At 33.4% G+C, this 115,343-nt stretch carries 99 protein-coding genes (2 of these 99 cut by a window edge); 40 read left to right on the forward strand and 59 right to left on the reverse strand.

Going from position 1 to position 115,343, the window contains the following annotated elements:
* From IPZ78_RS00490 to IPZ78_RS00510, 5 genes are all read right to left on the reverse strand, one after another.
* Nucleotides 1-1,963 carry the 5' portion of a HEPN domain-containing protein gene (locus IPZ78_RS00490; protein ID WP_225550956.1) on the reverse strand. The gene continues 143 nt to the left of window position 1, outside the view, so only the first 1,963 of its 2,106 coding nucleotides appear in the window; it begins with the start codon at nucleotides 1,961-1,963; the stop codon falls past the left edge of the window.
* An 803-nt stretch (nucleotides 1,964-2,766) separates the two neighbouring features.
* Complete coding sequence (locus IPZ78_RS00495; protein ID WP_225550957.1) at nucleotides 2,767-3,057, reverse strand: hypothetical protein; 291 nt, start codon at nucleotides 3,055-3,057, stop codon at nucleotides 2,767-2,769.
* Nucleotides 3,058-3,485: 428 nt separating this feature from the next.
* Nucleotides 3,486-4,319: an orotidine-5'-phosphate decarboxylase gene (gene pyrF / locus IPZ78_RS00500; RefSeq protein WP_225550958.1), complete on the reverse strand. Its 834-nt coding sequence runs from the start codon at nucleotides 4,317-4,319 to the stop codon at nucleotides 3,486-3,488.
* 7 nt (nucleotides 4,320-4,326) lie between these two features.
* Nucleotides 4,327-4,920 carry a TlpA family protein disulfide reductase gene (locus tag IPZ78_RS00505; RefSeq protein ID WP_225550959.1) on the reverse strand — a complete coding sequence of 198 codons (594 nt, stop codon included), beginning with the start codon at nucleotides 4,918-4,920 and terminating at the stop codon, nucleotides 4,327-4,329.
* Between the two features lie 15 nt (nucleotides 4,921-4,935).
* Entirely contained in the window at nucleotides 4,936-5,679 is a 744-nt protein-coding gene (locus IPZ78_RS00510) for an RluA family pseudouridine synthase (RefSeq protein WP_225550960.1), read from the reverse strand.
* Nucleotides 5,680-5,791: 112 nt separating this feature from the next.
* On the opposite strand from IPZ78_RS00510, the gene panB reads away from it, so the two are divergent.
* The 4 genes from panB (at nucleotide 5,792) to IPZ78_RS00530 (ending at nucleotide 9,196) form a co-directional block, all read left to right on the forward strand.
* The gene (gene panB / locus IPZ78_RS00515; protein WP_225550961.1) at nucleotides 5,792-6,607 is read left to right on the forward strand and encodes a 3-methyl-2-oxobutanoate hydroxymethyltransferase; all 816 of its coding nucleotides are present in this window, start codon (nucleotides 5,792-5,794) and stop codon (nucleotides 6,605-6,607) included.
* Between the two features lie 8 nt (nucleotides 6,608-6,615).
* Nucleotides 6,616-7,218: a hypothetical protein gene (locus IPZ78_RS00520; protein ID WP_225550962.1), complete on the forward strand. Its 603-nt coding sequence runs from the start codon at nucleotides 6,616-6,618 to the stop codon at nucleotides 7,216-7,218.
* A 52-nt stretch (nucleotides 7,219-7,270) separates the two neighbouring features.
* A complete protein-coding gene (locus IPZ78_RS00525) occupies nucleotides 7,271-8,302 on the forward strand; it encodes a L,D-transpeptidase (protein WP_225550963.1) in 1,032 nt (343 codons plus the stop codon).
* A gap of 87 nt (nucleotides 8,303-8,389) precedes the next feature.
* Nucleotides 8,390-9,196 (forward strand): murein L,D-transpeptidase catalytic domain family protein, encoded by an 807-nt coding sequence (locus IPZ78_RS00530; RefSeq protein ID WP_225550964.1) that lies wholly within the window; start codon nucleotides 8,390-8,392, stop codon nucleotides 9,194-9,196.
* A 68-nt stretch (nucleotides 9,197-9,264) separates the two neighbouring features.
* On the opposite strand, the gene IPZ78_RS00535 is transcribed toward IPZ78_RS00530, so the two are convergent.
* From IPZ78_RS00535 to IPZ78_RS00545, 3 genes are read right to left on the reverse strand one after another with little or no spacing between them, the layout of a single operon-like run.
* Nucleotides 9,265-10,161 carry an aldo/keto reductase gene (locus IPZ78_RS00535; protein WP_225550965.1) on the reverse strand — a complete coding sequence of 299 codons (897 nt, stop codon included), beginning with the start codon at nucleotides 10,159-10,161 and terminating at the stop codon, nucleotides 9,265-9,267.
* A gap of 3 nt (nucleotides 10,162-10,164) precedes the next feature.
* Nucleotides 10,165-10,893, reverse strand: coding sequence for an FKBP-type peptidyl-prolyl cis-trans isomerase (locus IPZ78_RS00540; RefSeq protein WP_225550966.1), 729 nt, complete (start codon nucleotides 10,891-10,893; stop codon nucleotides 10,165-10,167).
* The gene (locus tag IPZ78_RS00545; protein ID WP_225550967.1) at nucleotides 10,890-11,876 is read right to left on the reverse strand and encodes a glycosyltransferase family protein; all 987 of its coding nucleotides are present in this window, start codon (nucleotides 11,874-11,876) and stop codon (nucleotides 10,890-10,892) included. The genes IPZ78_RS00540 and IPZ78_RS00545 overlap by 4 nt, the downstream gene beginning before the upstream one ends.
* A gap of 115 nt (nucleotides 11,877-11,991) precedes the next feature.
* On the opposite strand from IPZ78_RS00545, the gene IPZ78_RS00550 reads away from it, so the two are divergent.
* Entirely contained in the window at nucleotides 11,992-12,927 is a 936-nt protein-coding gene (locus IPZ78_RS00550; protein WP_225550968.1) for a zinc dependent phospholipase C family protein, read from the forward strand.
* A gap of 1 nt (nucleotide 12,928) precedes the next feature.
* On the opposite strand, the gene IPZ78_RS00555 is transcribed toward IPZ78_RS00550, so the two are convergent.
* A complete protein-coding gene (locus tag IPZ78_RS00555) occupies nucleotides 12,929-16,549 on the reverse strand; it encodes a DUF7507 domain-containing protein (RefSeq protein WP_225550969.1) in 3,621 nt (1,206 codons plus the stop codon).
* Between the two features lie 134 nt (nucleotides 16,550-16,683).
* On the opposite strand from IPZ78_RS00555, the gene IPZ78_RS00560 reads away from it, so the two are divergent.
* The 3 genes from IPZ78_RS00560 (at nucleotide 16,684) to IPZ78_RS00570 (ending at nucleotide 20,844) form a co-directional block, all read left to right on the forward strand.
* Nucleotides 16,684-17,307 (forward strand): 7-carboxy-7-deazaguanine synthase QueE, encoded by a 624-nt coding sequence (locus IPZ78_RS00560; RefSeq protein WP_225550970.1) that lies wholly within the window; start codon nucleotides 16,684-16,686, stop codon nucleotides 17,305-17,307.
* A 485-nt stretch (nucleotides 17,308-17,792) separates the two neighbouring features.
* A complete protein-coding gene (locus IPZ78_RS00565; protein WP_225550971.1) occupies nucleotides 17,793-19,412 on the forward strand; it encodes an NADP-dependent glyceraldehyde-3-phosphate dehydrogenase in 1,620 nt (539 codons plus the stop codon).
* An 853-nt stretch (nucleotides 19,413-20,265) separates the two neighbouring features.
* Entirely contained in the window at nucleotides 20,266-20,844 is a 579-nt protein-coding gene (locus tag IPZ78_RS00570) for an NAD(P)H-dependent oxidoreductase (RefSeq protein WP_225550972.1), read from the forward strand.
* Nucleotides 20,845-21,065: 221 nt separating this feature from the next.
* Here the strand turns inward: IPZ78_RS00570 and IPZ78_RS00575 are convergent, their stop codons facing one another.
* Nucleotides 21,066-23,468, reverse strand: coding sequence for a glycoside hydrolase family 95 protein (locus IPZ78_RS00575; RefSeq protein WP_225550973.1), 2,403 nt, complete (start codon nucleotides 23,466-23,468; stop codon nucleotides 21,066-21,068).
* Between the two features lie 1,119 nt (nucleotides 23,469-24,587).
* On the opposite strand from IPZ78_RS00575, the gene IPZ78_RS00580 reads away from it, so the two are divergent.
* The 10 genes from IPZ78_RS00580 (at nucleotide 24,588) to IPZ78_RS00625 (ending at nucleotide 38,451) form a co-directional block, all read left to right on the forward strand.
* On the forward strand, nucleotides 24,588-25,157 hold the full coding sequence (locus tag IPZ78_RS00580; RefSeq protein WP_225550974.1) for an RNA polymerase sigma factor: 570 nt from the start codon (nucleotides 24,588-24,590) through the stop codon (nucleotides 25,155-25,157).
* Nucleotides 25,158-25,218: 61 nt separating this feature from the next.
* On the forward strand, nucleotides 25,219-26,388 hold the full coding sequence (locus IPZ78_RS00585) for a FecR family protein (RefSeq protein WP_225550975.1): 1,170 nt from the start codon (nucleotides 25,219-25,221) through the stop codon (nucleotides 26,386-26,388).
* A gap of 20 nt (nucleotides 26,389-26,408) precedes the next feature.
* A complete protein-coding gene (locus IPZ78_RS00590; RefSeq protein ID WP_225550976.1) occupies nucleotides 26,409-27,536 on the forward strand; it encodes a TlpA disulfide reductase family protein in 1,128 nt (375 codons plus the stop codon).
* Nucleotides 27,536-28,489: a hypothetical protein gene (locus IPZ78_RS00595; RefSeq protein ID WP_225550977.1), complete on the forward strand. Its 954-nt coding sequence runs from the start codon at nucleotides 27,536-27,538 to the stop codon at nucleotides 28,487-28,489. Before IPZ78_RS00590 ends, IPZ78_RS00595 begins: the two co-directional genes overlap by 1 nt.
* A 38-nt stretch (nucleotides 28,490-28,527) precedes the next feature.
* Nucleotides 28,528-31,890 (forward strand): SusC/RagA family TonB-linked outer membrane protein, encoded by a 3,363-nt coding sequence (locus IPZ78_RS00600; protein ID WP_225550978.1) that lies wholly within the window; start codon nucleotides 28,528-28,530, stop codon nucleotides 31,888-31,890.
* A gap of 8 nt (nucleotides 31,891-31,898) precedes the next feature.
* Nucleotides 31,899-33,308, forward strand: a complete 1,410-nt coding sequence (locus tag IPZ78_RS00605; RefSeq protein ID WP_225550979.1) for a RagB/SusD family nutrient uptake outer membrane protein — start codon at nucleotides 31,899-31,901, stop codon at nucleotides 33,306-33,308.
* 11 nt (nucleotides 33,309-33,319) lie between these two features.
* Nucleotides 33,320-34,060, forward strand: coding sequence for a DUF4843 domain-containing protein (locus IPZ78_RS00610; protein WP_225550980.1), 741 nt, complete (start codon nucleotides 33,320-33,322; stop codon nucleotides 34,058-34,060).
* A gap of 23 nt (nucleotides 34,061-34,083) precedes the next feature.
* Nucleotides 34,084-35,688 carry a PKD-like family lipoprotein gene (locus tag IPZ78_RS00615; RefSeq protein ID WP_225550981.1) on the forward strand — a complete coding sequence of 535 codons (1,605 nt, stop codon included), beginning with the start codon at nucleotides 34,084-34,086 and terminating at the stop codon, nucleotides 35,686-35,688.
* Between the two features lie 50 nt (nucleotides 35,689-35,738).
* On the forward strand, nucleotides 35,739-36,791 hold the full coding sequence (locus tag IPZ78_RS00620; RefSeq protein WP_225550982.1) for a TlpA disulfide reductase family protein: 1,053 nt from the start codon (nucleotides 35,739-35,741) through the stop codon (nucleotides 36,789-36,791).
* A 925-nt stretch (nucleotides 36,792-37,716) separates the two neighbouring features.
* The gene (locus IPZ78_RS00625; RefSeq protein ID WP_225550983.1) at nucleotides 37,717-38,451 is read left to right on the forward strand and encodes a tRNA pseudouridine synthase A; all 735 of its coding nucleotides are present in this window, start codon (nucleotides 37,717-37,719) and stop codon (nucleotides 38,449-38,451) included.
* Nucleotides 38,452-38,606: 155 nt separating this feature from the next.
* Here the strand turns inward: IPZ78_RS00625 and IPZ78_RS00630 are convergent, their stop codons facing one another.
* Nucleotides 38,607-38,969: a MerR family transcriptional regulator gene (locus IPZ78_RS00630; protein ID WP_225550984.1), complete on the reverse strand. Its 363-nt coding sequence runs from the start codon at nucleotides 38,967-38,969 to the stop codon at nucleotides 38,607-38,609.
* Nucleotides 38,970-39,108: 139 nt separating this feature from the next.
* Between IPZ78_RS00630 and IPZ78_RS00635 the strand changes: the two genes are divergently transcribed.
* The gene (locus IPZ78_RS00635; RefSeq protein WP_225550985.1) at nucleotides 39,109-40,242 is read left to right on the forward strand and encodes an MBL fold metallo-hydrolase; all 1,134 of its coding nucleotides are present in this window, start codon (nucleotides 39,109-39,111) and stop codon (nucleotides 40,240-40,242) included.
* 570 nt (nucleotides 40,243-40,812) lie between these two features.
* On the opposite strand, the gene IPZ78_RS00640 is transcribed toward IPZ78_RS00635, so the two are convergent.
* The 3 genes from IPZ78_RS00640 to IPZ78_RS00650 all read right to left on the reverse strand — a co-directional run bounded on the left by IPZ78_RS00640 (nucleotide 40,813) and on the right by IPZ78_RS00650 (nucleotide 43,655).
* Nucleotides 40,813-41,712: an NADP-dependent oxidoreductase gene (locus IPZ78_RS00640; RefSeq protein WP_225550986.1), complete on the reverse strand. Its 900-nt coding sequence runs from the start codon at nucleotides 41,710-41,712 to the stop codon at nucleotides 40,813-40,815.
* A 162-nt stretch (nucleotides 41,713-41,874) separates the two neighbouring features.
* Complete coding sequence (locus IPZ78_RS00645) at nucleotides 41,875-42,453, reverse strand: Crp/Fnr family transcriptional regulator (protein WP_225550987.1); 579 nt, start codon at nucleotides 42,451-42,453, stop codon at nucleotides 41,875-41,877.
* A gap of 206 nt (nucleotides 42,454-42,659) precedes the next feature.
* Nucleotides 42,660-43,655, reverse strand: a complete 996-nt coding sequence (locus IPZ78_RS00650) for a family 43 glycosylhydrolase (RefSeq protein ID WP_225550988.1) — start codon at nucleotides 43,653-43,655, stop codon at nucleotides 42,660-42,662.
* A 288-nt stretch (nucleotides 43,656-43,943) separates the two neighbouring features.
* Between IPZ78_RS00650 and IPZ78_RS00655 the strand changes: the two genes are divergently transcribed.
* On the forward strand, nucleotides 43,944-45,710 hold the full coding sequence (locus IPZ78_RS00655) for an ATP-binding protein (RefSeq protein WP_225550989.1): 1,767 nt from the start codon (nucleotides 43,944-43,946) through the stop codon (nucleotides 45,708-45,710).
* A gap of 266 nt (nucleotides 45,711-45,976) precedes the next feature.
* Here IPZ78_RS00655 and IPZ78_RS00660 read toward each other — a convergent pair whose 3' ends face one another.
* From IPZ78_RS00660 to IPZ78_RS00680, 5 genes are all read right to left on the reverse strand, one after another.
* Nucleotides 45,977-48,271, reverse strand: coding sequence for a GH92 family glycosyl hydrolase (locus IPZ78_RS00660; protein WP_225551120.1), 2,295 nt, complete (start codon nucleotides 48,269-48,271; stop codon nucleotides 45,977-45,979).
* Between the two features lie 71 nt (nucleotides 48,272-48,342).
* Nucleotides 48,343-49,311 (reverse strand): NAD(P)H-quinone oxidoreductase, encoded by a 969-nt coding sequence (locus IPZ78_RS00665; protein WP_225550990.1) that lies wholly within the window; start codon nucleotides 49,309-49,311, stop codon nucleotides 48,343-48,345.
* Between the two features lie 5 nt (nucleotides 49,312-49,316).
* The gene (locus tag IPZ78_RS00670; protein ID WP_225550991.1) at nucleotides 49,317-51,986 is read right to left on the reverse strand and encodes a TonB-dependent receptor; all 2,670 of its coding nucleotides are present in this window, start codon (nucleotides 51,984-51,986) and stop codon (nucleotides 49,317-49,319) included.
* A 207-nt stretch (nucleotides 51,987-52,193) separates the two neighbouring features.
* Complete coding sequence (locus IPZ78_RS00675; RefSeq protein WP_225550992.1) at nucleotides 52,194-52,721, reverse strand: ferritin; 528 nt, start codon at nucleotides 52,719-52,721, stop codon at nucleotides 52,194-52,196.
* A 179-nt stretch (nucleotides 52,722-52,900) separates the two neighbouring features.
* Nucleotides 52,901-53,263, reverse strand: coding sequence for a DUF6686 family protein (locus tag IPZ78_RS00680; protein WP_225550993.1), 363 nt, complete (start codon nucleotides 53,261-53,263; stop codon nucleotides 52,901-52,903).
* Between the two features lie 185 nt (nucleotides 53,264-53,448).
* Between IPZ78_RS00680 and IPZ78_RS00685 the strand changes: the two genes are divergently transcribed.
* The 4 genes from IPZ78_RS00685 (at nucleotide 53,449) to IPZ78_RS00700 (ending at nucleotide 56,589) form a co-directional block, all read left to right on the forward strand.
* Nucleotides 53,449-53,766, forward strand: a complete 318-nt coding sequence (locus IPZ78_RS00685; protein WP_225550994.1) for a hypothetical protein — start codon at nucleotides 53,449-53,451, stop codon at nucleotides 53,764-53,766.
* Between the two features lie 79 nt (nucleotides 53,767-53,845).
* The gene (locus tag IPZ78_RS00690) at nucleotides 53,846-54,646 is read left to right on the forward strand and encodes an MbnP family protein (RefSeq protein WP_225550995.1); all 801 of its coding nucleotides are present in this window, start codon (nucleotides 53,846-53,848) and stop codon (nucleotides 54,644-54,646) included.
* Complete coding sequence (locus IPZ78_RS00695; protein WP_317197561.1) at nucleotides 54,647-55,681, forward strand: cytochrome-c peroxidase; 1,035 nt, start codon at nucleotides 54,647-54,649, stop codon at nucleotides 55,679-55,681. It begins immediately after the preceding gene.
* The gene (locus IPZ78_RS00700; RefSeq protein WP_225550996.1) at nucleotides 55,678-56,589 is read left to right on the forward strand and encodes a transporter; all 912 of its coding nucleotides are present in this window, start codon (nucleotides 55,678-55,680) and stop codon (nucleotides 56,587-56,589) included. Before IPZ78_RS00695 ends, IPZ78_RS00700 begins: the two co-directional genes overlap by 4 nt.
* A 60-nt stretch (nucleotides 56,590-56,649) precedes the next feature.
* Here IPZ78_RS00700 and IPZ78_RS00705 read toward each other — a convergent pair whose 3' ends face one another.
* Both IPZ78_RS00705 and pyrE read right to left on the reverse strand, forming a co-directional pair.
* Entirely contained in the window at nucleotides 56,650-57,048 is a 399-nt protein-coding gene (locus IPZ78_RS00705; protein WP_225550997.1) for an SRPBCC family protein, read from the reverse strand.
* Nucleotides 57,049-57,073: 25 nt separating this feature from the next.
* Nucleotides 57,074-57,721, reverse strand: a complete 648-nt coding sequence (gene pyrE, locus IPZ78_RS00710) for an orotate phosphoribosyltransferase (protein ID WP_225550998.1) — start codon at nucleotides 57,719-57,721, stop codon at nucleotides 57,074-57,076.
* On the opposite strand from pyrE, the gene IPZ78_RS00715 reads away from it, so the two are divergent.
* On the forward strand, nucleotides 57,720-58,325 hold the full coding sequence (locus IPZ78_RS00715) for an NUDIX hydrolase (RefSeq protein ID WP_225550999.1): 606 nt from the start codon (nucleotides 57,720-57,722) through the stop codon (nucleotides 58,323-58,325). The genes pyrE and IPZ78_RS00715 overlap by 2 nt on opposite strands.
* An 81-nt stretch (nucleotides 58,326-58,406) precedes the next feature.
* Nucleotides 58,407-58,955, forward strand: coding sequence for an NADPH-dependent FMN reductase (locus IPZ78_RS00720; protein WP_225551000.1), 549 nt, complete (start codon nucleotides 58,407-58,409; stop codon nucleotides 58,953-58,955).
* 2 nt (nucleotides 58,956-58,957) lie between these two features.
* Here the strand turns inward: IPZ78_RS00720 and IPZ78_RS00725 are convergent, their stop codons facing one another.
* From IPZ78_RS00725 to IPZ78_RS00735, 3 genes are read right to left on the reverse strand one after another with little or no spacing between them, the layout of a single operon-like run.
* Nucleotides 58,958-60,046, reverse strand: coding sequence for a DUF3810 domain-containing protein (locus IPZ78_RS00725; RefSeq protein WP_225551001.1), 1,089 nt, complete (start codon nucleotides 60,044-60,046; stop codon nucleotides 58,958-58,960).
* Nucleotides 60,030-61,091: a nucleoid-associated protein gene (locus IPZ78_RS00730; RefSeq protein WP_225551002.1), complete on the reverse strand. Its 1,062-nt coding sequence runs from the start codon at nucleotides 61,089-61,091 to the stop codon at nucleotides 60,030-60,032. The genes IPZ78_RS00725 and IPZ78_RS00730 overlap by 17 nt, the downstream gene beginning before the upstream one ends.
* A gap of 40 nt (nucleotides 61,092-61,131) precedes the next feature.
* Nucleotides 61,132-62,037 carry a histone deacetylase family protein gene (locus IPZ78_RS00735; RefSeq protein ID WP_225551003.1) on the reverse strand — a complete coding sequence of 302 codons (906 nt, stop codon included), beginning with the start codon at nucleotides 62,035-62,037 and terminating at the stop codon, nucleotides 61,132-61,134.
* A 78-nt stretch (nucleotides 62,038-62,115) separates the two neighbouring features.
* Here IPZ78_RS00735 and IPZ78_RS00740 point away from each other — a divergent pair, with 78 nt between their 5' ends.
* Nucleotides 62,116-62,775 carry a YceH family protein gene (locus tag IPZ78_RS00740; protein WP_225551004.1) on the forward strand — a complete coding sequence of 220 codons (660 nt, stop codon included), beginning with the start codon at nucleotides 62,116-62,118 and terminating at the stop codon, nucleotides 62,773-62,775.
* 11 nt (nucleotides 62,776-62,786) lie between these two features.
* A complete protein-coding gene (locus IPZ78_RS00745; RefSeq protein WP_225551005.1) occupies nucleotides 62,787-63,800 on the forward strand; it encodes a WD40/YVTN/BNR-like repeat-containing protein in 1,014 nt (337 codons plus the stop codon).
* Nucleotides 63,801-63,894: 94 nt separating this feature from the next.
* On the opposite strand, the gene pepF is transcribed toward IPZ78_RS00745, so the two are convergent.
* Nucleotides 63,895-65,769, reverse strand: a complete 1,875-nt coding sequence (pepF, locus tag IPZ78_RS00750) for an oligoendopeptidase F (protein ID WP_225551006.1) — start codon at nucleotides 65,767-65,769, stop codon at nucleotides 63,895-63,897.
* Nucleotides 65,770-66,034: 265 nt separating this feature from the next.
* Here pepF and IPZ78_RS00755 point away from each other — a divergent pair, with 265 nt between their 5' ends.
* Entirely contained in the window at nucleotides 66,035-66,499 is a 465-nt protein-coding gene (locus IPZ78_RS00755; protein WP_225551007.1) for an OsmC family protein, read from the forward strand.
* 144 nt (nucleotides 66,500-66,643) lie between these two features.
* Here IPZ78_RS00755 and IPZ78_RS00760 read toward each other — a convergent pair whose 3' ends face one another.
* From IPZ78_RS00760 to IPZ78_RS00775, 4 genes are all read right to left on the reverse strand, one after another.
* A complete protein-coding gene (locus IPZ78_RS00760; protein ID WP_225551008.1) occupies nucleotides 66,644-67,450 on the reverse strand; it encodes a M48 family metallopeptidase in 807 nt (268 codons plus the stop codon).
* A gap of 71 nt (nucleotides 67,451-67,521) precedes the next feature.
* Nucleotides 67,522-68,169: a glycerol-3-phosphate 1-O-acyltransferase PlsY gene (plsY, locus tag IPZ78_RS00765; RefSeq protein ID WP_225551009.1), complete on the reverse strand. Its 648-nt coding sequence runs from the start codon at nucleotides 68,167-68,169 to the stop codon at nucleotides 67,522-67,524.
* Between the two features lie 28 nt (nucleotides 68,170-68,197).
* A complete protein-coding gene (gene nadC / locus IPZ78_RS00770; protein WP_225551010.1) occupies nucleotides 68,198-69,055 on the reverse strand; it encodes a carboxylating nicotinate-nucleotide diphosphorylase in 858 nt (285 codons plus the stop codon).
* A 72-nt stretch (nucleotides 69,056-69,127) separates the two neighbouring features.
* The gene (locus IPZ78_RS00775) at nucleotides 69,128-69,505 is read right to left on the reverse strand and encodes a DUF4783 domain-containing protein (protein ID WP_225551011.1); all 378 of its coding nucleotides are present in this window, start codon (nucleotides 69,503-69,505) and stop codon (nucleotides 69,128-69,130) included.
* A 137-nt stretch (nucleotides 69,506-69,642) separates the two neighbouring features.
* Here IPZ78_RS00775 and gpmI point away from each other — a divergent pair, with 137 nt between their 5' ends.
* Together gpmI and IPZ78_RS00785 are read left to right on the forward strand one after the other, a co-directional pair.
* Nucleotides 69,643-71,181 carry a 2,3-bisphosphoglycerate-independent phosphoglycerate mutase gene (gene gpmI / locus IPZ78_RS00780; RefSeq protein ID WP_225551012.1) on the forward strand — a complete coding sequence of 513 codons (1,539 nt, stop codon included), beginning with the start codon at nucleotides 69,643-69,645 and terminating at the stop codon, nucleotides 71,179-71,181.
* A 3-nt stretch (nucleotides 71,182-71,184) separates the two neighbouring features.
* Nucleotides 71,185-71,712, forward strand: coding sequence for a hypothetical protein (locus IPZ78_RS00785; protein WP_225551013.1), 528 nt, complete (start codon nucleotides 71,185-71,187; stop codon nucleotides 71,710-71,712).
* A gap of 11 nt (nucleotides 71,713-71,723) precedes the next feature.
* On the opposite strand, the gene IPZ78_RS00790 is transcribed toward IPZ78_RS00785, so the two are convergent.
* The 3 genes from IPZ78_RS00790 to IPZ78_RS00800 all read right to left on the reverse strand — a co-directional run bounded on the left by IPZ78_RS00790 (nucleotide 71,724) and on the right by IPZ78_RS00800 (nucleotide 74,404).
* Nucleotides 71,724-72,485, reverse strand: coding sequence for a TIGR03915 family putative DNA repair protein (locus IPZ78_RS00790; RefSeq protein ID WP_225551014.1), 762 nt, complete (start codon nucleotides 72,483-72,485; stop codon nucleotides 71,724-71,726).
* On the reverse strand, nucleotides 72,485-73,741 hold the full coding sequence (locus IPZ78_RS00795) for a putative DNA modification/repair radical SAM protein (protein ID WP_225551015.1): 1,257 nt from the start codon (nucleotides 73,739-73,741) through the stop codon (nucleotides 72,485-72,487). Before IPZ78_RS00795 ends, IPZ78_RS00790 begins: the two co-directional genes overlap by 1 nt.
* Nucleotides 73,742-73,864: 123 nt before the next feature.
* Nucleotides 73,865-74,404: a helix-turn-helix domain-containing protein gene (locus IPZ78_RS00800; protein WP_225551016.1), complete on the reverse strand. Its 540-nt coding sequence runs from the start codon at nucleotides 74,402-74,404 to the stop codon at nucleotides 73,865-73,867.
* Nucleotides 74,405-74,532: 128 nt separating this feature from the next.
* Between IPZ78_RS00800 and IPZ78_RS00805 the strand changes: the two genes are divergently transcribed.
* Nucleotides 74,533-75,096 (forward strand): GNAT family N-acetyltransferase, encoded by a 564-nt coding sequence (locus IPZ78_RS00805; RefSeq protein WP_225551017.1) that lies wholly within the window; start codon nucleotides 74,533-74,535, stop codon nucleotides 75,094-75,096.
* A gap of 7 nt (nucleotides 75,097-75,103) precedes the next feature.
* On the opposite strand, the gene pdeM is transcribed toward IPZ78_RS00805, so the two are convergent.
* The 5 genes from pdeM to IPZ78_RS00830 all read right to left on the reverse strand — a co-directional run bounded on the left by pdeM (nucleotide 75,104) and on the right by IPZ78_RS00830 (nucleotide 82,520).
* Nucleotides 75,104-75,751, reverse strand: a complete 648-nt coding sequence (gene pdeM, locus IPZ78_RS00810; protein ID WP_225551018.1) for a ligase-associated DNA damage response endonuclease PdeM — start codon at nucleotides 75,749-75,751, stop codon at nucleotides 75,104-75,106.
* Nucleotides 75,748-78,207 (reverse strand): ligase-associated DNA damage response DEXH box helicase, encoded by a 2,460-nt coding sequence (locus IPZ78_RS00815; protein ID WP_225551019.1) that lies wholly within the window; start codon nucleotides 78,205-78,207, stop codon nucleotides 75,748-75,750. Before IPZ78_RS00815 ends, pdeM begins: the two co-directional genes overlap by 4 nt.
* Before the next feature lie 24 nt (nucleotides 78,208-78,231).
* The gene (locus tag IPZ78_RS00820; protein ID WP_225551020.1) at nucleotides 78,232-79,812 is read right to left on the reverse strand and encodes an ATP-dependent DNA ligase; all 1,581 of its coding nucleotides are present in this window, start codon (nucleotides 79,810-79,812) and stop codon (nucleotides 78,232-78,234) included.
* A complete protein-coding gene (locus IPZ78_RS00825; protein WP_225551021.1) occupies nucleotides 79,809-80,831 on the reverse strand; it encodes a ligase-associated DNA damage response exonuclease in 1,023 nt (340 codons plus the stop codon). The genes IPZ78_RS00820 and IPZ78_RS00825 overlap by 4 nt, the downstream gene beginning before the upstream one ends.
* A gap of 96 nt (nucleotides 80,832-80,927) precedes the next feature.
* Nucleotides 80,928-82,520: a M60 family metallopeptidase gene (locus IPZ78_RS00830; protein ID WP_225551022.1), complete on the reverse strand. Its 1,593-nt coding sequence runs from the start codon at nucleotides 82,518-82,520 to the stop codon at nucleotides 80,928-80,930.
* Nucleotides 82,521-82,849: 329 nt separating this feature from the next.
* Between IPZ78_RS00830 and hisG the strand changes: the two genes are divergently transcribed.
* Both hisG and hisD read left to right on the forward strand, forming a co-directional pair.
* Entirely contained in the window at nucleotides 82,850-83,701 is an 852-nt protein-coding gene (gene hisG, locus IPZ78_RS00835) for an ATP phosphoribosyltransferase (RefSeq protein WP_225551023.1), read from the forward strand.
* A complete protein-coding gene (gene hisD / locus IPZ78_RS00840) occupies nucleotides 83,701-84,987 on the forward strand; it encodes a histidinol dehydrogenase (protein ID WP_225551024.1) in 1,287 nt (428 codons plus the stop codon). The genes hisG and hisD overlap by 1 nt, the downstream gene beginning before the upstream one ends.
* A gap of 119 nt (nucleotides 84,988-85,106) precedes the next feature.
* Here hisD and IPZ78_RS00845 read toward each other — a convergent pair whose 3' ends face one another.
* Entirely contained in the window at nucleotides 85,107-85,892 is a 786-nt protein-coding gene (locus IPZ78_RS00845) for a patatin-like phospholipase family protein (RefSeq protein WP_225551025.1), read from the reverse strand.
* Nucleotides 85,893-86,075: 183 nt separating this feature from the next.
* Here IPZ78_RS00845 and IPZ78_RS00850 point away from each other — a divergent pair, with 183 nt between their 5' ends.
* Both IPZ78_RS00850 and IPZ78_RS00855 read left to right on the forward strand, forming a co-directional pair.
* Nucleotides 86,076-86,675 (forward strand): TetR/AcrR family transcriptional regulator, encoded by a 600-nt coding sequence (locus IPZ78_RS00850; RefSeq protein WP_225551026.1) that lies wholly within the window; start codon nucleotides 86,076-86,078, stop codon nucleotides 86,673-86,675.
* A gap of 1 nt (nucleotide 86,676) precedes the next feature.
* Entirely contained in the window at nucleotides 86,677-87,309 is a 633-nt protein-coding gene (locus IPZ78_RS00855) for a nitroreductase family protein (RefSeq protein ID WP_225551027.1), read from the forward strand.
* Between the two features lie 51 nt (nucleotides 87,310-87,360).
* Here the strand turns inward: IPZ78_RS00855 and IPZ78_RS00860 are convergent, their stop codons facing one another.
* Together IPZ78_RS00860 and IPZ78_RS00865 are read right to left on the reverse strand one after the other, a co-directional pair.
* Nucleotides 87,361-88,611: a thioredoxin family protein gene (locus tag IPZ78_RS00860; protein WP_225551028.1), complete on the reverse strand. Its 1,251-nt coding sequence runs from the start codon at nucleotides 88,609-88,611 to the stop codon at nucleotides 87,361-87,363.
* 91 nt (nucleotides 88,612-88,702) lie between these two features.
* Nucleotides 88,703-89,737, reverse strand: a complete 1,035-nt coding sequence (locus tag IPZ78_RS00865; RefSeq protein WP_225551029.1) for a lipoate--protein ligase — start codon at nucleotides 89,735-89,737, stop codon at nucleotides 88,703-88,705.
* A 115-nt stretch (nucleotides 89,738-89,852) separates the two neighbouring features.
* Here IPZ78_RS00865 and IPZ78_RS00870 point away from each other — a divergent pair, with 115 nt between their 5' ends.
* A complete protein-coding gene (locus IPZ78_RS00870; protein WP_225551030.1) occupies nucleotides 89,853-90,278 on the forward strand; it encodes a cold-shock protein in 426 nt (141 codons plus the stop codon).
* Between the two features lie 139 nt (nucleotides 90,279-90,417).
* Here IPZ78_RS00870 and IPZ78_RS00875 read toward each other — a convergent pair whose 3' ends face one another.
* On the reverse strand, nucleotides 90,418-90,609 hold the full coding sequence (locus IPZ78_RS00875; protein ID WP_225551031.1) for a cold-shock protein: 192 nt from the start codon (nucleotides 90,607-90,609) through the stop codon (nucleotides 90,418-90,420).
* A 188-nt stretch (nucleotides 90,610-90,797) separates the two neighbouring features.
* Between IPZ78_RS00875 and IPZ78_RS00880 the strand changes: the two genes are divergently transcribed.
* The gene (locus IPZ78_RS00880) at nucleotides 90,798-91,349 is read left to right on the forward strand and encodes a hypothetical protein (protein ID WP_225551032.1); all 552 of its coding nucleotides are present in this window, start codon (nucleotides 90,798-90,800) and stop codon (nucleotides 91,347-91,349) included.
* Between the two features lie 90 nt (nucleotides 91,350-91,439).
* On the opposite strand, the gene IPZ78_RS00885 is transcribed toward IPZ78_RS00880, so the two are convergent.
* On the reverse strand, nucleotides 91,440-93,350 hold the full coding sequence (locus IPZ78_RS00885) for a RagB/SusD family nutrient uptake outer membrane protein (protein ID WP_225551033.1): 1,911 nt from the start codon (nucleotides 93,348-93,350) through the stop codon (nucleotides 91,440-91,442).
* Between the two features lie 144 nt (nucleotides 93,351-93,494).
* Nucleotides 93,495-95,708, reverse strand: a complete 2,214-nt coding sequence (locus IPZ78_RS00890) for an NADP-dependent isocitrate dehydrogenase (RefSeq protein WP_225551034.1) — start codon at nucleotides 95,706-95,708, stop codon at nucleotides 93,495-93,497.
* Nucleotides 95,709-95,895: 187 nt separating this feature from the next.
* On the opposite strand from IPZ78_RS00890, the gene IPZ78_RS00895 reads away from it, so the two are divergent.
* The gene (locus IPZ78_RS00895; protein WP_225551035.1) at nucleotides 95,896-96,168 is read left to right on the forward strand and encodes a hypothetical protein; all 273 of its coding nucleotides are present in this window, start codon (nucleotides 95,896-95,898) and stop codon (nucleotides 96,166-96,168) included.
* A gap of 11 nt (nucleotides 96,169-96,179) precedes the next feature.
* Here the strand turns inward: IPZ78_RS00895 and IPZ78_RS00900 are convergent, their stop codons facing one another.
* The 3 genes from IPZ78_RS00900 to IPZ78_RS00910 all read right to left on the reverse strand — a co-directional run bounded on the left by IPZ78_RS00900 (nucleotide 96,180) and on the right by IPZ78_RS00910 (nucleotide 98,951).
* Nucleotides 96,180-96,743 carry a hypothetical protein gene (locus IPZ78_RS00900; protein WP_225551036.1) on the reverse strand — a complete coding sequence of 188 codons (564 nt, stop codon included), beginning with the start codon at nucleotides 96,741-96,743 and terminating at the stop codon, nucleotides 96,180-96,182.
* A 119-nt stretch (nucleotides 96,744-96,862) separates the two neighbouring features.
* Nucleotides 96,863-97,696, reverse strand: coding sequence for a hypothetical protein (locus IPZ78_RS00905; protein ID WP_225551037.1), 834 nt, complete (start codon nucleotides 97,694-97,696; stop codon nucleotides 96,863-96,865).
* A gap of 175 nt (nucleotides 97,697-97,871) precedes the next feature.
* Complete coding sequence (locus IPZ78_RS00910; RefSeq protein ID WP_225551038.1) at nucleotides 97,872-98,951, reverse strand: agmatinase family protein; 1,080 nt, start codon at nucleotides 98,949-98,951, stop codon at nucleotides 97,872-97,874.
* Nucleotides 98,952-99,119: 168 nt separating this feature from the next.
* Here IPZ78_RS00910 and IPZ78_RS00915 point away from each other — a divergent pair, with 168 nt between their 5' ends.
* Entirely contained in the window at nucleotides 99,120-99,593 is a 474-nt protein-coding gene (locus tag IPZ78_RS00915) for a DinB family protein (protein ID WP_225551039.1), read from the forward strand.
* Here IPZ78_RS00915 and IPZ78_RS00920 read toward each other — a convergent pair.
* The 13 genes from IPZ78_RS00920 to IPZ78_RS00980 all read right to left on the reverse strand — a co-directional run.
* Complete coding sequence (locus IPZ78_RS00920; protein WP_225551040.1) at nucleotides 99,542-100,543, reverse strand: helix-turn-helix transcriptional regulator; 1,002 nt, start codon at nucleotides 100,541-100,543, stop codon at nucleotides 99,542-99,544. The genes IPZ78_RS00915 and IPZ78_RS00920 overlap by 52 nt on opposite strands.
* A 70-nt stretch (nucleotides 100,544-100,613) precedes the next feature.
* Nucleotides 100,614-102,173, reverse strand: coding sequence for a ribonuclease Y (gene rny / locus IPZ78_RS00925; RefSeq protein WP_225551041.1), 1,560 nt, complete (start codon nucleotides 102,171-102,173; stop codon nucleotides 100,614-100,616).
* 252 nt (nucleotides 102,174-102,425) lie between these two features.
* On the reverse strand, nucleotides 102,426-102,716 hold the full coding sequence (locus tag IPZ78_RS00930; RefSeq protein ID WP_225551042.1) for a cell division protein ZapA: 291 nt from the start codon (nucleotides 102,714-102,716) through the stop codon (nucleotides 102,426-102,428).
* 52 nt (nucleotides 102,717-102,768) lie between these two features.
* A complete protein-coding gene (locus IPZ78_RS00935; RefSeq protein WP_225551043.1) occupies nucleotides 102,769-103,077 on the reverse strand; it encodes a hypothetical protein in 309 nt (102 codons plus the stop codon).
* A 34-nt stretch (nucleotides 103,078-103,111) separates the two neighbouring features.
* Complete coding sequence (pheT, locus tag IPZ78_RS00940; protein WP_225551044.1) at nucleotides 103,112-105,502, reverse strand: phenylalanine--tRNA ligase subunit beta; 2,391 nt, start codon at nucleotides 105,500-105,502, stop codon at nucleotides 103,112-103,114.
* A 339-nt stretch (nucleotides 105,503-105,841) separates the two neighbouring features.
* Entirely contained in the window at nucleotides 105,842-107,212 is a 1,371-nt protein-coding gene (locus IPZ78_RS00945) for a hypothetical protein (RefSeq protein ID WP_225551045.1), read from the reverse strand.
* A gap of 88 nt (nucleotides 107,213-107,300) precedes the next feature.
* Nucleotides 107,301-108,863: a phospholipase effector Tle1 domain-containing protein gene (locus IPZ78_RS00950; RefSeq protein ID WP_225551046.1), complete on the reverse strand. Its 1,563-nt coding sequence runs from the start codon at nucleotides 108,861-108,863 to the stop codon at nucleotides 107,301-107,303.
* Between the two features lie 3 nt (nucleotides 108,864-108,866).
* Entirely contained in the window at nucleotides 108,867-109,907 is a 1,041-nt protein-coding gene (locus IPZ78_RS00955; protein WP_394371229.1) for a DUF2931 family protein, read from the reverse strand.
* Nucleotides 109,904-110,083, reverse strand: a complete 180-nt coding sequence (locus tag IPZ78_RS00960; RefSeq protein ID WP_225551048.1) for a hypothetical protein — start codon at nucleotides 110,081-110,083, stop codon at nucleotides 109,904-109,906. Before IPZ78_RS00960 ends, IPZ78_RS00955 begins: the two co-directional genes overlap by 4 nt.
* 144 nt (nucleotides 110,084-110,227) lie before the next feature.
* Nucleotides 110,228-111,721, reverse strand: coding sequence for a sulfatase (locus IPZ78_RS00965; RefSeq protein WP_225551049.1), 1,494 nt, complete (start codon nucleotides 111,719-111,721; stop codon nucleotides 110,228-110,230).
* A gap of 142 nt (nucleotides 111,722-111,863) precedes the next feature.
* A complete protein-coding gene (locus IPZ78_RS00970; protein ID WP_225551050.1) occupies nucleotides 111,864-112,613 on the reverse strand; it encodes a glycoside hydrolase family 16 protein in 750 nt (249 codons plus the stop codon).
* 108 nt (nucleotides 112,614-112,721) lie between these two features.
* Complete coding sequence (locus IPZ78_RS00975; RefSeq protein ID WP_225551051.1) at nucleotides 112,722-114,248, reverse strand: SusD/RagB family nutrient-binding outer membrane lipoprotein; 1,527 nt, start codon at nucleotides 114,246-114,248, stop codon at nucleotides 112,722-112,724.
* Between the two features lie 17 nt (nucleotides 114,249-114,265).
* Nucleotides 114,266-115,343, reverse strand: partial view of a SusC/RagA family TonB-linked outer membrane protein gene (locus IPZ78_RS00980; protein ID WP_225551052.1) — the end only. It continues 2,333 nt past the right edge of the window; 1,078 of the gene's 3,411 nt are visible here — the last part of the coding sequence; the start codon falls outside the window, past its right edge — the gene reads right to left on this strand; it ends in the stop codon at nucleotides 114,266-114,268.

A 115,343-nucleotide genomic window follows, 5' to 3' on the forward strand; every position in this document is an offset into this window, starting at 1 on the left:
CGAAAGTAAAAATGCCTTCCTGCACATAACGTGCATCAAACTCATTGATCACAGCAGTTTGCGTACTCGCATTCACTCCTTTATCCAACAACAATGCTTTAGCTGTCCAAACGAAAGCACTGTATGCATGGTAAATTGCATCTGCATATTGATTATTTTCAAAGGCTTTATTCGCCCATTCAATCTTTTCTTCTGATTCCAACAACAACGTAGCCACTAAGTCAATAACTACCCCGGCACATTCGCCGACACCGATAGCTGTTTCGAAAGAACCTTCGTGTCCCCAGTCCACAAACTCATCTGCACTTAGGGTCGTCAAGTCTGATAGCGGTTTTAATAAGCGATAGAAATAGTCCTTTCCTTGACGATCATAGTACGCATGGAAATTTTCTTCCTGTGATTTATTTAGTTTATAATCATTCAGCGTTAAATCAACCACATTCAAAACACGTTTCGTCGGAACCTTGATAACACGCTCTGCTACACGACCTTTCCCATCACCAACTGTACCTCCACCTAACATTACTTGTGCTGCTGGAACGACTTTTCCTTCGGCTTTCACGGAGCTTCCGTGGAAGCCAATATGTGCCAAACCATGTTGACCGCATGAGTTCATGCAACCTGATATTTTGATTTTCAAATCTTGTTCGTAAACAAAATCTTCGTGGAATTCATGAATATAACGTTCAATGACACGTGCCATTTCTGTAGAATTTGAAATACCCAAATTACAGGTGTCCGTACCTGGACAAGTCGTCACATCAGCTGTACTATCAAAACCGGCATTCGCCAAATCCAAATTTGTCAATACATTGAACAAATGAGGCAATGACTCCTCGCGTACGTATTTAAACAGTAAATTTTGATTTTGCGTGATACGAATATCATCTGCAATATGCTCACGAATACCCGCAACTAATTCTCTCGCCTTTGCCGTAGGAATATCACCCGTCAATACTTTCACATACACCCCAAAGAAACCTTTTTGCTTTTGCTCAAACACATTGGTTGCACGCCAAACTTTATACTTTGCTGAGTCAACTGGCTCTACAGGCACAACAATTGAAGTTGGAGCTGCAGGCTGCAATACAGAATCCCTATTCGCAAAAACTGATTTATTCTTAATCGCTACTTTTTCTTCCTCTACTAAACGGAGAACTTCTTCCAAACCCAATTTTTGCACTAAGTATTTAAATCGAGCTTTATTACGATTGTTGCGTTCTCCATGACGATCAAATACACGCAAAGTCGCTTCCATATATGGAATAATTTGATCTTCGGCTAAGAAATCAAAAATCTCATGCGCTAATAAAGGTTGCGAACCTAAGCCTCCACCCAATAAAACTTTGAAACCACGAACTTCCTCACCATCGATAACTTTTACTTTAGGAATAAAACCAAAATCATGTATATAAGAAAATGCTGTATCACGATCTGAACTCGAGAAAGATATTTTAATCTTACGACCCATCTCCGCACAGATAGGGTTACGCAAGAAATATTCAAACGTTTTCTGTGCATAAGGCGACACATCAAATGGTTCTAATGGATCGATACCCGCCGCAGGAGAAGCCGTCACATTTCGAACGGTATTACCACAAGCTTCACGCAAAGTAATATCATCTTCTGCTAATTTAGCCCACAGTTCTGGGGTTTTATCTAGACTTACATAGTGTATTTGAATATCTTGACGCGTTGTCAAATGCAGATTTTTGGACGCATATTCATCCGAAATATCCGCAATCTTTAGTATTTGCTTAAAAGTAACTTTTCCAAAAGGTAGTTTAATACGCACCATCTGCACCCCAGGTTGACGCTGCCCATATACACCTCGCGCCAATCGTAATGAACGAAATTTCTCGTCTGGAATATTTCCTTCCTGATAAGCTCTTATTTTACGTTCAAGCTCGATTATCTCTTGCTCTACAATTGGATTTTCTAATTCTGTTCTAAAACTTTGCATGTTTTATTAATATAATATCGCTGGATTTATTTAATAGATATAGTCATCTACAAATAACAATGTCACAAATCTATAAATTTAAATCTATAAAAACTATATATTCTACCAATTTAGTATATATTTTATAACATATTTACCAGTCAGTATTTAAACTGAATTATATATGGATCTACACACCTTCACAACCAAACAGGCATCAAATTGAAAATCAATATTATACAACAAAAATTGGCGATAAAAAACTTTAACTAATTAAAATTTCCCTAACTAAATAATAATCAATGGACATAGTAATCCCCATTTATTAACCTAAGCTAATAAGCAGATCGCAGAACGTAATCAGAATAGTCAAAAAATTATACAGTACAAAAGCAATGTATTCCTAGAAAAATATGAAATACAGATCGATAACGAGCTATCAAGAAGTCCAATAATGAAAAGGGACTATATTTGTTAGAGTAAATCCAAAAAATTAAAAGAAGTGAAAACAAAATAGTTCTAGCTAAATCCAATATTTAGCTAACTATCATAATTGAAGAAAAGAATACTAAATTATCTCTTAATTGTTTCGGTAATAACATATTTAAAAGACGGCTTTTCCAAAAAATAGATCAGCCGACTTTTAATATTGATACTGTCTGTAGGCTAGCAACAAACATATTTTTACATTAAGAAACAACATAAGACTTTTAAACAATTCTGTTTGACATACATACTTATAACTTCTTTATAAATTTTCAAGAAAAAATAAGATATTCAAACCTTTATAATTGGTATTCTTGTTCGGCGATTTATTATAATTATTAAGATGCTGATAAAAAGATCTCTTCATCTCCTACAGCATTTACATTCTGTATACTGTCAAAGGCTACTTCAATTTCTTTACACAATTGCATTAGTTTTACAATATTAACATCAGAAGAGTTCTCAAATTGATCCATTTCAAAATCATAATAATCACCTTCTTCAAACACACTTAGAATATCTTTCAATTCTCCGTCTGATGCGATATTTACAATTTGTGTAAATAGTTGATTTCTAATGTCACCTAGTAGTTGTAAAGACTCAATTACTCTGTTTCTGTAAGCTTCCATAAGCGTAAATTTTAAGTTTCATAATTAATTTGAATAACACAAGATTATATGTGTATCAATACATTTAATGGTAATAATTACAATACAAATTAACAACATAAATAGCATTTAGAAGCCTATCCAGAAGATTAGCTAATTAATTGTAGTCATTATTTTACACCCTTAATAGTTTATAATTTTTCCTAAAAAACAATAATTTAGGATAAAGAAATTAAACACTGGAATTGAAAACAAAATTTCACAAATACTAAAATTAAAAACAAAAAAGATACCCTAATAATTAATCTATAGTAAAAATAATTTTACAAAAAAAGTGATATAGCGCACAAATTCAAACTTTATTGTAACAAACAATATGGTCAAAATGGGGAATAAAAGAAAATGCTAGGTCGTTTGACCTAGCATTTTTTAAATTTTAATAGATAATATTAGATTATTCCTGCATGGAATAATTCTAATTCCATTTCTTTTTGCAACTTAACAGCCTCTTCTCTAGCTCTCTCAGCAAAATCTTTACCCTGCGAAGCGTATATTATACCCCTTGTACTGTTGACCAATAAACCACAATCTTTATTCATACCATATTTACATACTTCTTGTAAAGATCCTCCCTGTGCACCAACACCCGGAACCAACAAAAAATGATCAGGAGCATGTTTACGTATATCTAAGAATGCTTCACCACGTGTAGCACCTACGACATACATTAAGTTCTCAATGGTTCCCCAATGATTTACTTTATCTATTACTTCTTGATAAAGTTGCTTACCTCCGGTATTCGTGAAATTTTGAAAATCTTTAGACCCTTCATTTGATGTCAATGCCAATACAATAGCCCATTTTTCATCAAAATCCAAAAATGGAGTCACAGAATCCTTACCCATATAAGGTGCAATCGTGATAGAATCAAATGACATACCAGATTGCGCTTGATCAAAAAATGCTTGTGCATACATTTTAGATGTATTACCTATATCACCACGTTTTGCATCAGCTATACTGAAACAATTCTTTGGCAAAGCTTTCCAAGTCTTTTGCAGTGAATGCCACCCTTTTACACCATAACTCTCATAGAAAGCTATATTTGGTTTATATGCTACACACAAATCTTCAGTAGCCTCAATAATAGCCTTATTAAAAGAAAAAATAGGATCTTCTTCTGCTAATAAATGTTCTGGAATTTTGGTTATATCAGTATCTAACCCTACACAAAGAAATGTACGCTTTTCTTTGATCTGGTCTATTAGTTCTTGTCTTGTCATTAATTTATTATTGATTTATTAGATTCTGAATAAAATCTTCTACAGATTTAGCACTGTAATCGCGCATCCCTTCCTCTCGTCCCACTAATTTCCCCTCTTTATCCAAAAACACAGTAGTAGGAATAGCTCCTGACAACCATTCTTGTGGTATATTACTATTTGGATAAACAATTGGTAGAGTAAGATTTTCTTGCTTCAAAAACTTATTTGCTCCTTCTATATCATTATCAATTTCTACTAGTAGAAACACCACTTTATCATTGACTTTGAATTTATCATAGAGCACTTGGATAGATGGCATTTCGGCTTTACATGGGGGACACCAGGTAGCCCAAAAATTGATAAACAAAACTTTGCCTTTTAGTTCGTCAAGATTATAAATATCTCCTGCTTCATTTGTGAAAGAAACGCTATTGTTAACTAAATTCGGCTCAGAACTAGTTTTTTGTTCGCTTACTTTTTCCAATTTTGGTTTGAAAAAACCAAGTTTCATAAGTTGTTGTTGTAAAAACATACGACTACTTGGCAATAATATTATTGCAAATAAAATAGCCCAAACAATATAACTCCAAATACGCTTTTTACGAACTTTAGTATCCATTAATTTAACAAAAAATTAGGAATCAAATTTTTCTAATTGTTTTAGTAAGGTAGCAAAATCTTTTGGATATTCTGCTTCAAATGCATATTGCTTACCGTCAATAGTAAAATCAACCTTTTTAGAATGCAACGCAAAACGTTTCATAATAGGCAATTCCTCTTGCTCCTTACCCATTGTAAAACCTCTTTTCTTTATCTGAGAAAGATAAACAGGTTTTCCACGATACATACCGTCACCTACTATCGCTGCGTGTTGGGTTGCTAAATGGATACGAATCTGGTGCATACGCCCCGTTATAGGCTTACACTCCACTAAAGTAAAATGTTTGAAATATTGAATACTGTTGAATATTGTCTCAGCCTGCTTGCCATTAGCTCTATCTATGGACACATTTTTGTTTCCTTGATTTAAGATCGGTAAATCGACTTTCAAATCCGTAAAAACATGCGTTCCTTGAATGATTGCATGATAAATCTTATTGACACGACGTTTTTCAAACTCAATAGAAACCAAACGATAAGTTTCTGGATTTTTTGCTATTAATAATACCCCTGAAGTATCTTTATCCAAACGATGACAAATTTGTGCATCGCCATAGTATTTTTTAGCTAATCGCAAGATATTAACTTCTCCTCCTTCACGCTCATCCAACGATGCTATAAAAGGTGGTTTATTGATTACAATTAGATTATCATCTTCATGAATTATAAGCTCAGAGAACTTTGGAAATTTAAATAAACGGTTTTCGTTTTGCGTCATGTTACAAAAATAGCAAATCATCGTGACTATTTTTGAAATTTGAGGTTTTTACAATAATATGAAGGGATAGCTATTTTTATTTTTAATTTTGCAATAAAACTAAAAGGAGAACATGTCTGTACATAAACCCATAAAACGCGTAAGTACTTCAGCATTGCGCGATATGAAAGCAAGAGCCGAAAAAATCAGTATGCTTACAAGTTATGATTATTCGATGGCTAGGGTACTTGATGAAGCTGGTGTTGATGTTATATTAGTAGGTGATTCTGCAGCAAACGTTTTTGCTGGATATGAAACGACTCTCCCTATTACCCTTGACAACATGATTTATCATGCTGCTTCAGTAGCACGAGGTACTAAGCGCGCGATGGTCTTAGCCGATCTTCCTTTTGGTGAATACCAAGGTTCTACCGATAAGGCTTATGAAGCTGCAGTACGTATGATGAAAGAATCTGGTGCTCATGCTTTGAAATTAGAAGGTGGAGAGGAAATTATCGATAATATCAAAAAAATCGTTCAAGCAGGAATTCCTGTATGTGGACATTTAGGGTTGACTCCTCAATCTATCTATAAATTTGGTGATTTTGGCGTACGTGCGAAAGAAGAGGCTGAGGCTGAAAAATTAAAAACAGATGCCTTAGCTTTACAAAAAGCTGGATGCTTTGCAATCGTATTGGAGAAAATTCCTGCAAAACTTGCAGAAGAAGTTTCAATGTCATTAGAAATTCCTACCATTGGAATTGGTGCTGGAAATGGTTGTGATGGACAAGTCTTAGTCGTTAATGACATGTTAGGGATGACTAAAGATTTCAAACCTAAATTCCTACGTCAATACACGAATTTATTTGACATAATAACCAATGCAGCAACACAATACATAGCTGACGTAAAATCAAAAGATTACCCAAACGAATCTGAACAATATTAATTGATTCGATGATTAAATTTCTTATCATAGGTGCACTTATTGCTTTGCTTATCTTTTCGATAGTGCGAAAGCTAAATATTTTTAAATCTTTCGGAACTACAGAAAGGCTAACTACCCCTTCCGAAATTATTGAAATAAGTGCACCCCTATCTATCTATAAATCTGCAGTAACAAAAACACTTTTTACTGTTGGCATTGGGATAATAATTTTACTAATCACCTTATTATTAGCAAGTAAATTCAAGATTGCACTTATTATGCTTCCTATTAGCATGTATTTAATTGCACAATTTTTTATTTTAAATAATCACATTAAGGCATCACGTAATCAACGTATTATTTATAATAAAAATACCAATGAAGTACAAATTGAGTTAAATCAATCATCAATTGAAAAGTTTAATCTATTAGAAGATATAAAATTTGTAAGCGAAATAAAATCTGTGCAAAAAAACAACGGAGTTTTATTTGGATATTATAAGCTTCAAACACATCACAATACCTATATCATCCCTTATCTGGTAGCACAAAATCCACAAACAAAGCCTTTTTTTGATAAGCTACAGTTATTTGACCGAGAGATAGAAACTAAATTATTTCCGATAATTTAATTTTAATATATTTGGTGTTAATCAAATGTATTTAAAATCAATTATACGCGGTATGCGAAATCTTCTATTATTTTCAATACTCATACTATCAATAATATCTTGTAATTCTTCCAAAAATGAAAAATCACCAGAAGAAATTCAAAAAGCAAAGCAAGACAGCATAGAACAAGTTCGCGAAGAACAAGAAGAATCCGAAAAAAAACGCCCTAGAACCGCTGCTGATATCAAATTAAAAAAAGAGTTGAAATACGATAAATACACTCTTGAAGATAAGTATGAATACAATGATACATTTCGCGTTTTTCAATGGGAGAAAATCAAAGAAAAATTAGCATACATTGAAAATTTTCAACGTGAGCAAAACCAATATGGCTTAGTATCAAACTACAAAAATAAGCACGGAGAGGCGCCTACAGTAGAAAATTTCAAACGTAATGCATACAAAAGGGTTTCGGACACTTTAGGTACTGAACGCTATCAATCAGCCCCATTGTATACTATTGGAGAAACTAAATTGCCAACGATCTATGGACGTGATGGTTCATTAGTTAAGCTAATATCAAGTGACACCTTAAAAATGGTACGTGTAAAAGGGCTAACAAATTTTGAAGGTGAGTGGGATATTCCTAAACGATATGTCAAAGCTTTGGGGGATACATTAGCATTTAAACATATAGTTGTCGTAGATGTTACCAATCAAAACATTACAGCCTTAGATCACAAAGAAGATACCTGGTATATTCGCAGTATGAACAAAGCTACAACAGGTAAACACAATCCTCCTTTTGCAATGGAGACACCGATAGGTATGTTTTTGGTCCAAGAACAAAAATCAAAGATGTTCTATTATAAAGACGGAACGACAAGCATTGAAGGATATGCACCTTGGGCTTCGCGTTTTACCAACGGAGCATATATACACGGAATACCTGTTAACAATCCAAAAGGACAAATAGTCGAAACAAGTTGGAGCCTAGGAACCGTGCCCCGTTCACATATGTGTGTACGAAATGCCTCTTCCCACTCAAAGTTTATTTACGATTGGGTAAAGCCTTTTACTTCTTTAGTAATTGTCATAGATTAACCACAAGTTAGGGATTTAACATTTCTTAACATTTATATAAAATATTGATAACGAACTTTGTACATCACGAAAGGATAAAGTGCGCTTATGAGAAAAACAAAAAAAACAATGGTATTGATAACATGTATAGGTTTTTTGACCATCATTAGTCATACCGCAGCAACCTACCTACAGCCAGTCCACCTTGATAGTTTATCGTATTCAAAGAACATTCCATCTAAAATTTCTGAAGTTGCAAAATCTGCAACAGAATTATTGTATGATGAACTTGATTTACAAGGAAAATTAGCTTTCGAACCGTTTGAAAAGGCTATGATTGGATATGAAATTTTAGAATTCAACAATAAAGACATTATCACCATCATAGATTTCACAAGACCTTCGACTGAAAAGAGAATGTTCGTTATTGATATAAAAAACAAAAAAATATTATTTAACAACATCGTATCACATGGTCGTAATAGTGGGGAAAAATATGCTACCTCTTTTTCTAATAGACATGGATCGTTCCAAAGTTCATTAGGGTTTTATACAACAGGAAATACATATATGGGTGGAAACGGCTTTTCGTTGGTTTTAAATGGTTTAGAGGATGGAATTAATGATCAGGCAAAAGCGAGAGCTGTCGTTATTCACGGAGCAGATTATTGTAGCCAAAAAGTTATAAATAACACCGGTAGATTGGGGAGAAGCTACGGATGTCCCGCTCTACCTAGAGAACTAAACAAACCCATCATCAATACAATAAAAAATGGCTCAATGTTATTTATTTATGCAGAAGACAAAAATTATTTAGCCAATTCAAAAATTCTTAAAAAAGGATCTGAGACAATGCTAGCACAGCTAAATGATAAAGTAGTTGATGATATCGACACAACATATCAATCCTATTAAATTTATAGAAGTTATATTTTAGTAGCTAAAAAGGTCTTCATAATTCTATTATGAAGACCTTTTTTACTTTAATGTATATGATCCGTATACAAGATCTGGGGTAATTTCAACGTTTCAAAATTTATTGACAAATTTTGAATTTCATTTTGCGCTAATAGTATATTATCTAGCTGTTGCTCTGTTCTTATCCCTACTAGAGTTGAAGTTACGTTTTGATATTTCAACAAAAAAGCCAATAGAACCGATTCTTTCGATATACTATATTGTATAGCTAAATCTTCAACACAACTTGCTACATATTGTACATCATATTGACTATGGCTTAAATATTGTTTAGGATTTTTTCCTAATAGAAGTCCTTGTGCAAAACCTCCTCTTGCCAATATTGACACTTGCTCACTTTTTAGCTGGTCAATATATGGAATAGGACGACTGTCTAATAAACTGAATTGCATCATATTGGATACAATATTAGACTCCTTTGCGAATCGTAAAAAAACATTGGGGCGAATAGAAGAAATACCGTATGCTTTAATTTTACCTTGTGCAACTAAGTTTTCCAACGTATCGACTACCTCTTCAAAATTATCTTCTTTGGTACCCCCATGAATCTGATATAAATCAATATAATCAGTCTGCAGACGTTTTAAAGATTGATCAACAGCCAATTTAACATAGTTTGCTGACACATCCCAGTTCCAACCAGATCTATCTTCATTCCATTTGTTACCCACTTTTGTTGCTATAACGACCTGTTCACGGATATGCTTAGTAGCATTCCCCAATAGCACCTCATTTTCGCCATAATCATACAAATCAGCCGTATCAAAGAAATTAATCCCAAAGTCAATAGCTTTATGAATCAAACGAGTATTTGTATCAATTGAATTCTGCTGTAAAGACATACATCCAAATGCGACTTCTGAAATTTGAATTTCCGATTTACCTAGTTGATTATATTTCATCAATTATTTTATACCTAATAGCTCAACATCAAAAATCAACGCACTATAAGCAGGAATAGCGCCAGATGCTCTCTCACCATAAGCCAAATTGTAAGGAATAAAAAATCTATATTTAGCACCTACTTTCATCAAAGGAATTCCTATTTTCCAACCTTCAATTACACGGTTTAAATCTAATGTCAATGACTCATTACGGTCGTATGAACTATCGAACTGCGTACCGTCAATTAAGGTTCCCTTATAATGCACCTCAACTTCAGAATCTGGGGTAGGTTGTGCACCATTGCCCTCTTGCAATATTTCATATTGAATACCTTCTGTGGTAGTTTTAACCTCTGGTCTTTGTTTATTTTTTGCTAAAAAGGCTTCTCCAGGCTCCCTTAATTCAGCATTTTTCTTCTCATAATTAGCCATAAGTTGTTTTTGGATAACATCCATATTTTGATCTTCAGTGAGCAACAATTTTTCACCTTTAATGGCTGCATTCAAACCTTTATAAAACACTTCAGGAGTAATCTCAAAGCCCGCATTTTTAAAATTACTTACAACATCCACACCTAATGCATAGGACAAAGAGTCATTCGCTGTATTTAGCACAAATTCTTTAACTACCGTTTTTTTAACTGGAGTCTTACTTGTTTTAGTTGTTTTAGTTGTTTTTTTTGTCTGTGCGTAACTATGATTTAGACCTGCACCAATAACTAATAAACAGTAGAAAAATTTTAATTTCATGTATTCTTATTTATAATTGTTTCAACGATTTGCATCGTATTATTAGGATAATCAACTTTTACAATATTCGTACTATTGAGCCAGAGTTCTATATCATATTCATATTTTCTCTTCAAGCTTTTTATGACAGGAACTCCGATATCTTCCAATGCGGCAGCATTTAAATGTTGCTCATATTGATTTTTCATTGGAATGGCCAAAATCTTTTTACCTAAATATAATGCTTCAGCAGGTGTTTCGAATCCAGCTCCACACAATACACCTTCTGCAGATGCCATACTTTTAACAAATTCTTCATTGTTAATAGGCTGAATATTCACATTTTTAAAATGTAAAGGTTTTGTATTGTGTTTAGAAAAAACTTTCCAGCGAATATCTGAAAATTTGGTAAGATGTTTTAATAAATGTGCATCATCATAGGATGGCAAATAAACCGTATAATGACCTTGATTAGTAGGTTGAAGATTGCGAATAGACTCTCTAATGACAGGTGTAAAAATAGATTTATGGTATTGTTTGAAATGAAAACCATAAGCCTGCGATACGGGAGAATAATTTTTCATTATAAACTTACCCATCATATCCGTTTCATCTGGTTTTGGACTATCAGGATGCATCGCTCCTATTTGATGGCTCAAACCAATACAGGGTATATCCTTCGTCTGACAAGCCCAAGCGGTAATAGGTTCAAAATCATTGATTACTAAATCATATTGCTCAACCGGAACTTCATTTATTTCTTGCATCAATTTCCGGATGGTAGAACTCATAAAAGTCTTCCATAAATCTACACCTCCCGACTTACCGAAAATAAAACTTAAACCATGAAGTCTGTATTTAATTTCGAATGGCAAAGAAATATCAGCCTGAATACCACTAATCAATACATCTACTTCACCAAAGGCTTGAAGACAAGGAATAATATCCATTGCACGGCATAAATGCCCATTTCCTGTTCCCTGAATAGCATAAAGTATCTTCATCTAAGCAATTAGTATATGAGTCGAAAATACATATTTTTATCCAATTGCCGTCCTATTTTACAACAAACAATTTTTAAGATTTTTTTTCTTAAATTAACAATACAATTCACTAATTATGAAACCATTCCCTTTTATATTAATAATTATAGGTATTCTGTTATCATCTTGGGGATTCAATCCGCATAAAAAAATAAATGAGACTGCAGTATTTCTATTACCTAAAGAATTAGCCATATTTTACAAAAAGAACATAAAAACAATTACCGAAAAAGCAGTAGATGCAGACAAGAGATGCTATATAGATACGATAGAAGGTCCAAAGCACTATATTGATCTGGATAAATATGAAAATGTAGATAGCATACCAATACATTGGTCAAAAGCTAAAGAAAAACTAACTGAAAAGAAACTGTTAGCACAAGGCATTGTTCCGTGGCAAATTAATAGAACCTATATGAATCTTGTGGAAGCTTTCAAAATCAAAAATTTGAGACGTATAATCCAGTATAGTGCAGATCTAGGACATTATGTTGCAGATGCTCATGTCCCATTACACACAACTAGCAATTATAACGGTCAATATTCAAATCAAATAGGAATACATGCCTTATGGGAAACTAGAATACCCGAAATGTATATGAAAAAGTATGATTTATTTATTGGATCAGCAGTCTATATATCAGATCCAGTAGATTATGCTTGGAAAATAGTTAAGCAAAGTAATAGTTTGGTTGATTCGGTCTTGCATATCGAAAAACAACTATCGATGAAATTCAAATCATCAGCTATCAAGACTTACATTGAAAGAAATAATCAACTTATACAAACCTATTCTGATAGCTACACAGAGGCATATGACATAGCTATGAATGGAATGGTCGAACGTAGATTTAAAGCGTCCATTCATGCTGTTGCTTCATTTTGGTATTCGGCTTGGATAGATGCTGGTCAACCGAATTTGAATAATGTTAATTTCAACTTCAGTGAAGAACGTATTGAAATTAATGTTGACAGTAAAAAGTCTTTAGGAAGAGAAGAATGGCATGAGTAATCTAATTCAACAGCTCTCTTGTGATTAGTATTGAACCTTTTTTTATAATTGTCTTAGTTCCCTTTTTATTTAATTTCAATATATAAAAATACGTTCCGTCTCGCACTGTATTACTTACTTGCCAATTATTTTTATAATTTAAATCATGATGGATTAAATTCTTAAAACGATCAAACAATTGTATTTCTACCGTTTCAAATTGATATAATCCTATTATTTCAAAAGTATCATTTAAACCATCTCCATTAGGCGTAATAACATTAGGAATCAAAAAACCCGAGACATCAACTTTGACTGTAGCGGGATCAGACCAATTGCCATTCTTGTCCATGATACGATATGTAAATTCATCTACTCCCGAAAATGTTTTATTCGATTCATACTTAAACTCACCATTACCAAGATACCGAAGAGTACCATTTAATGGTTGATTTATAATTGTGATACTCTCAAAATCTAATTCACTGTATTCAACAGAATCATTTTGCGCAGGGGTCATAGTTGTATTTGAATTGTAATGTTGAATAAAATAATCATCTATAGCTTTCGGAATAGTCTTGACAATGGTTAATTCTACACGTACAATATTACTCATGAGCCTACTATTGTCATATACCCTATATGTAAAATAATCCAATCCACTCTCAAAGTTATTAAATTGGGTATACTGAACTGTCAACCCATCTACTGCTAAATTTCCTAAAGTTGGCTGCTCAATAATTTCGATATGGCCATCACTCCAATTGCTATTACCCTGTTTATCATTTTTCAAAATATCCAACGTAGAAATATTACCCTGGTATATTTCTAAAAAATCTTCCACAGCAACCGGAGCCGTAGCAACTAGCGTTATGGTCTTTTCGTCATTTTCAAAAGTTGTTCCTGAAATATCATGTAGGCTATTATTATACTTTGAATCAACCACCTCTACTAATGCTGTATTTTCGACAAACCCCACCTGAACATCAGCATTATTCAAGGGATAGGAATACTCAAAAACCATCGTTTGATTCTTCATCTGGCCAGCATAAACCAACTGAGATTCATTAAATAACAAATGATCAGTAATCTTGATTTTTTCTATTGGAATGTCACCTTGATGCTTAACTTCAAGAGCATATTTTATGGAATCACCCAAGGTAAATCTACCATTCTCTCCTGACCCTCTATTTACCACTATTTTTCTTAGTTGTATCAAGGGAGATTTGTCAATATCTATGATTGTAAGATCATCCGAGTTGAATTGTGTTCCTGAAACATCCGTAACATTAAAATTTCTTGGGTTTTGACCAATTATGGAAGCTGTATTTTCTACATGTTTTTTTTGAACATCATCTTCAGTAATCGTATACTGTACAGTAATAGAGTGCTCTTGTGTAGGCATAAGTACTATATCTTGTAAGGAAATCGGCTGAGATGACAACAAACTATCCACAATAACCAATCCTTTCAACTGAACAAATCCAACATTCTTTACAGTAAATGTATATTCTAGCATTTCACCAATTTCCTGAAATCCATTTTTATCTGTATCTATATGTCTTACGCTTTTTCTTAAAGCCACTTTTCCTCTTTCATTAACTGGCTCAAGAAGAAAAACATCTCTATTTATTTTTACATTATTACATCCATCAGGAGAGCACTCCTCTCGTGCAGACTTCGGTGCTAACTCTGCATTATCAGTTGATGTAGCATCAGGATCGGTTATTCCAACCGGACGGACTATACCTGCCTCAGTGTTGACGAAGCCATAAGTAGCATCGGGGACGTTATTTGCGTATGCTTTTATACTAAATTCAACCAAACAACCATTTTTTATATTTATAGGTACCAATAACGAATTAGATGAAATATTCACAGCCCCAATATTAGCACAATCAGAGTCCTTAAATGTTATATTTTCTATAATAAAACCCAATGGTAAACTATATTCAAACTTCGCACCTATAGCATCTGAGGGCCCATTGTTGCGAACGCTTATGGTATAATTAACCTGTTCATTTAACTCAATTGTATCCTTATCCACTTCTATACCCACCACCTCTAAATCGGCAACTGCTACAACAATATCTTTGGCTATAGATTCTTCAACATGAACAGCATAGGACCACGTATCCATCGCCATATTATTCCCAAAACTATTTGATCCAGTAAATAGGTTATTGTTCAAACCTCCTCCAGGAGTTGAAATATTATATGTTCCCCAACGATGTCCATTTATATTACTTGGTATGCCGGACAGATTGACAATTGGATTGGAATGCTCTGCTAAAAATGCCCCCTTTGGAATATCACTATCATCCCAATATAAAATAGCGGGCTGTACGGTGTTACTTGTTCGATCCACTCGTTCGAGCTTTAATCCATTTGGATTAATCTCTGTATCAAAATACGGAAAATGAACCTCACCCTCTATTGATGCAATACTTGCCTCAATTCGATAATCACCACTAGGAACCATTTTTCCCTCACCATCTTTCGCGTCCCACACGACTAAATTTGCACCAACTGTAGCTTGATAAATAATTTCACGATACGGAAAAGAAACCAAACTATCAGTACTTCTTATCGTAATCTTGTAACGTCCGGAATAATTAGTTACAAAACCAATTTTTGCTCCCTTCGCGTTTATATTCTTTTCTGTCTCCTCTGAAGAAATAAAATGTATATCCTCTACAGTAGGAATTTCGATTTCATTAAGCAACCAAGTGTTTCCTCTATAACTAGAGCTTTGGGTTGGTAGATCATTATTTGGTAGCGAATAAAATATCTTGTGTGTTATATACTCCGTACCTACATCATTCGTATTCGGATCATGAACCGATGCTCTATAACCATCAATTGAACTTTTATAACTTGGTGATCCGTCATCATTTAATATTCCTGAATTATTCACAAAATATGTGAATTTTAAACCTATACCACCATTTCCGTCTACCTTATAATAATAGCCATCTTTCGTCAATACATAATTAACACCATAAAATGCACGGGTAGGATCTGCCATATTGCCACCATTCATATGGATATTTAACACATTGACAAACACTCTACCTTGAAGCCATTCTGAATCCTGGGTATTTCGTACTGATACATCCCAAGCAGCTATAATGTTTAGACCATCTGGTTGATTCCAATTTTCATCAGCTAATATATTTGGAATATTATTATTGGCAAGCAAACTATCGGGTGTAAAAAACTCTACAGTCCAAATACCTTCTTCATCAGATTTCACTTCAAACGGTTCATAGCCACTTCGAGGTCCCGCTAATTCGGCATCTCTATTACTCATCCCATTTGACCCAATAATTTTTCCCTTCACCAAATTATTTCCATTACTAAAAACAGCACCTGTTGGACTAATGATGCGTATCGTTCCATTCCGAACCCCCTGTGCACTTGAGGCTACTGCTAAAGTCTCTCCATTCCTAACATAGGCAAAATGCTTAGCATGATTATAAAATTTATGAGATAAGTTGACCCCAGCATACGTCATACTTTCCATAAAGGCACGACCACCTCTGACACCTTTTGGGTATAAGTCTTTTGAACCGTCAGCCAAAGCTTTAAAATTGCCAAATACAAAAAGAAGTAGGTATACAGTGTTTAGGAATAACCTCATATCATAATTTAGAACACACCTTTACCAAATATAGCATTTTGACAATTAAATAACCAAGACATTACAACTTTCCTAAATGCTTAACCATAACTTAACAGTAATAAATCGTACCTTTGCATTCAAAAAAATAGGAAATGTCACATCAAGTACCAGAAGATGGATCGTTGTTGCCCTTAATGGAGGAGTTTTACACAATTCAAGGAGAAGGATATCATACAGGCAAAGCTGCTTATTTTATCCGTCTAGGTGGTTGTGATATAGGCTGTCATTGGTGTGATGTCAAAGAGAGCTGGGATGCAACTTTACACCCCTTAACCTCAGCAGAAAAAATTGTAGAAACTGCTAAACTTCACCCATCTAAAACTGTTGTTATTACGGGCGGTGAACCTTTAATTTACAATTTAGACTTACTGACAAAAAGACTTAAAGAAGAAGGGATTAAGACTTTTATTGAAACATCTGGAGCTTATCCTTTGAGTGGTCATTGGGATTGGATATGTCTTTCTCCTAAAAAATTTAAAGGTCCAAGACCTGATGTATTAGCTGCTGCAGGAGAATTAAAAGTAATCGTTTTCAATAAGTCAGATTTTCAATGGGCAGAAGAGCACGCTAAAATGGTTAGCGAAAACTGTAAGTTATATTTACAACCAGAATGGTCAAAAGCTACGGAAGTAACTCCTATGATTATTGAATATGTAAAGGATAATCCAAAATGGAATATCTCATTACAAACGCACAAATACCTGAATATCCCATAAGCAACTAAACTACAATGAATTAAAGCTAACTTTCATTGATAAATAGAAATACATAAAATCAGTAGTAAATATGATGTTACTACTGATTTTTTATTTATAAGCTAACACCTTCCCATTCAATCCTGCCAATACTTACTATTGATTAATAATCTAATCAGTAATTCTTGATCATATATTGCTTTACATAAAAATATTACTATTTAAAATTAACAAGCCACAAAGTAATATTTTATGATATTTTGGCAACGATTTCGTTATTTTATTTTAATAATTGCATTTTTTTTAATCAACTTTGTCAAAGTAATTATCTGATATAAAATTTGGATACTTCATTAAAGAGGCAATATTAAAATGTATTATCTATACTATCTGAATTTTGATAATACGCTAAACCTTGAACCATTAAATACAAAATTGCTGAGCAAGCGATATTATTTAATCAATTATTTTGTTAATTATTAACAGTTATAAATTTCAATTAAAAAATGAAAATTGAATTGCAAAATGTCTTTCCGAGTGAAGATGAAATTCCTAGTGAATTTTTACTAGCATCGGAAGTAGAACAAAGAGAATTTCTCTGTAATGGGGAAATGATTGTGTGGAATGGAGAAGTCAGTGAGGTATACTCTCCTATTTGCATAAAAACAGTAGAAGGTACAAATCGTAAGCGAATCGGGAGCTATCCACTAGCTACGGTAGTAGAATCTCAAAAAGCATTAGATGCTGCTGTAGCGGCATATGATTATGGAAAGGGAGAATGGCCTTCGATGAGTGTTGAACAGCGTATTGAATGCCTAGACAATTTTACTCAAAAAATGATTTCCAAAAAAGATATCATTGTAAAATTGATTATGTGGGAAATAGGTAAGTCTTTTGCTGACTCGAACAAAGAATTTGATCGTACGGTAGAATATATTTATGACACTATACAAGCACTTAAAGATATAGATAGAGATTCATCACGTTTTCAAATAGAACAAGGTATCATCGCACAAGTTCGACGAGCTCCATTAGGAGTAGTGTTGTGTATGGGACCATTCAATTACCCACTAAATGAAACTTTTACAACGCTAATTCCGGCTTTAGTGATGGGGAATACAATTTTATTCAAACCACCTAAACATGGTACGTTGTTATTCTCGCCACTATTAGAGGCCTTTCAAACGAGCTTTCCTAAAGGTGTCGTGAATACTATATATGGTCGAGGAAATAAGATTGTTCCAGATTTAATGAAATCAGGAAAAATTGATGTACTAGCTTTAATTGGATCAAGCAAAGTTGCGAATGACTTGAAAAAATTACACCCAAAAGTGAATCGACTGCGCGCTATTCTTGGGCTTGATGCGAAAAACGCAGCTATTATTGACAAAAAAGCAGACATTAACCTTGCTGTGCAAGAAACCCTGATCGGTGCATTATCATTCAACGGACAACGTTGTACAGCATTGAAAATAATTTTTGTAGATCGCAATATTGTTGAAGATTTCTTAGAGAAATTGAAAGCTGAATTACAAAAAATAAAAATTGGTATGCCATGGGAAAGTGGTGTTACAATTACTCCTTTAGCTGAAATCAATAAGCCACAATACTTGAATGATTGTGTGGAAGATGCCAAAGCACATGGAGCTACTGTTATTAACGAAAATGGAGGTGAAATATGTGAATCATTTTTCTACCCTGCAATAGTATATCCTGTTACAAAAGAGATGAAACTATATCGTGAAGAACAGTTTGGACCTATAATTCCAGTTGTTCCCTATGATAATATTGAAGAGCCTATAGAATATGTAATTAATTCATCACATGGACAGCAGGTAAGCTTATTCAGCAATGATGATACAGTCATTACATCATTGATCGCACCATTAGTGAATCAAGTAGGAAGAGTAAATATCAATAGCCAATGTCAACGAGGTCCTGATAATTTCCCATTCACAGGTCGTAAAGATAGTGCAGAGGGCACACTTTCTGTCAAAGATGCATTACGTTCATTTTCTATCAGATCTATTGTTGCCACAAAAGCAACAGAACAAAACAAAGCCTTATTGAATGAAATCATCGCAAACAATAAGTCAAATTTCCTTAGTACTAAGTTTATATTCTAATAAATACAAAAGAGCTGAGATTAATTTCTCAGCTCTTTATTTTACATCTTGAAACAATGTTTCTAAAGTTTAATTTTTATAATTTGAAATAACGCGAACTTTCATTTTTCAAATTGACGTAACCTAGAAGACATTCCCAATTATACATCCTAAATTTCATATATCAGTTAAAATAGCTTCAGTCATATACCTAAATCATGGAAATTCTTAAATTACCAACAATATACTAGTACTAAGAAAATCAACAATAAACTATTATGTTGTAAATTCGCGATTTGATTGTTTTAGACCACCTCTTAAAAACTTGATAAGCGAATACCTACTTCCCGATACAGGTAATAACAGACTTACAGACGAAATACTAAAGAAATAGCCAGATACATTTTATTTCTGCATTCTGACTTCGAATACGAATGGCCATATCTTGATCCGACAAATCCGCTTATCCGATTTTCATTTAAGGACTTGTTATTAAGTGTAATGACTTTAGGGAAACATTACCGAGAAAAAATAGCGGAACGAAAGCAACAGTTTGACGAATTCAAAAATTCAGGCGACTATGACTTGTGGCCTTTTATCGACAAAGATCAATACGAACAACAATTAAAAAATAATCCCTTTTTCTTACGGTAAAAAATAAATTAATTTAGCGTTATGTTTTTGTCGCTTAACACAAACGTAATCCACTACAAGGATTTTGCAATAGAGGACGAAACTGCTAAGTTCAACGGTAGTTATTCGGTTCAACATATGTGCAAAAAAAATTTGTGTTTCGATTGCCCAACCATCGCATAACTCCAAAACTTTAGCAGTCATAATACGGACGACTCAAACATAACGACACAATAAAAAAATGAAAAAAATACTTCTCATATACGGACACCCAGACAATGAAAGTTATTGCAATGCACTTGCCGAGGCATATAAGAAAGGAGTTTTGACAACAAATGCTGAACTCAAAGAAATTATAATTGCAGACTTAAAATTCAATCCAAACTTACAATTTGGTTACAGAAAACGAACTGAACTTGAACCCGACTTACTTGAAGCGTGGGACAAAATTCAGTGGGCCGAGCATTTGGTTTGGGTTTATCCTGTTTGGTGGGCTTCACTACCAGCAATTATGAAAGGATTTATCGACAGACTGTTTTTGCCTGGATTTGTTTTTCAAAAACGTGAAAACTCACTTTTGGCGGACGGACTCTTAAAAGGGAAAACCGCAAGAATTATTTCTACACTTGACCAACCGGTATGGTTTTATTGGTTAGTAAATCACAGACCAAGTTATTGGGCTATGAGCAGAAATACTTTGTATTATTGTGGTGTTCGTAACATAAAAGCGACAACGATTGGACCAATACGTTTATCTAAGCAAGTGAGGCGTGAAAAATGGTTGACAAAAATTGAACTATTAGGACAGAAACTAAAATGAAAAAACTACGAACTGCTAACATTGTATTGGCAATAGGCGGGATGAACGGTTTCGTATCAACAGATGTTCAAAATTTTAAATTCTGAATCAAAAAACACGATCGCTTACCCTTACGCTAAAAGTAATTTTCAACTATTTATTTCGTGAATATTTCTAATAAAATAGTCTTCAATCAATGCAGCAATTACAATAAAATCTTACTCTTAAATTATTGATAATTGTTAACGTCGAAACTCATAAACACGTCCAGCATTAGAAATAAAAGTAGTGAGGTAGTAATGTCCATTCTTTTCTGTTTTACTTTTTACTCCTTTTACTTTAATTGGTACATCTGTGCGGATTTTGCACTCGCTGTTACTTGATGCTTTAATCTTCCCTGATAAGATTTTATTGTTTTCCCATTTCATATCTACAATAAAGCCACCTCTTGCTAGCATCCCTTCAATGGAACCATTTTCCCATTTTTTTGGCAATGCCGGTAGTAAATGAAGTTCATTAAGATGACTTTGTAGCAACATTTCGCCTATGCCTGAAATACCACCAAAATTGCCATCTATCTGAAACGGTGGGTGGTTATCAAGCAGGTTGTTTAACGTTGAAGTCGAAAGCAGCTCTCTATACATTTTATAGGCATGCTCTCCATCCAATAACCTAGACCAAAAATTCACCTTCCATGCTTTACTCCATCCGGTTCCACCGTCACCTCGTATTTCGAGTGTTTTTCTCGCTGCTTTTGCTAAATCTGGCGTCAGGATGGGAGACAATTGTCTTCCCGGATGTAAGCCAAACAGGTGAGATACATGCCTATGCTGAGGATCGTCATCTTTAAAATCTTGCGACCACTCCATGATATTGCCTGCTATACCTATCCTCATAGGAAACAGTTTGTCTCGTTTCTGGATCCATTCATAGCGAAGTACTTTATCAATATTGAGCGTTTCGGAAGCCTCAATTAAGTTGTTATACAGATCCCATATAATTTGCATATCCATGGTGGAGCCAATAGTTACAACACCTTTATTGCCATTGGTATCTATAAACACATTTTCGGGAGAGGTCGAAGGAGATGTTACATAATATCCTTTTTTTAGTACAAGCCAATCGTCGCAGAACCTTGCTGCCTCTTTCATGAGTGGATAGGCCTTTTGTTTCAGATACGATTTATCCATGGTAAATTGGTAATGCCAATAAAGGTGTTGGCTTAGCCAGGGACCACCTAATGCCCAATTAGCGTACTTGGGATCACCTTGAACTGGATTGGCTGTAGCCCAAATATCAGAATTGTGATGCACTGTCCAGCCGTTCATTTTGTAATAGTTCTGTACTATTTCCCTACCATTTTGTGCCCATCTCTCTATTTGGTCGAGTAATGGAGCGTTCATCTCTACCATATTAAACATCAATGCAGGCCAATAATTCATTTGAACATTGATATTTGTTGTATAATTGCTACCCCATGATGGTCGTTGGTTTTTATTCCAAATACCCTGTAGATTTGCTGGAACACCCCCTGGTCGGGAAGAACTGATCAACAGATACCTGCCGAAGTTGAAATACAACACTTCAAGTCCTTTGTCTTCGCTACCCTTTTTATAATTGGCCAGACGTTCATCTGTTGGTATGACATTTTTATCAGACAAACCCAAATCCAAATTTACCCTATTGAAATATTTTTGATAGTCTAAAACATGAGCTTCTCGGATTTTTTTAAAATTCTGTTTCGTCGCTTCTGTTATGTATTTTTCTGCAAGTTTATTTTCATCAACGCCTTCGGTATCTGGTCTATTTCGAAAACCGTTATAACTGGTTGTAGCTGTAATATAAACGAGAGCTTCCGTCGCATTAGAAACCGAAAGTCCATTAATTTCTTCTAATTTCCCATCACTATTTGGCAATAAGATTTTGATCCGCAATTGATACCGCATTCCCTTTTGACCATTGGCAGAAATTTGCTCCATTTCAATCCGTCTATTAGAGTTTATATGATAAGGTAATTGACCTTTCAGAATCATTACTCCTTTCTCAAAGACTACCTGGCTACTGTCAAATTGCGTACTTATTCCAAGCGAAAAATTCAGTTTCCCAACTTGCGATGCAGTCATTCTCATTATGATAATTTCGGATGGTTTAGAAACTAAAACTTCTCTCGTGTAATTCACTCCCCCTACTGAAAATTGTGTTGTCGCGATAGCTGTTGATAGGTCAAGGTTTCTTTGGTAACTACTTACATCGCCGTCTAGCGTCTGTTGGATGTTCACATCTGCCAGTGGTACATAAGAATTCACATTGGGACCCTGCATTTTCTGTAAAGTTCTAGATGCCTGCTGCCAGTTACCATCATCTAAATAGCTGCGTACACTACTTAGAAATTGAGATGCATTTGGATTGGGATTATTATTAGCTGGACCTCCGCCCCAAAGTGTTGCTTCGTTGATGTTTAAAGTTTCATTTTGTAAGCCGCCATATACCATTGCTCCAATCCTTCCATTACCTATTGGTAAAGCTTCATTAAAATCAGTAGCAGGCTTTTTATAAAACAACACTTTATCTGCTGATTGTTGTGCATGCAAGAAAAACGGTATAATTCCAATCAGCAAAAAAAATATAGATAAAAAATTTCTCATATTCATTAGTCTTCGATTCATATTGCTATTTACAGAATACAGGTATATGTACCACAAGCTGCAGCATACAATAACTTTTCGAATTCGATAAAATATGTTTTTCTTTCTGATAATATGTTCATCGATTGTTAGGTTAGGTTAGATGTTGGTTATTTTGGTAGATATAGTATATATACCATTATTTAGCACAAGCAAATATTCTCAATATTGTGAATTGTAAAGAATAATCCATCCTGCACGTACCTGCTCATCCCTATTTAATCTCCGGAAATTCCACCAAAATGCTAAGGCTTCTATAGATGTTTATTTAAAACAGAGCAATTAATTTTTTAAAACACCTTTAAATTGGCCAAATGTGAGGACTTTTTTTATTATAGCAGTTTCCTGAGCCGCTCACTCAAACGCAAAATGTACGATTGCCACTAAAAAATACTTAGTGCCCCTCCCCGTACCTCTGCTGTAATACATAAAACCATTGTTATAGATTTGATAAAAAAATCAAAATGATTAATGAACAAAGCTTTTCTAATTATAGTTGAGCTCTGGTCGTTGAAGAGAAATGCGCAAGCATGATTCAACGATAACTATGAAATAGACGAAAACTGTTGGTGGTATTTTTGAAAAATGGATTGTGTGATGGTAATATCAAAAATAGTGACAACATCGAAGACTAAGCAATCCGCAGGCGAGCCAAACACTAAAAGCAGTTGGATTTTGACCACGTATGCTAATACTTTGTCAACAGGAAGAGTGCAAAGCTAGAATTGTTCAGGTACATTGAAGAATTATCAATGCCTAAAGGATACATTCTGAAATTGGATATGGAACTCCAAATGAAATGGAAATGATCTACCGATCAACACAAAAATTAACAGTATAAAAAATCTCCACTTTTAAGTTGTAATTCCACAGATAAGTTTTGTGTTTTGCGCATCACTTTTAGCTTAGCAGTTTAGAATACTTATTTCCAGTTGTATTATTGCATTATATTTAAAAAAAGTTAAAAATATTTAACATTTTTTTAACAGTACACGAATGATATTAAGAAAAAGAGTCAATTTTATGTATTATTGCACTTGATTACTACATGAATGAGTACTTAGTCTATGAAATAAAACTATGGAGGGTATAAACCAACATATTTTTTTAAAATTATTATCAAAAAAGGACAATCAAGCCTACAAATTGATGTATTCTCAATATTTTGTAGCACTGAAAAATGTCTCTTTAAATTACGTTAAAGATACTGATGTTGCTTATGATATTGTTCAAGACGTATTTATGTCAATCCTAGAAAGTAACAAAAAGTTTGAATCTATAGATCAAGTTAAATATTTTCTATTCGCATCTTTGAAAAACAAATGTATAAGTCATCTTCGCAAAGTAAATGTGAGAAATAAGGCTGAAGAGCCATTAAAAATTCATTTCGAAATACTGGAAAATTATTGGGAGGAAGTTTTTGAAGAAGATATATACAGTCAATTAGCCGCGGCAATACATACACTTCCCCCACAGTGTAAGTTAGTTATGCAATATACTCTCGAAGGGTTAAAAATTTCTGAAATTGCTCAAAAGATGCAAATATCCACCGATACAGTAAAAGAACATAAGTCAAATGGTAAGAAAAAACTATTGAAGTGGTTCAAAGATGCTGAAATGTTAGCATTAATTTATTTTTTACTTATTTAATACCCCCCCCTTTTTTTAGTAAAGGCGTATTACTTCTATATGCCTAATCTGTATTTATTTTATGTCGAACTATTCAAAAAAAGATATTGATTTTGAAATTTCAAGATTATTAGCAAAAAAAATAACTGGAGCTCTAAATAATCAAGAATTTTATCAGTTAAATCAATGGCTAAATGATCCAAAAAATCAACACGTATCAAAAAAAATTGAGGATAAGAATCTTTTCAAACAAAAAATTGAACAATATCACAATGAAGATGTAGATGCTGCATTCGAAAAATTTGTAAATAAAAGAAAACAAAAATCAAGAAAAATAATCTTGAGACGTACACTTATTGCGGCATCGTTATTATTGCCTTTGATCTATTTTATACCTCAATATATTCAGGGTCCTCAAACTCCTGAAGTAGCAAATACAGAAATAGAACATCATGTAATTGATAAATCAAAACCAAGACTTATACTGGCGGATGATTCACAAATTATTCTTGATGGCACGACAGCAGTTAATAATGTTCCCAAAAAAGGTGTTTTGGTAGGTGACAATTTTACGCTTGACTACACTAAATCTAACTTAATCCCAGAAGATAAATCTCAATTTAATATACTTGAAATTCCTGCTAAATACACCTATAAACTTATTCTTTCAGATGGATCTAAAGTTTGGCTTAATTCAGTTTCCTCTTTAAAATATCCTGTACAATTTGGTCAGAAAGATAGAATTGTAGAGGCAGAGGGTGAACTTTTCTTCGAAATTAAAAAGGATCTGAAACGTCCATTTTATGTAATTACTAATGGCGTAAAAGTTGAAGTAACGGGTACTAAATTTAATGTAAACAGTTACAATAATGAACCCTATTCACACATTACGCTAAGTGAAGGAAGTGTTAATATCCACAGTAATGTAGGTAAACATAAACTTACGCCAGGTCTTCAATTTAAAATAGATCGAAATCAAACTAAATATTCAATCAAAAAAGTAAACCTCAATGAATACATTTCATGGAAGGATGGCACCTACATTTTCAGAAATAAAAATATAGATGAAGTGTTATTATACGCGCAAAGATGGTTTAATGTAGATATACTATTTATCAATCAAACAGCTAAATACACCAAGTTTACGGGTTTGCTAAACAAAGAAGAATCATTAGAAGAATTTTTATTAAGACTTCAATCTACCTCTAAACTAAATTTCAAGAAAAGAAATAATCAACTAATAATATTTTAAAAAACAGTTCAATCTTACATATGAAAAAACAAATACTTCTAACATTCGCTACTTGCCTAGGATTTTATGCAAGTATGGCCCAAAACAGCAAATATGTTATTAACGGTGTTATTAGTGGAAATTACAATGCAGATAAAGTTTATCTCATATCTGAAGAATTCATTAATGGACCTCAAAAAACTATAGATAGCTCTTTAGTAAATCAAGGGCGATTTAAATTTGAAGGGCAGACACCAGAATATTCCGTTATCCACTTTATTAAAAGTGCCGATAGCACCTCGAGAACGAATTTAACCCCTGTATTTCTTGAACCTGGAAATATAAATGTGACAGTTTCTGCAGAACATTTTTATCACAACGCATCCGTAACGGGTACAGCGAACAATTTATTATTGACTCAATACTCAGCATTAGTGAAAAATGTGATGGATAGTGTCCTTTTGGCAACAAGCATTGACTGGACGATCAATGGAAGAGATGATAAAAAGGAGCAGGTGGAATTTCCTAGACGTACAAAATTGATAAATAAAAGAAACCTAGATATTCAGCGTGAAATGGTTTCTAGATATAATAATCAAGTATTTGCTCCATTCATGATCTATTGGGAAATGCGTAGAGATCTACCACCTTCAGATTTGACAGCACTCTACAATCAACTAGATCCAAAATTATCATCTCACCCATATACTATTTTATTAAAGGATTTTATATCAGCATCTTCATTTGCTGTAGGAAATCAAATGCCAGATTTTAGCTTGCCTAATCATGAAGGCAAAGAAGTTAAATGGAATGAGTTTAAAGGTAAGTATGTACTTATTGACTTTTGGGCGTCATGGTGTGGTCCTTGTTTACGTGAAATGCCCAACATCGTTAAACTTTATGAAGAATGTAAAGATAAAAACTTTGAAATCATAGGGATAACCGTTGATGACAACAAAGATAAATGGCTAAAAGCTATTAAAGAAAATAATATGACATGGACCCAGTTAGGTGATATGAAAGCTTGGGACAGTCATATTGTAAAATTATGTAACGTTAGTGCTGTTCCATATACGGTACTTATTGATCCTACTGGAAAAGTTATCGCTTTAGATTTAAGAGGCGAGGAATTAATTAAAAAAGTAAAAGAATTAGTAACTAAAAAATAATGAAAATTCATCAATTAATACTAGTAATACTCCTTGGTGTTTTTGGAGTAGAGGAACTTTACGCGCAGGGAAAAGCAAGTGTTACCGCGCGTTTCAATAATACAACTCGCTCAAAAGTTTTTTTTCATTTTAATGAAAAACCAAGTGAAAATATGGAGTTTCCATATAAGGCTGGCCAAACAATAGAATTTAATGTTGAATTGGATGGTATCACCACTTTAAAAATCAATACGTTCATTGTCGCGTTTATCCAACCTGGTGATAGTCTCGTTGTTGATATTGATTATGAAGGCTCTAATTATAGAGACGCAAGGTTTACTGGGAAAAATCCGTCTTCCATATTAGCATCAAATACCATAAATAAGATACGCTATCAACGTGTAAATCAAGCTAAATACAAAACAAATATACCCGCTGCACTTGCAATACAAACACCAGCAAAAATATTCTATAATTCTACTATTGAGCAGTGGAAAACAGAAATTTCGATGCTTGATGAAATAAAATCTGATATCACACCAGAATTGTATCGTTTTGTACAATCCGAAATTGATGGCATTTTTATTCCAAATCTTATCAATTATCCGGATAATGATAAGCAAGAGGGGTATTGGAATGCACTTGATAAATACATTATTCGTGATGATCATAGCTCCCTATCAAATAATGCATACTTAGGTATACTGAACACATACATGGAGTATAAACTTCGTAAAGAAGCATATGAGAATAATAAAAGCTATGAAAGATCAAAAGATCTAAATGAGCAATACCATAAAATAGCAAAATTTTATGATGGAAGAACTAGAGATGCAGCACTTTTAGTTTTTCTATATGGTGCAATGCAAAACGGGAAAGATTTTGAAACAGCTGAAAAACTCTTTCAGGATTATGTAAAGCATCACAATATCAATCCTAGATATAAAGCTTTGCTAATAGAAATAATGAAATAATACTATAAATATCTAACCTAATATCAATCAACTAATCAATGCTTAACCAGACAATCAAAAAAAGCCTTTTTGGCATTTTGGGAGGCCTAGCACTTATACTGCTTATTAGTCCTCACTTAAAAGCTCAGCAAAAAGAATTGAGTCAAACAAAAATTACATTAAAAGTAAAAGAAAAGACTATTGAATCACTTTTAGACACAATATCTAAAATTACAAAATCAAATTTCTTTTTCAATCACGATCAAATTAATGTAAATAAGAAAAAATCTATAGACATAAAAAACACACCTCTAAAACAGGCCATTCAAGAAATTTTTTCTCAACAAAATGTTGAAGTAGTTTTTCAAGACTCTAGATTAATATTATTGAGACCACAAGATGTAGCTAAAGCACATAAGCAGGTCTTAAAATTCACATTACAAGGAGAAATAGTGGATATTACCACGAAGATGCCACTCCCAGGGGCCGCTGTTGTACTTTTAGAAAATAAGGGTATTGGAGTATCGGCGGATCGTGATGGTAAATTTTCGATAGAGGTGGTAGAAGGTATTTCTAGCATTGTAATTTCTTATATGGGTTTCCAGGAAGAAATTATTCCTATCGAAGGCAATGTGAAAAATTTAGTAGTGCAATTAACACCTATCCAAAACGAATTAAATGATGTGGTAGTGACTGGTATGGCGCCTAGAAAAGCAGATAGCTTTACTGGAAGTTATATTACAGTTAAAGGTGATGAATTGAAAAGGTTAAATCCCAACAACTTACTTGATGCACTTCAATTTTTTGATCCAAGCTTTAGAATTGTAGAAAATAATGCAAGAGGTTCTGATCCCAATGCAATGCCAGACTTCAGGTTGCGAGGGGATGCACAATTAGGTTCAGTCGCGTCATCTGACCTGCAAATGTTAGTTGGTGACTATTCGAATCGTCCGAATATGCCTTTATTGATACTAGATGGATTTGAGGCAACATTGCAAAGAATTGTAGATTTGGATCCAGAACGTGTAGAATCAATTACCATATTAAAAGATGCAGCCGCTACCGCTATTTATGGTTCTAGAGCATCTAATGGAGTTATCGTATTTGAGACAAAAAAACCTTTACCTGGGAAAATCAACATTAATTACTCCATGAATTATGGTATCTCGATGCCAGACTTGCGAGATTATAATTTGATGAATGCTGGAGAAAAATTAGAATACGAAAATCGTGCAGGATTATTCCCAAGTACGCATGTTCCTCAACAAAACTACTATAATCACTACAAATCGGAAATACTAAAAGGTGTCGATACATATTGGATTTCAGCACCTTTACAAACGGCACATAACCATAGGCATACTCTATCTATGCAAGGTGGTGATGATGCTATTCGTTATAATTTAAGCTTAAATTATGGTAGCCAACCTGGGGTAATGAAAGAATCTACAAGAGATAACATGGGTTTATCACTTAATCTACAATACCGAAGAAAGGCCTGGAATATTAATAATCAAATATCCATAAATGACGCGACTGGTAAAAATTCACCTTACGGTACTTTCCAACAGTATTCTGCAATGAATCCTTATTATCGTAAGTATGATGGAAATGGAAATTATACATCCTATATAGAAAATAAGTCTATGGGTACTGGTGAACAGTTAGTACAAATATTCAATCCGTTATACAACACTAATTTTCCAAATAAAGACTTCAACAAAAACTTTAGTGTTACAGAAAACTTATCCATTGAATGGAACCCAATTCAAAGCCTGAGATGGTCTACAAATGCTAGTATTACGAAAGGTACAGCGCGTAGTGAGCGTTTCATTTCAAGTAATAATAGCACTTATTTTTTCGAGGATGATCTTTTGAAAAGAGGCTCTTATAGTAAGAATACTGGAGAGACTTTCGCTTGGAATGCAAATACCTCTGTAAACTACAATCATGTAAGTGGGCCTCACTTAATAAGTGCCTTCTTACGTGGTGAAATTTCAGAAACGCAGAATAATGCCGTCAATTTGTTAGCGACAGGATTTCCTAGTGATGCTATGAATGACTTCCTTTTTGGTTTCGAAATGCAGCAACGTCCTAATGGTGCAGAGACTACTGTCAGAACAATAGGTACTACTGGACAAATAAGTTATATGTTGCACAATAAGTATGCTGCTGATTTTAGCGTACGTGGAGATGTATCTTCCCAATTTGGTGATAATACGGGTATGGCGCCATTTTGGGCGACAGGTGTTCGATGGAATATAGATAGAGAAAAGTGGTTACAAAATACCATTTTCAATACTTTAGTATTACGAGCGTCTATAGGAAAAACAGGTTCACAAAATTACAGTCCTTATCAAGCCATTGAAACGTATAGCTTTAGTGAGCTCATGTTTCCATACCTGTCAAGTGATGTCTTAGGAGCTGAACTAATGGGATTAGGCAATAAAGAATTGGGATGGTCCACAACGAATGACAGAAGTACGTCTTTAGATTTTGGATTATTTAAAAACAGAGTCTCAGGTAGTGTATCTTACTATAATAACTTAACAGATAACCTGCTTTTAGATTATACACTAGCACCTTCTACTGGTTTTGAGACATTAACAATGAATGCCGGAGCTTTAGAGAATAAAGGTGTAGATGTAAGATTAAACTTTACTCCTATTGCTAATTATGATAATCGCTTTCAATGGATAATTTCTGCGAATGCTGCTCATAATAAAAATACGATAAAGAAAATCTCAAATGTATTGAAAAAGCTTAACGAAGAGAATCTTCTGCGTGAAAATGCACCTTTACCAATTTACGAAGAAGGGAAATCTACTACTCAACTATTTACTGTTCGTTCATTAGGAATTGACCCTGCTACAGGCAAAGAAGTATACTTAAAGCGAAATGGTAATAAAACTTTCGTTTGGGATCCTGCGGACAAAGTATCTGTAGGCGATACAGAACCTAAATTTAGAGGGGCAATTAATAATTCGATAATGTATAAGAATTTTAATTTATCTATGGCTTTCCAATATCAGTATGGCGGCTATAGATACAATTCTACTTTGGTTGATAAATTGGAGAATACAAGTATTGCTTATAATTTGGACAGAAGAGCTATTGAAGGTAGGTGGTCTGAAGATAACAGAGAAGCAGCGTATAAATCAATATCTATCTTAGGTAATTCTACTCCACAGAGTTCAAGATTTGTTCAAAAATTCAACGAATTTTCATTGGCAGCATTAGCTGTGGGATATAGATTTGAACCTAAAGATTTTCCATTCCTTAAAAAGAATAAAATTGCAAGTATAAATACAAATTTCTCCATGCAAGATGTATTTAGATTTTCAACAGTGGAGCAAGAAAGAGGACTTGAATATCCATTTGCTCGAACTTATAATTTAACACTTTCATTCTTATTCAATTAATAACCGTTATGAAAAGATTAATTTTTGCATTAAGCATTTCTACACAACTTTTATTGATGAGTTGTGAATCATGGATTGATGTATTACCTAAAACAGAAGTAAAAAGTAAGGAGATTTTCTCCAATGAAGCGGGTTTCAAAAGTGCATTAATAGGTATTTATGCACGCATGACTCAAGATGAAACTTATGGTAAGAATTTGAGTTATGGATACATAGAAGAGCTAACACATCGTTATGATAATTATCATACTGGAATTATTCCAACTGATGAACAAAGAGCGGAAATTTACGACTATAGAAATCATGCGTATTCCAAAAACATCCAAAGTACCATTTGGAAGGAGATGTATAAAACCATTGCCAATATCAATAATTTAGTATATAATATTGAACTAAGTGGTGATGAAATTCTAATTACTCCGAATTATAGAGAAATCATTGCTGGAGAAGCCTATGCTTTACGAGCATTTCATTATTTCGATTTACTACGTCTATGGGGACCAACTTATTCATTAGATCCGACATCAAAAACACTTCCATGGCGAAATACTGTAGGAAATGAAAAAATTGAGTTATCAGCTGCTAATGACCTAATAGAACACATTATTTCTGATTTGAAAAAGGCGGAGCAATTGCTAAGCAATGACAATATGAATTATGAACGTGATAATGAGAATATCTTTTTAAGTAAACGTGGATTCCGATTAAACCTATTTGCAGTAAAAGCATTATTAGCACGTGTATACAACTACACTGGAGATAAGGAAAATGCAATCAGATATGCGAGTGAGGTTATTTCTAACAGCAAATTGACATTGGTAAACAATAATTCCGTTGATGCACCATTTAGCAAAGAAGCTTTATTTAGTATCAATGTTCATAATATGGTTGAACATATTATGAATGATTGGAAAAACACTGTCACTTTAGATACAGAAAGATGGATTTCTACAGATAATATCAGAACGGTATATGAATATTCGACGATTGGTGTCAATGATATTCGCTACAGAAGTGGTTATGGTTTTATACATGGATCGGGTAGATATTTGAACCGTAAATTTTTGAGTTCTGACTTAAACTATCAAAACATTATTCCAATGATTCGATTGAGTGAGATGTATTTAATAATGGCTGAATCCGTAGCCTTAGGTGAGAGCTACAACTACTTAAACACATTAAGGACAACTAGAGGTATCTCACGGAATAATAATATAGGAACTTCAATCACAGAAGAACAACGTGAGAGTTATATTAATAAGGAATATCAGAAAGAATTCTTTGCAGAAGGTCAATGGTTTTATTATTTAAAAAGAAAAAATAAAAATACATTTCATAGGTCTCCTGTTGAAAATATGATTTATTATAGATTACCAATTCCTGATGATGAGGTAGAATTCGGCAATGTAAATCAATAATCTTTATAATTATGAAAAAATTCTTAAATCTATATATACTATCCATTGCATTGTTTATTTCATGTGCAAAAGAAGAAATTAAACTCTTTGAAATAGAAAAGGATGGAATTCAATTTGAACCCATATCTAATCAATTTAATTCAAGTGTAGATTTTTCTTTTCAGTCGATCGAAGAATTGGATGAATGGGGCTGGCCTATGAAATCATATTTGGGAGACTCTATTCAAGAATACCCAACAAAATTAATCGTTTCAATTTTGGGACGTGAGATGGATAAGGACAGAAATTTTAAATTAATAGCCAAAGAAGGTGAAGGTTTATCTCCAGAGCTCATTGAGTTCAAAGAGAATTACGTTTTTAGAGCTTCAAGACGTACGGATACGATCGATGTTATCTTAAAGAGACCTGCGCAAAGAGGAAAATTTAAAGTGGACGTCACTTTCCTTAATGAGGATAACTCTGGTGATTTTTCATTGGGTGCTGAAGAAAAATTAAACTTCACATTCAACATAACTGATCAATATCCAAAGCCAAGTGACTGGGATGGAAGAAAAGATTGGTTAGGAGAATATAGCGAAGAAAAATACGCATTTATTGTAACAAAGCTAAACATCATTTATGGCTATTATGTTGATTGGGGTGCACATAACCTTTTTCTTCGTAATGCACTTGAGGAGTATAATCGTATAAACCCAGGTAATCCTAAGAACTTCACATTTCCTGTAAATACGAAAAGTATATGGGTATGGTAATCTTTAATTCAAAGTATACAATCATGAAATATATAAATATTTTAATATGCATTATAACCTTGTATGGCGTGACTAGTTGTTATAAAGACAAGGGAAATTATAACTATAAGGAAGTAAATGAATTGCAAGTAGAGATGACTCCTATTGCAAATAGTTATAATGATGATCTTTATATCTATTATTATAACTATAGACAACCATCGAAGGATACCCTAACGGTTACTTATACACCGCAGATAGTACAAACATTATCTGAAAGTGATGAAAACATTGATATTGAATGGATTGTCAGTAAAATAGGTGTTAATAAAAAAGATACAGTAAAACAAAAGAACTTAACTTTAAAATTTGCTCCTAAAGTAAAAACAGAATATACAGTTTTATTTAAAGCTACTGATAAAACAAACCAGATCAGTATACATAGGCAATTAAACTTAAAAACTCAAGTCCCATTTATAGGATCTTGGTTTGTACTGCATGGTCAACCAAACGATCGTAAATTGGGGACAATAGAATATCCAAATAGTGGTAATGATGCAGAGATTTTGCTTGACACTTATCATACCATCCATGGATTAGAAAATCCATTTAAAGAGGTTAATGATATCTTGTACTTATCCGCAAATGGAAGTAACTATAATACGCAAGAAAACATCAATATGTTATCCCCTACCGAATCTAAATATATGCATGCCTTTGACATGAATATTAGCGATTTGGGTTATAATTTGATGGTTCCTGATCCTGCAGCACGAATTAGATTATCATACAGTGTAAACAATCCATCAACAGGTCGATATGCAGCTATAGTTACCGATGATGGAAAATTCATTCATGGTGGCCCGGGAGGATTTTACTATACCCCAAATACAGATCATGAATATACCATTTCTAATGCTGCAATAACTTCAAGAGACTATTTAATAATTTGGGATGATTCGCGAAAGAGGTTTTCTTATTTTAATTTTGCCGATAATTGGTACGGCTGGCCTTCATGTATAAATAGACCGAATGGTATTAGTAATAATGCTATTTTAACTACATTTCCTGAAGAATTATTCGGTCAAAATGAACTAAATAGTAAAGAAGTTTTGTGGATGGGAAACACTATAAAATCAGGTGTTGAATCTGGAATTATGGTTGTCCTTAAAGATAAAATCAGTCATCAATTGTGGATATACAATATTCGTATTGGAGGCAGTGATAAAGGAAAATCTACGGATCAAGGTTTGGTATCTATCACTAAGCAATTGTTGCAAAATATTAGTGTAGATGAGAATTCATTATTTGTTAACTCTGCTGCTTTTGCAAATCAATTTTTTTATACGAGAGGCGAGACTTTGTATCATTATAACTTAGTTTCTATGACAAGCTCACAAATCTTTAATATCCCTTCAGGAAATTCATATTCACATTTAAAATTTAGAAATCCTACCGCACACTATATGGTAACGGATGAAAATAATAAATTAGCAATTGCAACATTATCAGCAGATGGTCTTGAAGGTCAATTTCATGAAATAACTTTTAATCAATCTGGAGATCTTATTCAAGAAGTTACATTTCCACAGAAATTTGGTCCTATTAAGGATTTAGAATATAGTTTTATACAACGAATAATACAATAATGGTAAAATTACTTAATTATACAATATCAATTATTTATCTAACCTTGAGCATGAATAACATTCATGCTCAAGAGGTAAGTAAAATCTCAGGTGAAATTCCTGAGATAGAAACTGGGAAAATCATTCTATTAACCCCAACACCAATGGGTATGGATACTTTAGGTTCTGGTTTTATTAGAAATAACAAGTTCTCAATTGACATCGACTTAAAAGAGCCATTAATAGGTCAACTAAAGGTTGATGGATATGAAGGTGGATTTATTGCAATACTTGAACCTGGAGAAAATTATAATGCACTCTTAAAGCAAAATGAACCCAGCCAAATCAGAGGTGGTAAATTACAAGAGGCATATATCAATTATTTAGACAAAATTCAACAGCATAATTCAACTCTTCGCAAAATAAGAGCTGAATTGGCAGAGGCTAATACTGCTAAACATTACAGAACTGCAAGTACTTTAAATAAGAAATTAGACTCAGCACAAAATAGTGCTAACTCTGAATTAGAAGCTATAGTAACAAAGTACAGAGGAACATATCTTGCTTCATACATTCTAACAAAAGGTGTACAGAAAGCAGATCTAGCTACCATGGAGAACATATATGCTTCGTTAAATGAGAAAGAACGAAATCTACAACCTGGCAGAATTTATGCCGCTTATATTAAAGATTTAAAATCTCTCAATGTCGGTTCTTTAGCTCCTGATTTTACACTGAAAGATAATTATGGTAAAGATCATAATTTACATTCTACAGCTGCCAAGATAAAAATCATCGACTTCTGGGCATCGTGGTGTGGTCCATGCAGACTCGAAAATCCCAACATGATTAAGCTTTATAATACTTATAAAGCATCGGGACTACAGGTGATAGGTGTTTCTCTTGATCAAAAGCATGAGCCATGGCTTAAAGCAATACAAGAAGATAAAATCAACTGGACTCATTTAATTGTAGAAAATGCTTGGCAAAGTAAAGTGGTAAAGCAATATAATATAGATGCTGTTCCAACTATTTATGTTTTAGATAGTAATAACAAAATTATTGCAAAAAATCTGAGAGGAAAGGCATTACACGATTTTGTCGAAGATTATTTAAGCAAATAACTTATATAATTATAACCTCATAATCTACTGAATAAAAAAGGTAATCATACATATTTTGATAACGTATGATTACCTTTTTATAATTTGTAATAGACACCACTTTATTTTATTCGATTATATGTTCTGAACTTAATATATCTTCGTACTCATCTATTATGATTGAATTATTTAACCTCTCCTGCCTGCAAAGAAGAAAATTTTATTACATCCATAGTTAAAAAACGGTGTATAACATTTATTAAGGATTTTAGTATACCTTTCCTCATAAAACAAAATAACACTAATTCCAGATTAACATATTTACTAAGGTTTTTCAAGATCAGATCAAATATCCCTCTTTATTTATCATTATTATATAACTAGCAATATTGTAGATTCTAATGGTTCAATAATTAATTCCGCTAAACTCTATTTATATACTATCCTATCATTCTCTACGTCATCAGCGGCTAAATAAATAGTTAACATCATTTCAATAAATCTAAGGATTGTTGTTCCTCTAGGCTTTACACCTCATTTTTAAGTGTATTAATTATTTTTAACAGGAATCTCCATCTTTTTATAAAAATTGGTTTTATCATTATTTATATTGTGTCAATAAAATGCCTCTAATTGACAATTAATAGGATATAATCAGAATTACTCCTACAATAAAATATTCAAAATCTGAATATTCAATTTCATGGCATAAGTGATCTTTAGTGTTCCTGTCTAATGCACAAAAACAACATGCTTACGCTCATTTGAATACAGCTTGTCGAAAGTGCACGGAGGAATAATATTATTGTCTATTATATTGTTATAAATCCAATAATACAATCCTTTTTACGTAGAATTGTAATATCAAAACATAGTAAGATTGAGATATTTTTTTCATATAGCCTATCATGGTAAACAATATGGTGGTTGGCAAAGACAGCCTGATGTGCTGAGCGTTCAGGAGCTGATCGAGAATGCATTGCACAAAATATTAAAAACACCAACCACTATATATGGTTGCGGTAGAACGGATAGTCAGGTGAATGCAAGTCAATATTTTTTTCATGCTGATATCGCGGAATCATTTGAATATGACTTAGTTTATCGACTTAATAAAGCACTTCCTAGTTCGATATCCATATATGAAATCCTACCAATGGAGGGTAAACCTCATGCGCGATTTGATGCAACACATCGGCAATACGATTATTTTTTACATACTTATAAAGATCCTTTTTTGAATATGCAGAGCTCTTTGTATCTCCATCCTAATTTGGACTTAGCAAAGATGAATGAAGCAGTAAATTTGCTTCCCAAGTATCAAGACTATCGTGCATTTTGCGTGCATCCTGACAAAAATGAACATACGCTATGCCATGTTTCCCAAGCCAATCTGTATGTGAATGCTGCTGGAGATAGAATACGATTTAATATATTGAGTAATCGTTTCTTAGGAAAGATGATACGTATTCTTACAGGAAAGCTTATACAAATAGGAAGAGGTCGAATGTCGGTTTCAGAATTTGAACATCATCTTATCACCAAAGAAATTCCCAAAATATTAACCCCCGCCTACCCTGTGGGTCTTTACTTATCAAAAGTGACTTACCCATACCTAGACTTGGCACCACGCGCCTCTTTAATGTCACCTGAGCAGAATACAGAATGGCTCAAGCTTTAAACTGGCTTAATGGTGTATAATATTATTAAGTAAGTACATAATCTTAGTCCAATTGAATTCGTATAAAAATTCTTATTAATCTCATATATACTAGACCTGTCTATATAAGAAAATTCAAGTAATATTATCCCACAAATGGCTAATGAATTAAAAAACTAACAATCGCCCTGTTCGATATCATCAATACAGACTAAAAGTATTTTTTTGACTGCCTTTAATTGGCGAATCTTACCATCAATTTCCTTGATTTTATCATGTACGATTTCAACTTTCTTATCAACTGAAAGACGTTTATTATACCAACTGTCCAATAGTTTTTTTATTTCAGATAGCGTAAAACCTGCTTCCTTTGCTCCCTTTATCATTTCCATTTTTTCTACAATACTTTCATCGTAATCTTTGTAGTTGTTTGTTTTAACCTTTTCATCTTTGAGACCTTGGAACAAACCGTAATTTTCATAGTACCTCAATGTAGGTATTGATACACCTGTTCGCTTTGATAACTCGTTTATTAACATAAATACTAAATTGTTGATAAAAATACATCAAGTATAAACTATACTTAATACTTGTTACTTATAAATGTACAGCATATTTTTGTCACTGATCGTACAAATCATCAACGTGGGTAAATAATAATTATTCCACAGACAAATAATGAAAAAGAAACCTTTAAAAATATTCAAGCGCATAATGCTAACATTAGTCATCATCATTGCAGTAATACTTGTCGCAACTTTAGGGTATATGCAACAAGCTAAATTTGGAAAAAGTCCTAGTGGGACAAGGCTTGAAAGAATAAAAAAATCACCAAATTTTAATGATGGTAAATTCCAGAATCTAAGTCATACACCGACGCTTGCTGAAGGACACAATTGGTTTAAAGTGCTTTACGAGACCTACATCAAAAATAAACCGAGACAATATCCTACCCATAACATCCCTTCTGTCAAAACAGATATATTGAATTTGCCTATTGATTCAGCTGTTTTAGTTTGGTTTGGACATTCTTCATATTTCATACAAATAGATGGAAAACGAATTTTGGTAGACCCAGTTTTTAGTGGAAACGCTTCACCAATTCCAGGAACAACAAAATCATTCAGGGGGACAGACATTTATACTTTAGCTGATCTACCTGTAATTGATTACTTGTTTATCTCCCATGATCATTACGACCATATGGATTACGACACACTAATTGCTTTAAAAGACAAAACCAAAAACGTGATTTGCGGATTAGGAGTAGGATCTCACTTTGAATATTGGGGATATGACAACAGTAAAATTATCGAAAGAGATTGGAACGAATATGTAGCATTAGACAACGGATTTACAGCTTTTTTTGAACCTGCAAGACACTTTTCTGGCAGAGGTTTATCAACAAACAACACACTGTGGACTTCGTATGTATTACAAACACCAAGTATGAAAATTTACATTGGTGGCGACAGTGGCTACGATAAACATTATTCAGATATTGGAAAGAAACACAATTCTATTGATTTAGCCATTTTAGACAATGGGCAATACAATGAAGCATGGAAATACATTCATAATCTGCCCAAAGATGTAATGAAAGCCGCTCAAGACTTAAATGCTAAACGAATTTTTCCTGTCCATTCCTCAAAGTTTGCATTAGCGAGTCACGATTGGGATGAGCCATTAGTAAAATTATCCGAACTAAATAAGTCGTTTAACATTCCAATGGTAACCCCCATGATCGGGGAAATTGTATATCTAAAAGACAATACGCAAATATTTACGCAATGGTGGTTAGGAATGAATTAGAAAAAACAACTAATTAACAACAAAAATTAGATTACGAACAGGAATTTTCCGTAATGGAAGGTTTAGGGTAAAGTTTTGATTTAAATACTTCTACTATAATTCAGCATTGATTTTAATTACTGTAAAATTGTTTATTTCCGTAGGTTGTAGCTTTTAATGTTCAATTTCTTACCCCAATATAAGTCGCTTAATTTCTTTTCTATTGAATCTTGATTACTGTATTTTGGATATGCTGGAGTATATCTTCAATTTTATCTCCTAATTTGGTGAAGATCGCATCTTTCCATTCTTTTGAATTCCAAGAATTCATTCCCATTTTAAAATAAAGTAAGCCAGAACCAACATTTTCATATGTTCACCGAAAATATTTTGGGTTTTCTATTTCTATACGATTCTGTTTCTTGCAATAATTTTTCAAATGTTTCACCACTATATATTACAAAACCCCTTGATAAACGAATCAAAGGGCTTTTTAAAATAATTACCGTATGTAACTCTAGGAACAGTTCAATTAATTCTTTAGATAAAAGGCATTTCTATATCGCTATAAAAGGCAATATTAGGATGAGTTTAAAATTCTAAAACCAATTTACCTCTATTGTGTCCTTGAAGGATTTTTTCATATGCCTTTATGGCGTCATCGAATTTGTAGGTAGCATCTATTTCCCATGTAAATTTGCCTTGGGCAATTCCATCAACTACATATTTTAGATTTTTAGGATCTCTTTTAACCCAAATGTTTTGAATTTTTGAAGATGAAACTGGTCTACCAGCTATTGTAGCCATTTTTCCGTTTGGATTTACAGTTGCAAGACTTGTTTGCGTCGCTTCTTCAGTACCAGCCATATCTACAGATGCATCAAATTCGCCTGAAAAAACAGCATTGATTTGCTCAACTAATCCATGACCATAAACCACAGGTATTGCTCCCAAGCTTTTTAAATAATCTTGATTTTTTTCTGAACCTGTTGCTACGACTTCGATTCCTTTTTCTTTAGCTAATTGAATAGTTATAGAACCTACACCTCCAGACGCTCCATGGATAAGAAGTGATTTGATATCACCTAATTCATCCAAAATTGTCATAGCAGTCTGTGCTACTCCAGCAACAGAACCTGCTGTTTGCCATGACATGTTTTCAGGTTTTAAAATTAAATTCGTTAATGGTACATCGATTACTGTGGCATGTGTGAAGCCAGCTCCAGAACCTAGAACTTCATCGCCTATTTTAAAATTTGATGAGCCGTTAATTTCTAAAATTACTCCAGCAAATTCAGTCCCAAATGTTTGTGGTAATGCGGAATGACGGAATTCACCAGTCATTCTTCGTGCATCTATAGGATTTATACCTGCCGATTTAACTTGAATACGAGCAAAGCCGGGGGTTAATGCTGGAAGCTCTTGTGTGTAGAATTGTAGTACTTCACTTGCTTTTCCAAAGTCTGTACCAATTAATATTGTTGATTTCATGTCTATTAATTTTGTTATGAATTTATATAACAAAGATAGATTGGGTTGTTCTCACAGACCAATGACTTTTGTTGGAAAAAACTATTGACATTTGTCAATAAATGGAGTATATACTAATTAAATGGTTAAATACTTTTAGATTAAAGCTTTCTTACCAAGGCTTTATTTTTTTGTTGTATTGCTTCTAATCCGGCTTAGCGTTTCTGGTGAAATCCCGATATAAGATGCAATCATATGTTGAGGGATTCGATTGGATATATGCGGGTGTTGTTTTAAAAAATTAAGATATTTTTCTTCTGCTGATAGCGTTATATTAGCATAAATTCGTTCTTCTAATGCTAAAACATTTTTATTGGTAATACGAGATACAAAATCATTAAGGGCAGGTATTTCATTTCTAAGTTTGATAAAATCTACATTTTTAAATAAAATAACCTCACTAGCTTCTATAGCTTCAATATTAAATTTTGAAGTGATTCCTGTAATCAAACTTTCTCTATCACCAGTCCAGTGATTTTCTGAAGCAAATTGCATAATATGTTCGTAACCTTTAGTATCAACATAATACGATCTTAGTAAACCTGTACTCACAAAAGCTAGATGTTTCCAAACATCTCCCTCTTGTAGCAAATATTGTTTTTTACGTAATTTTTTGATACTTGCAAAGGATTCAATATAGTCAAAATCAGAAATACTAAATTCTCCTTTATCACTTAAATATTTTCTAAAATTATCAAACATTGCATTCTAGTTTGTAGTAAGTTTATACATTCAATCACTATCAAATAAAACATATTGTTGTTGAATTTCAAAATTAGTATTTAGTAACACTTAATTATTTCTAAAATTAATCTTCAATTACAATTAGATAGTCAAAAATGTTTCAACAAGTTCTCCGATTCGCAAGCTAAAATTCTCACAGCAAGGTGGGTATTTTGTATTTAATATTATAATTCAATTTCTGGCCAGCCTTCCCTATTCCAAGTTATTTTCCTAATTAAGAGTTTGGCTTTACCGTTGTCATTTGCGTCGTAGCCATGAAAAACCACATAATCATCACCGTCGTTTTCGACAACAGCATTATGCCCTACCCCATGCCAATTCTTATTGCCTGTGAGCAAAATCTTACCACCAGCCTTAGCTAAATTCAAACCCTTATCGTCAACGAATGGTCCTTTCAGATTTTTAGATCGTCCAACAATCATTTTGTATGTACTATTTACCCCTTTGCAACAGTAATCAATAGATGCAAAGAGATAGTAATAGTCTCTATGCTTATATACGAAAGGAGCCTCAATAGCATTATCCCCTGCGGTATGCTTATTATTTAAGGACTGTAAAGAAGTATTTAATCTACTTGCTATGTTAACAAACTTTGTGTTTTTAGCGAGCTGTAACCCATCCCGTGAAAGTTCTAAGAGCATTAATCCTCCCCAAAAAGAACCAAAACTCATATAAGGAGTTCCTTTTTTATCCAAGATTATATTTGGATCTATTGCATTCCAATTGGTCTTTCCCGGAAAAGACTGTATGACCATTCCATGATCGACCCATTTGAAGTTTGGATCTGTAGAGTCCAACGTTTCGTTTGTCGCAACCCCTATGCAGGATGTATTTTTACCAAATGCTGATATACTATAGTATAAATAATACTTACCATTGAAAAAACTAATATCAGGAGCCCAAATATGACCTTTGAAAGTTGGAACTTTATCGACAGCCCACTTTGGAGGATGTTCAAACACTCGTTTTTCCCTGTTCCAATTCTTCATATCATTGGAGCTTGCTACTGAAATACCATTACCGGTATAAAATAGATAATACTTATCCTTGTGCTTAATCATAACAGGGTCATGCACATACATCTGATTTACAGACTGTGCGTTTAACGCTGAAAAAAACAACACAAAACATAGTAAAATATTAAACTGAAAAAAAATCATAATTAGTTTTTAATAGGTTGATTGCCCTGAAAGGTATGACTATCAGGAATTACAAAAATAATGAAGTTACTCAAATTAAAAACTTTTATAATCACCTATTACAGAAACATAGGATGTAAAACCAACTATTGTATTCAACGTATCCTTCAATTAATAAATTGATAAAATAATAAATTTTTAAAGTTTAATTATTAAATTGTTATTATATACAAGGAGATATAACTATATTTAGTAAAATAAAAAAAACCTACATTGTTTACCGTGAATCACTTCATTAAATTATTTTTTTTGACGACTATATTCATAGCGCCTTACTTCTGTCTGGGAAATGATTCCAGTACAGACAGCTTAATCAATGTATTAAAAAATGATCTTAAAAATAAAGGTTCATTTGATAGATCCAAAGAAAAAAGAATTGTTGAACTTAATCAAAAATTAGCTTCAATATCCCCCAATGAAAAGAATCAGCAATACACCATAACGAATCAACTCCTTGATGAGTACATGCCCTTTCAAAGAGATTCTGCGATCAATATCGCCAACAAATTGATAGATATTAGCATCAAGTATAATTATAATTCAAACATAGCTAGGTTAAAGCTTGCTAAAATATTGATTATTTCAGGTGCATTAAAAGAAGCTTCAGATTGTTTAGATAAAATAAATATTGACAATGAAATTCGAGAGAATAAATTAGAGTATTATCATTTAAAAAAATGGTTAAACTGGGCTATGGCAGTGTCCGTTGGAGACAAATATTATTCAAAAACATACACCGAGCGTGAGGCTGTATATCAGGATTCAGCAAAAATGTATGCTAATCATGAAAATTATGATTTTCAGCTTTTAGGCATATTTAGCGATGCAGAAAGAACTAATAAAGATAAAAACTATAAAAATTACCTATCAATCGTTCATAACTATTACAAAGTACAACCTCATCGTGCTGCTAGATTAGCATATATGCTTGGGGATTTATATTATGATGATGAACAAAAAATGCTCAATTTCCTAATTATTGCATCAATATTTGACGTTCGAAATTCTACTAAAGAAACCCCTGCCATATTAAAAATAAGTAATTTATTATATCAGAATGGTGAGATTGATAATGCCTACTACTTATTGCAAGAAGGACTTGATAATGCGACCTTCTTTGGATCAAGACTACATAAAGTTGAAATAACTAACTTATTACCCAAAGTAACTGCACAAAAAATCGTTCAAACTGAGCGTAAAATTATGATTTTCATAATTATTTTATTGTTTTTAACCTTTATAATTATATGGTTTTTTTTTAGTAGAAATAAACTTAAGTCATTGAATCAAAAGATTAGCAATAAAAATATAGAGTTACAAAACATCTTACAGGAATTAGACAAAAGCCAAAAAGAAAACTCATGGATACTAAAAGTTTTAGCTCATGACTTAAGAGGTACTATTGCTGGATCAATTCACCTTTACGAAATATTTATTCACAACCAACATCTCAGTCCGGACGAAAAGAAAATGCTAGAGCTCTTGGAAGAAACTAATCAAGACGCATTACAAACTATTTCTGATTTGCTAAATGTGACAACCGGAAATTTTGATTTGAAAAAACATGACACAGAATTGGATAAATTGATTGTTGAATCAGCAAGTTTATTACAGTATAAGGCAAATGAAAAAAATCAGCGTCTAATTACGAAGCTAATTTCAATTACCGTTTCTATAAATAAAGAAAAAATAAGAAGAGTTATCGATAATATTATAAGTAATGCTATTAAATTCAGCTCACCATCAAGTGAAATTCATATTGAGCTTCAAGATAAAGACAACGACTCTATATGCATTAAAGTTGCAGATAATGGTATTGGTATTCCTGAAGAATTTAAGTCCGAAATTTTTGAAATGAAATCCAAATTTAGACGCCAAGGTACATATGGAGAAGAATCTTTTGGACTAGGATTATATATTTGCAAACAAATAATTGATCAACATAAAGGAAAGATTTGGATAGAAAATAACACTAATGGAGGTACTATATTTTTTATAGAATTACCCAAATCATAAATACAATCAAGAATATTATTAGCAATTTGTAAGAGCTCTAGGACGTGTATCATTGGAATACATTATTGCAGGTTTCCCTCCGACCATTTTTGAATTATAGATTTATTGAGGATATATGTAACTGGAATTTCAAAAGCTATGTTACTCCAGTTTTCACTGTCAGAATATCAAATTGTCCAAAGGAAAAATAGGTGTTAATAATCTTCTATCATACAAGAAAAGCTACCAAATTTGGTAGCTTTTCTTGTATGATATTATTCAAATTTTTATTTTTTTGCAGTGCTCAATGAGAAAGGATAATCTGCTGTTTTGATTCCTCTAGATTTATTAGGTGAGCCATCCATTTCAAAATGGATTTTTGATCCTTTTACCAATTCACTATGTTTTAAATAGTTTTTAGTATAATTTACACCATTCACCTTCATAGCTTTAATATACCTGTTATCTTGAGAATTATTGTTTGATTGTATCTCAATTTTCTTGCCATTTGACAAATGCAAAGTTACTTTATCAAACAAAGGTGAACCAATAACATATTCATCAACAGCTGGTGTGACAGGGTAAAATCCCATAGCTGAAAAAACATACCAAGCAGAAGTCTGTCCATTATCTTCGTCACCACAATAGCCATCAGGATTAGGTGTATACATTTTATCCATGGTCTCACGAATCCAATATTGAGATTTCCACGGCGTACCCACATAATTGTATAAATATGTCATATGCTGGATTGGTTGATTACCATGTGCATATTGCCCCATGTTCACAATTTGCATTTCACGAATTTCATGAATAGGAAATCCATAATAACTATCATCAAATACGGGTGGAAGTACAAATACAGAATCTAATTTATTTTCCATCGCTTTATCTCCACCCAACAAATTGGATAATCCCGCGAAATCTTGAAATACCGACCAGCTATAATGCCAGCTATTCCCTTCGGTAAAAGCATCTCCCCATTTGAAAGGATTAAATGGACTTTGCCATTTTCCATCTTTCATTTTGCCTCTCATCAACCCTGTACTTGGATCAAATAATTTTTTGTAATTGTAAGAGCGATTTTTATAAAAAGATAGATCTTCCTCTTTGTCTAAAGATTTTGCTAATTGATATATTGCAAAATCATCGTAAGAATATTCTAAACTACGTGCCACGTTCTCATGTATTTTCACGTCGTAAGGAACATACCCTAGTTCATTATAATAATTTGCTCCTGCACGACCTACAGCAGTAAGTGGGCCTGCATTTTTAGAACCTTTTATTACGGCTTCGTATAATGTCTCTATATCCTTAGATCGTACTCCTTTTACCCAAGCATCAGCTACTATTGATGCAGAATTATTACCCACCATTATGTCTCTATAACCTGGACTAGCCCATTCTGGCAACCAACCTCCTTCACGATAAGCATTTGCCAATCCCTCTTGCATTTTGAGATTCATCTCTGGATACATCAAATTTAAAAATGGAAACAAGCACCTAAACGTATCCCAAAATCCTGTATCTGTAAACATATAGCCAGGTAAAACTTTACCATTATAGGGAGAATAATGCACGACTTGATGATTAGCATCATATTCGTAAAACATACGAGGGAACAACAAAGAACGGTATAAACACGAATAGAAAGTGCGCAGTTGATCTATTTCACCTCCCTCAACTTCTATTTTACCCAATTCCTTATTCCATACATCCTCTGCTTTTTGTTTTACTTGTTCGAAAGTAAGATTATTCACTTCTCTCAAATTCAACTTAGCTTGCTCATGAGAAATAAATGATGAAGCAACTTTCAGCAAAACTGGATCATCTTTACCTGTTGTTTTAAAACCCAAAATTGCACCTACATGATCCGCCTTCACTATATAACGCCCATCTTGCAATACTGAATCTGCAAAAGTAGAAACTTCATTAAACGATTTATTGAATTCTAATACAAAATAATTTTTGAAATTTGTTGGAACTCCACCACTGTTCTTTGTCGAATAGCCAATGATTTTATTTTCCTTTGGTATCACTTCTACATAAGACCCCTTATCAAAAGCATCTAACAAAACATAAGATTCATCAGATTTTGGAAATGAAAACCGAAAATACGCAGCACGTTCTGTGGGAGTTACTTCTATCTTTGTATCGTAGTCAGCTAAATACACTGAATAATAATGGGGTTTTGCAATTTCTGCTTTATGTGAAAAATAGCTAGAACGCTTATCTTGATCAAAGGTTTTATTGCCAACCATAGCCATAATACTAAACTGACCATAATCATTCATCCAAGGTGAAGGCTGATGCGTCTGCTTTATTCCTCTAATTTTTTCAGCAGTATAAGTATACATCCATCCGTCCCCCATTTTACCCGTCTGAGGGCTCCAAAAATTCATACCCCAGGGCACAGCAATGGCTGGATAAGTATTGCCGCTTGATAAAAAGTAGGTCGATTGCGTTCCGACTAAAGTACTTACGTAATCTAATGGCTTCCCTACATTCGTAATCCTCTGTGCAAAGGTCACTGAAATAGTAAAAATGCTCACTAGAAATAATGAAATAATCTTTGGTTTCATCATGGTTATAATTTATTACTTAAAAGTGCAAATTTAAAAAGATAAAAACAAAGCTAAATTATTTTAGCAACCTAAAAAACCAAGACTAGCTTACCTAAGAAATCTCCACTCTCCATCAATTCATGTGCTTTGGAAGCATCGTTAAAAGCGAATTCTTTATAAATATTCGCTTTCAGATTACCCTCTTCTATAAATGGTAAAACTTTCTTTACAATCTGATCCGTTAGTTCCATTTTAAAATCAGAAGACCTATTTCTCAATGTACTACCCGTAATAGTTAAGCGCTTTTGCATCATTTTCAGCAAATTCAACTCAACTTTGGCACCCTTCATAGCATTAATATAAATAAGGTGTCCATCTTCTTTGAGGACATTAATATTCCTATTGAAATATTCTCCACCGACAAAATCTAAAACGACATCTACTTGATAACCTTGTAAAAACTCATCAAAGCTAGTCGTGCGATAATTAATTACCAAATCAACTCCCAATGATAGTACAAAATCCTCCTTTTCTTTAGTACTAACTGTCGTAATAACCTTTGCTCCATACAATTTGGACATTTGTATAGCTGTAGCACCAATCCCTCCTGCTCCACCGTGAATCAAAACAGATTGTCCGGCCTTTAAATTTCCACGCTGAAATAAATTATGCCAAACGGTATAAATGGTTTCTGGTAACGCAGCTCCATCCTCATACGAAAGACCAATAGGCATAGGAATAACAGAGCCAAAATGTGCATTTACATATTCTGCATAGCCCCCTCCAGATACCAAAGCTATCACTCTATCACCTATTTCTATATTTTGAACATTATTACCCTTTTCGACAACAACACCTGAAACCTCTAAGCCTGGTATATTTTGTACTACCCCCACAGGTGCTGGATATTTACCTTGGCGTTGAATTATATGAGGCCTATTAATACCTGCTGCCTTTACTTGAATTAGAACTTCATCTTCCTTTATTGTAGGTTTTAAGACCTCTTCTACGACCAACACTTCAGGCCCACCATATTCTTTTATTACAACAGCTTTCATTCTCTTTATTTCTGCATTCTAATATTCAAAGACAACATAAAATATCTTCCTAATCTATTTTTCCTTTCTTCGAACACATCATTACCAATGTATTCTGAATATATTCCCATTTGTTTATTTTGATCAAACAAATCATATACTTGAAGCCGTAGTAGCGCAGTACGGTTTTGTAAAAAAGTGTATTCCATAAATGCGTTCATCATAGTCTGATTTACATTCATAAATTTACTAATATACCCATCGTTATAACGCTGTGACATCTCAAAACCAAGTGAATAATTATCCTTGACATACCCCTTCGCTCCTAGTCCTAAGAATAATGTTTCTACATTAATTTTTGTTCTATAAGGTATATCATAACTTGCATTGTTCAAAGAATAATTAGTATTAAAGATACTCTCCAAATAATTATTAAAAGAGTACTTTAGTTGAATTGATTGATTAAATATCAATTGTTTAGTAGTTCTTTCTCTGTCTTCTATAAAAGAAATATTATTATAATAATCTACCCCACCATTTAAATCTAGCATCCAATTATCATTTTCAAAAGGAGTATTGAAAATATAATTCCATTTCCAATCATAATAACCATTTGCGTTTCTAAAAGTAGTCTTTTGAATTGTTGAATTCTCAACGGGCCTTTTATCTGTTACAATTTTATCTTTGATCAAATTATATGAAAAATTTGTCTCCAAATATTGCATTTTAACAGGCAAAAAAGCTCTAAATGTGGTAACGATACCATGTGCTAGTTCTGCCTTCAATTCTGGATTTCCTAATACAATATTTCTGGAGTTTGTATTATTCAAAACGGGTGCAATCTGATAAAAACTTGGTTGGTTGTTTCTTCCCTTATAACTAATTTGAAAATCTACATTATTAGATAACTTATAACTAAAATTTGTAGTTGGTATCAAATTGATATTCTCGTAGTTATAATTCAATGTATCATAACCTAGATCACCACTCATTTTAATTGGTTGAACAGCAAAACCAATATTAAATTTCAATCTTTTACTTGGTGCAAATTGATAAATAACTCCTATCTTATTACTTCTGAACTTATACCCGTAATCCATTGTTAATGAATCAATGATGTTCATTTCATCTTCCTTCATCCAATTGTACACATAACGCCGAGCATTAATTTTATTATAATCTAACTCATATTTAAACTCAAATAGACTATTATTCAAAAAAGGTTCTACAAATGATAATGACAAATTGCTGCTTGCATTATTATTATTATGATTAATAAATTGATGATTTAATTCATCGGTATAATCAATTACATTTTTGCTATAAACTGAATAATTTTCTCGAACAAACTGCTTATTTTTTAACGAATTTGAACGAGAATTAAATTTGCCTACTAATTTTCTATCCTTCTTTTTAAAATACTTTGAATATAAGACATCAATATCAACGGTTGGGATATTATGTTTAGCAGAATCTTGAATGATACCCTTATTTACTTTTTGAAAGTTACTTAAGACAGATTCCTTATTATTTATTACGGATTTTGTATTAAACGTAAGATTCCCTTCAACTTTCAAGATATCCGCATTTTCTAACTTACCATCAAACAAAACCTTAAACCTCTGGTTATCATCAGTTTGATCTTGATCGTAATTTTCACTCTTTGAAATTGTGTTACCTATATACGACGACCTCATTTCAGAGTATCCACTAGTAATGGTATTTTTTTTGATATAGTTATAAGAAGTCGTAAGTCTTGAGTTCTTTCCTACCCTATTAGCTAAGTTGATCCCTACAGATGATGTCGTATTTATACCATCAATAGGATCAATAAATTCACTCATTTCTAAATTATTTGCAGACCTTTTACCTCCTACTATATCACCATAGGAGAATAAATTTGTATTCGTATTATTAAATGAGCCTAATATGGACAACTCATTTCCATCATTGAATCTATTAAAACCAAAACTACCCAAATAACGAGAGTTTGTACCCGCACCTATGGTAAACTGTCCGAAATGAAGTATTTTCTTATCTTCCTTCAGATTTATATTCAATAATTTTTCCTTTTCCTGAAAATCAGCAATACCTGTTTCTCCACCTTGACTTGTAGTCTGAAGTTCAATCAATTGTATATTATTTATATAATCGACAGGAAGGTTTTTTGTAGCTGTTATGATATCTCCACCAAAAAACTCATTATTATTTACTTTTACCTTTTTAATTTGGTTACCATTATAGTAAACTGACCCATCTCTTGAAATATGAAAACCTGGAATTTTCTTCAATCCATCTTCTAGCAAGGTTTGTTTCCTAAAAGTAAAGGCACCAAAATTATATTGGATTGTATCACCATTTAAAATCATAGGAATTACTCTTGTGACCGAAACATCCTCTATTCTAAATGCTACTTTATTCAAGATAATATCTGGTAAAACGAAGCTTTTTTGAGTGATATCAATTTTATATTTTTTCTCTTGAGCTTCATAGCCGAGCATGCTGTACCTTATCGTAACATCCTCGCTTTTTGAAAGATTAAATCTATAAACACCCGAACTATTCGTGACATGAGTTATTGAATCATTGGGGGTATAGAAACGGACTATTACATCTTTGATAGGTAAATTTAAACTGTCTTTGACGACGCCTAAAATTTGGTTCTGAGCAAAAAGCAAATTTGTTGTTACGAGCATAACAAACAAATATAATACGACTATTTTTAGCTGCTTTAAAACCACTGTCTACTTCGTCAATACCGTTCTTCAAGATACCAAATTTTATACTTAAAAAGAATGGAAACGGTATTTTATGTAATAAACGACAAATTAGAAATTATAGTATATAAAAAAAGAAGATATCGTTTATTAATATCTTCTTTTTTTACCAAAATATTTTTTTTATTATTCGCCGTCGAAACAAACTTTAACTAAATGTCTGTCAATTTCCCAACGTCCCGTTCCTTCTTCACCGATTACATCAAATAATTCTAAAATACGACGACATACAAATTCTTCTTCAACTTGTTCTGACAAGAACCAACCTAAGAAGTTGAAAGTAACATAATCCTTTGCCTTCGTACATTTATCAGCAATATTATTAAATTGCTCAGTTACAAACATCTCCTGCTCCAAAGCTTGTTCGAATACACCACGGAATGATTCAAAATCTGTAGGGATATTAGTAACTTCTGGTGAAATAGCTTTACCACCACGACTAGATACATAATTGAATAATTTCAACATGTGCTCACGCTCTTCGTCAGATTGCTTAGCAAAAAATTTAGAAGCATTATCTAAACCTTGTTCACCACACCAAGCTGACATAGCTAGGTATAATGATGATGAATGAGCCTCTACTTTGATTTGTGCATTTAATATATTTTCAATCTCTTCTGTTAAAGATGATTTTAGTTTCAATAAATCTTTCATATGAATATTTTTTTTAATTTACAATATGGACTATAATCAATAGCAATAGTTATACCAGTTGATTTACTAATACAAAGATAATAGCATTGAAGATGAAATGTATAAAAAAAGTGCAATACAAATTCAGTCTAAATTAGACTTTAAAAACGTAAGTTATTTAGAACCAGTATAATTAAAAGTTAGAAAGCTAGAACAGCTCCACGACGAAGGATAGTCTTAACTTGTCCATTCAATTCAATCATAAACTTAGCACCGTCTAAGATTTCGCGAAGATTTAAAATATCTTCTACAGACAAAATAAAACAACGTTCTGTACGAAATGGCATTAAGATTTCAAAATCAGCAGTTCTTGAAGAGTCACAAAGCATCTTCTCTATATCGATAGAATCTACTCTCTTTTTGAATAATAAAAAATCACTTACACTAAATGAAGTTGTAGTTTCTTGGAATTCTAACCAATAACAGTTTTTTCTGCTGCATTGATAAACAGCTCCTAATTCTGTCTGAAAAACCTCTTCTACGTTAGCTAATGGACAAATCATTTTTATTCTCTACTTCTTTTTAAGTTGATATAACAAAGATATATGTTATTAAGAATTAATCCAAATAAAATCACTAAACATTTTACATCCATTATTTTGTTTTATCTATCAATATTGTACATTTGCCTGAAATGAAAATTTTTTTGTTATATATATTAATCCCCATCATGTTACTTCAATGTAACATGACCTTAGTTATATCAACATCTTTCTATTACAATCAAAACTATATCGAAAAATATCTATGTGTGCAGCGAAGCATGCAAAACAATACGTGTCATGGACAATGTTACTTGATGCAAAAGCTAAAGAAACAACAAGAAAAAGAACAGCAAAGTTTTAAAATCAATTTCCAAGAAGGTATAGCTGTCCAACATCAATTATTTTCATTTGATATAAATTTGGCAGTTCAAAAAAGCACACCCCAATATAATCTATATAGTACAAATCTTAATCCGCGAGATTATTCATTTAATCTATATCACCCTCCCGTTTTCGGATAATAACTTTCACTTATATTTTCACAAATGCATTTAAACTCAAATTAGATGCATAATATTTCATGTTATTATCTCTTCATTGATGAAAAAAATTATATTGGCTATCACATGTATAGCGAGCCTGTTAAGCAGTTGCGAAAAAAGCAAAGACCTACAAATTGACAACAATAAACAAGGACAACTTAAAATCAAATTTGACCATATCGTAGGTAGTAAAAAACTAGTTTTAAATGAGTACACCTATTCTAATACTAGCAACGAAACTTTCAATATCACTATGTTGAGATATTTTGTAAGTAATATTAAACTTACAAAACTGAATGGGGATGTATACAGCCTTCCAAAAGAAAAGTCATTTTTCCTTATAGATGCTGCTAGTGATTCTTCCTTGTCTCCGAAACTATTGATTCCTGAGGGAGAATATAAAATTTTGGAATTCAATTTGGGCGTAGATAGTCTTACTAATACTTTACCTATTGAACAACGTACAGGCGTTTTGGATATTGCAACAAATGGCATGTATTGGGCATGGAACTCGGGGTATATACATTTCAAATTAGAAGGAAATTCACCTCAATCCACAAATGCTAACAAAAGTTTCAAATATCACATAGGTCTATTTGGTGGATATGATAGTCCAACGGTAAATAATAATCGTAAAATATCAGTTGATCTGACAAAGGCTGGATTAAGTAAAGTTCAACAAAATCTATCCTCAGACATTCATTTGATGGTAGATATTGGTAAAATATTCGACGGAAAGCACACTATATCTATTCAAGAGACACCAGTAGTAATGACTTCTGGTCCACATACCAAAATAGCGGACAACTACGCCACAATGTTCAGTCATGATCATACTCATAATTTTCAAAAATTGTAAATGATGAGAATTAAGAAGAAGTTAAGTGTAATTCTTCTGTTGATATGTACGATATGGGCCTGTAAAAAAGCAGACGACCTGAACCTCTATACATTTGTAGGATTCATAAAACCAGCTCATTTTCCGGAACCGACGTACAAGTTTACATCGACAGCATTAACAGAGGAAACGTTCAATTTGGGCAGAAAACTGTTTCATGATGGTATTTTATCTCGTGACAATAGTATTTCATGTGCCAGCTGTCACATCAGCCAAAATTCATTTACACATCATGGTCATGATGTAAGTCATGGTATAGATGACCAATTAGGCGTACGCAATTCATTAGCGCTAGTGAATTTAGCCTGGTCAACATCATTCTTTTGGGATGGTGGTGTCCAACAATTGGATTTGACCTCCATAGTACCTATTCATAGTGAAATAGAAATGGATGAGACTATAGACAATATAATCAAAAAGCTGCGTGCACAAGAACAATACCCTAAGTTATTTGAAAATGCCTTTGGATCTACTGAAATTAGCTCCAACAACGTGCTAAAAGCTATATCCCATTATATGGTTTCTTTGGTATCGGACAACTCTAAATATGACGAAGTCAAAAGAAATAAAGCCATATTCACTACCGAAGAAGCTAGTGGATATAAAATCTTTCTTGCTAAATGTAATTCCTGCCATCAAGAACCCCTATTCACTGACTACAGTTTTAGAGATAATGGATTAGGAATTAATCCTGCAAAAGATTTGGGCAGGTACGAAATCACACTAAAAGAAGAAGACAAACTGAAATTTAAGGTCCCAACACTTAGAAATTTAAAATATACAGCGCCATATATGCATGATGGTAGAATTTACAACCTGCAGGGGGTCTTAAATCATTATGCAAGAGAGGTGGTTCAGACTCCTACTTTAGACCCTATAATTCAGCAAAACAATGGAATACCATTAACCCAACAAGAAATGAAAGATCTTCTGGCATTTCTGAATACATTGAATGATGATTCTTTCGTAAACAACAAAACATTTATGCAGCCATGAAAAAATTAATTAGTATATCAGTATTAACTCTATTTGCTATAAACTGTTCCTTAGCGTGTGATATTTGCGGTGGTGGATTAGGAAATACGTACACAGGATTACTTCCCAATTTTAACAAAAGATTCATAGGTATTCGGTACCATTTCAATCAACTATACACACAACTGGATATTCATGGAAATCGTACAGCAATTAGTAATAAAGAAAAATATAATACCGTAGAACTCTGGGGAGCATGGAATGTAGGTTCACGTTGGCGTGTAATGGCTATTGTCCCCTATAGCCAAATCCAAAAATACAGTTATGGTAGTTCTGAAAAAAATCAAAAAAGCGGTCTAGGTGATCTTAATATTAGTGGTTTATACAATTTAATAAACAAAAGCTCAAATTCATTCAGACAATCATTATGGGTTGGTATAGGTGTAAAATTACCTGTCGGTACTTATAACAAAAATGAATATTCCAACACTAACTCTCCAAATATTTACCAATTGGGTACAGGCAGTACAGATTTTACAACCTCTATTAATTATGACATACGCTATAATAATCTAGGGCTGAATACGAATATGAGTTATAAGATAAATACAGAAAATAAAGACGATTATTTATATGGAAATAAATTAACAGTCAGCGGAAGTATATATTACAATACAGTCATTAGCGAATCGATTACATTACGACCAAATGTAGGTTTAATGCACGAAACGCAAGAAAAAGATCATACTATGGGTTATAAAATTGATGGTACTGGAGGCTACAACACAAATATTAATATGGGAATAGAAGCTAATATTAAAAATATAGCTTTAGGATTTACTTATCAAAAACCAACTAAACAAGAAATTAGTCAAGGTAGGACTCAGCTGATAAATAAATTTTTGACACACATTACATTTACATTTTAAATGCAAAAAGAGCTTCAATATTTTGAAGCTCTTTTTTATAATGTTTGAAAAACAGAAATATTATCCTAATTTTTCTTTCAATTTACTCACTTGATGGTCAACTAATTTCTGTAAAGGACCTGAAGCCATCATTTTCATCATCATGTTCAATTGTGCCTCAATTACGAAAGTTGCTTTTGTTTCATTCGGAGACAGCTCTTCCACCTTCCAAATTAATTGAACTTCAAAGGGAGCTTCTTCTGAGGGAACACATACTATTTCTTTATTTTCTATACGCTGACTAACTTTTAATGCCAATTTAGCCATATTTTTAATTGTAAAACGAGCTTCATCAGCAGTAGAAGACCAATTATAAATATTTTCTGGCATTAATTGCTCGTGATTATTCAAATCACTTAAGAAATTGTAGACTTCATGAATAGAGCTATTGATAATAGCGTTGTTTTGAATAACAGTCATAGATAGAAAAAGATCAATTACGTATTTATTGTGCTGGCGTCCAGCTTGCTGGGTCTTTTCTCCAAGATTGTAAGAATTCAACATCAGAATCCAACACATAACTATTCTTTACAGCTATATGAATTAATGCATCGTAACTACATAAACTGAACATAGGGCATTTGGCATCTGCAAAATTCTTAACGGCCTGATCTAATCCATATGTAAATATAGAAACTAATCCAACCACATTACACCCTGCATCACGCAAAGCTTGCACAGCTTGCAAAGAACTCTTACCCGTTGAAATCAAATCTTCGATAACAACTACACGCTGACCTTCTACAACCTCTCCTTCAATAAGATTTTGACGACCGTGATCTTTAGCACTACTACGTACATAAGTAAATGGCAATCCTAAATCTTGAGCAACTAATACACCTTGTGGTATACCTGCTGTAGCTACTCCAGATATCATTTCTACGGAACCAAATTCTTCTTGAATTAACTGCGCCAATTTCTGACGAATGTACGTACGGATCGCTGGATGCGACAAAGTGATACGATTATCACAATAAATTGGAGACCTCCAACCCGAAGCCCATGTAAAAGGACTTTTAGGTTGTAATTTTATTGCTTTAATTTGCAATAAGGATTCAGCAACTTTTTGTTCAACCTCATTAAAATTATTCATGGCACAAATTTATAAAATTTATATGAACCAAAGCCTGCTTATTTTGGCAGATTTTGCTCCAAAAATTAAAAAAAACATCCAAACAATTGGATTACAAGAGATTGACCTTGAAAAACTTTTCAACATATCCTCTAAAAACCAACAAATTACCTATTTGTTTGTACATCAAGATATTCAATCAATTTTCAAAAAACTATTACTTGAGGTAAAAATTATCTATGCCGCAGGAGGTTTGGTGCAAAATGGAGATGGTGATTATTTATTCATCCATAGGTTAGGCAAATGGGATTTGCCAAAAGGAAAAGTAGATGAAGGTGAAAAAATGCGTGAAGCTGCTGTAAGAGAGGTGGAAGAAGAATGTGGAATCAAGGTTGATTACTTAGGTGATAAAGTCGCTACAACTTATCACACGTACATAATGCGTGGAAAATTCGTGTTAAAACAAACAAAATGGTATAATATGGGAGTTAATAAAATCCCAAAACTGATTCCCCAAGCAGAAGAAGATATTACTGAAGCCGTTTGGTTAAACAAAAAAGATTTAAAAAACGTCGAAGAAAATACATATCCGCTGATTCAAGATATCTTGAGTAAAATAAAATAAGCAATTGGGAGCAAAATATTGCTCCCTTATTTGAAACTTTTTCATTGTCCCTGTTGTTTTGTTCGTAATAAAAATAACATTATGAGCAAGAGAATAGGAATTTTGATAGGAAGTCTTCGAAAAGACTCTTTTAATAAGAAATTTGCAGAGAATATTGTAATCCTATTGGATAAACGCTACAATTATGAATTTATAACAATTGGAGATCTTCCACTTTACAATGAAGATATAGATCAAACCACTCCACCAACATCTTATATAAATTTCAGAAATAGAATTGCATCATTTGATGCCTTCCTCCTATTTACTCCAGAATACAATAGATCTATCCCTGCTGTATTGAAGAACGCTTTGGATGTTGGTTCTAGACCTTATGGACAAAGTAAATGGGATGGAAAACCTGCAGCTGTTGTATCCGTATCGCCTGGCAACATAAGTGGTTTTGGAGCCAATCATCACCTACGACAATGTCTTACTTTTCTAAATATGCCTACCCTTCAGCAGCCCGAAATGTATATAGGTAATGTCGCACAATTGTTGAATGATAATGGTCAAATTACTTCTGATAGAACGGCAAATCTGTGTCAGAAATTTGTTGCGGCTTATGAAAGTTGGATTGAAAAATTTTAAATTTAATTTATTTCCTCTTGTTGCTTCTTCTCCCAAGCCACAAGAAGTCTTGTCATCATGCTATACCGCTCCATGCCTTCTGGTTGGTTATTATGTTTCAAAAATTGATTGTAAAACATCCCAGACACTTTATTCACCCATCCTCTATAAGACATCCAAAACTCTCTATCCACTTTAAAATCGTTTAATACGAGTGGAGATAACTTCTCTTTATATATTTTAAGAAGTTCTTTATCTCCATACAACGGATACATTAAATATTCCACGGCAGTGTAATAAGCTGAATATTTATACCACAAATCTTGATTATCCTTTAAAGTCAAAAAAGCAATAAAATTACATTCGTCTTCAAAGCCCACGCCCATTTGGTGTGCCAGTTCATGCACATTCACAAAAGGATATGAAGCATTCGGAATATGCTGATTAACCTGGACTTCTAAGGTAAAAGGATTAAAATAACCTGAAACAGTAAAATATGAAGCTAAACCACTCGAGATAGGTGACTTCGACTGTATTTGTGTTTTGCATAAATAATCATCCAATAGTGTATCTTGAATAACGAGCTCTTCTATATCCCCCTTTACACCATTTTTAGATTTTGCTGTTATATCAACCTGTTCACGTAACACATTAGCTATCGCAATGTATCGATCCAAAACAACTAAATACTCCTCTCTAGTTATTTTATAATCGCTAATACCTAATTTTTCTGAGACTGAAACTCTATAATAATTTAGCCCCCAATTTACATTAAACAAAACATAAACAGCTAGTAAAAAGACGACTAACCTTAAAATAGAAATTTTTAATTTAGGTAAATTTCCTAAAAATAAATTCTTAAATAGTGTTATTATACTGTATATCAAAAACAATGCAGCTCCTGCATAGAATAAATCTCCTACACTAAATGGAATCCAAGAGAATAGAATTATATAGAGATATGAAACTGCAGGATAAAAATGTTGAGCATAGTACTCCTCCACCCATACACTATTTGATGTTAATCCTTCAATTAGAAAGATCAAAATCAAACATACAGTTATACTGTAAATATATTTTTTCAAACTGCCATTACTAGCTTTGTGTTTCATTTTCGTAATACAACTTGTAATAATTCATCCCTTTATCTTCGTCAAAGCCTTGTTCTAAATATTCACGTTTGCCGTGTACATAAATGTGAAAATTCTTATCCAATTTGATAACAGACTTGTACGAACTAGCCATTTTTTTGACTGCCGGTGTTGCAATTTCAAAATTCGCTTGAAAAGGCATATCAAATTCATCTTCGAAGGATTGTTTATAATCATTGAAAAGCGAAACAGCTTGCGGATTTGCAATTACCTCTTCTTCGAATTCGGCACTGTCAAAGGTCTCTTTAGTCTTGAAATAGTTCATCGATCGATTCAACAAATCAATTTTATCTGCCGTTTCTAATTCAAAAACCTCGTCCAATTTTTCGTTAACAAAGTTTTTATAGACTTTCATCAAATTTCCTGTCTGTTGAAAAGCATCATTGCGCGACTTCAATTTCAAAAAATTGTCTTTCCAATATACAGCTTCGGATTGATTCGTTTGGTCGACCACAAGCACTTTAAAACCTTCTTCCTCATCCGTATGCACTATTACAACACCTTTGTCCAACTTATTGATGTTAATAGCCTCTTGTTCATAATTAAGTTGAAAGCCACCTTGTTCAGGATAGACTTTAAGATAAGCTTCTTTATTTTCTGATTTAAATATACCAACCGCAGCATGATCCTCTCCTTCCATTTGTACATTTTTGAGCGCTACAACATACACCTCTCCTGATTTTATCTTAGGATGATCAGAAACTTCATACAAATGTTTGGTCACTTGCTGTGAGAATTCATGAAAACTTAGATTACCATCAAAAAACTTCTTGGAGAAATGGTATACTTCATTCAATTCTAATTCTTCATTCGGATGAAAAAATCGGTAAACCTCAGTAAGTTTTGCAAAAGGTTTCATAAAATACTGCATCAATAAATCAGGCAATATTTCATCGGATGAAAGATCTATTGGATTTTCAGATAATATATAGAACTCATCATTAGCTTTATTACCTACATGATGAATAGAAAGATTTTCGAACGTTGCGTCTTGATGAAAAAACATAGTTAAAAGTTAAAGGAACAAAAATATAAAAGTATTTTGGCTAAAAATCAAAAATATCAATTGCAGTTTTATAGGTAGCGATGTGTGCATCTAAAATATCTTTGATATCTGCGGAATATCCACCTCCCATCGAAACCTGAATTGGCACACCGAATTCTTTACATTTTTTAAAAACAAGATAATCACGCATTTTACAACCTCCCTTAGAAACTTTTAGTTTACCTAATTTATCTGTTGATAAAATGTCTACTCCAGCTTGATAAAATACAAAATCGGGTTTTACCGTAATAAATAACATTTCTAAATGACGCTTAAGTAAAGTCAAATATTCCTCATCCTCCATCCCATCTTGCAATTCTACGTCCAAATCTGATTTTTCTTTGAGGAACGGAAAATTCTTAGCACTGTGCATTGAAAAGGTAAATACATTCGGATTATCAAGAAATATATGCGCAGTACCGTTACCTTGATGAACATCCAAATCAATAATTAAAATCTTTTTAGCAAGCCTATGTTTAAGAAGGTATTGAGCAGCCACCGCCTGATCATTCATTAAGCAAAACCCTTCACCATAATCATAACCTGCGTGGTGTGTCCCTCCTGCGGTATTGAAAGAGACACTAAATTCAAGAGCAAATTTAGCAGCTTGAATGGTCCCGTCTAAGATATACCTTTCACGATCAATTAATGATTCTGACAAAGGAAAACCTATCCGTCGAACCATCTTTGGATCTACAGTCAACGCAAAAAGATGTTGTACATAATCTTTACTATGCGCCAAACAACAAGTATCGAAATCAGCTAAATCAGGCTTAAAGAAATTCTCCCTTTTCACGATTCCTTCGTACAACAGTTGCTCTGGTATCAATTCGTATTTGAGCATAGGAAAACGATGTCCCTCACGTAAAGGATGTATGTAAGCAGTATGATGAGCAATTTTTAACACTATATTTTTTATTAGCACACGAAAATACGAAGAACTAAATAATTCTTATCTTAGAAAAATATTAACCTCAATGAACACATGGAAACGCAGAAATCAACACCTACTTTAAATGCAGAACAAATACGTGTATTAGGCTCACTCTTAGAAAAGTCTAAAACTACTCCTGAATATTATCCAATGACGATTAATGGTCTACAAACGGCTTGCAATCAAAAAACTTCGCGTAAACCAGTAGTAAATTACGACGAGAATACTGTTATAAATACTTTAGATTCATTGAAAAAAATTGGATTAGTATCTACTGTAGTGGGCGGAGGATCAAGAGTTACTAAGTACAAACACAATGTGGCCATTCAATATCCACTAGTCCCATCAGAATTAGCCATATTATGTTTATTATTTTTGAGAGGTCCACTTACAGCTGGTGAGATCAATTCAAATTCAGGAAGACTTTATGAGTTTGAGGATATTGAAGAGGTACAAAACATTTTAAATAAACTTGCTGAAGAAGAAGTGCCTTATATTAAACTATTACCCAAACGTCCTGGACAAAAAGAGGCGCGATATGTACACTTATTTACAGAATTCAATGAAGAAGAATATGAAAACGCAGTGGTTTCAATATCATCAAATAGTAATGGTCAAGTTCAACAACTCGAAGAGCGAGTTGCCTCATTAGAAACAGAGCTTTCCAAATTACGCGAAGAATTTGATAACTTACTTGCTCAATTAACATAGGAAAAAATCATATGCTATCAAAAATCGTATTAAGCACAATACTACTTTTTAGTGCTTTCATTTCTTCTTCTGCGCAGACACTGACTCCTTTGGTAGAAAACATCACAGCAAGCTTTAGAGGGATGTCTACTGTAGGCAAAAATACAGTTTGGGTAAGTGGTAGTAACGGTACAGTTGGATACACCAAAGACAAAGGTCTTACCTGGAATTGGGTGAATCCACAAGGATATGAAAAGTACGATTTCAGAGATATCTATGCTTTCTCTAATAAAGAAGCAATTATTGTCAATGCTGGTTCTCCGGCAGTCGTGCTACGAACTACAAATGCGGGCAAAACGTGGGAGAAAGTATACGAAGATACACGGGCTGAAATATTCCTTGATGATATGGATTTCGTTGGAAAACAAGGTTATATCCTTGGTGACCCAATCGATGGTAAATTTCAACTTTTAAAAACGACAAATAAGGGAAAAACTTGGAAAGACATTAGCAGTAATTATTTCTTAATTGCTGATGAAGGAGAAGCCGCTTTTGCAGCTTCAGGCTCTTCGATGAAAATGTTTAAAGATAGATTGTATATCGGAACAGGAGGCAAATATTCCAGTTTCTTTAACTACTTTCCAAAAGGTTTGAAAATTGACAAATACGATGTGCCTATTTGGTCAGGTGAATCTTCAACAGGCATCTTTGCTATTGACTTTTGGAACCATAATAAAGGAATTGTGGTAGGTGGAAATTATACGCAGGACACCAATAATCAAAACAATATACTTTTAACGAATGACGGTGGAGTCTCTTGGTCAAAGCCCAATACTCCCGTTTACGGTTATCGTTCGGATGTTTTATATCTAACTGAAAATTTGTTGATAGCTACAGGAACTTCTGGAACTGACATATCCTACGACGGTGGTTATAATTGGAAAAATATCTCAAAACTAAGTTTTAATACTATCGCAAAAAGTTCCGATAATAAAATGATATATCTTACCGGCTCTAAAGGAAATGTCTATAAATTGACTTTTTAAATCGTATAATCACTGTCAATTACACGAATAGCAAGAATAATAAAGAAAGGCTTAGCAAATATTTGCTAAGCCTTTCTTTATGAAGAGTACAAGTCTACTTACCCAATCTTGTCAGAATAGTTTCCATTTCTGCAATTACCTTATTGATTTTGGAAATTGTAAGATCAAAAGGTTCTTTAGAATTCATATCCACACCTGCATCAATTAATAATTCTACTGGATATTTGGTACTACCAGATGATAAGAAGTCCAAGTATTTCTTACGATCTTTATCCGAACCATTCAACACTTTTTCCGATAGTGCGGCCGAAGCTGTATAAGACGTTGCATATTGGTAAACGTAAAAATTATAGTAGAAATGTGGAATATAAGACCACTCTGATTTTACATTTTCATCTACGATACAAATATTTTTGTCGTGACCATAATATTTACGTGTCAATTCCAAATACATTTTATCGAAGTCCTCTCCTGTGATCGCTTCACCTCTACCAGCTTTTTCGTGAATCATTAATTCAAATTCAGCAAATTGTGTTTGACGGAATAACGTTCCTTTAGCGCCTTCTAAATAATTACCCAAAATAGCTAAACGTGTATTATCATCTTTGATTTGCTTTAACATATAGTCATTTAACAACTCTTCATTCAATGTCGAAGCTACCTCCGCTACAAAGATTGAATAATCAGCATTCACAACATCTTGCTTCTTATTGGTCAAATAACTGTGCATCGTATGCCCTAACTCATGTGTCAACGTTGACATATCGTTGTATTTTCCATTATAATTCATCAGAATATATGGATGCACATCATATGCCGAACCATTCGAATAAGCACCAGAACGTTTTCCTTCATTTGGATACATATCAATCCATCTTTCGTTGAATGCCTTTGTAGATACATCTACATATTCCTTACCAAGTGGTTTTAGCGATTTAATAATATTATCAATAGATTCTTCAACAGTATAAGAAAGGTCAACTTTATCTACCAAAGGTGCGTACAAATCATAGTAATACAATTGGTCAACCCCCATCATACGTTTACGAAGGTTCAAATAGCGATGAAAAGTCTCTAAATTGCTATTCACATTTTTTACCAAATTATGGTATACATCAGTAGGAATATTTCCTGCATCTAATGCACTTTCTAAAGTACTATTGTAATTACGAGCTTTGGAATAAAATAAAGCTGAATTAAGATTTCCATATAATGTAGATCCTAAAGTACGTTGGAATTCATTAAGCTTACTAAAATAAATTTCAAAAGCTTTTTTGCGAACTTCTCTATTTTGGCTAGCTCTATATAAAGAGAAATTTGAAGCATTAAGTTTTACTGTCTTTCCGTCTACTTCAATATCACCATATGGGAACTCCGCATTTGAAAAAGTGCTGTAAATTGATGACGCATTACCTGACATCAAAGATGAATACGCCAAGACTTTCTCTACATCTTCCGAACCTCTATGTGCTCTTTTACGAAGTAAATCTGTAAGATAAAATTTGTAGGTACTTAACCCCTTCTCGCTATCAAAAAAAGCTTTAATTTGATCATCTTTCAACGTTAGTAACTCCGGCTCCATAAAAGATGTCAAAGCCGCATATTGCGAAAACAATTGGCTCATCTCTTGTTTCATTCCGGCATATTTCGTTACACGCGTATCTTGATCTGACTTCATCGACGCATAAGAATACAATCTTGTCATTTCTTTCGAAAGTTTAGCATTGAATTCTAGCGCTGCTAACAATGTAGAAGAAGATTGTGTCAATTTACCTTTGTACGAAGCAATTTTCTGCATTTCTATTTGGATACGATCCTTTTCGCTTTTCCAAGCTTCATCAGTCACATACAAATCCGTCAAATTCCATTTGTATTTTTCTGGTAATCCTTCTCTAACCTTCATTTGGCTAACTGCTACTGTTGTAGAAAATAGCATAACAGCTGTCATCAATTTTGTCTTTATAAACATATTACCCCTTAATTGTATAAATATCGTACTAAAATAAGAAAAAGTTAGGTTAGTTAATGTGTTAACCAAAATGATATTGATTCAAGTTCATTCTTATGACCTTTCATACAGTGCATTCATCAGTACTGGAAATGCTAGCTAGCTAGCTATTCTATATTACGACTATTACGACCAAATTCATAAATGAATTATTAAAATTTATAGGGGCAAATAATCATTACTTGTGATAAACTTATATGTTTTAAGTTTACTAATTTTAATCCCAATGAAGAAGATACACAATTTTGAAGCAAAACTCACTTGGCAAAAGGTCGAATTAAATACAAATTCAACACAAAAAATCTACGAAAAGACGCATGTAATACATGTAGAAGATAAGCCCAAACTTCAGCTATCAGCAGCCAAAGCATTCAAAGGAAATCCAAACTTATATAATCCTGAAGACCTATTGTTAAGTAGTCTAATGTCTTGCCATATGATGTCATATCTTTATGTCTGTGCACAATACCAAATAGAAGTCCTTTCGTACACAGATGAAGCAATTGCCAAATTGGAGACCTACGTGGATGGTTCTGGTAAAATTATAGAAGTTGTATTAAACCCTCAGGTCATAATTAAAAATAAGTCTCAAGTTGAATTAGCAACATCAATTCACAAGGAAGCCAACAAATTGTGTTTTATAGCGAACTCTTGTAATTTTTCAATTAAGCATAATGCGATATGTACTTGAAGCCCCTATTGATACGCTGATGGAAATTTATCTAAAAATCTCAAAACATAGCGATTTATATTAAAAGTGATATTAATGCATAAATTATACTTAAAAAAAATCCCTAACGTATTCGATTAGGGATTTTTTATATTGATATAAATGTTATTTTTTATAATATTTCATCGCTTCTGGGACTAAAGCTTGAATCTGTGATATACGTCTTGCATCACTAGGATGTGTACTTAACCATTCTGGAGGAGTATTAGCGCCAGATTTTGCCGCCGCCATTCTTTCCCAAAATTTCACTGCATCATTTGGATTGTATCCTGCCATAGCCATAATAATTAATCCTGCTTGATCTGCCGCCAATTCGTCATTACGAGAAAACTTAAGCATCCCTATCGGAGCACCAATACCATACACCTGATTCAACACAGCTACACCTCTACTATTTGACATCTGTGATGCTGCACCTAAAACCTGAGCACCAAGTTGTAAAGCCATTTGATTAGAAACTTGTGCGACAGAATGTTCTTCTAAAGCGTGAGCAATTTCGTGTCCCATAATAGTAGCAAGGCCACCTTCAGTACCGGAAAGAGGCAAAATACCCGTGAAAACAGCTACCTTACCACCAGGCATACACCATGCATTTACGTCATCATTCTGAATGAGATTGAATTCCCAATTGAAATTAAACTTATCAGCAAGACCTTTTTGTTGTAAATATCGTTGAGTCGCGGCAGCTATGTTATTCCCAACACGCTTGACAGCTGTGGCTTGTGAAGTACCAGTCACAACTCTCGTACTTTTGTCCGTCAAAAACTCTTTATAAGCTAAAGTAGCTTGTTCATTAATTGTATTACTATCTACTAACTTAAGGTATTTTCTACCCGTGATTGCAGATGTAGCACACGCCACCATTGTTGCTCCCAACAATATAAATGAAGCGTAAGTAAATATCTTTTTCATAATTGTGTTATTTGAATGAATACCCTTTGTACATTATACAATAATGATTCCTAAAAGTTTAAGGATATAAATTATTTTGTACTTTTTTTAAATAAATAGATCTTTGATTCCTTTCCTTTTAGTAGCCGTTCAATATTCTTTTGATGAGTTATTAAAATCAAAATACATATTGCAATAGCATAAAGCATTACAGATGGTACAGTTGTCTTAATTATTAAAGCCAAACTAATTGGAAATGTAAATCCTGCAGATATAGAACTTAAAGATACATAATGTGTAATTATCAAGCACACGAGAAAAACGGTGACACAGCATAATGCTGCTAATGGTTGAATTGCTATTACCATACCGAATAATGTAGCAACCCCCTTCCCTCCACGAAAACCAGCAAAAACTGGGAATAAATGTCCTAATACGGCAATTACACCTAACGCCAATTGAAAATTAACAAAATGAATTGAATCAGAAGCGCCTACAATCTCAGAATCAAGCAAATAAGGCAAATTAGTAGCTGTCCACCCTTTGAAGATATCAACAAACATAACAATGATACCAGCCTTTTTTCCTAAAACTCGAAAAGTATTCGTTGCCCCAGCATTACCGCTACCATACTCCCGCACATCTACCCCATAAAATGCTTGACCAAACCATACTGCTGTAGGTATAGAGCCAAACAAATAAGCTAGTATAACAATACCAAATAAATATAATGAAATCATTAAAATATTTAAATCCTAAACAAAAATACTAAATAAGCTTAGCTTTTAAACTCAAATCTAAACTTTTCACAGAATGAGTTAATGCCCCTACAGACACAAAATCAACTCCAGTTAGTGCATATGATCTTATTGTACTTAGATCAATACCACCTGATGCTTCTGTCACTAATTGCCTTCCAACTAGCTCAACAGCCTTTTTAACATCCTGCGGTGTAAAATTATCAAACATAACCCTATCCACACCTTCACACCTCAACAACTCATTTAACTCATCAAAGTTACGTACTTCTACTTCAATAGGAATATTAATTCCCTTTTCTTTTTTATAGGTCACAGCATTTGACACAGCATTTGACACAGAGCCTGCATAATCAACATGATTATCCTTAATAAGAATCATATCGTATAAGCCGAATCTATGATTTGCCCCGCCTCCCAAAATCACTGCTCGTTTTTCTAAAAATCTCAACAACGGCGTAGTTTTACGCGTATCTAACACCTTCGTATTAGTCCCTTCTAATTGTTTAACATATTCAGCAGTTCGTGAAGCAATTCCAGACATACGTTGCATCACATTCAGCACTAAGCGTTCCGCTTTAAGAATAGAATGAATCTTTCCTTTTACATAAAGTACTATATCACCATGAGTAACGGTTGTTCCGTCTTCGATAAGTACATTAACATCGAGTGAATCGTCGATTTGCCTAAAGATCTCTACACCAACTTCTACCCCTGCTATTATTCCATCATCTTTAACCAATAATTTAGCTTCGCCTAATTTATCTTCTGGCAATGAAGCTAATGATGTATGGTCACCATCCTGAACATCCTCCACTATTGCTTGATCAACAAAAGTCTTTAAGAGATTTTTATATGCAATATCCATTTCTATTTTCTAATATTCAATAAAAAAATTAAGCTAAGATGAGTAAAATATACCTTACGTTAAAATAAATTTCTACTCAATTCTCAATTCAGAGATATATTCGCTATCACGGATCTTAACAAGTTTAATAAAAATCTTTATATCTTTCTTATTTGATTTCGCTTCAAAAAGCAAAAAATTAGTGTTGCTATCTTTAGAATATTGTCTATGTTCTACCTCTAGCAATTTATTGTCATTCAAATAATCTGATACAATAATCTCTGCTTGTGACTTAGATGCTATTTGTTCATTTCGCTCTATAGAAACTTTCACCGAAGATGTAAAGTATCGGCTAATTGTTTTTGCATCCCCCTTTTTAAATGCACTTGTTATATACTTTTCAATATCAGAAGTTTCAGAGAAACTAAAAATAGAAAATATAGAAATGTATATATAAATTAACAATTTCATAATCTTAAATATTTGCGAATATAATCAATACCAATACATAGAAACAACTATAATAGCATAAAATCCCATTTTTTCAGAATTGAATAATTTCATTTCAGTTTTTAATAACTTAAGCTAAGGATTTTTTATATTTGTGTGTGGACAACTTAAATCAAAAGAAAGTAGCCTTAATCATCCTGGATGGATTAGGTTATGGCAAAAACGATAATTCTAATGCTGTATTGGCATCAAAGACTCCTTATTTAAATTCATTACTGCAACAATACCCAAATTCAAAACTGGAAGCTTCGGGTGAAAGCGTAGGGCTGCCGGAAGGTCAAATGGGAAATTCCGAAGTAGGTCATATGAACTTAGGTGCAGGAAGAGTGGTATATCAAGAATTAGGGCGTATAAATAAAGCAGCTAAAGATGGTATTTTTGAATCTCATCAAGTAATTCAAGACGCGTTTGATTATGCAAAACAAAACAATAAAAATGTACATTTCATAGGTTTATTATCTGATGGAGGTGTACACTCTCATATATCACATTTGAAATCACTTTGTGATGCTGCAAAAGTAGCAGGGTTTTCAAGTGATCAAGTATTTATCCATGCATTTTTAGATGGTCGTGATACAGATCCTAACGGAGCACTGGGATATGTACAAGAATTAGAAAATCACTTAACACATTCTACAGGTACGATTGCTTCAGCTATTGGTCGATATTATGCAATGGATAGGGATAATCGTTGGGAACGTGTAAAAGAGGCATACGATCTATTGACGAAGGGCGTAGGACAACATTCATCAAATTTACAAGAATCAATTACAGAGTCTTATAAAAATGGGGTTACAGATGAATTTTTCAAACCTGTATTTTTGGCAAATCATGATGGTTCTCCCAAAGCAATTATCAAAGAAGGTGATGTCGTATTCTGTTATAATTTCAGAACAGATCGTGGACGCGAGATCACTATTGCGCTAACGCAAAAAGAGTTTCCGGAATATAATATGAAACCATTGGATTTATATTATGTGACAATGACATCATACGACGATACATTCAAGAAAGTTAAAGTTGTATTCCAAAAAGACAATTTGACAAACACATTAGGTGAAGCTTTGGAGGCGCAAGACAAAACGCAAGTACGTATTGCTGAGACTGAAAAATACCCTCACGTTACATTCTTTTTCTCTGGTGGTCGAGAAACAGAATTTAATGGAGAACGCCGTTTATTGATTCCTTCACCGAAAGTTGCGACATATGATCTACAACCAGAAATGAGTGCTTTTGGAATAGCGGACACGATATGTCATGATATAATAGGTAATAAACCTGATTTCATTTGTTTGAATTTCGCAAATCCGGACATGGTTGGTCATACAGGGGTTTTTGAAGCAGTTGTTAAGGCTGTAGAAACTGTTGACACTTGCTTACAAAAAGTAGTAGAGACAGGATTAGATAATGGTTATTCATTCATCATTCTTGCTGACCACGGTAATTCGGAATTCATGATGAACGAAGATGGTTCACCAAACACAGCTCACACAACGAATTTGGTTCCTTGTATATTAATTGATAATGAATTTAAAAATATCGCTGATGGAAAATTAGGTGATGTTGCACCTACTATTTTACGTTTATTACATCTAGATATCCCATTAGAGATGGCTGGCAATGTATTAGTAAGCTAAGCTTTGAGAAACTCAAGTAAAATATTACCAATACTAGTGGCAGCTTTGATCTTTCAAAGCTGCCATACTTCTATATCAAAACATGACCAAACATCATATTTTGATATACCAAAATTCTTTAAAAATGAAGCTCTTCGCTTACAAAAGCTAAGCCCTACTATTACAAAAACTGTTGCCACAAATACTTCAACAGAAACTAAGGAAATAAATATTAAAAACTGGAATAGTGAACTTGCTCAATTTATGACTGTAGATCTTAATAAAGCAGGAAATATAGAATTCCAAATGACAAGAGAAAAAGATACCTTAGTATATTCCTCACAAACAGACTCACCAAATAGAATAGTAGTTAAAATAGTCAATTCAAATGAGAGGACATCTTATATATCTATTGAGAAACAAACAAAAAATTTACTTTTCAAAAATAACGAAACTCTAATCTATTCTCTTGATGATTTTTATTCGATTGAAAAAAATCAATCGGTTAAAGGACTAGGCCACAATTCGTATTTAATTACAAGTAAACTTTGAATATAACACTATTAGTTTTTTTCTGGTAAATATTTCCAATACCTACGAGGCACATGCTTCAGGTGGAGTTTCAGATTTCTTCGAGCCTCAATATTAGTACTTTTAAAATATTGTTGCCATAAATTTTTATAATATTCTTCCTGGTCATCCAATGAAACTAAAGTCGAAGTGTGCATCACATCTCCGATTTCACCAGCATTCAATTCCACTTCAATAAGATTTACTTTATCCCAATAAATTCCATAATTCCTTTTTAAATCATAAATGATCCAAGATTGATCAGTATATCGGTTTTTAAAAAAAGCAGCAATTAATGGCAATACATTAAAGTCTGGTTCTACCACCGCAAAATATAATCCATCTGTAGACTGCTGAAATCGAACAAACGCTTTCATTCTATGCCTTTCACGACTGACTTTGCGCAACGCATCTGAGAATTTCATCACAGCATCATTCCCAAAATTGGAAAGTATATGCTTATTACCTTTAAAGATCTGAACTGCTAAATAATATGCAGCTTGCCACACTGCCGGATGTTCAAACAAAAATGCACGATAAAAATCTTGGGCCATATTTTTACCAACATGTCCTTCCAACCCTCTAATTATTCGTATAGCTTTTTCCTTGCTCGTTGTTATAACTCTATCGTCTGCAAAAATATCAGGAAGATGGAACTCTTTAGTAATAGGTTTAATTGAAAATTCTTTACGTTCAAATGCTTCAAAAACACAGGTCAGCCATCCATAATATGTTCCATCGAAAATATAATACATTAGACAAATAAGCTCATTTGATTTGTAATGCTAGATTTTGCTTTCGAAGCACCATTATGCAAAATTTGTCCACGAACAGAATCCATTGTAGCAAAACCCAATTGTATTGGTGTGTCTGCACAAATCATAAAATGACGTGCACGATTAAAAGCAATCCCCATCTTCTTAATCTGATATTCATGTAGTCTGCCAAATTTACGAGCCTGTACAATTTTTAAAGCTGATCCACGACCAATACCAGGAATACGAATAATCATTTTGTAATCCGCCGTATTAATATCTATAGGAAATAAATGCGGATTACGTAATGCCCAACTTAATTTAGGATCAATTTCTAAATCTAATTCCTTAAAATTAGCATTGAGGATCTCATCCAATTTAAAACCATAAAACCTTAATAACCAATCTGTTTGATACAACCTATTTTCTCGAATTAACGGTGGTTTAGCCCCAATTTGAGGCAATAATGAATTGTCATTTTGAATCGGAATATAACCACTATAATATACTCTTTTGAGATTATAATCTTTATAAAACTTATCAGCTACAGACATGATCTCGAAATCATTTTCAGGCGTGGCACCAATCACCATTTGCGTACTCTGACCAGCAGGTACAAATGTCGGTTTATGCTTTATCAATTTTGATTCTTGTTTATACGCTTGAATTTCCTGATTTATGAAATTTAATGGCTTTTTCACTGATTCATGATCTTTTTCAGGCGCCATTAATTTTAACCCCATTTCGGTCGGCATTTCTAAATTTATACTCATACGATCCACATACAATCCTGCTTCACGAATCATCTCATCACTTGCTCCAGGAATAGTTTTTAGATGTATATATCCATTATATCTTTCCTCTAGTCGCAGTTTTTTAACAATTTTCAAAAGACGCTCCATCGTATAATCTGCACTTTTAAAAATTCCCGAACTCAAGAATAAGCCCTCTATATAATTTCTTCTATAAAAGTTCATCGTCAGTTTTACAACTTCCTCTACAGTAAAAGCTGCACGTTGTACATCATTACTTTTGCGACTGACACAAAACGCACAATCATAAATACAATGATTTGTTAAAAGGATTTTCAATAAAGAAACACAACGACCATCTTCAGTGTATGAATGACATATACCTGAGGAAGAAGCATCTCCTATCCCACCTATATTTTTGCGCTTACTTCCACTTGAACTACAACTAACGTCGTATTTAGCTGCATCTGCTAAAATTTTGAGCTTTTCTTCTAACCGATCCATTTTTTTGTGTAATTTACACAAAAATACTAAAAATATTAGTATATCATATTTATAATATTAGATTATAAATATGATGATATACATTAGATATTCAGTGACTAGATAGATAATGTCCTTTAGGGATTAAGTTATAACATGAAGTTTACGAAATTCTTTGGGTGTAATTCCAATATATTGTTTGAATTGACTAGCAAAATGCTGAGGACTACTATATCCTAATTGATAAGCGACTGTGCTAATATCCCTATTACTATACTTCAGCAATTCTTTTGCTTTATCAATACGTAATTCTATAAAATATTTTTCTATAGTTTTGTTTTCTGTTTTGGAGAATATATCACTCAAATAACTGTAATCATAGGATATATGCTGTGTAATAAAATGAGACATCTTAATATTATCACCATTTTGAAGATTATTTAGATGATTGATCAAAGTAGCCTTTATAGACTCTATTATTTTTTCAACTTTAGCCTCTACGATTTCAAATCCTACCTTTACCAAATCAAATTTTAATTCGTCTAGTTGATGACTAGAAATTTGTTCAATGAAATTGATATAACCCATCGAGATTTCATAATCATGAATATTGTGCTTTTGTAATATATCTCCTATCACAATCACACATCTATCACAAACCATATTGGAGATTACGATCTTCATAATTTATTTTATTGAATTCCTTATTGATCAAATATATTAATTTAAACAACCAATAAAAGAATAATTCAATTGTTAGATTTTTTGAGTTGAATTATGTTTTGCTAGTTAAATATATTCTATATTTATGTATGGCTACACCAATTGAATTACATATATCTGAGGAGATAACATTAAGGCAGATTCAGATTACAGATGCACAAGAATTATTCTCTATAATAGATAATGAGCGCTCATTGTTATCAAAATGGCTTCCATTTGTTACTCTCACCAAAGAGCTTAATGATACAGAAGCATATATTAATTCTTTAGAGGATTCAACTGAACATTTATTTGAATATGTATTTTCAATCCGAGAAAATAACAAGCTAATTGGAATGATAGGTTTTGTACGCTCAGATGTAAACAATCACAAAACCGAAATTGGCTATTGGCTCTCACAGCAGTACCAAAACAAGGGTATCATGACGAAAAGTGTTGCAGCGGTATGCAAATTTGCTTTTGAAGAATTAGCTATGAATCGAATTCAAATAAAATGTGCAATAGGCAATACAAAAAGTAGTAATATTCCCAAAAGATTGAATTTTACTTATGAAGGCATTGAGCGTAATGGAGAATTGCATGCAAATGGAGTTTATCATGATTTGGAAATTTATAGTTTATTAAGAAGAGAATATAATATTACTTCTAACTAAGGCTTCCTTATTTCACTACAATAATACCTGTATCCAAAACAGCATAGTTTACAGCTTTCTCAAATACTTGTTTGGTATCCAATCCCGTGAATTGACTAAAGGCTGGTAAAATAATCATATCCTCAGATACGACATATGCAGGAAGCCTAAAATACTTATTGGTAGGCAATTTTACTGTCACGCCAGGATGTATGTGTCCTGAAATCTGAAATTTAGCAGATTTATCAGGTTCATGCACAAAAGTAATTCCTTCTATATGCAATTCATCACAAACGGAGCGAAATCCCAAGTCCAATATTTTACGATCCGCGATGCGGTCATGATTCCCTTTGATCAAAACAAATTCAATAGTTTGGAACTTATATAAGAAATTCTTAAAATCCAGGACTTCCCCATTGGCATTGGCATGGATTAAATCTCCAACAACTATAACCTTGTACACCGTATAATGATTCAATAAAATTTCCAAAATATCCAAATCCTTCTGATGAATTTTCGATGGAATAGGAATACCGTTGCGACGGAAATGCGCTGCTTTACCCAAATGCACATCGGATAAGATTAATGTCCTTTGTGCAGGCCAATAAATTGCTTTTTTGTTTGTGAGAATTAATTTATGTGTTGCCCAAGTAATTTCTTGTTCGTGTATGATCATCTTCGCTTCCTATTTAAACGATTGCTCTGCTCTTGCATACGCTGAATTCGTGCGCCCAAATCTTCACTGGATAACGATTGACGCAGACTATCCACCTTAATCGGAAAACTCAACGGTGTGAAGCTATCTGCAAATTTATAAATGATTGCTGAAGAATTAATACGCTCAAAAGCTCGCATTAATCGAGGCTCTTCCAGTTGTTGGTTAAAAACTTCTGTATAGGCCTGTCTAAGTAATAAATTATTGGGTTCATGTTCTTCTAAAACTTGAAAAATAATTCCAGAAGAAGCTTGTAGAGATTTATTGTTTTGCTGCTTACCATAGATGTTTTGAATCACATAACCACCGATTACCGCTATATCACGAAACTTACGCTTTGCCATCTCTGCTGCATTGATACTCGCAGTGACATCTTTCATAAGATCTTCTTTTCGAAGAATATGTCTTAATTGTTCATCGTTCAACACAATTTCTTTATCAGAAAAAAGTTCAAAACCGTAATCATTCATAGCCATCGAAAAGCTTATAGGGTATAATTGACTAATACGATAAGCCATCAAGCTAGACATCACTTCATGGACCAACCGTCCTTCAAAAGGATACATAAACAAATGATAACCTTCACGCGTCTTTATCAATTCGACCAGAAATTCATTTTCAGAAGGAATATGTGATTTATCTTCTTGACTATTAACTAAAGGATGTAAAAACTTTAATTCAGCTTCACGAGTTGATGGCTTTTTGGCATCAGCCAACTTCTTACGTAATAAAGCTCCTAAATTAGAACTTAATGGCAATCGACCTCCTAACCAACTGGGCGTAATCGCCTTGCCTTGAGATGCGCGAACATAAGCTGTCATCTCTTTCATACGAATGAGTTCCAACACACGTCCAGCCAAGATAAATTTATCTCCTTGTTTGAGCTTGGTGATAAAATATTCCTCGACCATACCAACATATCCACCACCAAGAAATTTGACTTTGACCATAGCATCGGATACTATTACACCAATATTCATACGATGCAACATACCAATACGTCTTTTCTCAACCACATAATACCCCTCCTCGTTTTTCACTACCTTGTGAAATTCTTCATAATTCTTACCAATTTTACCTCCTATGGTAATGAATGAAATACACCAATCCCATTCTTCGGCAGTAATCCATTGAAATGAAAAAGATGACTTTACAATTTCATACATTTCCTCCTTTACAAATCCTCCACCCAAAGCTATGGTCACGAGGAATTGAACTAATACATCATAACATAAAACGATTGGCTCCCTATCTTCAATTAATCCAGTTTTAACCGCCTCTTTCAGTGCGGAGACTTCTATTAATTCAAGTGAGTGAGTAGGAACAAAATAGATTTTTGACACTTCAAATGGAGAGTGCCCACTTCTACCTGCGCGTTGGATAAACCGCGCAACTCCCTTGCTAGAACCAATTTGCACAACCGTATCTACAGGTTTGAAATCTACACCCAAATCCAAAGAAGAAGTCGACACCACAGCTTTAAGTCTACCCTCACTCAATGCTTCCTCTATCCAAGTGCGGATATGAATATCGATTGAGCCATGATGTAATGCCAGTTGCCCCGCAAAATCTGGATAAGCATCCAACAGAATTTGGTACCAATATTCACTTTGACTTCGAGTATTGGTAAACACAATGGTAGATTTACTTTCTAAAATAATAGGAACGACTTGTTCAACTAATTTACCACCCAAATGTCCTGCCCATGGTAATACTTCAACTTCTGGTGGAAATACCGACACTATTTCAATTAGTTTCTTTTCCTTAGCAACAATCTTCACTTTATTCCCACTATACGGAATCAAGACATGCATAGCTTCATCAAGATTCCCTATAGTAGCCGTAATACCCCATATCATTAATTTAGGCTGTTGACATTTCAAATAAGCTATCGCGAGCTCTACCATTACCCCGCGTTTACTACTCAATAGTTCGTGCCATTCATCTATAACTACTGCCTTTAGATTTGTAAAAAACTTATCTCTTCCTTTTTGAGCTAAAAGTAAATGCCAGCTTTCTGGAGTGAGTAATAAAATATCGGGCATTTGCTTACTTTGCCGTTGTTTGATTTTCACATCCGTATCACCATTTCGCACTTCAACCACCCAGTCTAAGCCTATCTGATCTACAACCTCTTGCATAGCACGAGCTAAATCTTTTGCTAAAGACCGTATGGGTGTAATCCAGACCGCTTTCAAACCTTTTTTATATGAATCAGGGTGATTCATAAAATCAATCAAAATACCTAAAAAAACAGAATATGTCTTCCCAAATCCAGTAGGTGCAACAACCATCCCACTATACCCTGCATTTATCTTTTCCCAACTTTTCCTTTGGAAAGAAAAAGGTGTCCTATCATATTCGTTAAGCCACGATACAATATGTAAATAACCCAATGATTGTTCGAACTTATTCAAATCAAATAATTTATTCTTATGAAGTTAATGAATTAATTTTTTCACAGATTCTAAATCGTCTATCTCTGCCACAGTCTTATCTTTGCGCCAGCGTAATATACGAGGAAATCGTAATGCCACTCCTGCTTTGTGCCGTGTACTCCAACCAATACCTTCAAAAGCAATTTCAAACACCAGCTCAGGTTTTACGGTACGCACCGGGCCAAATTTTTCAACAGCATTCTTATTTACAAAACGACTTACCTCTTGGATTTCCTTATCTGTCAACCCTGAATAAGCTTTTGCAATAGTGACTAAATTTTCATTATCACGCACAGCAAATGTATAATCTGTATATTGACTACTCCTTCTTCCTGAACCTTTTTGTGCATAAATTAATACAGCATCAATAGTCAAAGGGGCTATTTTCCATTTCCACCAATCGCCCTTTTTACGACCGACATGATAAACCGAATCTTTATGTTTTAGCATCAACCCTTCACTATTAATTTCTCGAGCTCTTTCTCGAATATAACTCAATTCAACTAAACTTTCACTTTTAACAATAGTTGATAATTTAATACTAATCAATTGTTTATTTACAAAATAAGACTCCAACATCTTTCTTCTATACGACATAGACTCATTACGTAAATCTTTATTATTATGCTCCAGAATATCATAAACATACATTCCTACAGGCACTTCTTCTAAGATCTTTTTTGATAGAACTTTACGATTAAGTCTCTTCTGCAACGCTGTAAAATTGAGAATTTCCCCATTGGCTATCGCTAATATCTCTCCATCTAATACAAAATCACCCTCCCACTTTCGAACCTCGTTTACAATCTCTGGAAACTGATCTGTAATGAGTTCTTCTCCTCTTGACCATATAAATATCTCGTCATTTCTTTTGATAACCTGACCTCTAATACCATCCCATTTGTATTCTATCTGCCATTTGCTCAAATCGGATAAGGTTTCCTCAATATTTTCAATTGGATAAGCCAAACAGAATGGATAAGGTTTTGACAAGTTACTATCCACATATTCACCATGAACCAACTCTTCAAAATTAGAATTCTGAACTGTCCATTCCCCCATAATACTATGTGAAACTATACTAGCATCAAGATTATAATAACTTGAAATAGCATTAACTAATCCTTTTGTAGACAGGCCTAAACGAAAACTTCCTCCTAATAACTTATTGAAGATAAAACGTTCCTGATGAGGTAAACTTCCCCAAACCTTTAGGATAAATTGCTTTTTCTCATATTCATCGTAGAATGGTAACTGATTTATTTTATCCATCCATTCAGAAAGAGAATATTCCATATACCCCTTAGGATCAGGCAGCAGTAAGGAAATCGTTTCGCCCAAGTCACCTACAGAAGAATAGGATTCTAAAAACAACCATTCGGGAATTTTTGTAATCTCTTTAGCCCATTCTCGTAATAAAGTAGTAGATACAGCACGTTTGGGTCGTCGCCCACTAAACAAAGCTAAAAACCACAATTTATCTTTATCTTCTGCTTCGCGGAAAAAGTGATGTACAGCCTCCAACTTTTGGTTGGTTTTGTTGGTGCTATCTAGAGCATGTACTAATTTTGCGAAAGCTCTCATACCACATTCCCTTCCACTTTAGCGGATACTATCTCATCGTCCTCTTCTCCAAATTCCGTTTTCACTTCTTCAGAAGCAATACCTATTTCATTTAAATATTTTGAAAAAACGGCTGTTTGACCATGTGTAACATATACTTTTTCAGCCTCCGACAACTTAATTGCAGTCAATAAATCGTTCCAATCCGCATGGTCACTGATTGCAAAGCCTGCGTCAGCACTGCGCCAACGACGTGCCCCACGCACTGTCATCCAACCCGAACATATCGCATAAGCCATATTGGGAATTTTACGTATTGCATTAGAATCAACTAAAGCAGGAGGAACAATTACAATCCCCTGATTAACATGCTTTACATCTTCTCTAAAATCCAAGACCTCATATTTTGGCAACTTTATACCTACGCTTTCATACGCTTGATTCAATTTATGGATGGAATAATGAACGTATAACGGCCCTGTATCTTCTACCGCTTTCATTATCCGCTGTGCTTTTCCTAATGAATACCCTACAAACACCGATGTTTTGTGATACGATTGATTGTGTACTACCCAATTTGCTAACTCTTCATTTTGTCTTTCTACCGATTTCCATTGATAGATTGGTAAACCAAAAGTGCTTTCCGAAACATATTCATGGCATTTTACAGGATCAAAAGGTGTAGAAAGACCATCATTTTGCAATTTATAATCTCCTGAAATCACAACAATCCTTCCCTTATATTCTAAACGAATCTGAGCTGAACCAATAATATGTCCTGCTGGATGAAATGATACTTGGACATCATTAACCTTTATGTTTTCATCATAACTAATTCCCTGAACCTGAATATCAGGACTTATACGACTTCGGAGAATGGGCACCGTGAAGTGATGACACAAATACTTTTTCATACCCCAACGTGCGTGATCTGCGTGACCATGTGTGATTAATGCTATATCAACAGGTAGCCATGGATCAATAAAAAACTTACCTGGTACACAGTAAATTCCTTCTGGTCGAAATTGAATTAATCGCATACCTTACTAACCCAAAACACTACTTGTTTGTTTTGAAGTATGCTGTAATTAACTTATAAAAAAAACACCCAGTCTTAACAGAACTGGGTGTTTTTTTTAATCTCTTAAAGTACTTATATCTATTGTTGGTTTTGGAAGTTTCAATGTCTTTATTTCTGCGAGACACTTATCTACCATTTCTTGCGTCATAGTATACGTGTATTTTCCATAATCATCATATTCCAATTTTCCGACATAGAAAAAGCCATATTTAGCGAAAAAATCTGTTAAATCAACTTTTGCAACTTCACAAGCTGTTTTTACAAAGTTTAATTGATGAACTGCTGGGTTTCTTTCGCCTCTTCGTCTATCCGAAGCCCAATCACCAGTTCTTGATGTGCCCCTAGCTGCTTCTTGCTTTCTGAATGCTTCAAATAAATCAGGATAAAAATCAGGATTATTACCAGCTCCTTCAAAATATAATTGCAATTGCCAAAAAATTACTAATCGATTAAATACGTCTTCATCTGCTAAATAAGAAATACCTTTTTCGATAATATCCTTACGTGCTTTATCATAGTTCTTTTGTTCTGAAATACGTGTTTTATTCCCGAAAGAACGTGTCACATACAATGAAAACAGGTTGTTACTTACTTCACCTAAACCACCCCAATTGAACATTGGACGTGTCTGATGTACGTGTCCAACTTCATGGCTGAATCCCCAACAAGGATCACCTTTGATAACCACATCAGGATTCACAACCATACGCATCGCATAGCCAACCTTATCTCCCATATAAGCAACACCATCACCGTCTCTAAACATGTAATAATTGAAATTTACACGAGACAAGATTCTATTTTGAGGTACTTTATTGTATTTAACTAACCCCATCAAACGATGTTGTCTATATACTAAAGAATCATAATTAGAAATCAATTCTACACCTCTACCATATGCATATTTTTTTAATGACTCTACAGGATAAGCAGTTTGAATGTGTTTGCCTTTCGCGTCCAAAATAGGATAAACTGCATTATCGATGAAAGCATTCCAGTCCGAATCTTTATGTTTCGTGATATCAAAATAGCCATTTTCTATACCTGTGATAAAGTGAACAGAGATAGGATTTTCCTTTTCTGGTGTCTCAGAGAAATAAGCAATATAAGCTAAACTTCCATACTTACTTAAATTGATGACATTTACGCCATTTTTTAATGAAAATTCTTGTTTATGCAATCCCCAACCGTTTGGATCTTCCGTCGGCTTACTTGGATCGGGTGCTTTACGTAACCAATTTGGAATATATAATTTTACTTCTTTACCTTCAGCGATCCCCTCAACCAATACAACATGTGATCCTTGCTCTAAGTATACACCAGTAACATTTTCGTATTTACTATAACCGTCGCCAATACTAAGATCACGACCTAAAGTCCTAGGGTTTAAAATAGCGTTGTATTTAGCATATGTATAAGTAGGTTTATACTTTTTAGCCAAAATCGCCGTTGCTACCTCTTTGATCGCTGGGTTCACAATTTCATTAATAGACTTTTTGTTTACATTTTTCTTTAACCTAAGGCCAAGTACATCGTCAAACACAGCTAAATCTGTCTTAAATTTAGCTAAATCAGCTTGAGTTTGTGCACAGATACTTGAGGTACCTAGAAAAGCAATTACAAAAGATAGAATTAATAACTTTTTCATTTAAATAGTTTTATAATATGCATCTAAAATAGCTTTATTAGCATAAACTATGAAGTAACGAAACTAGCACAAATCCGAAATCCTATTTTAATCAATTAATCAACCGTTTGATTAATTTGCAATAAAAATCAAAAAGGTTTGCAAAAACTATAATAATCGGTTAAATTTGTCCACGTATTATTTGATAAATGACAAAATTCTTCACATATCACTTTCATTCACATCATCGCCATTGCGGCGATATGTAATGTTATGTGTTTCTACGTGAAGCATCCTTTTCCCAATAGTCAGTTTTATTAATAATATTTAAGCACCAAAAACAATTAGTTTTGAAAAATCTAAAAATAGCTATCCAAAAGTCGGGTAGATTAAATGAAAAATCCGTACAGTTACTTAAAAACTGTGGTCTAGACTTCGAAAATTACAAAAGCTCTCTTATAACAACAGTTTCTAACTTTAATCTTGAAATTCTATTCCTACGTGATGACGATATTCCAGGATACGTAGATCAAGGTATAGCAGATTTGGGTATTGTTGGTGAAAATGTAATTGATGAGACACAAGCTGATGTAGAATACTTACAACGTCTAGGATTTGGCAAATGCACCTTAAAATTAGCGATAGCAAAAGACTCTTCTATTAAAGATTTGCAAGATCTAAATGGTAAATCAATTGCTACTTCTTATCCTGTGATTTTAAAATCATTCTTAGATGAATATAAAATCAAGGCAGATATTCAAACAATATCTGGTTCGGTAGAAATCGCGCCTGGATTGGGTTTAAGCGATGCAATATGTGATATTGTCTCTACAGGAGGTACATTAAAAAGTAACGGTTTAAAACCCTTTGCAGATGTACGTCAATCAGAAGCTATCCTTATTGGTCGTAAAGGTTTAGAAGATAACGAAATTTTAGCGGAGCTTTTACAGCGTATTCAATCTGTATTACGTGCGAAAGAAACTAAATATGTGGTATTGAACGTTGAAAAAGCGAACCTGCCTAAAATTACAGAATTATTACATGGTGTAAAAAGCCCTACTGTAGTTCCATTGGCTGAAGAAGGTTGGGTCGCTGTACATACTGTTATATCTGAGGATGATTTCTGGGGTAAAATCAATGTATTAAAATCTGCCGGTGCACAAGGTATCGTCGTAATGCCTATCGAAAAGATTATTTTATAATGTTAAAAACATACACATACGAAAATCTATCTACGGAAGAAATTGAAAAATTGATTCTGCGTAATTCAGACCCTAATCATTCTATTCAATCTACTGTAAATGATATTATTGACGAGGTGCGCATCAATGGCGATACAGCGTTGGTAAATTATGCGGCAAAATTTGACCAAGTACAACTACAGAAGTTGTATTTGGATAAAGCTGAAATTGAAGAATTGGCAATGTCGATAGGACGTGAGCAACAACGTGCTTTAGAAATTGCTTTCCAGAATATACATAAATTTCACAGTTCACAGTTAAAACGTGAACGTGTTGTCGAGACAATGCCTGGTGTGAAGTGTTGGCGCGAAGTACGACCTATCGAAAAAGTAGGCTTATATATCCCCGGTGGTTCAGCAGTACTACCATCAACTCTTTTGATGTTGGGTGTGCCAGCCCGCATCGCTGGATGTAAAGAAATTGTGGTCTGTTCCCCTCCTCAAAAAAATGGTAAGATTAACGGATTTGTAGCTTACTGTTTGATTTTATTAAAGATAGAACGTATTTATTTAGTTGGTGGTGCACAAGCTATCGCAGCGATGGCATTTGGAACTTCAAGTATCCCTAAAGTTGATAAGATATTTGGACCAGGAAATCAATTCGTTACTAAAGCTAAAAGCACTATTCAAAGTTTAACTAATGTAAGCATTGATATGCCTGCTGGCCCATCTGAAGTTTTAGTAATTGCAGACGAAACAGCTAATCCAGCTTTTGTAGCTGCCGACTTATTAGCGCAAGCTGAACATGGCGAAGATAGCCAAGCTGTTTTGGTGGCAACTAATTCAGATTTTGTGATTCAAGTGAACGCTGAATTAGAAGCTCAGATCAGTGCTTTACCTCGTCAAGACATCGCCGCTAAAGCTATTGATAATTCGTACGCTGTAGTAACCAATGATTTGAGACAAGCTATGCAATTTTCAAATAGGTACGCTCCAGAACACTTAATATTAGAAACAGACGCATGGCAAACAATTACATCATTAATTTTTAATGCAGGTTCTGTTTTCTTAGGACATTTGACACCTGAGAGTGCGGGTGATTATGCATCAGGTACAAATCACACATTGCCTACATCCGGTTATGCGCGCTCTTATTCTGGTGTATCTGTTGATTCATTTGTTAAAAAGATAACCTTTCAATCCATTAATGAAGAAGGACTTCAACACATTGGATCAACGGTTGAAATTCTAGCGGAATTAGAAGGCTTACAAGCTCATAAAAATGCGGTTTCAATTAGAATGAAGTAAGAATTTATTTCATAAACTCACTTCCGAAAAGCATTACAAATACTGAAACAATTAAGATATCATTCTAATAGCTGGATAATATCAACTAAGATAAAAAGGGGGAAACTAAGTTTTCTCCCTTACTTTTGGACTAAATGTCCCAAAGTCTTTTCAGCAAATTCATAGCCCTTATCAATTAAAAACTTTGAACGATCAAAATCCCATATGCCAGATATATTATGTGGAATATTAATGACATAGCTCGGTTTGTACAACTCAATGCTTAACTGTGTTAATCTCCTTCGCATAGCTAAATAAGATTCTTGTAGAATACTTATTGCATTTAACTTATCATAGGTTATTGGTGTTAATAATTCTCTATTTCCATCCAAATTGACTGCAATAATTATATTCTCCCTATATTGAACATAATTAATCGGTAAAGGATTTAATACACCACCATCTACCAAAAATCGACCTTCTGAGGTCACTACTGACTTGAATACACCTGGTATCGCTATTGAAGCTCGAATAGCATTATAAACACTGCCTGTACGAAAAACCACATCTTCTTCACTAGTCAAATCTGATGCTACAGCTGTATATTTCAATTTCATATTTTCGATAGGAAGATCCTCGAAAACTTCTTGCATAGTAGAAAGCACACGTTGACCTTTCAAAAAACCATATCTTGGATCAGAAAAATCCATCAATCGAAATACTTCTCTCTTCGTTAACTTTGCCATCCATTCCTCCAATTCAATGTTTTTCCCCTCTACAAACGCAGCACCAACCAAAGAACCTATTGAACAGCCTACCACTTCATTTATCTCAAACCCATTATCAGTCAACCATTTTATAACACCCAATTGTGTCACACCTCTTGCTCCACCACTCCCTAAAACCAAAGAGACTTTTTTTCTCATATATTTTTCAATCAATTATATTTTCTAAAATACCTCAATTTTATGAAAATACCACACGGCATTTCGAAACTATTGATTTGTCAACTGAAAGTCTAATTATATTGATGTATTTTGAATTAAACAATAACAGCGTTACTTTTGTTAACACTGTTAACAAGTTGTTTATTTAACAATAATAACAATATGATATCTCGCAGAGAAAAAGAAATACAAGAATTAAGGCAAGCTATTATTGATCAATCTTGGAAAATCATTCAAGAAGAAGGGTGGCAATCACTATCAATTCGTAAGATTGCAGACGCGATTAATTATAGTGTACCAGTTATATATAAGCATTTCGAAAACAAAGAAGCTATTGTAGAGTATTTTTCTAAAGAAGGTTTTAAAAAACTAGCAGTCAGTCTACATATAGCTCAAATAAATGCACTTAGTAACACTGAACAAGTTGAAGAAATTGCATTGGCATATTGGAAATTTGCATCCGAGAATACGCAGTATTACAGAATTATGTTTGGATTAGGTATACCTGCTTGTGAGACTATAAATAGTAACGATGAAATGAAGGCTAGCTCCAGTTTGATGCTTGATGCAATCAACAATGTTTTGAAACAGTATGAAAACGAACAGGTAGACAGGCACCTTAAATTAAAAACATTTTGGTCCATGCTTCATGGCTTTATTGCTATTGATTTATTATCAAATCACGAAATCACACAATCACCACCTCCGACAGTTATTGATGCGGTAGATGGTTTTATATATACATTAAAAAAAAAGAAGTAAAATGAGTTTATTACAAGATTTAGAATGGAGATATGCAACTAAGAAGATGAATGGTCAAAAAGTTGCACAAGAGAAGGTAGATTATATCATCGAAGCAACACGACTTGCTCCTACATCATCTGGCTTACAACCTTTTAAAGTCATCCAAATCACAGACGCTGATTTAAAAGCAAAAATTCAACCTATAGCTTTTGGTCAATCTCAAATTGTTGATGCTTCTCACCTTTTAGTTTTTGCAGCAAATGACAGTTACACAGAAGAATATTTAAACGAAGTATTTGCATTTAGCGAAAAAGAAAGAAATTTACCTGAAGGATACTCAAACGATTATAAAAACATGTTGTGGAATAACTTCTCACAACAGACTAAAGAGCAACATTTCAATCATACAGCACGTCAAGCTTATATTGGATTTGGATTAGCTATTGCTGCAGCTGCTGAACAACGTGTAGACGCGACACCTATGGAAGGCTTTAATAATGAACAACTTGATGAATTATTAGGTTTAGAAAAATTAGGCTTGAAATCAGTAACTATATTAGCATTAGGTTATCGTGACGAGGAAAATGACTGGAATCTAAATTTGAAAAAGGTAAGATTCGGTAAAGAAGACTTTTTGATTAATTTGAATTAATTTTCTATTTATAGCTCCAGCAGATTCTACTGGAGCTTGTTTATTTTCAAACTATTCCCACGTAGGAATCCCTTGTTTCATTTTATCCAAATTAGCACTTAACTCTTCCTTTAAATCTTCAGATGCAGCATTAACAGCTTTCTCTTGCCAAATTAATGCATTTTCCTTGTCACCCAATTTATACAACAAATTAGCATAAGTGTCAAGAAGTGCTGCCTCATTAGGTTCTTTATCAAGAGATAATTTACTCCATTTCAAAGCCGATTTTAAACCCTCTTTGTCAGAGCATTCCTCAAAAAATGTCCAAGCATATTGGTTTAGTTGATTTGCTGAGATGTTTTTATTATTCTCTACTACTTTATCAAATAGTAATACGAATTCTTTCCAATCTTTTTTATTAAGCAGATATTTCAATCTACTTGATTCGAGAGCCTTACTCAAATCAATCTTATCATATTTAACACTTAAGTTTTTAGACAAAGCATCAAAATCGATTTCATCCCCACTGTATAATTGTGGTGTAACTTCACTTTTAATAATTCCAAATGCTAGTAAATCGTTGATTGGAAATTGATATTTTGATAACATAAATTTCTCAAATGGCTCTTTATTATTATAAATATATTCAAACGCCTTATTATTAACACCTCCTTCAGCAATTCGAATAAAGGATAGCATATTCTCTTCTGATAAAAGTTCTTCTTTCGATGATTGTTTGATTATAGTATTTAAAGCCAAATCAATTAGCTCATCTTCCTTATTATCCAAAGCTTTGGGCAAAATTGATTTTGCTAATGCTAAATCACTAGGATTGGCAATAAATTTTTTCTTAACAGTAAGAAATTGATTTTCTGGTAACAACACATTTTTAAATGTTGCAATGAAAGCTTCTGCCTCATTCCCCCCTATTATTTTATCAACCAATTCGCCATCAGGATTAAAAACTAGAAAGGTAGGATATGCAGTGACATTGTATTCTTTAGTAAATCGCTTTGATTCCTGGTACCATGATTTAACATCTTCTGAATCATTCTTGGTCTCATCGAATTGAATTTTAAGATTTACATAATTTTCATTAAAAAAATCACCTACAGATTCTTCAACAAAAACATTTTCTGCCATCCATTTACATGGACCACACCAAGTAGTGAAGCAATCGACAAATATATGCTTATTTTCAGCTTTTGCTTTTGCTTTAACTTGTTCCCAATTCGTATTGTGTTCAAATTTAATTCCCTTCTCTTGAGCAATTGATAGTAATGGAAATATACATATCAATAATAGTGTTTTCAAAATTTTCATGATTTACATTAGTTAATATTATGAACTATAAATTTACAGATACAAATCATTAATTAATGCAGTTGTTAAATATTTAACATAATTTAATAATCTAATTAAAAACGTTAAGTATCTCTTCTACAGTTACATTTCCGAAGTAGGATTTAATGTCTATAGAAGTAAATAACTTATTTAAAGATTCTTGGTCATGTTTTAAACCTAACAATTGATTTTCCAACTCTTCAATTTGATTAGAAGCAAAGAAATCACCAAAAATTTTCGCTTTTTGAATAAGTCCTTTATGTACTTCCAAATGCACTTCGACAAATCCTGCTGAAAATTTATTTGCCTTTTTGAAATTATAATCGGGAGATGAACCAAAATTCCAATCCCAAGTACCATATTTTTCTACCACTAATTTTTCTATCGCGACGATATCAGCTTTATCGAATGTATAAAGTTCTATTTTATCATTAGAAGTCGTTATTTCTTCAATAAAAAGCTTTTTAAACGATTCAGTGGTCGTGTGAGAAGGTAAATATTCGATCAAGTTAACCACACGTGCACGATTTGATTTTACAGCTTTATCAATAAACTTTAAGGGATTTACCTTTAGTGCATCTGCCAAAACCGACATATCCGAATTGATAAGAATAGTACCATGTTGAATCATTTTCTTCAATTTTATAGTTTTTGCATTACCACTAAACTTCTTTCCATCCACTAATAAGTCATTTCTCCCCTCCAACTTAGCAGGAACATCCAATTTATTTAATAGCTTAACTACTGGGTTAGTGAAAGTTTCAAAATCGCTAAAATCTTTATCACTAGCCTTTGTATGAAAAGAGAAATTCAAATTTCCTAAATCGTGATACACCGCTCCACCACCGGATAAACGTCGAACTACTTTGATATCGTTTGAGTTAACATAATCCAAGTTAATCTCTGCCAAAGTGTTCTGAAACTTTCCTATAATAATGGAAGGTGCATTGATATAAAACAAAAGTATATCATCTTCTGGAAAGCGTTTTAATAAATACTCTTCGGAAGCTATATTAAAATGTGCGTTGTGCGAGGGTGAGTCAATAATAATCATGAGCGTAATTTCTACAAAGTTAGCAAATTGATTTAAGTTAGCTCCTTTCATTAATATTTAGTACCTTTGTAAAAAGCTGCACATTTTCGCCTACATTCTCATCCTAGAATTTCTTGACGATACGTTAGACTTTTCTCAATTTAAAACATTCATTAAATAATAATACATGGGTCAAAGCCAACAAACATTTAGAAAAAAAGAAATCGCTAAGAAAAAATTACAAAAACGTAAAGAAAAAGAAGAAAAAAAAGCACAACGCGAAGATTCTAATGACAAAGGAAAAGCATTAGAAGAAATGTTCGCATATGTGGACGAGAATGGTAATATCTCTGACAAACCTCCTGTAAAGAAATACGAATTTAAGGAAGAAGATTTAATTCGCCCAGAAGTAGAAGATATATATTCATTCGGTAAAGTATCATTTTACAATGAAGCTGGACAATACGGTTTCATCCGTGACAACGAAACAAGAGAGAATGTATATTTCAATTTCAAAATATTAGGTTTTGTATTGCAACAGGATCAAAAAGTAAAATTCAAATCGCAATCTAGCAAACAAGGTCTTCAAGTAACTGAAGTAATTGTTTTATAAAATATAGTTTCTAAACAAAACAGCCCTTAGCATACGAAATGTTAAGGGCTGTTTTGTTTTAGACAGTTTTATGGATACTACAAAAAAAATAAAGGCGAATCTATTAGATTCGCCTTTTGCAAGATTATATAATCAAAAATTAGCTTACTCTTACATTAGTGGCATTAATGCCCTTACGACCGTTCTCTACATCGTAGGTTACTTGGTCTCCTTGTTGAACTTGGTCAACTAATCCTGATACGTGTACAAAGATGTCATCGCCACCACCATCAGGGGTAATAAAACCAAATCCTTTAGTTTCATTAAAAAACTTTACAGTTCCGTTATTCATATTATTATTATTATTATTAATTGCTACAAGGTAGGTATAATAAATGGATTATCAACTAATTATTTAAAATTACTTACTAAAATATACATACTCTACATTATTAAGAAGACTATATTACCTTATCAAATTACTTTCAACCAAATTAACTGTAACAAAATTTATTACATTTGAAATACAAAAAAATTAAAATGAAATTATTAAAACACATTTTTATACTCTTAGTATTGTCATCCTGTAATGACACCAAAGAAAAAAGAAAGGAAGTAAATATACCAGACACGAACAATGTATTAATCAGGGATACATCCCAAGTTCAAACAGTAGAGCAACCATCTGAAATAAATATCACAGATTCTACAAATTTTGATAATTTCAAAGTAAGCATTCCACTGAAGGAATTTGAAATCTTAGACCTTCAACTTAAGTCATTAGATTTTCCAGCTGAAAATTACTATTTCAGATATGATATCTCGATTTCTAATAAATTCTTGACAAAAGTTATTACTGCTACTACTGAAATGGAAATGAAAACATACTTAATTAGTTATGATTTAGAAAATAATATCATTGATAATCTAGTAATCGCATACGATGAAATAGCAGAATCAGCATTCAGAACCCTAAGTAAGATTGAAAATAAAACGATATATATTACTGAATATAACTATATGACAGAAGAACCTGAAAAAATAGAAAGTAAATTCGAAATACGAGATAATGGTAAAATAATTAAGCTATAAATCAACAAAATCCTTCTTCTATCAAGGCTTTTGTTTTTTAGAACAAACTGTCTACTACGAACCAACAATAACTTTACAAATATTATTCAACTAATAACCACTATTCTGAATAGCCAATGCATTTTCATTAAGAATTTTAAATGGAATTGGCAAAAACTTAAATAGATTTAATGTACTCCCAGATGATAACCTTCGCAATGCAGCCAAATACACTCCTTCATTTTGCATTTGAATTTTATACTCATTAATTATATGGTCATGAATATTAATTGTACTATTTGAATAAGCGGCTCTATTATCACGATTGGTCAACTTATTCAGCATTTTTATTGCTTCTTGATTATTGTTCAATTTATAGTAAGCTTCACTAGCGATTAAGTAAATCTCGGTCAAACGTACAACATGACGATATGTACCCTTAGCATAAAGGTGTTTAAGTTCATTATCGTAAGTGCTCCCTAATCCATCTGCATAATTGTGACCAAAAATAGATTCTGTTTTGGTATTGTGAATATCATTGATTTTGGCCAATTCATATCTATTGGATTGTACTAATAGAATTGAATATTTTAATGCTCGCTGATAGTCTCCCACTTCTAAACTAAGTTTTGCAATCATAGCTTTTGCAAAATCAGCATATTTTAAATCAATATTTTCTAGTTTATTAGACGCATATTCAAGAGAGGATATTAACTTCGAATAGACTTCTTTTTTATTACTTCTAGCCACTTGCTTTGACAAATGTAATGGTATATAATTATGTATATCATAATAAAATGGGTTATCCCATAAATTTGTAATTGACCAATATTGATAAGCAATCAATGACATAAACTTTTGCTCATAATTTCTTATTTCTAGATTAGGAGAATTATAGGCATTTTCTGAAATATGAATTAATTCAACAAGTGAACGATAAGCAAATTCGTATATTTCTAACAATTTTTCATTATTAGGGAATACATTATTTGTATAAAAGACATTATATGTGGATGGATAATTTCCAACGGCTGTTTTTGCTAATAAGGCTTCTGTACTCAAATATCTTTCTTGAGCAGAGGTAAACCACATTTTTATTCCAGAAACATCATAATTAAAATCCCTAAAATCAATGTTTATCGGGCTCCCAGTTGGTTTATAATCTAACGGTAATTCAACCTTAAACACCGATGCTAATGGGAATTCAGCTAGTTGAACTCCTAGTTGCTGATATCTTTTTTTAAGGTTATCATTAATAACTTTTGGATTTAATTTCTGTATAGCAGTTTCGATTTCCCAAAGCAATTGATCCGCTAGCACACCATCATCTTCCAAATCAATAGAAATTTGAGAAAGCAATTCCGTCAGACGCGCATTATCTGACGCTGCCATTATTAACAATGTAGAAGAAATTCCTAATAAAGCGGAAGAATTATTTGAATTAGAAATCAAGGATAGAGTTTCAGCAGACTGTGCTGTTATATCCTTGATGTAGAAAGCGTCATAAATTTCCTTTTGAGCCTGTTGTTTAGCATCTTCAAAAGAATATCCTTTCTGTTTTATTAAAAATAAAGCACGCTTTTGTTCTAAATGAGTTAACACATTAATATTTAAAGACTCTTCCGGCTTATCTAAAGATACTATTGCATTCAATGTAAGTGGACTAGTAGAAAGTTTACCTAAAACTTCGTCATAATAATACCCACCTTGAATAGACAATTGTACATATTTATGTGTTAATTGGATGTCATCGAAATTAAAACGACCTTTATCATCGACCAATTCAGTCCTAAAACTACGTCCAGTTTGATTATAACTTTCATCCAATTCAAAAGCAAATAAAGACGACCCTTTCACAAAAGGACCTTTCTCTACATTACCATGAATTTTATAGACAGTCCTCTTATCTTCATCCGTTTTACCTTCAGAATTATTTGGAGCTTTTTTACAAGAGCTTGAAAATAAAACTATACTAAATGAAATTATTATCCAATTGATGAAACAATGCTTACTTAGGATCATAATGATATTTTTTTCTCTAAAGTTAATATTATAAATTATTATAATGAATTAAATAATCTATACATATAGCAAAAAAACTACTATTAATAAAAAAGCCTTCTTCAAAATCGAAGAAGGCTTTTAATATCACTAAGAATGAATCACTTACAAAGCAGCAATCGCATCATTTAATGTCACTGAAGGACGTAATGCCTCAATAGCTAACTCATCATTCGGGAAATAGTAACCACCAATATTTTGAGCTGTACCTTGGGCTGCGATCAATTCTTCATTGATTTTAGCTTCATTAGTAGTTAATGCTTCTGCAAGACCAGCAAATTTAGCAGCTAATTCTACATCCTTCGTTTGCTTAGCTAATTCTTGAGCCCAGTATAACGTTAAGTAGAAGTGAGAACCACGGTTGTCAATTTGACCTACTTTACGCGCTGGAGATTTATCATTTGCTAAGAATAAAGCGTTAGCTTCATCTAATGCATCTGCTAAAACTTGTGCTTTAGCATTGTTTTGCGTTTGTGCTAAGTGTTCGAATGAAGCTTGTAATGCTAAGAACTCACCTAATGAATCCCAACGTAAATAACCTTCTTCTAAGAACTGTTCTACGTGTTTAGGAGCAGAACCACCAGCACCTGTTTCGAAAAGACCTCCGCCATTCATCAATGGAACGATAGATAACATTTTCGCTGAAGTTCCTACTTCTAAGATTGGGAATAAGTCAGTTAAATAGTCACGTAATACGTTACCCGTTACCGAAATAGTATCTAAGCCTTCACGAATACGATCCAACGTAAATTTAGTAGCTTCAACTGGAGACATTACGAAAATATCTAATCCATTTGTATCGAAGTCACCTAAGTATTTCTCTACTTTTTTGATGATTTCTCTATCGTGAGCACGCGCTTCATCCAACCAGAAAACAGCTGGAGTAGCTGACAAACGAGCACGGTTTACAGCTAATTTAACCCAGTCTTGAATAGGTGCATCTTTAGTTTGACACATACGGAAAATATCACCAGCTGCTACAACCTGTGACATGAAAACATTACCTTCTGCATCTACAACACGGATAGTACCATTTGCAGCAGCTTGGAAAGTTTTGTCATGTGAACCGTATTCTTCAGCTTTTTGAGCCATCAAACCTACGTTAGGCACTGAACCCATAGTTTGAGGATCTAAAGCACCGTTTTCTTTACAGTCGTCAATTACAGATTCGTATACACCCGCGTAAGAACGGTCAGGAATCATAGCGATTGTATCACGCTCAGCTCCTGCTTTGTCCCACATTTTACCTCCAATACGAATCATAGCAGGCATAGAAGCATCTACGATTACATCCGAAGGAACGTGTAAGTTTGTGATTCCTTTATCAGAATTTACCATGGCTAAATCTGCGCTATTTGCAATAGCAGCATCGATAGCAGCTTTTACTTCAGCCTCTTTCTCGTTACCAGCGATTTTAGCGTAAACTTCACCTAAACCATTGTTTTTGTTGATGCCTAATGAAGCAAATAATTCACCGTATTGAGCAAAAACATCTTTAAAGTAAACTTCTACGATAGCACCGAAAATGATAGGATCTGAAACTTTCATCATCGTTGCTTTCAAGTGAGCTGATAATAATACGCCTTCAGTTTTAGCCTCAGCGATAGTAGCAGCAACATATTCTTTTAATTTAGCAACGTTTAATACTGAAGAGTCAATAACTTCACCAGCTTTTAAAGGTGCTAAACCTTTTAATTCTTTTACAGAACCGTCTGCAGCAACAAATTCAATTTTATATTGAGAAGCATCTTCTAAAGTAACTGATTGCTCAGTAGCATAGAAATCACCGTCAGTCATCGACGCTACTTTAGTTTTACTATCAGCTGCCCAAGCGCCCATACGGTGAGGATTTGCTTTAGCATAGTTTTTAACCGCTTTAGGTGCACGACGATCTGAGTTACCCTCACGCAATACTGGGTTTACAGCTGAACCTAAAATTTTAGCATAAATAGCTTTTATTTTTTCTTCTTCTGGAGTTGTAGCAGCATCTGGATAATTAGGAACCGCGTAACCTGCATTTTGCAATTCAGCGATAGCACCTTTTAATTGAGGGATAGAAGCTGAAATATTTGGCAACTTAATGATGTTTGCATCAGGAGTAGTAGCCAATTGTCCTAACTCCGCTAATGCATCTGCCGTTTGTTGCGCTGGTGTTAAATATTCATTGAAATTAGCAAGGATACGTCCCGCTAATGAAATGTCTCTTAATTCTACATCGATATCCGCTGTCTTTGCGAATGCTTGTACAATAGGTAAAAAAGAGTAAGTAGCCAATAATGGCGCTTCATCTGTTTTAGTGTAAATGATTTTAGATGACATAGTTTTCTATTGAAAATATATTAATGTTTCGACTTTTAAATTTGAAATTCAACAACAAGTTTAGCCTGCTATCAAAATCCGCCTAAAGATAAGAAAATCATAATTAAATATTTGCAATAGGTTCAATTATGACGGAATTGAGAAAAAGGTTGGCAAGGATAGATTATTTTGTTTTAAATTTGCGGGTATGGCAATAGAAAAAAATCCTTATCAACTTTTTACCTTAGAAATACTGAATAATTGGAAAAGACAGAATGTATCGTACATTAAAGTTGAAGAATTGTCTACCACTAATAATATTACCTTTTTTGAATTAATTCCAGATTCAGAATTAGTTGACGGCGGCGATACTGATATTTTGTATCCAATTGATTCTGAAGATGTAGATGATATGCTCTTACCAAGCAAAACAGCTAGATTCCTGGTTCATGATATTTATCTGGACGAATTGGATGATTAGAGTACTTCATGTTACAGATCTAAGTACACATCTTTCTCAAAAGTAAACTTCTGTCCGTCTTCTAATTCACCTTCTATAGTAAAATTGGTCCAGCCTTTTTCGAACTTAGCGTAGTAAAGGAATTTTTCGTCGAAAGTGATAATATTAGGATTATTGTGAATATCCATATAATTAAACTGAATATCACTAGATCGAATTAAATTAGTATTTGCAGCTATTTGTTTGTTTTTGTATACGAATGAATGATCAATAGATATGGACAGTTTCTCAAAATTTGGTTTATTCAAGAGGTCAGGAATATACATACTACATGCCATTGCCATTGGAACAATAGAAAAATTATTAGCATAAACCTCTTCAGTATCAAATTCTAATTTGATATTGAATACACCCCTAATTGTATCCTTAATATTAAGAAATTGGTTATCTGTATTAAATAAATCTATTTTGCCTGTTGGTCGGAATTTATAGGTTTTATAAGGACCGTCATTACCACAACAATTCCCTCCTATTCCACAACACATTATATTCAATAGTGATATACCTATAGCAAGTATTAATAGCTTTATTTTCATATGGATAATTTGATTAATTAAACTAAAGTAAAACAAATTTCTCTACAGTAAAAGTAAGACGCAAAAAAACCTCATAACTATTAAAAGTATATGAGGCCTTTATAACATATCCAAAGGACTTAAATCTTATCTATCCTAAAGTTACCAATATAAACTTCTGCAGATTTATCATCACTGTTGAATGCGAAATAGAAATATTTCTTCGAAGCTGGATTAGCCATTTCCGTATCTAGGATTTTGTATTCATTAATGTATGTACGCATACGCTCGCCATCAACACGAATTTTAACTTTCATCATATCATTTACGAAATATGACATGTTTGCTTTTACTTCACTTCTTTTATTCGGATCTACTTCTTTACTAGCAAAATCAAACTTATTAAACCAATATGAAGCTTGGATATTTAAGGGATTTTGGTAAGCTAAATAGTAATGATTACCTACCCCTTTTTGGTAATCAAATCCAAAATCAAGCGCAAATTTTGGTTCTTGATCAGACATGGCTAATACATCAAATTCTATAGTAAAGTTTTCAGGAATACGCACCAATTGCTTGATTTTATACGTATTACCGTCAAATAATTGTAACCAATTCCCATCCGCGATGGATACTTTACTAACTTCTCCTCTCCCATTACTCGTCCAGCGACTAGCCATATCTCCAGCACTATCTTGACTAAAATTATCTTCAAATATATTTTCAGCCCCTCTTGCGAAATCATTCTTCATGCCCTTTAAATTTTCAAAAGGTCCCTCTTGATTATTTCCATTTGATGATGAATTTCTATTACTTGTGGGTTTCAAATTTTCATCAAGAGTTTTATCGACATAAGATTCTACTTTTTGTCCTATCTTTTTTCCAATACCTTTTAATACTTGTGCATTCAAAGTATTACTAAAAGAAAAGAACAGAGAGCTGCCTACAAGAAGTCCGATTGATAAGTTTTTCATAAAATTTTAATTCTAAAAGAGTTAGTAGCGTAAATTAAGATCAAAGATATACACCCAATTAAATGGTATATCCTTTTTTAAGATATAACGAATATAAACCTTCTTTCGCTACTATCAAAAAACAAAAAGGCGGATTTTTATAAAAACCCGCCTTTACTTTTCACTTAGAATATTTTTAAAACTGAATTGAACTACCAACATTCAATCCATTATTTTTTGCAAAAACACCACACATATGAAATAATAAACGGGCGCCGACATTCCCATCCCATTCGTCTGATTCTCCTGGAGCTACTTCAACCAAATCCATTCCAATAATTTTCTTTCCTGAATTTGCTAATCTTGATAAGGCGTAAACAGCTTGTTCGTATGATAAACCTCCAGGTACTGGAGTTCCTGTATTTGGACAATACCATTGGTAAAGTGCATCTATATCAAAACTTACAGCCACATTTTCTGGCAAATGAGCAATAATCTCATCTACTTGTTGTTGCCAAGTTTTACCTTCGAATTGCGCTTTTTTCAAATCAGAATCGGTATAAACTTTTACCTTACCCGAAGATTGAACAACTTCAACTTCTTGCTCACAAAAATCACGAATACCTATTTGTACCAATTTACTTATTTGCGGTAATTGGATTGCATTGTACATAATCGATGCATGCGAATAAGTAAACCCTTCATATGCTTGACGTAAATCCATATGCGCATCAAAATGTAAAATACCAAAGTTATCATACGAAGTAGCCAATGCCTGATAGTAACCAAGTGGTGTAGAGTGATCTCCTCCTAATAAGATGACTTTTTTACCTTTAGCTGTCCATTCCAAAACTCTTTCCTTCAATTCAGCATTCAATTTTGCAGAAGCAGCATTTATAGAATCTAAATCAGCTTTTAAAGTTAGGTTTTCATTTACATCTTCTCCTGCTTCCAAAGCTTCAATTATAGGTTGTGCTAATGCCTTATAATTTGCTGAATTCTCAGCCCAATGTGCTGGTGCTTCGTCCATGTAAATCCCTAACTTCCATAGCTCTGGAAATTCTTGATGTAACAAATCAACTTGGAATGAAGCGTCTAAAATAGCATCTGGCCCTTCTGATGCCCCTGCACCATAACTAACTGTAACCTCCCAAGGAACTGGAACAATTATAATTTCTGATTCTTCGGCCGTAAAAGGTAATCCATAAACACTAGCATCTGCTAATCCAGGTTGTGAAGGATCAAAGGTTTTTATTTTATCTTCTTTACTAATCATGTTATTTAAATTTCCAGCACAAAGATAAGATTATTGCTTTTATTTCTAATTCTAATTATCAAAGTGCCAAATAGCAAACTAAAAATTATATTTCAAAAAATAAACACTACTGACAAACAGTTGTCATATCATCATTATACTTTTGGGTATAACAAAATAACTAAAGCTATGAACAAGACAGCAATTATTTCGAAAGCAGATTTACTACAACACTGGTTGGGGCATCGTAATCTAACGCGTAGAACGATTGAAAAATTTCCTGAAGCAGAATTATTTAATTATTCGATAGGCGAAATGCGCACATTTGCAGAATTAGTAAAAGAAATTCTTTCTATTGCCGTGCCAGGATTGAATGGAATCGTAAACAACCAGATTGACCCCTATAATCACGATTTACCATTACATACTAAAGATGCTTTATTGGCACAATGGGATAAAGACACACCCATATTAATTGATTTGTACAACCAAATACCTGAAGAAAGATTTCATGAAGATTTTAATTTATTTGGCGAATATAAGTTCCCTATTATTCATAACCTTTTGTACTTTATTGACAATGAAATTCATCATCGCGCACAAGGTTTTGTTTACTTACGTGGTTTAGGAATCGAACCTCCATTCTTTTGGGATAGAGCGTAATCTTCAAAAGTGCCAATTGCATTTTGTAAAATGTGATGAACACTATCCTTCAAACGCTGTGGTTCATAAATAATTGCTTCATCAGCAAACATCATAAACCATCTAGCAAAATGCTCTAGTTGGCTGGTGTGGAAAAGCATTTCCACGCCATTATCTTTTTCTTCTTCCGTCTTAAACCCATAAAATTGTCTTTCCCAGTGCAAATACCTTGACATATCTTTGCTCACCCAAATACGTACAGTTTCTAAAAGTTCCTCTTTTTTATTTGAACTCAAATAAGTTTGCAGAGGTAAAAACTCTTGCGTATGTTTCAAATCTATCAAACGAATTTCTTCAATACGATCTAATCTAAACTGACGCACCTCATGCCTAAGATGACAATACGCCATAAAGTACCAAAATTGCCCTTCTTGAAATACACCTATAACTTCAATATTCCGTTCTTGACTATTACTTTCTACTGATTTATATTTCAGATGGATCTGCTTTCTTTTTACCATACTTTCAAAAAGTGTCGCTAAAGCAGCTGGAACATTTTCATTCAAAAAATGTTTTTCTTTATTAATCAAAACTTTAGATTCCAAATCTGCGACATTCTCTTTGTCGGTAAAACGAAGAACTCCTTTCATCTTGAGCAAAGCATTCGTAAAATGCTGACCTATTTCTTTATCCAGATAATGTTCCATCAACTTCTCCGCCACACCAAAACTCAATGCCTCTTGTTCTGTAAAATTAATAGGCTGAATCTTATAGGTATGCATTAACGAGTATCCATACCCAGCCTCACCCATAATTGGAACACCAGCATGTTCTAAAGCTTTGATGTCACGATATATTGTACGAAGACTTACTTCATATTTATCAGCCAAATCTTGTGCTTTGACAAGTGGTTTTGATTGTAAATAGAAATAAATGCCTAAAAGTCTATCAAATCGTTTGGTGATGTCCATAGTTTGATTTTAAAACAAAAGCCCCAACTATAAAGTTAGGGCTTTCGATTATATAATGTAATATTAAAATCTATTTTGCGTATGACACAGAACGCGTCTCACGAATTACCGTAACTTTGATCTGACCTGGGTAAGTCATTTCTGTTTGAATACGATTTGAAATATCAGCTGCTAAAATCTCCGCTTGTGCATCCGTTACTTTTTCACTTTCTACCACTACACGTAATTCACGTCCAGCTTGGATAGCAAATGTTTTTTCAACTCCTGGGTAAGAAAGTGCTAATTCTTCTAATTCTTTCAAACGTTTAATATAGCTTTCTACCACTTCACGACGTGCACCTGGACGAGCTCCTGAAATAGCATCACAAGCTTGTACAACTGGTGAAATCATTGATGTCATTTCAATTTCATCGTGGTGTGCACCAATAGCATTACATACATCTGGATGCTCCTTATATTTTTCGGCCAATTGCATACCCAAGATTGCGTGTGGCAATTCTGGATTATCATCAGGCACTTTACCTATATCGTGCAATAGACCAGCGCGTTTTGCGTGCTTCACATTCAATCCCAATTCAGCCGCCATAGTTGCTGCAAAATTAGCCACCTCACGCGAGTGTTGTAATAAGTTTTGACCATATGAAGAACGGTAACGCATACGACCTACCATACGAATCAATTCCGGATGTAAACCGTGGATACCTAAGTCGATAGCTGTACGTTCACCAATCTCAACAATCTCATCTTCGATTTGTGTACGAGTTTTCGCAACTACTTCTTCGATACGAGCTGGGTGAATACGACCATCTGTAACTAATCTGTGTAATGACAAACGTGCAATCTCACGACGTACAGGATCGAAACCAGATAAAATAATCGCTTCTGGTGTATCATCAACGATAATCTCAATTCCTGTAGCGGCTTCTAAAGCGCGAATATTACGACCTTCACGACCAATAATACGACCTTTGATTTCGTCATTCTCAATATTGAAAATAGAAACTGTATTTTCAATAGCTGATTCAGTAGCGGTACGCTGAATAGTTTGAATTACTACTTTTTTAGCTTCTTTAGATGCTGTCAATTTAGCTTCATCAACGATATCTTTGATCTGAATCATAGCTTGTGAACGAGCTTCCTCACGTAATGAAGTAACTAATTGTTCCTTTGCCTCATCAGCAGTCAAACCAGCAATTGTTTCTAACTGACTGATATGTTGATTTTTTAACTGTTCTACTTCTTCACTTTTCTTCTCGTTGACCTCAATTAATTGATCAAATTTGGCACTTTTCTTATCTAAGTCCTGTTTTTCACGGTTTAGATTTTCAAGTTTTTGATTTAAAGACTGCTCTTTTTGTTTAATTGAGTTTTCCTTTTGAGTGATCGTGTTATTACGTTGATTAACCTCTTTTTCGTGTTCAGATTTTAATTGTAAAAACTTTTCTTTCGCTTCTAGTTGACGTTGTTTCTTCGTATGTTCCGCTTGCTTTTCAGCTTCTTTTATGATATTATCAGCTTTTTCTTTGGCTTCGTTCTCTTGTTTCTTAAGCAACATTTGAAGTAAATATCGCCCAATAACAATACCAATTAAAAGAGATATTATAATTGAAATTGTAATTGATAAATCCATATTGTTAATTGTATATATTAGTTTTCATATTTTTTTACACAAAAAAAAACCGCAATTAAATTAACAGGTCCCAAGTATTATTAAACTTCGATTACACATGATTTGAGCTTTTGATCATGACCTAGATGGCGTATAGCAAAATGGCCTATATCTTTTAATTGCTCGTGATATTGAAGCGTTAAGTTTAAAATAGTGACAACCCGAATTTAATTGCGGTAAACTCGTCGTTATATAGCTCTTAAAGAACGATATTTATTTCTTAAAGAAATCTGTTAAAATACCATCCAACTCGTGAATCGACTGTTCTAGACCTACATCCTGTTGTTGAACCTGTCTTTCGGCCTTTATCATCCCTGTTGCATATTGTAATACACACATAGACAATAAATCCTGTTTATCACGAACTGCATAATTATCTTGCAATTCCTTTATCTTTTCATTTATTAATTTCGCAGCGTGTCTAATCACTTCCTCTTCCTCTGCCGTTACCCTCAATGGGTACACGCGATCTGCGATATTTATTTTTATGGAAATCTCTCCCATGGTTACCGAGCTTAATAACGTAATAAACTTATTTACTTATATTTTCACTTATCTACTTCAATAAGTTTATACATCTATCTATTTCTCGCACAAAATCGTTAATTTTTTGTTTTGTGTCAAGTATTTTTTCATTTATCGCACCCTTATCGATATCCGCTTCATCAAGTGCTCTTGCTACAGCCATTGCTTTGGTCTGTTCTTCCAGTTGTTTAATCTTTTCTGTACCTGTTTCAAAAGCTACTTGTACAGATTGCAATTCCAACTTTAGCAAATCATTTTCCTCTTGTAGAGCTTCACACATTTGAACTAAATTTTTCGTTTTCTCAACGATAATATTCATTTGTGATGATAATAATGCCATACGATTCTCGCAATTAAAATTATTGTACTCGAAACTATCGCACTACTGCGCCAGTCTCTTTCTCAAAGTTAATAATTAATTTTTGAATAATACTATCAATTTGTTTATCATTTAGCGTTTTTTCTTCATCCTGAATCGTAAAACTCAGAGCATAAGACTTTTTGCCTTCCGGTAATTTATCACCTTTATATACATCAAAAATATTAACTTCTTTCAATAGCTTTCTATCTGTTTTTAATGCGACAGATTTTAACTTATCGAAGCTAATTTCTTCATCTACTAACAATGCCAAATCTCTACGCACTGCTGGGAATTTTGAAACTTCTTTATATTTAATTGTATTCTTGCGAATAGTTTTAATTACCAGATCCCAATCAAAATCAGCAAAGTAAACTTGACCATCAACATCTACTTTTTTTAATGCATCATGATGAACTGCACCTAATGAAACTAATACTTTTTGACCCTTCATGTAATCCAAACCATAAGACAGATTAGCATTCGCCGTTTCTACAATTTGCAAACCTTCTATTTTCAAACGTCTAACAATAGTATCTACTGCCGACTTCAAATTATAGAAATTCACATTTTTAGAGGAGATATTCCACTGTTCACTTCCCTGTTTGCCAGCGATTGCTAAAGCAAAACGTTGCTTCTCGTCATATCCGTCTTCTTTTAAATGGTAAGTTTTACCATATTCAAATATCTTTAAGTCCCCTTGTTTACGCTTTTGATTGTACTCTACAGCTGTCAATGCTGAAAAAAGCATATTCTGACGCATCGTATCTAGGTCGGAACTTAATGGATTAAACAATTTCACAGCGGTAGCTTCATCATCAGCATACGATGATTTTGTCAATGAATTGGAAAGAATTTCTCTAAAACCATTTGCTACTAAAAGATCAGCCACTTGATTTAATACTGTTTCTTTATCCGGTTTCTCTTGTGTATTAAGCGAAGCTAAAATTTGGGACTTCAATTCAATATTGTTATACCCATAGATACGTAAAACCTCCTCTATCACATCTACCTCACGAGTTACATCTACTTTATATGCTGGAACCTCAACAGCTAAAATGCCTTCCTTCTCAGAAGTAATAACAATACCTAAAGCCAAAATAATATCTTTTATTACTTCTGTAGGAATATCCTTACCTATTAAACGTTGGACATTACGGTAGCTAACCTCAAATTTAAAAGGTTCAACTGGAGCAGGATAAACATCTACTAAAGAAGATGATATAGCACCACCAGCAACTTCCTGAATTAATAAAGCCGCACGTTTAAGTGCAAAAACTGTAATATTTGGATCTGTTCCTCTTTCGAAGCGGAATGAAGAATCTGTTTTTAAATTATGGCGTTTTGATGTTTTACGAACTGAAACAGAATTGAAATACGCTGATTCTAAGAAAATATCTGTTGTAGATTCTGTGACTCCTGAAAACTCACCACCGAATACACCAGCAATACACATCGGCTTTTCAGCATCTGCAATGACTAAATCTTCTGCAGATAATTTCCGATCCACGCCATCCAAAGTTTTGAAAGGTTCACCTTCTGTAGCCTTGCGCACAACGATTTTGTTTCCAGAAATTTTAGCTGCATCAAAAGCATGTAAAGGCTGACCTAAATCATGTAATATATAATTGGTAATATCTACGATATTATTTATCGAACGAATACCGATAGTATTTAATTTTTCTTTCAGCCAATCAGGCGATTCGGCAACTTTTACCCCAGAAATATTCACACCTGAATATCTTGGAGCATCTTCACTTTCTACCACGACAGTTGTACCTTGTACAGGGCCTTCAACGAAAGCCTCTACATTTGGCAATGTGTAACTCGTTCTGAAATACGCAGCTAAATCACGCGCCACACCTAAATGTGATGCTGCATCAGCACGATTTGGCGTCAAACCAATTTCAAAACGAAAATCATCTTTAATGTCGTAAAAATCCTTAACTAACGTGCCTACTTGAACATCTGCCGGTAATTCAACGATTCCGGCATGTGAAGTACCTAAACCAATTTCATCTTCACCACACAACATACCTTCTGAAACTTCACCGCGAATTTTAGATTTTGTGATTTTGAATGGCTCACCAGACAGTGGATGACAGGTAGTTCCTACAGTAGCGACAATTACTTTAAGTCCAGCACGGCAATTAGGTGCACCACACACAATATCCAAAGGCGTATCGGTGCCGACATTCACCTTCGTAATACGAAGCTTGTCTGCATTTGGATGTTGCTCTGCACTCAACACTTCCCCCACTACCAAGCCTTCAAGACCACCAGGGATTGATTCCACTTTTTCAACCGCCTCTACTTCTAAACCAATATCAGTCAGAATCAACGAAAGCTCATCGGGTGATTTATCTATATTTAAGTAATTCTTAAGCCAATTGTAAGAAATATTCATCTTTGTATTTTTTTTGAGTTACAAAGATAAAATTTTGTGACGAATAGCAGCTTTATAATTGTGGATTATTTTAAAGCTAATCAAACAAAATCCAATATAGAATTCCATTAATTGTAAACAGTTAGCAAAAAGGTAGGGAAAAGCTAAATGGGTAAATGTCACATTCTTTACAGATGAACCTCCTGATAAAATTGGACAATTTAAAATTTTCTAATAAAATAAAGAGAATATTTATGTGATTTTTCACCAAAACCTTTCTTTATTATTGTAAAAAGGTAGATTTTTTAAGCCCATAATTTTATTTGGGATATTACTGAATTTCAAACTTAAAAAAACCAATTAATAGTAGGTATAAGAATAATTAATTACATAATTCTTATGAGAAAAAAGATCAAATACAATTTTATCAATTAATCCATTGTTTAACATATAACATGTACCTAACAAAAAGTACCTATCACCGAATTTCGCAACGAAAACACAATATTTATTATTATTAATTTTCTCTATTCTAATACGTACTGGAGAAATAGAATTGTCATCTTCATAAATAGTATGAATGAGAGGAAAAGAGTTCAAATGATTACTAGTTTTACTTATGACAGATTTATTAGCAAACGAATCATTCATAATCTTTTTTGTACTAAATATATTTTTATAAGAATCGTTCATATTTTTCCATATCAAATAAGTATCAATAAATATATTCCCATCTTGTATCCAATAAATCTCAGCTTTTTCATAATTACTACTATCCATATGAACCATCATATAATTATCATTATAAAAAACTGATTTCTCTCCATTAGACCTCATTATAACACTACTTAATACACCTCCTTTATAACTTAGAATATCACCCTGAGTTTTATTTAGAATATCACCTTCCTTCATAACAGATCTTGGAATACCTCCATAATCAAGCTCTACAATCCGCATAGGCTCATTAGGATCCTCGTCCATGGAGATTAATTCTTCATATTTAGTATCAGTAACCAAAGAAAAATTGGAAGTTATGGACTTAACATTTTTTAGACTTTTATTATTTACTATATATTCGTAAAAGAAAATGTATTCATCAAATAATTGAAAATCCCATATATATTTATTTAAATAACTTTCCAATAAACCCTTAGAGTTATCAGTGAAATTATTTGCTTTTTTAATTTCTTCAATTTTTTTCAAATTATCTACAGTATTGGTTACATATGAAGAAACTTTATTCAATTTCAACTTTTCACTTATAAACTCAGTGGTTCTTATTAAATCATATTTTACAAATACATCATTATTTTTTAGACCATCCCAAAATATGATAGCCTTTTCATATTCATTTGTTTTATCAAAATCAATTGTAAAACCATTATCAAAAACCAAACAGGAGATTTCAGATATTTTAATAACATTTAAGTCATCAAAAGAAAAATTATTTTCCAATTCTAAAGACTCTCTATCTAAATCAGATGTTTGTTGATCATAATCAATTGATTGATCACTGACATCAATAAGTACAGCATATTTTTGTCCCGCTTCGATTCGAATGGTATCCTTATAGGAATCATCATCAATATACGCTAATGTATCAAAGTCAGAAAGAATTACAGAAGCGCTATCAATAAGTTTCTCATCTTGTTTATTAGATTTTTTATTTTGTCCAAAAACATGCAGACTGCATAAAACAAAAATGGCTAAGAATATTTGCTTTTTCATGTTTATATTTATAATATAAAAGTTGAGACGTTATAAGATTATAGTAAAACATAAATTCCTATGTCTCGCTATATTATGTGTTAAAAAATTAATAAATAGTCCTTTTACGACCCGACGACGCTGCATTTTTCAAATCATACCATTTGGTATTTGGATCCATTCCAATTCCATCCCTATCAGAAGACCAGTGCAGGTATTCGTTTCTTAAAACCCTAAGATCTTCTTGCTCTCTAAGCTTTTTAGTATATTCTACTGATTTTGGATCAGTAGATTTCACTCCTTTGTATGTTTTATGAATTTCACTATACCACTCAAATTTTAAAGCCTCTTTATTATTTTCATCCAACACATAGCTTTTTAAATATTTTTTTGTTTTCTGTAACAAAGGGTGTTTATCTATATTATATTCATCTAACAATTCCTCGGTTTCTAATAGTTTTATATCAGCTTTTCCTATATAGTCACACATAAAATGCAAAGGAATATAACTATATTCTTTTTTTACAAACCTAGCACCATGTAATCGATGAGGCGTTAAGACATTGCCACCCCGCACACTCAATTGATTAGACTTAAACCAGCCCTCACTAATTAAGACTTTTCTCAATTCTTCCAAATCCCCTAATCCAGCTGTTTTAAACTGAGCGAACCAGCTTGTTTCTATTTCTTTTTTGATTTCTTCACCTGTAATATAGCCACCACCAATATCAGAATGAACTCCAGGAAATGTTTTCTCAATGCCGTGTGACACTTTTGTCAATGCAAAATTTTCCCTATGTTCGTCCCTAGCGGTAAAATGCACAATCTTGTTGACTTTTAACGTGTTTAAATTTAACTGATTAACATCATTAGAGAAATTTGGCAACGGCAAACCTTGCTTCCACTTTAACTCTGTTAGATTGGCATAAGAAGAAACTGTATCATATATCCCTAAAAAACGAACGACTAATTTCGTCGGATGAATATATAGCCCTTTTCTAGATAACTCTAAACCCAAATGACCACCTGCTGGTAAATAGCCATTTTTAATTAAATTCTCAGGCACTTCAAAACCATCAGAATCCTTATAAGCCAAAGCTCCATGTCCAATTCCTCCTGAATAAGATTTTGAATGAGCTATATACCTTGACTTATGAATTTCGTATACAAAATTACGTGCAGCTGCAGCGCCCCGACTAAATCCAAAAACATCAATATAAATTTTACCAATTACTTTATTTTTATTAAAATCTCTAGTCGCTAGCTTAATTTTTTCAGAAAGTGCTTTACAGCCTTTTCTGACTTTGCCACGTATGCCTGTATGCCCAGTTCCTACAGCAAAAGCTTTCGTCGTATCACTAGCAAATTGTTCTACATCAAGACTGTCTACGCCAGTACCAATTCCTTCAATATAAATTGATTTTTCCGGATGATAATGTTTCCACTTGCGCGCCACATTCGACCAGTCGTTATAATAACTGCTCTCCTTATCCTTTTTTCCAAATTCCTCGAACGCCTTCCTTTCCTTTGTACCTACTGCCGCATCACGTGCATCCGAATTATTTTTATTATTCTTCGTACCATCAAAAAATACCCCAAATTCTAAATTTATGTACTTTGTTCCTTCGACAGTTACCGGATTAGAAGTTCCAAATATGATATTGGCTGGCATATATTACTTGATTTTAGTATAACTATTGCTTATGACAACTTCTTTAAGTTCAATTTTCTCTTGACTATTTTTTAAAAACACTCTTCCTGAATTTAAAGTACTCAAATCCACATCAACAACTAACTCAATAGATTCTGCTTTCATAGATAATCGTTCGAAAGCTTGAGATAATTCTTCATAAGAGTTAAAATGAATACCTAAGCCTCTTTTTTTTTCCTCATCTATGTAAAAATATGCCAGTCTATTAATAATAGATCGTCGCTTAAAAAATGGATTATCTACACCTGGATAAATTCTAGATTCCATCTCCCCATTAAAGTAAAAAAGACGTAAATCATTAGGCTCACCAATGTGATTAATTTTCACATTCCAATCGTAGCGTTTTTGATACAAACTATAAAGATCCGGGTTTGGATAACCGACTTCACTTATCCTTTCTCTAGCCTCTTTTGGTATATAAAAATCATTTCTTAAAATACGCTCTCTTCGACCTTCAACAAAGCGATGTTGATCGTCCTCTCGCATATCGGCTGCTGTTATTATAGTATCCTGAGCTTGAAAGCTACCTAATTCTATGCTTGTGCCCGCTGATTGCCCCCACATTACCACTTTGCCTTTTGGCCCTAAACCAATAACAATTTTATATAACTGTTCCGATTTATGAAATATATTCTCATACTTTTCTTTAAATACTTTGTTTAAATATGCAATATCCAGCCCCCACTTACCCGTAAAATATTTATCCTCTACAATAGAATACCAAGTAAATGATAAGGTATCAGGCAGATACTGCAATGAAGAATTATCCATTGATCGTCCCGCATTTCCCCAACCCGGATTATTAATTCCATATATTGTACTAAAATAGGCGCCATATTCATCATTACCCAGACTTCCTCGGATCACTTCAATGGGATATAATTTGGGGGCTGATATAGCTGCACTCCAAGCGTACTTCTTCATACCTTTATATTTATCTTGACAACTTCCCATGAAAAGTGTAGAAAGCAGGAATACTATTGATAAAAAGCATATTCTCATCATTTATCTGTTATTCCTCCCTGAACTACAACTTTCTTATTACTCGCTAATACAAGATTAGCACAGGTAGTTTGTATATTGATTTTATTAGCTATTTTCTCTACTTTTCCTCCTACTTGAAGATTATATTCGCCTTGAACTTCAATCTTTATATTGGTTGCTCTTTTGATAATTGCCATAAAATACAATTTACTGTTAAATATATTTCATGAATATATAAATTTTTTAAAACAAAAGAAATTAAGTTTAACTAAAAAGGTTGTCAGAAAAACAAAAAAGCCAAACTCAAAGTAAGTTTGGCTTTTTTAGATTCTAAGTATTAATTAATTATTGATCTCAGATTTACCTTCAACATATTCTTTTGCCAATTTACTTAGCTGACTGACAATATCTTTATATTGAGGATTTTCAACCAAATTTATCAATTCATGTGGATCATTTTTAGCGTCAGTCAAAAACGCGCCAGATCCATTTCCATAGAACTCAGCATAACGCCAATCTTCAGTACGAATCACCACACCTGTTATTCCTTTGTTATGTTCATTCCAAACAGTATATGCTGGTTTATCCCATATGGCTTTTGGATTTTGCAATAATGGTATTAAACTTTTACCATCCAAATCATTTGGCATAGGAAGGCTACAAGCTTCAACCAAAGTTGGATAAATATCAACCAACTCAACAGTTCTAGAAGATGATTCGCCATTTCCATCAGCTCTTGGATCGTATATAATAAATGGCACACGAGTACCTTGCTCCCATAATGAACCCGCCTTAGACCATTTGCCGCGCTCGCCAAGTTGATAACCATGATCACTCCAAAAAACAATGATTGTATTTTCACGCAACCCCTGCTTATCTAATTCATCCAACAATCTCCCTACATTCCAATCTACATAACTAATACACGCCAAATACGCTTTTATGTAATCGCGTGCTTCATTCACACTAGCCGTTCTATTGATAAATAGATCTGTGTTTCGCAAACGTGTAGCGCCTTGAGGGAAGCCTATAGGTACAACGGGAAGAGATGAAAAATTCACGGGTAATTTAATATCCTCATCGTTATATAAATCAAAAAATTCTTTTGGGGCTATAAATGGTGTATGTGGTTTTGAAAAACCACAAGCCAAGAAGAATGGCTTATTCTCTTTCTTACTACGTCTAATAAATTCTAATGCTCTATCTCCAACCTTTGTATCCCCCAAGTTTATAGCTTCATCTCCACTCACCGCCTCCCATCGGTCTGAACGAATATCGGGATCTGCTCCTTCGGTTAACTTTGCTGGCGACTTCCATATATTAGCATAATACTGTACCGCTGAGACCTGAGCTGGTGGTATTGTATTTATAGGATTATTGTGTTGCCTAACCTCCCCTCCTTCATCCCAAGCATCTGTATCGTCAATACCGCCATGAAATATTTTTCCTGTACGCCATGTCGTATAGCCGTGTTCTTTAAAATATTTAGGTAAACTTTTCCAATCAGGAAATGAAGCACCAAACCACTCTCTATTACCATATAGTCCTGATGTAGTCGGTTTTTTACCTGTTAATAATGAAGCTCTTGATGGACCACAAAGGGGGTATTGACAGTACGCTCTTTCGAAAAGCACACCTGCTTTAGCGAGTTTATCTAGATTTGGTGTCTTTGCGACTTCATTACCATAAGCTTGTAAATCAGTACGCATATCATCAGTTGCTATGAATAGAACATTCATTTGCTTGTTTACCTTATTATTTTTCTTTTGTGCAAACGAAGGGTTTATTGAAAACAATAGTGAAGCAACAAAAAAAATAAATAGAAAAATTCTCATAGTTTTAGATTAGTAACTCAATTATAATCCCTTTGCAGCAAATTTGCATCCTGTTGTATCCTGAATATTAATACATTCTCATTAATAAAACTTTTTCGCACATGATTCCTGTCATTACATATGGTAACGGAAAATCTTGATACTATTTACGCTTATAATATCGAACATAATCAACTTCCATTTGAGCAGGAAAAGATAAAGTATCAATACCATGCTTACCACCCCAATTCCCTCCCACTGCTACATTTAAAAGCAAGAAAAAGTTTGAATCGAAGGGCCATTCATTAGTTGATTTATACTCATTTAAGACTGTATTATACAATTGACTATTTAAGTAGAAATCAATTTTATCTTTAGACCATTCAATCGAGTAATTATGAAACGCTTGTGGATTTTCTATAAAAATGGATTTCATTTTTTGGGTATTCCTCATATGATTATAAGTATCAGAATGAATTGTTGCGTAAACAGTATCAGGCTCATAACCTACATATTCCATTATATCAATTTCACCACACATAGGCCAACCCAAAGAATCTATATTTTGGCCCAACATCCAAATTGCAGGCCACATCCCTTTACCTTTTGGCAATTTTGCCCTTACCTCAAGCTTCCCATATTGAAATTTAATTTTATTTTGAGTAGTTAATCTAGCAGAGGTATATAATTTATCAGCGATTTTCTCTTTTCTCGCAGTTATTTTTAGTACACCATCTTCAACAATTGCATTATTATATTTACTAGATGTATAATGTTGTAATTCATTATTTCCCCATCCCCAAGCATTCCCTGCTGTATCGAAATTCCAAGTTGTAGCATCTGGTGCTCCAACATAATTAAATTCTTCGGACCATACTAAGTCCCATTGTTTATTTGTAGTGCAACTAAACATTGAAAATTGGCACATAAGTATTACAAAAGCAATTTTATTTAATATCCTCATATTTTAACACATAAAAAGGTAAGGGTTAACCTAATAGTTAACCCTTACATTAAAATTCTATTTAAGTAACCACATTACCTGATTTATTTCATCATTACCGCCATATTGTCTATTCAGAGCTTCCATCAAATTAGATTGATTTCTTGTTATTTCTGAAGAAGGATACAACCATCGCATTGGAATAGCTTCTTTTTTGTTTACGTTCAATGAAGTGGATGAGCTAATTGGAAAGATAGGATAACCAGTTCTTCGATATTCGTAATACGATTGTGTAGGATCTTGCATATAATTCAAAAAATATTTTTGAATCCATATTTGCTTCAATTGATCAGATTGGTCAGTTTTAAATAACGCTTCACCTGTAAAATATCCATCAATATACGCTTGATTAATCGCCATTCCATGCGCATAACTTTGATCCGTATTCATTACATTTTTCAACGCAGCTTTAGTACCTGACTCATAATACTCCTTAGCGGTTCCTGTTGATATCCATCCCAATATTCTTGCTTCCGCTAAGATCAATTGTTGTTCCGCATAACTCACAATTATTCGTGGATCACTTGTGACAAGTTTTTGGTACCTCAAATTGATCCCAGAAAATTTTCCTTGCAGATATGCAGCCGTATTTACATCATAATTCTCCGCAACTTCAGCACCAACATAAGCATTAAAATTATTCTGCAACTTCCCACCAGAAATTTCGGACGCTGCAGGTTCCCCATAATAAAATAATCTTCGATCGTTATATGATTTTAATTGATTGACTAGTAATGAACTCATAATGACTCGACTAGTAATTAGTGTATTTGTACTATACAATGGGTGGACATTGACAGCAGAATAATTAAGTCCTAAGTGACCTGTAGACTCCTCCAGAAGCTCCCCTGATTGCACAATATTAGAAAACTCTTGCTTAACAGGAATGCTTGAATTCCCATCCCTTTTACTTAAAGATAACAGAACTTTTAAACGAAAAGTATTCACAGCCCTTCTCCATTTTTTTGGGTCTCCTCCATATGGAGTTGGATCACCTGCAAAAGTAATGCCTTTTGCAAAATACTCTTCTGCTTCTTTTAACTCTGACAATACTCCCTTCATCACTTCTTCTTGGGCATCATATGGAACCATCGTTAAGCCCTCCGAAAGACCCTTTCCTGCCTGCTTGTATGGGATATCTCCTACCTTCATACTTAATTGATAGAACATAAAAGCCCTACTAAATTTGGCTAAGCCTTTATAAGAATTTTCAGCAGGAATTCCTGTTGAATACTTCAGCATATTATCTATATTCGGTAATATAGTCATATTATCAAAGGTTGTGGGACCCAAAAAAGCATATTGAGAAGACATTATAGATTGATTTGCATAAGCTACATATTTTGCAACACCATTATCCGACACATATTCCATAGCATCTCTTCCTCCAAATTTTAAATTTTTAAGAATCACTGTGGTCGCTAACATTGAAGCATTGACATCCGTTGTTGCATTAGGATTTGAATTCAGTTCATCAAACTTATTACAACCAAAAAGTGCAATAAAGTTGAATAATAGTATATATATAAATAATTTATTTTTCATCACTTTTTCGTTTAACATTAAAAATCCAATTTAATATTTAACCCCATGTATCGTAGGGATGGATCAGTAAAATTCTCTGATCCACCGTCTATATCCGAATATTTAAATTGTTTTGCCCAATAGATCAAATTTTGCCCCACTAAAGATGCAGATAAGCCTTTGAATGGTAGTTTATCAATCATTTGTTGTGGAAATGTGTAGGTTAAATATGCTTCTCTCAACTTGAAAAATGTAGTAGAATATAGATCTGCGGGAGAAGGGTTTCCTCCCCAAGCTGTTCCCTTATGAATTGCTTCCAAATACGACTTATAGGTTGATTGTATATCGTTCTTTGCAAAGACACGTGTATCAGTTAACACATCTCCATTTGCGTCATAAGTAATTGCTCCTGAAACTACTTTCACTCCATCCGCTAAATAATTTTTAGTACCAGGATTTGTTGCATCAAGATATCTTTCTTCTGTAATAGAATTCGGATGATTACCTGACCTCCACATGTACATCTCTGTGAATGACTGAGCTAAACCTCCTACACGACCATCAAACGACAGCCCCAGACTAAGGCTTTTATATGAAAGTTTAGTATTTATACCCCAAGACCAATCAGGGTCAGCATACCCAGCTAGTGACAATATCGGTTTATACGTTGGCACTCCATTATTCATCACCCAATTGCCCTCATTATCTGTTTGATGTTCATTAAACACAAAATGGTCAACTCGCTCTCCCTCAGCAATCCACTTCCTACCCTGAACAGCGTACTTTGGATCTATTTTCACATAGTGATTAGCAAACTTGCTCCAATTGAGACCAATATCCCATTGAAGCCCCTCAGTTTTAACAGGTGTCACATTAAAACTTAACTCCCAACCTCTTCTTTCTGTTTGGTCCTCTGTATTCGTATACACACTACTATATCCTGAAGATTCGCTGATTTGAGCAGTTCTTAACAAATCATATAGTCTTTTTTTGAAATAGGTTATATCCACAGATATCCTATTTTTGAATAAAGACATCTGTGTACCAAATTCACTGGATTTAGAAGCGAAAGAATACACATCCGAAGGTCGAATTGAAGTTGGGAATGTTGCAGTA

The sequence above is a fragment of the Sphingobacterium bovistauri genome, assembly GCF_020295405.1.
Taxonomy (GTDB): Bacteria; Bacteroidota; Bacteroidia; order Sphingobacteriales; family Sphingobacteriaceae; genus Sphingobacterium; species Sphingobacterium bovistauri.

Excerpts from the sequence above, each read along its gene's own strand:
- IPZ78_RS00495 (WP_225550957.1), bottom strand. The coding sequence starts at position 3,057 with ATGGAAGCTTACAGAAACAGAGTAATTGAGTCTTTACAACTACTAGGT.
- pyrF (WP_225550958.1), bottom strand. The coding sequence starts at position 4,319 with ATGACAAGACAAGAACTAATAGACCAGATCAAAGAAAAGCGTACATTT.
- IPZ78_RS00505 (WP_225550959.1), bottom strand. The coding sequence starts at position 4,920 with ATGGATACTAAAGTTCGTAAAAAGCGTATTTGGAGTTATATTGTTTGG.
- IPZ78_RS00510 (WP_225550960.1), bottom strand. The coding sequence starts at position 5,679 with ATGACGCAAAACGAAAACCGTTTATTTAAATTTCCAAAGTTCTCTGAG.
- panB (WP_225550961.1), top strand. The coding sequence starts at position 5,792 with ATGTCTGTACATAAACCCATAAAACGCGTAAGTACTTCAGCATTGCGC.
- IPZ78_RS00520 (WP_225550962.1), top strand. The coding sequence starts at position 6,616 with ATGATTAAATTTCTTATCATAGGTGCACTTATTGCTTTGCTTATCTTT.
- IPZ78_RS00525 (WP_225550963.1), top strand. The coding sequence starts at position 7,271 with ATGCGAAATCTTCTATTATTTTCAATACTCATACTATCAATAATATCT.
- IPZ78_RS00530 (WP_225550964.1), top strand. The coding sequence starts at position 8,390 with ATGAGAAAAACAAAAAAAACAATGGTATTGATAACATGTATAGGTTTT.
- IPZ78_RS00535 (WP_225550965.1), bottom strand. The coding sequence starts at position 10,161 with ATGAAATATAATCAACTAGGTAAATCGGAAATTCAAATTTCAGAAGTC.
- IPZ78_RS00540 (WP_225550966.1), bottom strand. The coding sequence starts at position 10,893 with ATGAAATTAAAATTTTTCTACTGTTTATTAGTTATTGGTGCAGGTCTA.
- IPZ78_RS00545 (WP_225550967.1), bottom strand. The coding sequence starts at position 11,876 with ATGAAGATACTTTATGCTATTCAGGGAACAGGAAATGGGCATTTATGC.
- IPZ78_RS00550 (WP_225550968.1), top strand. The coding sequence starts at position 11,992 with ATGAAACCATTCCCTTTTATATTAATAATTATAGGTATTCTGTTATCA.
- IPZ78_RS00555 (WP_225550969.1), bottom strand. The coding sequence starts at position 16,549 with ATGAGGTTATTCCTAAACACTGTATACCTACTTCTTTTTGTATTTGGC.
- IPZ78_RS00560 (WP_225550970.1), top strand. The coding sequence starts at position 16,684 with ATGTCACATCAAGTACCAGAAGATGGATCGTTGTTGCCCTTAATGGAG.
- IPZ78_RS00565 (WP_225550971.1), top strand. The coding sequence starts at position 17,793 with ATGAAAATTGAATTGCAAAATGTCTTTCCGAGTGAAGATGAAATTCCT.
- IPZ78_RS00570 (WP_225550972.1), top strand. The coding sequence starts at position 20,266 with ATGAAAAAAATACTTCTCATATACGGACACCCAGACAATGAAAGTTAT.
- IPZ78_RS00575 (WP_225550973.1), bottom strand. The coding sequence starts at position 23,468 with ATGAGAAATTTTTTATCTATATTTTTTTTGCTGATTGGAATTATACCG.
- IPZ78_RS00580 (WP_225550974.1), top strand. The coding sequence starts at position 24,588 with ATGGAGGGTATAAACCAACATATTTTTTTAAAATTATTATCAAAAAAG.
- IPZ78_RS00585 (WP_225550975.1), top strand. The coding sequence starts at position 25,219 with ATGTCGAACTATTCAAAAAAAGATATTGATTTTGAAATTTCAAGATTA.
- IPZ78_RS00590 (WP_225550976.1), top strand. The coding sequence starts at position 26,409 with ATGAAAAAACAAATACTTCTAACATTCGCTACTTGCCTAGGATTTTAT.
- IPZ78_RS00595 (WP_225550977.1), top strand. The coding sequence starts at position 27,536 with ATGAAAATTCATCAATTAATACTAGTAATACTCCTTGGTGTTTTTGGA.
- IPZ78_RS00600 (WP_225550978.1), top strand. The coding sequence starts at position 28,528 with ATGCTTAACCAGACAATCAAAAAAAGCCTTTTTGGCATTTTGGGAGGC.
- IPZ78_RS00605 (WP_225550979.1), top strand. The coding sequence starts at position 31,899 with ATGAAAAGATTAATTTTTGCATTAAGCATTTCTACACAACTTTTATTG.
- IPZ78_RS00610 (WP_225550980.1), top strand. The coding sequence starts at position 33,320 with ATGAAAAAATTCTTAAATCTATATATACTATCCATTGCATTGTTTATT.
- IPZ78_RS00615 (WP_225550981.1), top strand. The coding sequence starts at position 34,084 with ATGAAATATATAAATATTTTAATATGCATTATAACCTTGTATGGCGTG.
- IPZ78_RS00620 (WP_225550982.1), top strand. The coding sequence starts at position 35,739 with ATGAATAACATTCATGCTCAAGAGGTAAGTAAAATCTCAGGTGAAATT.
- IPZ78_RS00630 (WP_225550984.1), bottom strand. The coding sequence starts at position 38,969 with ATGTTAATAAACGAGTTATCAAAGCGAACAGGTGTATCAATACCTACA.
- IPZ78_RS00635 (WP_225550985.1), top strand. The coding sequence starts at position 39,109 with ATGAAAAAGAAACCTTTAAAAATATTCAAGCGCATAATGCTAACATTA.
- IPZ78_RS00640 (WP_225550986.1), bottom strand. The coding sequence starts at position 41,712 with ATGAAATCAACAATATTAATTGGTACAGACTTTGGAAAAGCAAGTGAA.
- IPZ78_RS00645 (WP_225550987.1), bottom strand. The coding sequence starts at position 42,453 with ATGTTTGATAATTTTAGAAAATATTTAAGTGATAAAGGAGAATTTAGT.
- IPZ78_RS00650 (WP_225550988.1), bottom strand. The coding sequence starts at position 43,655 with ATGATTTTTTTTCAGTTTAATATTTTACTATGTTTTGTGTTGTTTTTT.
- IPZ78_RS00660 (WP_225551120.1), bottom strand. The coding sequence starts at position 48,271 with ATGAAACCAAAGATTATTTCATTATTTCTAGTGAGCATTTTTACTATT.
- IPZ78_RS00665 (WP_225550990.1), bottom strand. The coding sequence starts at position 49,311 with ATGAAAGCTGTTGTAATAAAAGAATATGGTGGGCCTGAAGTGTTGGTC.
- IPZ78_RS00670 (WP_225550991.1), bottom strand. The coding sequence starts at position 51,986 with ATGCTCGTAACAACAAATTTGCTTTTTGCTCAGAACCAAATTTTAGGC.
- IPZ78_RS00675 (WP_225550992.1), bottom strand. The coding sequence starts at position 52,721 with ATGAAAGATTTATTGAAACTAAAATCATCTTTAACAGAAGAGATTGAA.
- IPZ78_RS00680 (WP_225550993.1), bottom strand. The coding sequence starts at position 53,263 with ATGATTTGTCCATTAGCTAACGTAGAAGAGGTTTTTCAGACAGAATTA.
- IPZ78_RS00685 (WP_225550994.1), top strand. The coding sequence starts at position 53,449 with ATGACCTTAGTTATATCAACATCTTTCTATTACAATCAAAACTATATC.
- IPZ78_RS00690 (WP_225550995.1), top strand. The coding sequence starts at position 53,846 with ATGAAAAAAATTATATTGGCTATCACATGTATAGCGAGCCTGTTAAGC.
- IPZ78_RS00695 (WP_317197561.1), top strand. The coding sequence starts at position 54,647 with ATGATGAGAATTAAGAAGAAGTTAAGTGTAATTCTTCTGTTGATATGT.
- IPZ78_RS00700 (WP_225550996.1), top strand. The coding sequence starts at position 55,678 with ATGAAAAAATTAATTAGTATATCAGTATTAACTCTATTTGCTATAAAC.
- IPZ78_RS00705 (WP_225550997.1), bottom strand. The coding sequence starts at position 57,048 with ATGACTGTTATTCAAAACAACGCTATTATCAATAGCTCTATTCATGAA.
- IPZ78_RS00715 (WP_225550999.1), top strand. The coding sequence starts at position 57,720 with ATGGCACAAATTTATAAAATTTATATGAACCAAAGCCTGCTTATTTTG.
- pyrE (WP_225550998.1), bottom strand. The coding sequence starts at position 57,721 with ATGAATAATTTTAATGAGGTTGAACAAAAAGTTGCTGAATCCTTATTG.
- IPZ78_RS00720 (WP_225551000.1), top strand. The coding sequence starts at position 58,407 with ATGAGCAAGAGAATAGGAATTTTGATAGGAAGTCTTCGAAAAGACTCT.
- IPZ78_RS00725 (WP_225551001.1), bottom strand. The coding sequence starts at position 60,046 with ATGAAACACAAAGCTAGTAATGGCAGTTTGAAAAAATATATTTACAGT.
- IPZ78_RS00730 (WP_225551002.1), bottom strand. The coding sequence starts at position 61,091 with ATGTTTTTTCATCAAGACGCAACGTTCGAAAATCTTTCTATTCATCAT.
- IPZ78_RS00740 (WP_225551004.1), top strand. The coding sequence starts at position 62,116 with ATGGAAACGCAGAAATCAACACCTACTTTAAATGCAGAACAAATACGT.
- IPZ78_RS00745 (WP_225551005.1), top strand. The coding sequence starts at position 62,787 with ATGCTATCAAAAATCGTATTAAGCACAATACTACTTTTTAGTGCTTTC.
- pepF (WP_225551006.1), bottom strand. The coding sequence starts at position 65,769 with ATGTTTATAAAGACAAAATTGATGACAGCTGTTATGCTATTTTCTACA.
- IPZ78_RS00755 (WP_225551007.1), top strand. The coding sequence starts at position 66,035 with ATGAAGAAGATACACAATTTTGAAGCAAAACTCACTTGGCAAAAGGTC.
- IPZ78_RS00760 (WP_225551008.1), bottom strand. The coding sequence starts at position 67,450 with ATGAAAAAGATATTTACTTACGCTTCATTTATATTGTTGGGAGCAACA.
- plsY (WP_225551009.1), bottom strand. The coding sequence starts at position 68,169 with ATGATTTCATTATATTTATTTGGTATTGTTATACTAGCTTATTTGTTT.
- nadC (WP_225551010.1), bottom strand. The coding sequence starts at position 69,055 with ATGGATATTGCATATAAAAATCTCTTAAAGACTTTTGTTGATCAAGCA.
- IPZ78_RS00775 (WP_225551011.1), bottom strand. The coding sequence starts at position 69,505 with ATGAAATTGTTAATTTATATATACATTTCTATATTTTCTATTTTTAGT.
- IPZ78_RS00790 (WP_225551014.1), bottom strand. The coding sequence starts at position 72,485 with ATGTATTATATTTTCGATGGAACATATTATGGATGGCTGACCTGTGTT.
- IPZ78_RS00795 (WP_225551015.1), bottom strand. The coding sequence starts at position 73,741 with ATGGATCGGTTAGAAGAAAAGCTCAAAATTTTAGCAGATGCAGCTAAA.
- IPZ78_RS00800 (WP_225551016.1), bottom strand. The coding sequence starts at position 74,404 with ATGAAGATCGTAATCTCCAATATGGTTTGTGATAGATGTGTGATTGTG.
- IPZ78_RS00805 (WP_225551017.1), top strand. The coding sequence starts at position 74,533 with ATGGCTACACCAATTGAATTACATATATCTGAGGAGATAACATTAAGG.
- pdeM (WP_225551018.1), bottom strand. The coding sequence starts at position 75,751 with ATGATCATACACGAACAAGAAATTACTTGGGCAACACATAAATTAATT.
- IPZ78_RS00820 (WP_225551020.1), bottom strand. The coding sequence starts at position 79,812 with ATGAGAGCTTTCGCAAAATTAGTACATGCTCTAGATAGCACCAACAAA.
- IPZ78_RS00825 (WP_225551021.1), bottom strand. The coding sequence starts at position 80,831 with ATGCGATTAATTCAATTTCGACCAGAAGGAATTTACTGTGTACCAGGT.
- IPZ78_RS00830 (WP_225551022.1), bottom strand. The coding sequence starts at position 82,520 with ATGAAAAAGTTATTAATTCTATCTTTTGTAATTGCTTTTCTAGGTACC.
- hisD (WP_225551024.1), top strand. The coding sequence starts at position 83,701 with ATGTTAAAAACATACACATACGAAAATCTATCTACGGAAGAAATTGAA.
- IPZ78_RS00845 (WP_225551025.1), bottom strand. The coding sequence starts at position 85,892 with ATGAGAAAAAAAGTCTCTTTGGTTTTAGGGAGTGGTGGAGCAAGAGGT.
- IPZ78_RS00850 (WP_225551026.1), top strand. The coding sequence starts at position 86,076 with ATGATATCTCGCAGAGAAAAAGAAATACAAGAATTAAGGCAAGCTATT.
- IPZ78_RS00855 (WP_225551027.1), top strand. The coding sequence starts at position 86,677 with ATGAGTTTATTACAAGATTTAGAATGGAGATATGCAACTAAGAAGATG.
- IPZ78_RS00860 (WP_225551028.1), bottom strand. The coding sequence starts at position 88,611 with ATGAAAATTTTGAAAACACTATTATTGATATGTATATTTCCATTACTA.
- IPZ78_RS00865 (WP_225551029.1), bottom strand. The coding sequence starts at position 89,737 with ATGAAAGGAGCTAACTTAAATCAATTTGCTAACTTTGTAGAAATTACG.
- IPZ78_RS00870 (WP_225551030.1), top strand. The coding sequence starts at position 89,853 with ATGGGTCAAAGCCAACAAACATTTAGAAAAAAAGAAATCGCTAAGAAA.
- IPZ78_RS00875 (WP_225551031.1), bottom strand. The coding sequence starts at position 90,609 with ATGAATAACGGAACTGTAAAGTTTTTTAATGAAACTAAAGGATTTGGT.
- IPZ78_RS00880 (WP_225551032.1), top strand. The coding sequence starts at position 90,798 with ATGAAATTATTAAAACACATTTTTATACTCTTAGTATTGTCATCCTGT.
- IPZ78_RS00885 (WP_225551033.1), bottom strand. The coding sequence starts at position 93,350 with ATGATCCTAAGTAAGCATTGTTTCATCAATTGGATAATAATTTCATTT.
- IPZ78_RS00890 (WP_225551034.1), bottom strand. The coding sequence starts at position 95,708 with ATGTCATCTAAAATCATTTACACTAAAACAGATGAAGCGCCATTATTG.
- IPZ78_RS00895 (WP_225551035.1), top strand. The coding sequence starts at position 95,896 with ATGGCAATAGAAAAAAATCCTTATCAACTTTTTACCTTAGAAATACTG.
- IPZ78_RS00900 (WP_225551036.1), bottom strand. The coding sequence starts at position 96,743 with ATGAAAATAAAGCTATTAATACTTGCTATAGGTATATCACTATTGAAT.
- IPZ78_RS00905 (WP_225551037.1), bottom strand. The coding sequence starts at position 97,696 with ATGAAAAACTTATCAATCGGACTTCTTGTAGGCAGCTCTCTGTTCTTT.
- IPZ78_RS00910 (WP_225551038.1), bottom strand. The coding sequence starts at position 98,951 with ATGATTAGTAAAGAAGATAAAATAAAAACCTTTGATCCTTCACAACCT.
- IPZ78_RS00915 (WP_225551039.1), top strand. The coding sequence starts at position 99,120 with ATGAACAAGACAGCAATTATTTCGAAAGCAGATTTACTACAACACTGG.
- IPZ78_RS00920 (WP_225551040.1), bottom strand. The coding sequence starts at position 100,543 with ATGGACATCACCAAACGATTTGATAGACTTTTAGGCATTTATTTCTAT.
- rny (WP_225551041.1), bottom strand. The coding sequence starts at position 102,173 with ATGGATTTATCAATTACAATTTCAATTATAATATCTCTTTTAATTGGT.
- IPZ78_RS00930 (WP_225551042.1), bottom strand. The coding sequence starts at position 102,716 with ATGGGAGAGATTTCCATAAAAATAAATATCGCAGATCGCGTGTACCCA.
- IPZ78_RS00935 (WP_225551043.1), bottom strand. The coding sequence starts at position 103,077 with ATGGCATTATTATCATCACAAATGAATATTATCGTTGAGAAAACGAAA.
- pheT (WP_225551044.1), bottom strand. The coding sequence starts at position 105,502 with ATGAATATTTCTTACAATTGGCTTAAGAATTACTTAAATATAGATAAA.
- IPZ78_RS00945 (WP_225551045.1), bottom strand. The coding sequence starts at position 107,212 with ATGAAAAAGCAAATATTCTTAGCCATTTTTGTTTTATGCAGTCTGCAT.
- IPZ78_RS00950 (WP_225551046.1), bottom strand. The coding sequence starts at position 108,863 with ATGCCAGCCAATATCATATTTGGAACTTCTAATCCGGTAACTGTCGAA.
- IPZ78_RS00955 (WP_394371229.1), bottom strand. The coding sequence starts at position 109,907 with ATGATGAGAATATGCTTTTTATCAATAGTATTCCTGCTTTCTACACTT.
- IPZ78_RS00960 (WP_225551048.1), bottom strand. The coding sequence starts at position 110,083 with ATGGCAATTATCAAAAGAGCAACCAATATAAAGATTGAAGTTCAAGGC.
- IPZ78_RS00965 (WP_225551049.1), bottom strand. The coding sequence starts at position 111,721 with ATGAGAATTTTTCTATTTATTTTTTTTGTTGCTTCACTATTGTTTTCA.
- IPZ78_RS00970 (WP_225551050.1), bottom strand. The coding sequence starts at position 112,613 with ATGTTTAGTTGCACTACAAATAAACAATGGGACTTAGTATGGTCCGAA.
- IPZ78_RS00975 (WP_225551051.1), bottom strand. The coding sequence starts at position 114,248 with ATGAAAAATAAATTATTTATATATATACTATTATTCAACTTTATTGCA.